83 protein-coding genes, 6 tRNA genes, 9 rRNA genes, 1 pseudogene and 1 riboswitch (2 of these 100 only partly in view) are annotated in these 115,343 nt (G+C 43.8%); of the genes and pseudogenes, 72 read left to right on the top strand and 27 right to left on the bottom strand.

The features are described 5' to 3' along the window. Positions 1–573, top strand: partial view of an adenylosuccinate synthase gene (locus OCV39_RS13080; RefSeq protein ID WP_017051383.1) — the final stretch only. 744 nt of this gene lie to the left of the window's left edge; the window shows 573 of its 1,317 coding nt (coding positions 745–1,317); its start codon lies off the left edge, out of view; its stop codon occupies positions 571–573. Between the two features lie 228 nt (positions 574–801). After that, positions 802–1,437: a flagellar protein MotX gene (gene motX / locus OCV39_RS13075; protein ID WP_017051384.1), complete on the top strand. Its 636-nt coding sequence runs from the start codon at positions 802–804 to the stop codon at positions 1,435–1,437. 106 nt (positions 1,438–1,543) lie between these two features. Here the strand turns inward: motX and OCV39_RS13070 are convergent, their stop codons facing one another. Then, complete coding sequence (locus OCV39_RS13070) at positions 1,544–2,953, bottom strand: amidohydrolase (protein WP_017051385.1); 1,410 nt, start codon at positions 2,951–2,953, stop codon at positions 1,544–1,546. Between the two features lie 250 nt (positions 2,954–3,203). Here OCV39_RS13070 and rnr point away from each other — a divergent pair, with 250 nt between their 5' ends. The 6 genes from rnr (at position 3,204) to rplI (ending at position 8,197) form a co-directional block, all read left to right on the top strand. Beyond that, positions 3,204–5,714, top strand: coding sequence for a ribonuclease R (gene rnr, locus OCV39_RS13065; protein ID WP_261888598.1), 2,511 nt, complete (start codon positions 3,204–3,206; stop codon positions 5,712–5,714). A 17-nt stretch (positions 5,715–5,731) separates the two neighbouring features. After that, complete coding sequence (gene rlmB, locus OCV39_RS13060) at positions 5,732–6,472, top strand: 23S rRNA (guanosine(2251)-2'-O)-methyltransferase RlmB (RefSeq protein ID WP_017051387.1); 741 nt, start codon at positions 5,732–5,734, stop codon at positions 6,470–6,472. 277 nt (positions 6,473–6,749) lie between these two features. Further along, positions 6,750–7,151: a 30S ribosomal protein S6 gene (gene rpsF / locus OCV39_RS13055; protein ID WP_017051388.1), complete on the top strand. Its 402-nt coding sequence runs from the start codon at positions 6,750–6,752 to the stop codon at positions 7,149–7,151. Positions 7,152–7,159: 8 nt separating this feature from the next. Further along, the gene (priB, locus tag OCV39_RS13050; RefSeq protein WP_029203233.1) at positions 7,160–7,462 is read left to right on the top strand and encodes a primosomal replication protein N; all 303 of its coding nucleotides are present in this window, start codon (positions 7,160–7,162) and stop codon (positions 7,460–7,462) included. Between the two features lie 16 nt (positions 7,463–7,478). Further along, on the top strand, positions 7,479–7,706 hold the full coding sequence (rpsR, locus tag OCV39_RS13045) for a 30S ribosomal protein S18 (RefSeq protein WP_017051390.1): 228 nt from the start codon (positions 7,479–7,481) through the stop codon (positions 7,704–7,706). Positions 7,707–7,744: 38 nt separating this feature from the next. Next, on the top strand, positions 7,745–8,197 hold the full coding sequence (rplI, locus tag OCV39_RS13040; protein ID WP_017051391.1) for a 50S ribosomal protein L9: 453 nt from the start codon (positions 7,745–7,747) through the stop codon (positions 8,195–8,197). An 88-nt stretch (positions 8,198–8,285) separates the two neighbouring features. Here rplI and OCV39_RS13035 read toward each other — a convergent pair whose 3' ends face one another. Then, positions 8,286–9,044, bottom strand: a complete 759-nt coding sequence (locus OCV39_RS13035; protein WP_171757422.1) for a DUF481 domain-containing protein — start codon at positions 9,042–9,044, stop codon at positions 8,286–8,288. Between the two features lie 172 nt (positions 9,045–9,216). On the opposite strand from OCV39_RS13035, the gene OCV39_RS13030 reads away from it, so the two are divergent. Both OCV39_RS13030 and alr read left to right on the top strand, forming a co-directional pair. Continuing rightward, positions 9,217–10,617, top strand: coding sequence for a replicative DNA helicase (locus OCV39_RS13030; RefSeq protein WP_029203234.1), 1,401 nt, complete (start codon positions 9,217–9,219; stop codon positions 10,615–10,617). A gap of 9 nt (positions 10,618–10,626) precedes the next feature. Then, positions 10,627–11,745, top strand: a complete 1,119-nt coding sequence (gene alr / locus OCV39_RS13025; protein ID WP_261888597.1) for an alanine racemase — start codon at positions 10,627–10,629, stop codon at positions 11,743–11,745. A gap of 41 nt (positions 11,746–11,786) precedes the next feature. Here the strand turns inward: alr and OCV39_RS13020 are convergent, their stop codons facing one another. Beyond that, positions 11,787–12,206, bottom strand: coding sequence for a secondary thiamine-phosphate synthase enzyme YjbQ (locus tag OCV39_RS13020; RefSeq protein ID WP_017051395.1), 420 nt, complete (start codon positions 12,204–12,206; stop codon positions 11,787–11,789). A 369-nt stretch (positions 12,207–12,575) separates the two neighbouring features. Between OCV39_RS13020 and pgi the strand changes: the two genes are divergently transcribed. Further along, complete coding sequence (gene pgi, locus OCV39_RS13015; RefSeq protein WP_261888596.1) at positions 12,576–14,228, top strand: glucose-6-phosphate isomerase; 1,653 nt, start codon at positions 12,576–12,578, stop codon at positions 14,226–14,228. Positions 14,229–14,357: 129 nt separating this feature from the next. Here the strand turns inward: pgi and OCV39_RS13010 are convergent, their stop codons facing one another. Together OCV39_RS13010 and zur are read right to left on the bottom strand one after the other, a co-directional pair. Next, a complete protein-coding gene (locus OCV39_RS13010; RefSeq protein ID WP_017051398.1) occupies positions 14,358–14,819 on the bottom strand; it encodes a chemotaxis protein CheX in 462 nt (153 codons plus the stop codon). A gap of 17 nt (positions 14,820–14,836) precedes the next feature. Beyond that, positions 14,837–15,295, bottom strand: a complete 459-nt coding sequence (zur, locus tag OCV39_RS13005; protein ID WP_029203235.1) for a zinc uptake transcriptional repressor Zur — start codon at positions 15,293–15,295, stop codon at positions 14,837–14,839. A gap of 258 nt (positions 15,296–15,553) precedes the next feature. Here zur and dusA point away from each other — a divergent pair, with 258 nt between their 5' ends. The 22 genes from dusA to OCV39_RS12895 all read left to right on the top strand — a co-directional run bounded on the left by dusA (position 15,554) and on the right by OCV39_RS12895 (position 39,858). Further along, complete coding sequence (dusA, locus tag OCV39_RS13000; RefSeq protein ID WP_261888595.1) at positions 15,554–16,534, top strand: tRNA dihydrouridine(20/20a) synthase DusA; 981 nt, start codon at positions 15,554–15,556, stop codon at positions 16,532–16,534. Positions 16,535–16,721: 187 nt separating this feature from the next. Continuing rightward, positions 16,722–16,931: an envelope stress response protein PspG gene (gene pspG / locus OCV39_RS12995; protein ID WP_113796853.1), complete on the top strand. Its 210-nt coding sequence runs from the start codon at positions 16,722–16,724 to the stop codon at positions 16,929–16,931. 108 nt (positions 16,932–17,039) lie between these two features. Then, complete coding sequence (locus tag OCV39_RS12990) at positions 17,040–17,705, top strand: TIGR04219 family outer membrane beta-barrel protein (protein WP_017051402.1); 666 nt, start codon at positions 17,040–17,042, stop codon at positions 17,703–17,705. A 160-nt stretch (positions 17,706–17,865) separates the two neighbouring features. Beyond that, positions 17,866–18,096 (top strand): hypothetical protein, encoded by a 231-nt coding sequence (locus OCV39_RS12985; protein WP_113796855.1) that lies wholly within the window; start codon positions 17,866–17,868, stop codon positions 18,094–18,096. Between the two features lie 117 nt (positions 18,097–18,213). Next, entirely contained in the window at positions 18,214–20,040 is a 1,827-nt protein-coding gene (locus tag OCV39_RS12980; RefSeq protein ID WP_261888594.1) for an assimilatory sulfite reductase (NADPH) flavoprotein subunit, read from the top strand. Continuing rightward, complete coding sequence (cysI, locus tag OCV39_RS12975) at positions 20,040–21,773, top strand: assimilatory sulfite reductase (NADPH) hemoprotein subunit (protein ID WP_261888593.1); 1,734 nt, start codon at positions 20,040–20,042, stop codon at positions 21,771–21,773. The genes OCV39_RS12980 and cysI overlap by 1 nt, the downstream gene beginning before the upstream one ends. Continuing rightward, positions 21,766–22,542, top strand: a complete 777-nt coding sequence (locus OCV39_RS12970) for a phosphoadenylyl-sulfate reductase (protein WP_261888592.1) — start codon at positions 21,766–21,768, stop codon at positions 22,540–22,542. The genes cysI and OCV39_RS12970 overlap by 8 nt, the downstream gene beginning before the upstream one ends. A gap of 649 nt (positions 22,543–23,191) precedes the next feature. After that, positions 23,192–24,736 (top strand): 16S ribosomal RNA (locus OCV39_RS12965). Between the two features lie 69 nt (positions 24,737–24,805). Further along, positions 24,806–24,882 (top strand) — tRNA-Ile (locus OCV39_RS12960). A gap of 39 nt (positions 24,883–24,921) precedes the next feature. After that, positions 24,922–24,997, top strand: a tRNA-Ala gene (locus OCV39_RS12955). 298 nt (positions 24,998–25,295) lie between these two features. After that, a 23S ribosomal RNA gene (locus tag OCV39_RS12950) occupies positions 25,296–28,186 on the top strand. Positions 28,187–28,368: 182 nt separating this feature from the next. Next, positions 28,369–28,484, top strand: a 5S ribosomal RNA gene (rrf, locus tag OCV39_RS12945). A 394-nt stretch (positions 28,485–28,878) separates the two neighbouring features. Next, positions 28,879–30,423 (top strand): 16S ribosomal RNA (locus OCV39_RS12940). A gap of 356 nt (positions 30,424–30,779) precedes the next feature. After that, a 23S ribosomal RNA gene (locus OCV39_RS12935) occupies positions 30,780–33,670 on the top strand. A 130-nt stretch (positions 33,671–33,800) separates the two neighbouring features. Continuing rightward, positions 33,801–33,916 (top strand): 5S ribosomal RNA (rrf, locus tag OCV39_RS12930). 414 nt (positions 33,917–34,330) lie between these two features. Further along, positions 34,331–35,875, top strand: a 16S ribosomal RNA gene (locus OCV39_RS12925). 93 nt (positions 35,876–35,968) lie between these two features. Further along, positions 35,969–36,044: transfer RNA gene (locus tag OCV39_RS12920), tRNA-Glu, on the top strand. A 2-nt stretch (positions 36,045–36,046) separates the two neighbouring features. Further along, positions 36,047–36,122 (top strand) — tRNA-Lys (locus OCV39_RS12915). A gap of 32 nt (positions 36,123–36,154) precedes the next feature. After that, positions 36,155–36,230, top strand: a tRNA-Val gene (locus OCV39_RS12910). A 347-nt stretch (positions 36,231–36,577) separates the two neighbouring features. Beyond that, positions 36,578–39,468 (top strand): 23S ribosomal RNA (locus OCV39_RS12905). 130 nt (positions 39,469–39,598) lie between these two features. Continuing rightward, positions 39,599–39,714 (top strand): 5S ribosomal RNA (rrf, locus tag OCV39_RS12900). Together the 16S, 23S and 5S rRNA genes with 6 tRNA genes alongside form the textbook arrangement of a ribosomal RNA operon. A gap of 67 nt (positions 39,715–39,781) precedes the next feature. After that, positions 39,782–39,858: transfer RNA gene (locus OCV39_RS12895), tRNA-Asp, on the top strand. A 78-nt stretch (positions 39,859–39,936) separates the two neighbouring features. Here OCV39_RS12895 and OCV39_RS12890 read toward each other — a convergent pair. Beyond that, positions 39,937–40,944, bottom strand: a pseudogene (locus tag OCV39_RS12890) (IS630 family transposase). A gap of 219 nt (positions 40,945–41,163) precedes the next feature. Then, the gene (locus OCV39_RS12885) at positions 41,164–42,444 is read right to left on the bottom strand and encodes a cation:proton antiporter (protein WP_261888591.1); all 1,281 of its coding nucleotides are present in this window, start codon (positions 42,442–42,444) and stop codon (positions 41,164–41,166) included. A gap of 190 nt (positions 42,445–42,634) precedes the next feature. Here OCV39_RS12885 and metH point away from each other — a divergent pair, with 190 nt between their 5' ends. Further along, positions 42,635–46,312, top strand: a complete 3,678-nt coding sequence (metH, locus tag OCV39_RS12880; protein WP_113799628.1) for a methionine synthase — start codon at positions 42,635–42,637, stop codon at positions 46,310–46,312. A gap of 63 nt (positions 46,313–46,375) precedes the next feature. On the opposite strand, the gene lysC is transcribed toward metH, so the two are convergent. Continuing rightward, positions 46,376–47,749, bottom strand: a complete 1,374-nt coding sequence (lysC, locus tag OCV39_RS12875; RefSeq protein WP_261889520.1) for a lysine-sensitive aspartokinase 3 — start codon at positions 47,747–47,749, stop codon at positions 46,376–46,378. A 99-nt stretch (positions 47,750–47,848) separates the two neighbouring features. Further along, a riboswitch (Lysine riboswitch) is annotated at positions 47,849–48,025 on the bottom strand. Positions 48,026–48,190: 165 nt separating this feature from the next. On the opposite strand from lysC, the gene OCV39_RS12870 reads away from it, so the two are divergent. Further along, a complete protein-coding gene (locus OCV39_RS12870; protein ID WP_261888590.1) occupies positions 48,191–49,309 on the top strand; it encodes a pyridoxal-phosphate-dependent aminotransferase family protein in 1,119 nt (372 codons plus the stop codon). Between the two features lie 57 nt (positions 49,310–49,366). Here the strand turns inward: OCV39_RS12870 and OCV39_RS12865 are convergent, their stop codons facing one another. The 4 genes from OCV39_RS12865 to OCV39_RS12850 form a co-directional block, all read right to left on the bottom strand. After that, positions 49,367–51,133, bottom strand: a complete 1,767-nt coding sequence (locus OCV39_RS12865; protein ID WP_261888589.1) for a PglL family O-oligosaccharyltransferase — start codon at positions 51,131–51,133, stop codon at positions 49,367–49,369. 91 nt (positions 51,134–51,224) lie between these two features. Continuing rightward, positions 51,225–54,050, bottom strand: a complete 2,826-nt coding sequence (uvrA, locus tag OCV39_RS12860) for an excinuclease ABC subunit UvrA (RefSeq protein ID WP_017052830.1) — start codon at positions 54,048–54,050, stop codon at positions 51,225–51,227. Between the two features lie 140 nt (positions 54,051–54,190). Next, on the bottom strand, positions 54,191–55,063 hold the full coding sequence (gene galU / locus OCV39_RS12855) for a UTP--glucose-1-phosphate uridylyltransferase GalU (RefSeq protein WP_113799620.1): 873 nt from the start codon (positions 55,061–55,063) through the stop codon (positions 54,191–54,193). A gap of 107 nt (positions 55,064–55,170) precedes the next feature. Further along, complete coding sequence (locus OCV39_RS12850; RefSeq protein WP_136994211.1) at positions 55,171–55,821, bottom strand: LuxR C-terminal-related transcriptional regulator; 651 nt, start codon at positions 55,819–55,821, stop codon at positions 55,171–55,173. A gap of 273 nt (positions 55,822–56,094) precedes the next feature. Between OCV39_RS12850 and OCV39_RS12845 the strand changes: the two genes are divergently transcribed. From OCV39_RS12845 to OCV39_RS12710, 28 genes are all read left to right on the top strand, one after another. Next, on the top strand, positions 56,095–56,643 hold the full coding sequence (locus OCV39_RS12845; protein ID WP_017051191.1) for a single-stranded DNA-binding protein: 549 nt from the start codon (positions 56,095–56,097) through the stop codon (positions 56,641–56,643). Positions 56,644–56,838: 195 nt separating this feature from the next. Beyond that, positions 56,839–58,833, top strand: a complete 1,995-nt coding sequence (gene csrD, locus OCV39_RS12840; RefSeq protein ID WP_113799615.1) for an RNase E specificity factor CsrD — start codon at positions 56,839–56,841, stop codon at positions 58,831–58,833. Between the two features lie 11 nt (positions 58,834–58,844). After that, complete coding sequence (locus tag OCV39_RS12835; protein WP_261888588.1) at positions 58,845–60,287, top strand: MSHA biogenesis protein MshI; 1,443 nt, start codon at positions 58,845–58,847, stop codon at positions 60,285–60,287. Positions 60,288–60,322: 35 nt separating this feature from the next. Beyond that, a complete protein-coding gene (gene pilO / locus OCV39_RS12830) occupies positions 60,323–60,943 on the top strand; it encodes a type 4a pilus biogenesis protein PilO (protein ID WP_136994218.1) in 621 nt (206 codons plus the stop codon). Continuing rightward, on the top strand, positions 60,936–61,262 hold the full coding sequence (locus OCV39_RS12825; protein WP_261888587.1) for an MSHA biogenesis protein MshK: 327 nt from the start codon (positions 60,936–60,938) through the stop codon (positions 61,260–61,262). Before pilO ends, OCV39_RS12825 begins: the two co-directional genes overlap by 8 nt. A 35-nt stretch (positions 61,263–61,297) precedes the next feature. Beyond that, a complete protein-coding gene (gene mshL, locus OCV39_RS12820) occupies positions 61,298–62,947 on the top strand; it encodes a pilus (MSHA type) biogenesis protein MshL (RefSeq protein ID WP_113799646.1) in 1,650 nt (549 codons plus the stop codon). An 18-nt stretch (positions 62,948–62,965) separates the two neighbouring features. Continuing rightward, positions 62,966–63,811 (top strand): ExeA family protein, encoded by an 846-nt coding sequence (locus OCV39_RS12815; protein WP_017051185.1) that lies wholly within the window; start codon positions 62,966–62,968, stop codon positions 63,809–63,811. Next, positions 63,808–64,986 (top strand): tetratricopeptide repeat protein, encoded by a 1,179-nt coding sequence (locus OCV39_RS12810; protein ID WP_171756252.1) that lies wholly within the window; start codon positions 63,808–63,810, stop codon positions 64,984–64,986. The genes OCV39_RS12815 and OCV39_RS12810 overlap by 4 nt, the downstream gene beginning before the upstream one ends. Next, entirely contained in the window at positions 64,976–66,700 is a 1,725-nt protein-coding gene (locus tag OCV39_RS12805) for a GspE/PulE family protein (RefSeq protein WP_113799602.1), read from the top strand. The genes OCV39_RS12810 and OCV39_RS12805 overlap by 11 nt, the downstream gene beginning before the upstream one ends. Before the next feature lie 8 nt (positions 66,701–66,708). Next, on the top strand, positions 66,709–67,932 hold the full coding sequence (locus OCV39_RS12800; RefSeq protein ID WP_017051182.1) for a type II secretion system F family protein: 1,224 nt from the start codon (positions 66,709–66,711) through the stop codon (positions 67,930–67,932). 1 nt (position 67,933) lies between these two features. After that, complete coding sequence (locus OCV39_RS12795; RefSeq protein ID WP_113799599.1) at positions 67,934–68,392, top strand: MSHA biogenesis protein MshF; 459 nt, start codon at positions 67,934–67,936, stop codon at positions 68,390–68,392. Between the two features lie 79 nt (positions 68,393–68,471). Continuing rightward, the gene (locus OCV39_RS12790) at positions 68,472–69,047 is read left to right on the top strand and encodes a prepilin-type N-terminal cleavage/methylation domain-containing protein (protein ID WP_261888586.1); all 576 of its coding nucleotides are present in this window, start codon (positions 68,472–68,474) and stop codon (positions 69,045–69,047) included. Positions 69,048–69,082: 35 nt separating this feature from the next. Beyond that, the gene (locus OCV39_RS12785; protein ID WP_261888585.1) at positions 69,083–69,565 is read left to right on the top strand and encodes a type II secretion system protein; all 483 of its coding nucleotides are present in this window, start codon (positions 69,083–69,085) and stop codon (positions 69,563–69,565) included. A 139-nt stretch (positions 69,566–69,704) separates the two neighbouring features. After that, entirely contained in the window at positions 69,705–70,178 is a 474-nt protein-coding gene (locus tag OCV39_RS12780) for a prepilin-type N-terminal cleavage/methylation domain-containing protein (protein WP_261888584.1), read from the top strand. Beyond that, the gene (locus OCV39_RS12775; protein WP_261888583.1) at positions 70,175–70,762 is read left to right on the top strand and encodes a type IV pilus modification PilV family protein; all 588 of its coding nucleotides are present in this window, start codon (positions 70,175–70,177) and stop codon (positions 70,760–70,762) included. Before OCV39_RS12780 ends, OCV39_RS12775 begins: the two co-directional genes overlap by 4 nt. Continuing rightward, positions 70,762–71,487 carry a PilW family protein gene (locus OCV39_RS12770; RefSeq protein WP_261888582.1) on the top strand — a complete coding sequence of 242 codons (726 nt, stop codon included), beginning with the start codon at positions 70,762–70,764 and terminating at the stop codon, positions 71,485–71,487. The genes OCV39_RS12775 and OCV39_RS12770 overlap by 1 nt, the downstream gene beginning before the upstream one ends. After that, positions 71,477–71,905: an MSHA biogenesis protein MshP gene (locus OCV39_RS12765; RefSeq protein ID WP_261888581.1), complete on the top strand. Its 429-nt coding sequence runs from the start codon at positions 71,477–71,479 to the stop codon at positions 71,903–71,905. The genes OCV39_RS12770 and OCV39_RS12765 overlap by 11 nt, the downstream gene beginning before the upstream one ends. Before the next feature lie 3 nt (positions 71,906–71,908). Continuing rightward, positions 71,909–76,342 carry a DUF6701 domain-containing protein gene (locus OCV39_RS12760; protein ID WP_261888580.1) on the top strand — a complete coding sequence of 1,478 codons (4,434 nt, stop codon included), beginning with the start codon at positions 71,909–71,911 and terminating at the stop codon, positions 76,340–76,342. Positions 76,343–76,515: 173 nt separating this feature from the next. Beyond that, positions 76,516–77,559 (top strand): rod shape-determining protein, encoded by a 1,044-nt coding sequence (locus OCV39_RS12755; protein WP_017051173.1) that lies wholly within the window; start codon positions 76,516–76,518, stop codon positions 77,557–77,559. 65 nt (positions 77,560–77,624) lie between these two features. Further along, positions 77,625–78,581: a rod shape-determining protein MreC gene (mreC, locus tag OCV39_RS12750; RefSeq protein WP_017051172.1), complete on the top strand. Its 957-nt coding sequence runs from the start codon at positions 77,625–77,627 to the stop codon at positions 78,579–78,581. Beyond that, complete coding sequence (mreD, locus tag OCV39_RS12745; RefSeq protein ID WP_017051171.1) at positions 78,571–79,059, top strand: rod shape-determining protein MreD; 489 nt, start codon at positions 78,571–78,573, stop codon at positions 79,057–79,059. Before mreC ends, mreD begins: the two co-directional genes overlap by 11 nt. A gap of 4 nt (positions 79,060–79,063) precedes the next feature. Further along, positions 79,064–79,633 (top strand): Maf family protein, encoded by a 570-nt coding sequence (locus OCV39_RS12740; RefSeq protein ID WP_261888579.1) that lies wholly within the window; start codon positions 79,064–79,066, stop codon positions 79,631–79,633. A 20-nt stretch (positions 79,634–79,653) separates the two neighbouring features. Continuing rightward, entirely contained in the window at positions 79,654–81,123 is a 1,470-nt protein-coding gene (gene rng, locus OCV39_RS12735; RefSeq protein ID WP_261888578.1) for a ribonuclease G, read from the top strand. Positions 81,124–81,133: 10 nt separating this feature from the next. After that, positions 81,134–85,009: a YhdP family protein gene (locus tag OCV39_RS12730; protein WP_261888577.1), complete on the top strand. Its 3,876-nt coding sequence runs from the start codon at positions 81,134–81,136 to the stop codon at positions 85,007–85,009. 38 nt (positions 85,010–85,047) lie between these two features. Further along, positions 85,048–85,863 carry a carbon-nitrogen hydrolase family protein gene (locus tag OCV39_RS12725; protein WP_261888576.1) on the top strand — a complete coding sequence of 272 codons (816 nt, stop codon included), beginning with the start codon at positions 85,048–85,050 and terminating at the stop codon, positions 85,861–85,863. Between the two features lie 17 nt (positions 85,864–85,880). Beyond that, on the top strand, positions 85,881–87,326 hold the full coding sequence (gene tldD / locus OCV39_RS12720) for a metalloprotease TldD (protein ID WP_261888575.1): 1,446 nt from the start codon (positions 85,881–85,883) through the stop codon (positions 87,324–87,326). A gap of 284 nt (positions 87,327–87,610) precedes the next feature. Beyond that, the gene (rapA, locus tag OCV39_RS12715; RefSeq protein ID WP_261888574.1) at positions 87,611–90,520 is read left to right on the top strand and encodes an RNA polymerase-associated protein RapA; all 2,910 of its coding nucleotides are present in this window, start codon (positions 87,611–87,613) and stop codon (positions 90,518–90,520) included. 124 nt (positions 90,521–90,644) lie between these two features. Continuing rightward, positions 90,645–91,382 (top strand): pseudouridine synthase, encoded by a 738-nt coding sequence (locus tag OCV39_RS12710; protein WP_171756241.1) that lies wholly within the window; start codon positions 90,645–90,647, stop codon positions 91,380–91,382. Positions 91,383–91,453: 71 nt separating this feature from the next. On the opposite strand, the gene OCV39_RS12705 is transcribed toward OCV39_RS12710, so the two are convergent. The 4 genes from OCV39_RS12705 to argR form a co-directional block, all read right to left on the bottom strand. After that, entirely contained in the window at positions 91,454–91,894 is a 441-nt protein-coding gene (locus OCV39_RS12705; RefSeq protein ID WP_136994197.1) for a universal stress protein, read from the bottom strand. 93 nt (positions 91,895–91,987) lie between these two features. Beyond that, positions 91,988–94,567, bottom strand: coding sequence for a TRAP transporter permease (locus OCV39_RS12700; RefSeq protein ID WP_017051162.1), 2,580 nt, complete (start codon positions 94,565–94,567; stop codon positions 91,988–91,990). A 284-nt stretch (positions 94,568–94,851) separates the two neighbouring features. Further along, positions 94,852–95,820 carry a TAXI family TRAP transporter solute-binding subunit gene (locus OCV39_RS12695; RefSeq protein WP_261888573.1) on the bottom strand — a complete coding sequence of 323 codons (969 nt, stop codon included), beginning with the start codon at positions 95,818–95,820 and terminating at the stop codon, positions 94,852–94,854. Positions 95,821–96,144: 324 nt separating this feature from the next. Then, positions 96,145–96,615 carry a transcriptional regulator ArgR gene (argR, locus tag OCV39_RS12690; RefSeq protein ID WP_017051160.1) on the bottom strand — a complete coding sequence of 157 codons (471 nt, stop codon included), beginning with the start codon at positions 96,613–96,615 and terminating at the stop codon, positions 96,145–96,147. A gap of 356 nt (positions 96,616–96,971) precedes the next feature. On the opposite strand from argR, the gene mdh reads away from it, so the two are divergent. Beyond that, a complete protein-coding gene (gene mdh, locus OCV39_RS12685; protein WP_171756238.1) occupies positions 96,972–97,907 on the top strand; it encodes a malate dehydrogenase in 936 nt (311 codons plus the stop codon). 184 nt (positions 97,908–98,091) lie between these two features. On the opposite strand, the gene ispB is transcribed toward mdh, so the two are convergent. After that, complete coding sequence (gene ispB, locus OCV39_RS12680; RefSeq protein WP_017051158.1) at positions 98,092–99,063, bottom strand: octaprenyl diphosphate synthase; 972 nt, start codon at positions 99,061–99,063, stop codon at positions 98,092–98,094. Positions 99,064–99,331: 268 nt separating this feature from the next. On the opposite strand from ispB, the gene rplU reads away from it, so the two are divergent. From rplU to folA, 6 genes are all read left to right on the top strand, one after another. Continuing rightward, complete coding sequence (rplU, locus tag OCV39_RS12675) at positions 99,332–99,643, top strand: 50S ribosomal protein L21 (RefSeq protein WP_017051157.1); 312 nt, start codon at positions 99,332–99,334, stop codon at positions 99,641–99,643. 19 nt (positions 99,644–99,662) lie between these two features. Then, a complete protein-coding gene (gene rpmA / locus OCV39_RS12670) occupies positions 99,663–99,920 on the top strand; it encodes a 50S ribosomal protein L27 (protein ID WP_017051156.1) in 258 nt (85 codons plus the stop codon). Positions 99,921–100,151: 231 nt separating this feature from the next. Continuing rightward, a complete protein-coding gene (cgtA, locus tag OCV39_RS12665) occupies positions 100,152–101,324 on the top strand; it encodes an Obg family GTPase CgtA (RefSeq protein WP_017051155.1) in 1,173 nt (390 codons plus the stop codon). Between the two features lie 124 nt (positions 101,325–101,448). Beyond that, complete coding sequence (locus tag OCV39_RS12660) at positions 101,449–102,216, top strand: threonine/serine exporter family protein (protein ID WP_171756237.1); 768 nt, start codon at positions 101,449–101,451, stop codon at positions 102,214–102,216. Continuing rightward, positions 102,198–102,695, top strand: a complete 498-nt coding sequence (locus tag OCV39_RS12655; protein ID WP_029203212.1) for a threonine/serine exporter family protein — start codon at positions 102,198–102,200, stop codon at positions 102,693–102,695. Before OCV39_RS12660 ends, OCV39_RS12655 begins: the two co-directional genes overlap by 19 nt. 38 nt (positions 102,696–102,733) lie before the next feature. Continuing rightward, a complete protein-coding gene (folA, locus tag OCV39_RS12650) occupies positions 102,734–103,219 on the top strand; it encodes a type 3 dihydrofolate reductase (protein ID WP_171756262.1) in 486 nt (161 codons plus the stop codon). 69 nt (positions 103,220–103,288) lie between these two features. On the opposite strand, the gene apaH is transcribed toward folA, so the two are convergent. The 6 genes from apaH to lptD form a co-directional block, all read right to left on the bottom strand. Next, positions 103,289–104,092, bottom strand: a complete 804-nt coding sequence (gene apaH / locus OCV39_RS12645) for a bis(5'-nucleosyl)-tetraphosphatase (symmetrical) ApaH (RefSeq protein ID WP_017051151.1) — start codon at positions 104,090–104,092, stop codon at positions 103,289–103,291. Positions 104,093–104,112: 20 nt separating this feature from the next. Next, complete coding sequence (gene apaG, locus OCV39_RS12640) at positions 104,113–104,493, bottom strand: Co2+/Mg2+ efflux protein ApaG (RefSeq protein ID WP_017051150.1); 381 nt, start codon at positions 104,491–104,493, stop codon at positions 104,113–104,115. Positions 104,494–104,564: 71 nt separating this feature from the next. Next, the gene (gene rsmA, locus OCV39_RS12635; protein ID WP_017051149.1) at positions 104,565–105,380 is read right to left on the bottom strand and encodes a 16S rRNA (adenine(1518)-N(6)/adenine(1519)-N(6))-dimethyltransferase RsmA; all 816 of its coding nucleotides are present in this window, start codon (positions 105,378–105,380) and stop codon (positions 104,565–104,567) included. Next, a complete protein-coding gene (gene pdxA, locus OCV39_RS12630) occupies positions 105,377–106,369 on the bottom strand; it encodes a 4-hydroxythreonine-4-phosphate dehydrogenase PdxA (protein ID WP_017051148.1) in 993 nt (330 codons plus the stop codon). Before pdxA ends, rsmA begins: the two co-directional genes overlap by 4 nt. After that, complete coding sequence (surA, locus tag OCV39_RS12625; protein WP_113799565.1) at positions 106,369–107,658, bottom strand: peptidylprolyl isomerase SurA; 1,290 nt, start codon at positions 107,656–107,658, stop codon at positions 106,369–106,371. Before surA ends, pdxA begins: the two co-directional genes overlap by 1 nt. Positions 107,659–107,732: 74 nt before the next feature. Further along, positions 107,733–110,075: an LPS assembly protein LptD gene (gene lptD / locus OCV39_RS12620; protein ID WP_261888572.1), complete on the bottom strand. Its 2,343-nt coding sequence runs from the start codon at positions 110,073–110,075 to the stop codon at positions 107,733–107,735. Positions 110,076–110,227: 152 nt separating this feature from the next. Between lptD and djlA the strand changes: the two genes are divergently transcribed. Both djlA and OCV39_RS12610 read left to right on the top strand, forming a co-directional pair. Next, the gene (gene djlA / locus OCV39_RS12615; RefSeq protein WP_017051145.1) at positions 110,228–111,073 is read left to right on the top strand and encodes a co-chaperone DjlA; all 846 of its coding nucleotides are present in this window, start codon (positions 110,228–110,230) and stop codon (positions 111,071–111,073) included. 13 nt (positions 111,074–111,086) lie between these two features. After that, the gene (locus OCV39_RS12610) at positions 111,087–111,623 is read left to right on the top strand and encodes a DUF924 family protein (RefSeq protein ID WP_261888571.1); all 537 of its coding nucleotides are present in this window, start codon (positions 111,087–111,089) and stop codon (positions 111,621–111,623) included. Between the two features lie 31 nt (positions 111,624–111,654). Here OCV39_RS12610 and OCV39_RS12605 read toward each other — a convergent pair whose 3' ends face one another. The 4 genes from OCV39_RS12605 to leuB all read right to left on the bottom strand — a co-directional run. Continuing rightward, complete coding sequence (locus OCV39_RS12605) at positions 111,655–112,434, bottom strand: DUF547 domain-containing protein (RefSeq protein ID WP_261888570.1); 780 nt, start codon at positions 112,432–112,434, stop codon at positions 111,655–111,657. Between the two features lie 151 nt (positions 112,435–112,585). Beyond that, a complete protein-coding gene (leuD, locus tag OCV39_RS12600; protein WP_171756232.1) occupies positions 112,586–113,188 on the bottom strand; it encodes a 3-isopropylmalate dehydratase small subunit in 603 nt (200 codons plus the stop codon). Positions 113,189–113,200: 12 nt separating this feature from the next. Beyond that, complete coding sequence (gene leuC / locus OCV39_RS12595) at positions 113,201–114,616, bottom strand: 3-isopropylmalate dehydratase large subunit (RefSeq protein ID WP_017051141.1); 1,416 nt, start codon at positions 114,614–114,616, stop codon at positions 113,201–113,203. A gap of 15 nt (positions 114,617–114,631) precedes the next feature. Continuing rightward, a protein-coding gene (gene leuB / locus OCV39_RS12590) for a 3-isopropylmalate dehydrogenase (protein ID WP_113799557.1) crosses the window boundary here: on the bottom strand, positions 114,632–115,343 show its 3' portion. The gene runs 380 nt beyond the window's last position; 712 of the gene's 1,092 nt are visible here — the last part of the coding sequence; the start codon falls outside the window, past its right edge; its stop codon occupies positions 114,632–114,634.

Raw genomic sequence — 115,343 nt, 5'->3', positions numbered from 1 at the left:
GTTGCTGCAGGTTCTGGTTTCGGCCCTCGCCACATTGGTTACATTCTTGGTATCGCTAAAGCTTACTGTACTCGTGTTGGTTCTGGTCCATTCCCGACAGAGCTATACGATGGTCTAGAAAAACAAGATCCAGTAGGTAAGCACTTAGGTGATGTTGGCCATGAGTTTGGTGCAACAACTGGTCGTTTACGCCGTACTGGTTGGTTCGATGCAGTGGCAATGCGCCGTGCAATCCAAATCAACTCAATTTCTGGTTTCTGCCTAACTAAGTTAGACGTGCTAGACGGTCTTAAAGAACTTAAGATCTGTACTGGCTACCAGATGAAAGATGGTTCAATCCTAGAAGTTTCTCCAATGGCTGCTGAAGCATTTGAAGAAGCAACACCTGTTTACGAAACTATGCCTGGTTGGTCTGAAAATACTTTTGGTGCAACATCTCTTGAATCGCTTCCACAAGCGGCTCTAGATTACATCAAGCGTATCGAAGAGCTAACTGGCGTTCCTGTTGATATCGTATCAACTGGCCCAGACCGTAACGAAACAATTGTTAAAGTTCACCCATTTGGTGCTTAATAGTTGATATCTATGATGAATAATAAAAGCCGGCTTAAATAGCCGGCTTTTTTGTACCTGTTGTGATGATCTTTTGTTCACTGTCTGGCAAGATATTGCCTATAAACGGCAATAATTCCCTAAAGAGATCCGCTAAATTGCCGATAATCTTATCAAGCCTATATAAACGCAGAGCATTGCTTGTGCGTGGATATGGAGTTTTACTGATACGAATAAAAGAGTGCAGGTATGAAGCTACGAATAGTAGCGGCTTCATTAATGTTGGCGCTGAGCTCTCCCTTGAGTCATGCAAATTTGGCTGAGGTTGGGGAGCCTGTCCCAATTTATACTGAAGCCGAACTGATCAAATTAATTGAAGACAATCGACATTTAGAGCGAGTAAAAGCTGATAACTGCCAGATCGTGGAAGATATCGTAGCTCGTGCAACTCGAATCAATCTACCATCATACGAGTTTTTGTATGGTGATATGCTGGCTTGGGGGGTGTGCGTTGAGCAAGATGTTGAACTTGGTCTGTATTATATGGAAAACGCTGCGCATCAAGGCTTACCCGCCGCGCTAGAGCAACTCGGCCGTTATTACTCTCGTGGTACATTAGTACAGCAAGATAAAGAACGTGCTATCCCATATTTACGTGAAGCGGCTTCTATGGGGAACTTGAATGCCCGCATTCATCTCGCAGAACTGTTGTTACGTGACTATGGCAGTCCACTCGATTATGAAGATGCTTATCGCTGGCTGTATAACTCAGCAACGGCAGATAAGCGACAGCACAGCCGTATCTCGGTGTTGCGACAAGGTTTAGAGCTGAGAATGCCGCAAAATATTATCGCCAGAGCCAAGCGCCGTGACGTGTTCTGGTAGATAGATATAAATTAAAAAATTATTGATAACTGCACTCAAATGAAAACAGCCCTTATAGTGAATATAAGGGCTGTTTTGTTTTACTTATTTAAAAAGTATCAGAGTCTTATTGAACCGTCTCGCCCGACTCAATCACCGTCTTACGTACAATTTCAGTAAAGGCCAAAGCTTCTTCACGGATCTTCGTCTCATCAACCGTTAGCATCTCTCTGTCTTTCATAATGACTTTACCAGCAACGATAGAGTGGCGAACATTTGCAGAGTTTGCTGAGTAAACCAGAGCTGAGTATGGGTTATAGACTGGAACCATATTCGGCGCTTTGGTGTCGATAACAATAATATCGGCCAGTTTGCCAACTTCTAATGAGCCTATTTTGTCTTCCATGTGCAGTGCTTTAGCTGCGCCCATTGTTGCCATATCAATGACTTTAATTGGTGGCATTGCAGCTCGGTCTTTGTTTACGAGCTTATGTACTTTGGCGACTTGGTTAAACTCATCAATGGTACTTAATGTGTTGCCAGACATAGGGCCATCAGTACCTAAACCGATACGAACATCTTGGTCATACATTTTCAGCGCCGGTGATACCCCTTTTGCTGATTTGATGTTGGCACTCATGTTGTGCGCGACACCCATATCCGATTTTTTAACCAGTTCAATATCCGCATCATCGACTAAAATCATGTGAGCGCCGACTAAGTTCTTATTGAGTGCACCGATGCTGTCCATGTAAGCGACAGGTGATAGACCGTCTGAACGCTTGGCAATTTTCTCTTCTTCACGATGTGACTCTGCAAGGTGGATCATTACCGGTACGTCGTGCTCAAGAGAGAGTTTTGCCACTTTTTGTAGAATCTCAGTGGTATTGGTATAGGGTGCGTGTGGGGCAAATGCTGGGGTAATACGCGGATGATCTTTGTACTCTTCAATAAAGTTCAGCGCGTATTGGATGCCTTCTTCCGCATTAGCTGCATCGGCTACCGGAAATTTAATCACGGTTTCACCCAGTACGGCACGCATACCGATAGTATCAACGGTTTTTGCTACTTCATCTTCAAAGTAGTACATGTCAGCGTAAGTCGTTACACCACCTTTGACCATTTCAACATTGCCAAGATTTGCACCAATACGCACCATGTCACGAGAAACAAGCTTTGCTTCTAGAGGGAAAATGTAGCGGTGAAGGCGATCTGGCACGTCATCAGCAAGTGAGCGAAATACCGTCATAGAAACATGCGTATGGGTATTAATTAGACCTGGCATGACAATATCACCATCGACATCAAGTGTTTGCTTTGCTTGATATTCCTTCGCTAAAGTAGCATCACCAACAGCGATAATTTTGTTATCTTTTACAACAATTGTGCCATTGTCATAGACCGCTTTATCTTGATTCATGGTTAATACCATCGCGTCAGTGATCATAAGATCAGCTTTTTCGGTGGCAAAAGAAGAAGTTGAAAACAAGCCAAAGCTCGCGATAGCCGTTGCAAGAAGTGTACGTTTAATTGTCATATCAATACCTTTGGAACAGGTGGGGAGAGTCGCGTTTGATGATAGGCTAATCTGGTATTTCTGCAATCGATTGCCTTGTCAATTTCATCAAGATGAGATCTTAAGCAAAGGATATGAAAGTATATTTAACAAAGTGAAATGTTATGTTTTTTCAAGGCTAATTCCTTCTATTATTAAAGCAAATCTGTAGCTTATCTCCTTAGTCAGATATACTAAGCCGTATACCTTCCTTGCTTAAGCAGGCCCGCCTATGTCAAAACAAACACCAGAAAAAAAGAATGCCGATCCCTTTGCAGATCGTGAATCTCAAAAATATGAAAACCCAGTTCCAAGTCGTGAATTTATTACTGACTTTTTAACCACAGCTAATGTACCAATGAATCGTAATGATCTATTTGAAGCATTAGGTCTGACAGGTGAAGAGCAGTACGAAGGGTTACGCCGCCGGTTACGGGCGATGGAGCGTGATGGTCAATTGATTTTCACTCGTCGCCAGTGTTATGCACTGCCTGAAAAGCTCGAATTGACGAAAGGTTATGTTATTGGGCACAAAGATGGTTTTGGCTGGGTTCGACCTGAAGGTAGCGTAGGAAAAGATAATGATATCTTGCTTCCACACCACCAAATGCGCCACATCATTCATGGCGATTTAGTGCTTATTCAGCCATCAGGAACGGATAAGCGAGGGCGCAAAGAAGGGCGCTTAGTTCGAGTGCTAGAAGAGAGAAAAACGCCACTTGTCGGACGTTTCTTTTTTGAATACGGGCACTCGTTTGTGGTTACCGATGATTCACGAATCAGCCAAGATATTCTGATCCCAAATGAGCATAAAGGCGGTGCTCGAATGGGGAACGTGGTGGTGATTGAGTTGACTGATCGTGGCACTCGTTCGCGAGGCATGATGGGTAAAGTCATTGAAGTTCTCGGTGAAAATATGGCTCCGGGTATGGAAACGCAAATTGCAATCCGTACTCATCAAATTCCAAACGTTTGGCCTGTGGAAGTTGAAAAGCAGGTTGAGAACTTAGGTGAAGAAGTTCCTGAAGAAGCGAAGAAAGGACGTGTTGACCTGCGTGAATTGCCATTAGTCACCATTGATGGTGAAGACGCGCGAGACTTTGATGATGCTGTCTATTGTGAAGCTAAAAAAGGCGGTGGTTGGCGCTTATGGGTGGCGATCGCGGATGTAAGTTATTATGTTCGTACTGATACCGCACTCGACAAAGAAGCGATCAACCGTGGTAACTCAGTCTATTTCCCATCTCAAGTCGTGCCGATGCTACCTGAGGTATTATCAAACGGATTGTGTTCACTCAATCCACAAGTAGACCGTTTATGTATGGTTTGCGAAATGACGATTTCTTCAACCGGTAAGCTTTCCGGCTACAAACATTACGAAGCGGTTATGAACTCTCACGCTCGCCTGACTTACAACAAAGTGGGTGCCATTCTCGATGGGGATGAAGAGCTGCGTGAACGTTATAAGCCTGAAGTGCCACATCTTGAAGAACTGCATAAGATGTACAAGATACTGAAGCAAACTCGTGATGAGCGTGGGGCTATTGAGTTTGAAACGGTTGAAACCAAATTTATCTTCAACGCAGAGCGTAAAATTGATCGTATTGAACCTGTGATTCGAAACGATGCGCATAAGCTTATTGAAGAGTGCATGATTTTAGCGAATATCGCTTCTGCGTCATTGGTTGAGAAAGCGAAAGAAGCGGCACTGTTTCGTGTTCATGAATCTCCGGGTGAAGAGCGCCTGGTTGGCTTTAGAGACTTCCTTGGGGAGCTAGGCTTAAACTTGGGTGGTGGATTACAACCTTCTCCAACAGATTATGCACACCTAATGAAACAAATTGGTGAGCGTCAAGATAAAGAGTTGATTCAAACTATGCTGCTGCGCTCAATGAAGCAGGCGGTGTATAACGCTGATAACGCAGGGCACTTTGGTTTAGCTCTCAAACGTTACGCGCACTTTACTTCTCCAATTCGTCGCTACCCAGACTTGTTGTTACACCGTGCAATTAAGTACCTCATTGCCAAGCAAGAAGGAAGAAATACCGATCGCTGGACACCGACGGGTGGTTATCACTATTCATTTGACGATATGGATTTTTACGGTGAACAGTGCTCGATGACAGAGCGCCGAGCCGATGATGCAACACGTGAAGTGAACGATTGGCTAAAATGTGAATACATGCAAGATCATGTCGGTGATGTGCTTGATGGTGTTATTGCTAATGTAACCGGTTTTGGCTTCTTCGTTCGTTTGAGTGAACTGCATATTGATGGCTTGGTTCATATCTCTTCTCTTGCGAATGACTACTACCAATTTGATGCGGTAGGGCAGCGATTAATTGGTGAGAGCTTCGGTAATATCTATCGTCTTGGTGATGCCGTTAAAGTTAAAGTCAAAGCGGTAAATCTGGATGATCGTCAAATTGACTTTGAATTAGTAGAAACTAGTCGTAAGCTACGCGGTGAAGGCAAAACGGCGAAAAAACGCGCGGCAGAAGCTCAAAGAAAAGCGAAGAGTAAAAAACAAGGTGTTAAGAACCGTAAGCCAGGAGCTAAAGCCACTCCGCTTGTTGAACCAACTAAGCGACCTGATGGCCGCAATGAAGGTGAAAGTGCTGAAGGTGGACGTAAAAAAGGTTCTGCGCCTAAAGGGGAACAAAATGATAAACCCCGCAAGAAGAAATCTCGTACAGGCGCGAGTAAAGCTCGTGCCAAGAAAAAACATGAACAAAAGAAATAACGCTGACAAGGTAGACGATGAGTAACGAATTTATTTACGGCATTCACGCCGTGAAAGCGGTATTAGAGAAAGATCCTGCACGCTTCATTGAGGCCTATGTTTTAAAAGGCCGCCAAGATGAGCGTTTGATGCCTTTGCTAAACCAATTGCAGCAATATGGCATTTCAATTCAGCAAATGGGTCGCAAGCCTCTTGACGAGAAATCAAATGGCGCGAACCACCAAGGTATTATTGCGCGTGTTAAAGCCGCAAAACAGCTGAATGAAAATGACTTGGATGCGATTTTGGCAAGCAATGAACAGCCTTTATTGCTTGTGCTTGACGGTGTGACGGATCCTCATAATTTAGGTGCTTGTTTACGTAATGCTGATGCGGCGGGTGTCGCTGCTGTAATCGTACCAAAAGATCGATCTTCACCATTAACGGCGACCGTAAGTAAAGTTGCCTGTGGTGCTGCTGAAACGGTACCTCTTGTTCGTGTGACTAATTTGGCGCGTACGATGAGAGCGCTGCAAGAGCAGGGTGTATGGTTTGTAGGCACGGCTGGAGAAGCGACACATGACGTTTATCAAGCTAAATTAACAGGGCCACTTGCGATTGTTATGGGGGCAGAAGGTGATGGTATGCGCCGTCTAACTCGTGAAACATGTGATGATCTGATTAAGATCCCAATGGCAGGTAGTGTTTCTAGTTTGAATGTCTCTGTAGCGTCTGGTATTTGTTTGTTTGAAGCGGTAAGACAACGCTTGGCCCAGTAATGAGTTAGTGCGTATTTAACTATTTGAATTTATTAACGTTCATCATTATTGGTGGACGTTTTTTTTTCAGGCTAAAAAGAGAGAATATGTGGCTTTATCGGATGGCTAGATGGCAAAAGAAAAACTGTTTCATTATTAGCCAAATACCGCTTGCCAATATCCGGTTCTTTCTATAATATTTGCCGTCCTTAAAACTTGGTCATTTTTCTTTAGTTCCTTGCTTCCCCTGGACGACCGAGCCTTTCGTGGAAGCTAATAATCCGTAAGGAGCAACCAAATGCGTCATTATGAAATCGTATTCATGGTTCACCCTGATCAAAGCGAGCAAGTTGCTGGCATGATCGAACGTTACACTGGTTCAATCACTGAAGCTGGTGGTACTGTCCACCGTCTAGAAGACTGGGGCCGCCGTCAAATGGCTTACCCAATCAACAAACTTCACAAAGCTCACTACGTTCTTATGAACGTTGAAGCTGGTCAAGAAGTGATGGACGAGCTAGAAACTGCTTTCCGTTTTAACGATGCAGTTCTACGTAACATGATCATGCGCACTAAAGGCGCTGTGACTGAGCAATCTATTATGCTTAAGCAAAAAGAAGAGCGTGCAGAGCGTGCTCCTCGTCGTGAAGAGCGTACAGAAGCTAAGCCAGAAGCAAAGCCAGAAGCAGCAGCTGAGTAATTGATTGTATGACCAATCGAATGGAACTCAGCGGCTCTGTCGTTAAAGATCCTATTCGAAGCCTTAGCCCTGCGGGTGTTGCTCATTGCCGATTTTGGCTAGAACATCGCTCAACAGTGTTAGAAGCTAACCTACCGAGACAAGTTTTTTGTCGTATGCCGGTAGTCATTAGTGGGCAAAGGTCGCAAGCATTAACTCAAGAATTAGTTTTAGGTAGTAACATTAAGGTAAGTGGCTTCGTTGCTTATCAAACCGGCCGAAATGGCGTTGGTAAATTAGTGTTGCATGCCGATAACATTACTCAAATTTAAGATCAGGAGATAGCCCATGGCTCGTTTCTTCCGTCGTCGTAAATTCTGCCGTTTTACTGCAGAAGGCGTACAAGAGATTGACTACAAAGACGTAGCAACTCTAAAAAACTACATCACTGAAGCTGGTAAAATTGTACCTAGCCGTATCACTGGTACTAGCGCTAAATATCAGCGTCAACTAGCTCGCGCTATCAAGCGTTCTCGTTACGTTGCTCTTCTACCATACACTGACAAACATCAGTAAATTGGTATTAGTTTAAATTAGTTAAGAGGACTAAGATAATGCAAGTTATTCTACTTGATAAAATCGGTAACCTAGGCAACCTTGGCGACCAAGTAAACGTTAAATCTGGTTACGCTCGTAACTTCCTTATCCCACAGGGTAAAGTAGTTATGGCAACTAAAGCTAACGTTGAAATGTTTGAAACTCGCCGCGCTGAACTAGAAGCTAAAGTTGCTGAGCAACTAGCTGCTTGTCAAGCTCGTGCAGAAAGCGTTAACGCTCTAGAAGCAGTTGTTATTGAATCTAAAGCTGGTGACGAAGGTAAACTATTTGGCTCTATCGGTACTCGTGACATCGCAGACGCTGTAACAGCGGCTGGTGTTGCAATTGCTAAGAGCGAAGTACGTCTTCCTGAAGGCGCTCTACGTAACGTAGGTGAGTTCGAAGTAAGCATCCAACTTCATTCTGAAGTTTTTGCTACTGTGAAACTACAAGTAGTTGCTGCTGCTTAATTTCAGCATCAATCTATAATAAAAACACCAGCTTCGGCTGGTGTTTTTTTATGTCTAAAGAAAATAATTTGCTAGCGGTTGGGAGTGCTTAAAAGACAAATAGTAGGTTGACAGAAAAAATGCTGTCTGACTTATGCAATCCATTCGGCACCTTATCGTGGTATTGTCTAGAGTACGCCAGCTTTAACGCAATATCGTCAGTGATATTGTTAGTTGCACTGATCTCTGTATCCGTTCGAGTATTACTCCTCCCCGTAACCACGGTGATATCACCAGCAAGGTTGAGCGTTTTTAATGGCTGCCAAGCGGCATTGAGATTCCCGCGAAAGATGCCTTCTTGGACGATGTCAGGAAATATAATGTCATCATCATCGATCTCATCTAAATTTGGCTCTTGGTAGCGGAAACCAGGACCAACTTCTAACTCTAATTTAAATAAATCGGTATTAGAAAACTGGAAACCAAATCCACTTGAGAGTGTGTAATCTTTAAAGTATGCCGTGTATTTTGAATCAACCCCTTTGAGGCTACCGTACAAGTATGTCTTTGGACTTAACTTATAGTCGCTTTGTAAGCTATAGGTGGATTGGCGCTTATCTTCCTCCCCATCTTTGTAGAGCATGTAATACTTCCATTCGCCATGGGTTCTATGCCTACCTTCGGTATATTCGCCACTTAAACGAGCATTAAGAGATTGTGAATCAGAATTACCTGTATGTGATTGATAGCCAAACTCGACTTCGCTACTAAGAGGGGATGGGATTTCAATGTCGGTAGCCGTGATCTCTTCAGCATAAACCATAGGGGATACGATCAGCCCCGCGCTGAGAAGGATAATTTTTGACACTGAATATCTCTATATTGATGGTCTGAATATGCGTATGGTAAAAGTATCCCATATGTACTAGGTCAGCAAAACGTAAATTTTCCATGAGATAAAAACAAAGTTAATCGAACTAGATTACAAATCATGGTTCTTCGCTATAATGGCGGTCATTATCAAGTTACTGAGCGTAGTCATGGTTGATACCAGAAATCGAAAACCCGTAGATACCCAAGTTGAGGCGATCAAAGTGCCTCCGCATTCATTGGAAGCTGAGCAATCTGTTATTGGTGGATTGTTACTGGACAATGAGCGTTGGGATACCGTGGCAGAAAAAGTCTTAAATAAAGATTTTTATAGTCGACCACACCGCCTGATTTTTGAAGCTGTAAAAGCCATTCTGGATGATAGTAAGCCACTCGATCTGATCACGCTTTCCGAATTCTTGGAGTTAAGAGAGCAACTCGATGATGTGGGTGGTTTTGCTTACCTTGCTGACTTGGTAAAGAACACCCCAAGTGCTGCCAATATCAATGCTTATGCCGATATAGTTGCAGAGCGGGCGTTAGTTCGTAACTTGATCGGTGTTGCGAATGAGATTGCGGATGCTGGTTATGATCCTCAAGGTCGCTCATCTGAAGATCTACTTGATTTGGCTGAGAGTAAAGTTTTTGCGATCGCTGAAGATCGAACCAGTGAAAATGAAGGCCCGCAGAATGTTGATAACATTCTAGAGAAAACGCTAGAAAGAATTGAGATTCTATACAAGACACCACAAGATGGTGTGACTGGTGTTAATACTGGTTTCAATGATTTGAATAAGAAAACCGCAGGATTGCAAGGCTCTGATCTTATTATTGTCGCGGCTCGTCCATCGATGGGTAAAACGACCTTTGCGATGAATTTATGTGAAAATGCAGCAATGGACCAAGATAAACCTGTGCTCATTTTCTCTTTAGAGATGCCTGCTGAACAGCTAATGATGCGTATGCTTGCATCTCTTTCTCGTGTCGATCAAACCAAAATTCGTACCGGTCAACTTGATGATGAAGACTGGGCGAGGATCTCATCTACGATGGGTATTCTTATGCAGAAGAAGAATATGTACATCGATGATAGTTCAGGGTTAACACCTACGGAATTGCGTTCACGAGCACGTCGTATTGCGCGTGAATCTGGCGGTTTAAGCATGATCATGGTCGATTACTTGCAGTTGATGCGAGTCCCAGGCATGCAAGATAACCGTACATTGGAAATTTCAGAGATATCACGCTCTCTTAAAGCATTGGCAAAAGAGTTGAATGTACCTGTGGTTGCGCTTTCTCAGCTTAACCGTTCCCTAGAGCAACGAGCGGATAAACGACCAATTAACTCCGATTTACGTGAATCTGGTGCCATCGAGCAAGATGCCGATTTGATTATGTTTATTTATCGTGATGAGGTTTACCATCCTGATAGTAATTATAAAGGCACTGCCGAGATTATATTAGGTAAACAGCGTAATGGCCCGATTGGTTCAGTGCGATTAACTTTCCAAGGACAATTCTCTCGCTTTGATAATTATGCGGGACCTGCCTTTGATTTCGATGACGAGTAAAAATACGTTATGAGCTATATGAAGGCCGCCACGGCCACCGTCGACTTAGATGCACTGAAGCACAATTTAGAGTTAGTTAAGGCTCAAGCTCCTGATAGTAAGATCATGGCGGTAGTGAAAGCGAATGGATATGGGCATGGGTTACTGCGAGTGGCAAAACACGCTCAAGGGGCGGATGCTTTCGGTGTTGCTCGAATAGAAGAAGCCCTTCAATTAAGAGCGGGTGGCATTGTTAAGCCTATCTTATTGCTTGAAGGTTTTTACTCTTCTGGTGATCTTCCTATTTTAGTCACTAACAATATTCAGACGGTTGTGCATTGTGAAGAGCAGTTGGTGGCATTAGAAAATGCGGAGCTTGAAACACCAGTTGTCGTCTGGGTTAAAATTGATACTGGCATGCACCGATTAGGTGTTCGTCCTGAAGAGTATCAAGAGTTCATTGAACGTCTGCATGCGTGTAAAAATGTCGCTCAGCCTCTGCGTTATATGAGTCATTTTGGTTGTGCAGATGAATTGGATAAATCGGATACCGCAGAGCAAATTGAACTCTTTCTCTCGTTAACCAATGGCTGCGCTGGTGAGCGTTCCTTAGCGGCATCGGCAGGTTTGTTAGCGTGGGAGCAAAGCCAGTTAGAGTGGGTTCGTCCCGGCATTATTATGTATGGCGTTTCTCCTTTCTCTGATAAGACCGCTGAAGAGCTCAACTATCGACCTGTTATGACCTTGAAATCGCACCTTATTGCGGTTCGTGATGTTAAAGCGGGTGAAACCGTGGGTTATGGCGGGACTTGGCGTAGCAAACGCGATACCAAAGTTGGTGTAATTGCAATTGGCTACGGCGACGGTTATCCACGCACAGCGCCAAACGGAACACCTGTAATGGTCAATGGAAGACGAGTCCCTATTGCTGGTCGAGTGTCAATGGACATGTTAACCGTCGATCTAGGACCTGATGCGAAAGACCATGTTGGTGATGAAGCTATTTTGTGGGGAAGCCAACTTCCTTCCGAAGAGGTGGCAAGCCACATAGGAACTATTGCCTATGAATTGGTGACAAAACTCACCTCTCGGGTGGAGATGACTTACCTTAGCGATGATGCAGCCTGTAAATGGAAATCAAACAGTTAAGTTCGATTTTTTTGATGATTAATGCGCCCTTTTAATTCATCTTATTCTCCTTGAATGGTGGCAATGATACGTCTCGTGCCACCATGATCTCTATGCTCGCCTAATACAATCCCTTGCCATGTACCTAGAGCAAGTTTGCCATTACTTATTGGAATTGTAACACTACTACCAAGTAGTGAAGCTTTGATATGTGCAGGCATATCATCGTCTCCCTCATAAGTATGCTGATAGTAAGCCGCTCGTTCAGGAACAAACTTGTTGAAGTGAGATTCCATATCTATTCTTACTGTCGGATCGGCATTTTCATTGAGTGTTAAGCTCGCAGAAGTATGTTGTATAAATAGGTGTAACAAACCAACGGAAAATTCGTTTATTTCTAGTAATTGTTGTTCAATTTCACCAGTAATCAGGTGGAAACCGCGCCTTTTAGGTGTGATTGAAATGTTTTTTTGTTGCCACATATTTCCCTCTTTAATCATTGGTTATGAATATCTACTTGGTAAATTTGTCCAATAACGCTAAGGTTAGCCTGCTTTGTCTGATTATAAACTTTCGATTCAACCTATAGAATCATACGGCATAATAGTTGTTAGGTTGGGTGAAAATAAAAACTAAGACGTTAACGTGACTTATCTCAAAGAGCGCGTAACGACACTAAGACATAATGCACTTTGAAAATAAATTACAAAATCTGACCGCGTTGCTCATTGTTTGTGAACGCGAGCAGGATTAATGCTTTGCTAAAATCGGGGATTCCAAAAGTGCGGTAATTGAACTTCAATTGCTGTGTTAGAGGAATAAAAAACCACTGTAACATCGGGATAGACACCATGTTGAAAAATATCAATCCAACGCAAACTCAAGCTTGGAAAGCTCTAACTGCGCACTTTGAATCAGCGCAAGATATGGACCTTAAGTCTTTATTTGCACAAGATAGCCAACGTTTCGAACAATTTTCTACAAACTTTGGTTCTGATATTCTAGTTGATTACTCGAAAAACTTAATTAACCAAGAAACTTTGAAGCACCTATTTGCCTTGGCAAATGAAACTGAACTTAAAGCGGCAATTGACGCGATGTTCAGTGGTGAAGCGATCAATAAAACTGAAGGTCGCTCTGTTCTGCACACCGCATTACGTAACCGCAGCGATAAGCCAGTAATGGTTAATGGCGAAGATGTTATGCCTGCTATTCATGCAGTGCTAGCTAAGATGGAGCTATTTACGCACCGTATCGTTTCGGGTGAATGGAAAGGTTATACGGGTAAAGCAATTACAGATGTTGTGAACATCGGTATTGGCGGTTCAGATCTTGGCCCTTACATGGTTTCTGAGGCTCTAGCGCCTTATAAAACACACTTGAACATGCACTTTGTTTCTAACGTTGACGGTACTCATATTGTTGAAACGTTGAAGAAAGTCGATCCAGAAACAACGTTATTCCTGATTGCATCAAAAACCTTTACGACTCAAGAAACAATGACGAATGCACACAGTGCTCGTGATTGGTTCTTGGCATCTGCGTGTGATCAAGCGCATGTAGCAAAACACTTTGCAGCCTTATCAACGAATGCAACATCAGTCGCTGAGTTTGGTATTGATACAGATAACATGTTTGAATTCTGGGATTGGGTAGGTGGCCGTTACTCTTTATGGTCAGCTATCGGATTGTCAATTTCACTGTCTGTTGGTTTCGATAACTTCATTGAGCTATTAGAAGGTGCTCATGAAATGGATAATCACTTTGTTGAAACACCATTCGAAGATAACGTCCCTGTGCTATTGGCATTGATTGGTTTATGGTACAACAACTTCCATGGCGCTGAATCTGAATCAATTCTTCCATACGATCAATACTTACATCGTTTTGCTGCATATTTCCAACAAGGTAATATGGAATCTAATGGTAAGTCGGTTGATCGTAACGGTGATGTTGTTGAATACCAAACAGGTCCAATTATTTGGGGCGAACCTGGAACAAATGGTCAACACGCTTTCTATCAGCTTATCCACCAAGGAACTAAGTTGATTCCATGTGACTTTATTGCACCAGCATTAAGCCACAACCCAGCAGGTGATCATCATCAAAAACTAATGTCTAACTTCTTTGCTCAAACTGAAGCGCTTGCATTCGGTAAGACAAAAGAGACGGTTGAAGCTGAATTTGCCGCTGCAGGTAAAACAGCAGAAGAGATGAAAGACTTAGTACCATTTAAAGTTTTTGAAGGTAACCGTCCAACTAACTCTATCTTGGTTAAGCAAATCACACCAAAAACACTAGGTAATCTAATTGCGATGTACGAACATAAAATCTTCGTACAAGGTGTTATTTGGAATATCTTTAGCTTCGACCAATGGGGTGTTGAACTTGGTAAGCAGCTAGCAAACCAAATTCTGCCTGAGCTAGAAAGTGAAGCTGCCGTAGATTCTCATGACAGTTCTACTAATGGTTTGATTAATGCGTTTAAAGCATTTAAAGCTTAATTAGATTGTTACTGAAAGGAGGCCAGTAGAGATACTGGCCTTTTTATTGACTGTTTTTTGTTTAAAACAGGCAACAAAAAAGGCTGATACAAAAGCATCAACCTTTTCTATACTTATCATTGGTTTCCGTTATTCGAAGCAGATTTCAATGAAAGCATTTCCCCATTGTGAGGTAAATGGCATGATGATGATTGCGCCTTCGCACTTATGACGAATAGTGTGGCCTTTTCCTGATACAACAACAGGTGTTGCCATATCAAAATCAAATCCACTTTCAGCAAGAATACGTTTTGCACCACCAGTAACCATATTGGTGATCTCACCAACCATATCAGTCACTTCTTCATTTAGGCCGTTGGGTCTTTCACCAAGCATATTCTGCATTATCTCTAATGCTAAACCTTCATCAAAAGTAATCGACATAGAACCGCGAGTTGTCGTACCGATCATACCAATAAGACCAGAAACATCACCTCTGGCTATTTCGTCCTTTTTTACTCTTGGTTTTTGCGGCTTCAATTCTAATGAAGCCATAGTTTTTAGGACATTCATCAATGAAGCTAAAAACGGATTTACAAATTCAGCGCGCATAACGTTCTTCTATTATCTTATTCTGTCATTCTGGAGGAACAAGGTTGGCAAACACCATGAGATTCAATGACATGATTAGTGAGTTGGAAACCGTGTTTCTCTGCATTTTTTGCCAATAAGGCGGTCATAGTATCATCTTGTAGTTCTTTTACCGTGCCACATTTATCACAAATTAATAATTGGGAGAAATGTTTGTGTGCATTGCATGAACAGCAAGAAATAAAACTATTGGTTGATTCAACTCTATGAATGAATCCTTGTTCCAATAAAAAATCTAAAGCTCGATAAACAGTTGGAGGTTTTGCTTGAGGTTCGCTTTGTTTTAGCTGTTCTAATAAATCATAAGCACTTGATGCTTTTTTATTAGAACAGATAAGTTCAAACACTCTTTTCCTCTGCGGAGTCAGTCGTACACCCCTAACTGTGCATATATCTTGTATTTGTTCTATTAATGTCAGGTCCAAAATTTTCACCATAACAATTGGACTTGCTTAATAATAAACTATTTTTCAACGAATATCGTTGAGAAACCAATAATTTTATTACCAGAGCCCGCAGTTTGTCTAATAAATAGCATGAAGATAATGCTATACACGGTATCTTATCTACGAGGAAAACGATAGTGAAGAAGATATTCTAGAACTAGAAAGGCGTAACGATTACAATAGCCGACTTTGCTTTTTGCCGTGCTTAGCGACAAAGAATACTTTACTGTAAATTAGGATGTTTGACTCATGACTCATGCATGTAGGCTATCAGTCGCTCCAATGCTCGATTGGACTGACCGCCATTGCCGTTACTTTCACCGTTTATTATCACAACAAACATTACTCTACACAGAAATGGTAACGACTGGCGCGATTATCTATGGTAAAGGTGATTTTCTAGCATACAGCGAACAAGAGCATCCAATCGCGTTACAGCTAGGTGGTTCAAATGCGGCTGATTTGGCTACTTGTGCGAAATTAGCTCAAGAACGCGGCTATGACGAAGTGAACTTAAATGTTGGCTGTCCGTCAGACCGAGTACAGAATGGACGTTTTGGCGCATGTTTGATGGCAGAACCTCAGTTAGTGGCTGACTGCGTCGCGGCAATGAAGGATGTGGTTGATATTCCAGTAACGGTGAAGACTCGAATTGGTATTGATGACCATGACTCTTATGAGTTTTTAACGGATTTTATTTCGACTGTCTCAGAGAAGGGTGGCTGTGAACAATTTACGATTCATGCGAGAAAAGCGTGGCTGAGTGGATTGAGCCCAAAAGAGAACCGTGAGATCCCACCTCTTGACTACGAACGTGCCTATCAACTCAAAAGAGATTTCCCGCATTTGGTACTTGCCCTTAATGGTGGAATTAAGACGTTAGCAGAATCGAAAGAGCACTTGCAGCATTTAGATGGTGTCATGATTGGGCGAGAAGCGTATCAAAGCCCTTATATTTTGGCGGAAGTAGATCAGCAGATCTTTGGTTTAGATCAACCTGTGAAAAAGCGAACTCAGGTTGTAGAAGAAATGCTCCCATATATTGAAAAAGAGTTGGCCGCAGGTGCTAGCCTTGGCCATATTACTCGTCATATGTTGGGGCTATTCCAAAGTATGCCGGGAGCAAGACAGTGGCGCCGCTATATCAGTGAAAACGCACATAAAAAAGGTTCTGGAATTGAGGTTGTAGAAGCCGCTCTTGCCAAAATACCTAAAGAACTCAATGTGTAGATGCAGAGTGAACTGTAATTGTGTAATTTTTACCAACTAACATGGTGAATTTGACCACTTTTTATTTTAAAAGCCAGAGTGGTTGTTACTCTGGCTTTTATCTATCTGATATGTAAGCCTTTTATTAAAATATCAATCTTGGTATGAATACTGCTCTAGTTAACTCATAAACCATGAGGAACTGACTATGTTTGAACTAATTTTTATTTTGGTATTTATATCGACACTTCTAGTGACTGGGCTCACCATGATGACAGTCTTTGCTGCAACTGCGGTCGCTTTTGTTGTGATGACATTATTGGGGATGATAGGGGTTGTCTTTAAATTACTTCCTTGGCTTATTGTTATTGTCCTTGGAGTGTGGTTTTTCAAAAATTATGTCTATAGTTCACGTTAAATTTGGGTGAGGTTTCCGGTTAAGGCATTTTCTGTCTAAAGGTTATGTTATTATTCATCGATTAAGACTGATATAACCACATAGCGAAAAGATTGGGAGCTATACCGGATGAATAAATCAACCTTTACTATATTAACTGGCTTAACCTTGGCTTTGGGAAGTGCATCGGCTCTTGCTGATGATGCTTTTTACTCAGCTAAAGTCGGTGCTGACATGTGGTGGGGAAATACAGAAGCGAATGAAGTGACAAGAGATGATTCAACGTCGGCTTCTCTTTACTTTGCTTTTGAACATAAATTGCCAATGATTCCCAATGCAAGTATTCGCTATACAACGATAGATGCAGATTATGTGGCATTTGATAAATATGACTACACCTTGTATTACAGTTTGATGGAGCATGACTTATTACACTTTGATGCGGGTATGACATTTACACAGTATTCGAACAGTCATTATGTCAATGGCGCACCTGCTGCCAATACCGAAAAATTCGATGAATTTACGTGGAGTTGGTATGCCCAAGGTGAAATCAACGTTCCTAAGACAGAGTTGAGCATTATTGGTCAAATGGAGTTTGGTGATAGCAGTGGCATCAAAAGTGCTGACATTATGGCCGGAGTCCAATATCGAATTCCTCTAGAAGCCGCGGATATCGCGCTCAGAGGTGGCTATCGAGTTATTGACTTAGAATCTGATGTTTTTGCCTCTGATCTGGGTAAGTCGTTTATCTTGGTTGATGGGTGGTTCTTAGGTGGCGCTGTCGAATTTTAATCCTATGGATGACTGATAACACTTACATTTCAAAGAACGTCGCTTTTATGCGGCGTTTTTTATATCTGCCATTTAGATAAATCTTAATTTTTTTAGCACTATTCTCAGTTTGAGCCATTCTTAATAGATGTGTATTGCTCTATTTTGAGAGGAGAGTGCCATGACGGTAACGGAGCTTAGATATCTGTATCGGGATAATAAGTTGGTGGAAGCGATAATCGAACCTTCAGCGGAAGAAGGGACTTGGGTTGTTGAATTTCGTCATGCAAAAGGTGGTTTTGTTTTACTCACGGATTCTCATGGTGAGGAGTGCCATTATGAAAATCTGGATTTAGCGTCGAAATCAGCTATGGCTGTGGGTTTTCAGCAAGTCCGTATTGAGCCTAAATAATAGCTTAACTATCGGCTTCTTAATTCTAAAAGTTATAAAACATGCCTATCTATTCTTTCTTGTTATTAAAAGGAGTGGTTAATCTATCGTCACGCAATGAATAGGGATGTCGTGACTATGTCGTCTAACGAGAACGTATTGTTAAAGGGACTTTCCACTTTAGCAGCACCATTAAATGATCAACAAATAGGTCAGCTTCAACAAGCTACTTCCAATCTTTCACCACAACAACTTGCATGGGTAAGTGGGTATTTTTGGGGAGTCAGCCAAGACCAATCATCAGAATCTACTTCTAATACTCAACCTCTTGGTGTTGCATCAAAGCCTGAGGGAAAGCTCACTATTATTTATGCGTCTCAAACTGGGAATGCAAAAGGTGTAGCAGAAGCGTTAGCTCAAGAGGCTAAAACGTTTGGTATTACTGCCACTCTTTTTGATGCCAGTGACTATAAAGCTAAGAGTTTAGCGAAAGAGACGCATGTCATCATCGTTGCTTCCACCAACGGTGAAGGTGAGGCTCCGGATAATGCCATTGAGTTGCACGAATATTTACAATCGAAGAAAGCGCCTAAGTTACCGAATTTAAAGTACGGTGTGATTGGTCTAGGAGATTCGAGTTATGAATTTTTCTGCCAAACAGGCAAAGACTTTGATGCTTTTCTTTCAAAACAAGGTGCTACCCCTTTTATTGAACGGATTGACTGCGATGTCGACTATGAAAACGCTGTGCAGCAATGGCGAAAAGAAGCGCTGGATTACGTTAAAGATGCTTTATCCGTTAATGATGCCGACGTCGTACAGTTACCGGTTACGTCTGCTGTTTCTCATAGTCAGTACACTAAGCAAAACCCGTATACCGCGACACTATTGACGAGCCAAAAAATTACAGGCCGTGATTCTGGTAAAGATGTTCGCCACATTGAAATCGATCTTGAAGATTCTGGCCTGACTTATCAAGCGGGTGATGCTCTTGGTGTTTGGTTTGAAAATAGTGCAGAACTTGTCGATGAAATCCTAAGCCGAGTAGGTTTGTCAGGGGTTGAAAGTATCGAGGTGGATGGAGATAGCTTATCAATCCGCAGTGCTTTAATTGCTAAATACGAAATTACGTCAGCTAATCTACAATTTGTGACCAAGTATGCTGAGCTTTCTGGAAGCAAAAAATTGCAGAAGCTGGTGGAAGATAAAGACAAGTTACGTGAGTACGCAGCAAGCACTCAAATTATCGATGTGTTGAGTGAAAAGAAAACAAAATTATCGGCTGCTCAACTCAGTGATATTTTGCGCCGTTTGACTCCACGTCTCTATTCCATAGCATCAAGCCAGTCTGAAGTAGAAGAAGAGGTTCATCTTACGGTAGGTGTTGTTGAATATCTCAAAGGTGATGATTCTCGTTTTGGTGGTGCTTCTAGCTTTCTTTCTCACCGATTAGAGGAAGGTGATGAAGTTAAAGTCTTCATCGAAAATAATAATAACTTCAAACTACCTCAAGATGACTCCGCTCCTATCATCATGATTGGACCTGGTACTGGCATTGCTCCTTTCCGTAGCTTTATTCAAGAAAGAGATAACAGAGAAGCGGAAGGTAAGAATTGGCTTTTCTTTGGAGATCGAACTTTTACGCAAGATTTCTTATATCAGGTGGAATGGCAGAAGTATTTGAAGTCTGGAATATTGACGCAACTCGACGTGGCGTTCAGTCGTGATCAGCATGAAAAAGTGTACGTTCAACATCGTATTCTTGAGCAAGCAGAGCAAGTTTGGCAATGGCTAAGCGATGGGGCTTATCTATATGTATGCGGCGATGCTAACCGAATGGCTAAAGATGTTCATGACGCTTTAATTGTTGTCGCGCAGCTGCAAGGAAATCTTAGCCGGGAACAAGCAGAAGAGTATGTAAGTGATTTACGCAAGGCAAAACGTTATCAAAGGGATGTGTATTAATGAGTGCGAAGAATGAAACAAGTAACCAGTCAGTCTTAGGCCAAGTTCTTGGGCCACTCGCTGATAACGAGCGCTTGAAGCGAGAGAGTCAGTTCTTACGAGGAACCATTGAGCATGATTTGAAGGATAGAATTACGGGTGGTTTTACGTCCGATAATTTTCAGTTGATCCGCTTTCATGGCATGTACCAGCAAGATGATCGAGATATCCGAGCGGAACGAGCAAAGCAAAAGTTAGAGCCTTTGCATAATGTGATGCTGAGAGCTCGTATGCCAGGAGGGATTATTACTCCGAAGCAGTGGCTTGCTATTGATAAATTTGCAGATGAGCATACATCATATGGAAGCTTACGATTAACAACGCGTCAAACTTTCCAATTTCATGGGGTTTTAAAACCAAACATTAAACTGATGCACCAAACTCTCAATAGCATCGGTATTGATTCAATTGCGACGGCGGGCGATGTAAACCGAAACGTATTGTGCACGACAAATCCGATAGAGTCGGAATTACATCAAGAGGCTTATGAGTGGGCGAAAAAAATCAGTGAGCACTTACTCCCGAAAACACGTGCTTATGCTGAAATTTGGTTAGACGGCGAGAAGCTTGAAACAACAGACGAAGAACCTATTTTAGGTAGCAACTATTTGCCGCGTAAATTTAAGACCACAGTTGTGATCCCGCCACAGAATGATGTAGATGTTCACGCTAATGATCTTAACTTTGTTGCGATTGCAGATGAAGGTAAGCTCGTTGGGTTTAATGTGTTAGTTGGTGGTGGGTTAGCGATGACGCATGGTGATACGTCTACCTATCCACGTAAAGCGGATGATTTCGGCTTTATACCTCTAGAGAAAACGTTAGATGTTGCAGCCGCGGTAGTCACCACGCAACGAGATTGGGGAAACCGCTCAAATCGTAAAAATGCAAAGACGAAGTACACATTAGATAGAGTCGGCATTGATGTATTTAAAGCTGAAGTGGAAAAGAGAGCCGATATTCAGTTTGAGCAAAGTCGCGCGTATGAATTTACAGAGCGTGGTGATCGCATCGGTTGGGTAAAAGGTATTGATGAGAAATATCATTTAGCTCTGTTTATTGAAAATGGTCGATTACTGGATTTTCCGGGAAAACCTTTAAAAAGCGGAGTGGCCGAAATAGCGAAGATTCACCAAGGTGATTTCCGCATGACCGCAAATCAAAATCTTATTGTTGCAGGGGTTCCTGTGGAACAAAAAGAGGAGATAGACGCTATCGCTCGTAAGTATGGCCTGATTGATGATGGTACTTCTGAGCAACGTAAAAACTCAATGGCATGCGTAGCATTTCCAACCTGCCCGTTAGCAATGGCTGAAGCTGAACGTTTTCTTCCTCAATTTGTTACTGATGTTGAAGGCATCCTTAAAAAGCATGGATTACCAGAGGATGAAAATATCATTCTTCGCGTCACGGGGTGTCCGAATGGTTGTGGTCGCGCAATGTTGGCCGAAATCGGTCTAGTAGGTAAGGCTCCTAATCGTTATAACTTACACCTTGGTGGTAATAAAGCGGGGACGCGAGTTCCGAAAATGTACAAAGAAAATATCACAGATGCTCAGATTCTAGAGGAAATCGATCTGCTGGTGGGCCGCTGGGAAAAAGAGAGACATGAGAACGAAGCTTTCGGTGATTTCACCATTCGCAGCGGGATCATAGCCGAAGTGAAAGTGTCTAAGAGGGATTTTTATGATTGATTCTATTGCGCATCCATTAACGTTGGCTGAATTCATTCCTCTGACTAAAGTGGAACAAACACTTCGTCTTGGTGAAATTAATGGTGAGTTAGAAAAATTAACTGCTCAAGAAAGGATTGTATGGGCGCTTGAAAATTTAGAAGGCGTTCATATTGTCAGCTCAAGTTTTGGTATCCAAGCTGCTGTGATGCTTCACCTTGCAACACAGGCTAAGCCAGATATTCCTGTGGTCTTAACTGATACGGGTTATTTGTTCCCTGAAACATACCGCTTTATTGATGAGTTAAGTGAAAAGTTAACTCTTAATTTAAATATCTATCGAGCACATGAGAGTCCTAACTGGCAAGAAGCAAAATATGGTCAACTGTGGGATCAAGGTATAGACGGCTTAGAGAAGTATAATAAGTTGAATAAAGTTGAACCTATGCGCCGTGCTTTAGATGAACTGGAAGTTAGCACTTGGTTTTCAGGCTTGAGAAGAGAGCAGTCTAGCTCAAGAGCAAATCTTCCCATCTTGTCTGTTCAAAATGGCGTGTTTAAATTTCTGCCAGTGATTGATTGGACTAATAAAGATGTGCACCACTATTTGCAAGAGAATCAGCTTAGCTACCATCCTTTGCGAGATGAGGGGTATTTATCCGTTGGAGATACGCATACATCTAAAAGGTGGGAACCAGGAATGAGTGAGGAAGAGACTCGATTTTTCGGATTAAAAAGAGAATGTGGCCTTCATGACGATAATTCAGAGCAAAATGGCTCTGGCATTTAACTAGCTGTCATATTCACGAGTAAATAAAGTCGGATTTCCGGCTTTATTTATATATGTAGCGCTGCAAGAAAGAACAACTCTGTGGATAACTTGTGTTTTAGTGGGTACAAATAAGTATAAATAACACGTTGAGTGAAAATGAAACGCTTAAGCTCTTTTTTTACATTTTTTATGAAAAAGAGCTTGCCAATGCGATCGTTATCTCTATAATGCGACCTCACTGACACGGCAGAGCCCACAAGGGTTCAAGCGCAATGTCAGTTAGGCTTCTAGCTTAAAAAGATAATTTGAAAAAGTGTTTGACACTCTCGTTTATCTCGCTAGAATAGCCCACCTCTTCAAAGGAAGCTTAGCAACTTAGAAGAGAAGCTCTTTAACAATTTAGACCTATCAATCTGTGTGGGCACTCGTTGATGATAATCACTAGTTTCGTACTGTTTGTTTTCGCTTTTTAAAGCGAAAGTAAATTAAGTCGAAACAAAAGATATCAATGAACTGAGTGACCAATACAAGTTCTTAGAACTTGGCACAGTCAATTCATTATCATTCTGTTGGAATGATAATAGCTTTAGAATTACATGTTTACTTCGGTAAATATTAGTTTTGAAGTCAGTATTCATTGAGCCGCATCTTAGGATGCAAAAAACTTTAATTGAAGAGTTTGATCATGGCTCAGATTGAACGCTGGCGGCAGGCCTAACACATGCAAGTCGAGCGGAAACGAGAAGTAGCTTGCTACTTCGGCGTCGAGCGGCGGACGGGTGAGTAATGCCTAGGAAATTGCCCTGATGTGGGGGATAACCATTGGAAACGATGGCTAATACCGCATAATGCCTTCGGGCCAAAGAGGGGGACCTTCGGGCCTCTCGCGTCAGGATATGCCTAGGTGGGATTAGCTAGTTGGTGAGGTAATGGCTCACCAAGGCGACGATCCCTAGCTGGTCTGAGAGGATGATCAGCCACACTGGAACTGAGACACGGTCCAGACTCCTACGGGAGGCAGCAGTGGGGAATATTGCACAATGGGCGCAAGCCTGATGCAGCCATGCCGCGTGTATGAAGAAGGCCTTCGGGTTGTAAAGTACTTTCAGTCGTGAGGAAGGTGGTGTTGTTAATAGCAGCATCATTTGACGTTAGCGACAGAAGAAGCACCGGCTAACTCCGTGCCAGCAGCCGCGGTAATACGGAGGGTGCGAGCGTTAATCGGAATTACTGGGCGTAAAGCGCATGCAGGTGGTTCGTTAAGTCAGATGTGAAAGCCCGGGGCTCAACCTCGGAACTGCATTTGAAACTGGCGGACTAGAGTACTGTAGAGGGGGGTAGAATTTCAGGTGTAGCGGTGAAATGCGTAGAGATCTGAAGGAATACCAGTGGCGAAGGCGGCCCCCTGGACAGATACTGACACTCAGATGCGAAAGCGTGGGGAGCAAACAGGATTAGATACCCTGGTAGTCCACGCCGTAAACGATGTCTACTTGGAGGTTGTGGCCTTGAGCCGTGGCTTTCGGAGCTAACGCGTTAAGTAGACCGCCTGGGGAGTACGGTCGCAAGATTAAAACTCAAATGAATTGACGGGGGCCCGCACAAGCGGTGGAGCATGTGGTTTAATTCGATGCAACGCGAAGAACCTTACCTACTCTTGACATCCAGAGAAGCCAGCGGAGACGCAGGTGTGCCTTCGGGAACTCTGAGACAGGTGCTGCATGGCTGTCGTCAGCTCGTGTTGTGAAATGTTGGGTTAAGTCCCGCAACGAGCGCAACCCTTATCCTTGTTTGCCAGCGAGTAATGTCGGGAACTCCAGGGAGACTGCCGGTGATAAACCGGAGGAAGGTGGGGACGACGTCAAGTCATCATGGCCCTTACGAGTAGGGCTACACACGTGCTACAATGGCGCATACAGAGGGCAGCAAGCTAGCGATAGTGAGCGAATCCCAAAAAGTGCGTCGTAGTCCGGATTGGAGTCTGCAACTCGACTCCATGAAGTCGGAATCGCTAGTAATCGTAGATCAGAATGCTACGGTGAATACGTTCCCGGGCCTTGTACACACCGCCCGTCACACCATGGGAGTGGGCTGCAAAAGAAGTGGGTAGTTTAACCTTTCGGGGAGGACGCTCACCACTTTGTGGTTCATGACTGGGGTGAAGTCGTAACAAGGTAGCCCTAGGGGAACCTGGGGCTGGATCACCTCCTTATATACGAAGATTTTCACGATGAGTACCCACACAGATTGATTAGGTTTAAAAAGTAAAAGAGACGATATTGGGTCTGTAGCTCAGCTGGTTAGAGCGCTCGCCTGATAAGCGGGAGGTCGGTGGTTCAAGTCCACTCAGACCCACCAATCCTTTTTAGGTTTGGAACAATATCGACAAATACAGATGGGGCTATAGCTCAGCTGGGAGAGCGCCTGCCTTGCACGCAGGAGGTCTGCGGTTCGATCCCGCATAGCTCCACCATCTTTAAGGGTTTTTCCTTAAGAATCTTTAAAAATGGTTTCGAAAGAAATCAAGCTCTTTAACAATTTGGAAAGCTGACTGATTTGATTACTTACGAGTAACTCAAATCAAATTTAAAAGTTCTCAATGTTTATCTTCATTGATAAACACACAAACACATTCAAGTGTCTTGTATTCGGAACAATGTTTACATTGTTCCATTATTGAGTCCGGCAAACAGTCATTGAGAATTAACCCTTCTTAATGACAACCAAAAACCTTGGTTAGTTGCCATACACAAGACCCTTTCGGGTTGTATGGTTAAGTGACTAAGCGTACACGGTGGATGCCTTGGCAGTCAGAGGCGATGAAGGACGTATTAACTTGCGATAAGCCCAGATTAGACAGTAAAAGTCTTTTGAGTCTGGGATTTCCGAATGGGGAAACCCACTAGCATAAGCTAGTATCGTTACGTGAATACATAGCGTAACGAGGCGAACTCGGGGAACTGAAACATCTAAGTACCCGAAGGAAGAGAAATCAACCGAGATTCCGAAAGTAGCGGCGAGCGAAATTGGATTAGCCCTTAAGCTTTTAATGATGCAGGTGAAGACTCTGGAAAGTGTCGCAGCAAAGGGTGATAGCCCCGTAACCGACGCATCATAATCAGTGAAATCGAGTAGGGCGGGACACGTGATATCCTGTCTGAATATGGGGGGACCATCCTCCAAGGCTAAATACTACTGACTGACCGATAGTGAACCAGTACCGTGAGGGAAAGGCGAAAAGAACCCCTGTGAGGGGAGTGAAATAGAACCTGAAACCGTGTACGTACAAGCAGTAGGAGCACCTTCGTGGTGTGACTGCGTACCTTTTGTATAATGGGTCAGCGACTTATATTCAGTGGCAAGGTTAACCGTTTAGGGGAGCCGTAGGGAAACCGAGTCTTAACTGGGCGACACAGTCTCTGGATATAGACCCGAAACCGAGTGATCTAGCCATGGGCAGGTTGAAGGTTGAGTAACATCAACTGGAGGACCGAACCGACTAATGTTGAAAAATTAGCGGATGACTTGTGGCTAGGGGTGAAAGGCCAATCAAACTCGGAGATAGCTGGTTCTCCCCGAAATCTATTTAGGTAGAGCCTCGGACGAATACTACTGGGGGTAGAGCACTGTTAAGGCTAGGGGGTCATCCCGACTTACCAACCCTTTGCAAACTCCGAATACCAGTAAGTACTATCCGGGAGACACACGGCGGGTGCTAACGTCCGTCGTGAAGAGGGAAACAACCCAGACCGCCAGCTAAGGTCCCAAATTATTACTAAGTGGGAAACGATGTGGGAAGGCTCAGACAGCCAGGATGTTGGCTTAGAAGCAGCCATCATTTAAAGAAAGCGTAATAGCTCACTGGTCGAGTCGGCCTGCGCGGAAGATGTAACGGGGCTAAGTAATAAACCGAAGCTGCGGCTGCACACTTAGGTGTGTGGGGTAGGGGAGCGTTCTGTAAGCGGTTGAAGGTGGTTCGTAAGGGCTGCTGGACGTATCAGAAGTGCGAATGCTGACATGAGTAACGATAATGGGAGTGAAAAACTCCCACGCCGGAAGACCAAGGGTTCCTGTCCAACGTTAATCGGGGCAGGGTAAGTCGACCCCTAAGGCGAGGCTGAAAAGCGTAGTCGATGGGAAACGGGTTAATATTCCCGTACTTCTTATAATTGCGATGGGGGGACGGAGAAGGCTAGGTGGGCCTGGCGACGGTTGTCCAGGTTCAAGTGCGTAGGCTAAGAGTTTAGGTAAATCCGGACTCTTGTTAGGCTGAGACACGATGTCGAGCACCTACGGGTGTGAAGTCATTGATGCCATACTTCCAGGAAAAGCCTCTAAGCTTCAGATTATAAGAAATCGTACCCCAAACCGACACAGGTGGTCGGGTAGAGAATACCAAGGCGCTTGAGAGAACTCGGGTGAAGGAACTAGGCAAAATGGTACCGTAACTTCGGGAGAAGGTACGCTCTTGGCGGTGAAGTCCCTTGCGGATGGAGCTACTAGGAGTCGCAGATACCAGGTGGCTGCAACTGTTTATTAAAAACACAGCACTGTGCAAAATCGTAAGATGACGTATACGGTGTGACGCCTGCCCGGTGCCGGAAGGTTAATTGATGGGGTTAGACTTCGGTCGAAGCTCTTGATCGAAGCCCCGGTAAACGGCGGCCGTAACTATAACGGTCCTAAGGTAGCGAAATTCCTTGTCGGGTAAGTTCCGACCTGCACGAATGGCGTAATGATGGCCACGCTGTCTCCACCCGAGACTCAGTGAAATTGAAATCGCTGTGAAGATGCAGTGTACCCGCGGCTAGACGGAAAGACCCCGTGAACCTTTACTACAGCTTGGCACTGAACATTGACCCTACATGTGTAGGATAGGTGGGAGACTTTGAAACCGCGTCGCCAGATGCGGTGGAGTCAACCTTGAAATACCACCCTTGTATGCTTGATGTTCTAACGTAGGTCCCTTATCGGGATTGCGGACAGTGCCTGGTGGGTAGTTTGACTGGGGCGGTCTCCTCCCAAAGAGTAACGGAGGAGCACGAAGGTGGGCTAAACACGGTTGGACATCGTGTGGTTAGTGCAATGGCATAAGCCCGCTTGACTGCGAGAATGACAATTCGAGCAGGTACGAAAGTAGGTCATAGTGATCCGGTGGTTCTGAATGGAAGGGCCATCGCTCAACGGATAAAAGGTACTCCGGGGATAACAGGCTGATACCGCCCAAGAGTTCATATCGACGGCGGTGTTTGGCACCTCGATGTCGGCTCATCACATCCTGGGGCTGAAGTCGGTCCCAAGGGTATGGCTGTTCGCCATTTAAAGTGGTACGCGAGCTGGGTTTAGAACGTCGTGAGACAGTTCGGTCCCTATCTGCCGTGGGCGTTGGAAGATTGAAGGGGGCTGCTCCTAGTACGAGAGGACCGGAGTGGACGAACCTCTGGTGTTCGGGTTGTCACGCCAGTGGCATTGCCCGGTAGCTAAGTTCGGAATCGATAAGCGCTGAAAGCATCTAAGCGCGAAGCGAGCCCTGAGATGAGTCTTCCCTGGCACTTTAAGTGCCCTAAAGGGTTGTTCAAGACTAGAACGTTGATAGGCAGGGTGTGTAAGTGCTGCGAGGCATTGAGCTAACCTGTACTAATTGCCCGTGAGGCTTAACCATACAACACCCAAGGGGTTTTGATGGACTCAATACCAATTTGTTTCCGCTTTTAAAAAGCAGAAGCAAAACAAGAAACACTTGAATGAGTTTAGAGACTTTTAATTGCTCTATTAAATAGAGAAACAGCTTTCCGAATTATTTACCTTTAGCTTTTTAAAAGCTGAAAGTAGAAAAAGAATTTGCTTGGCGACCATAGCGTTGCGGACCCACCTGATTCCATGCCGAACTCAGAAGTGAAACGCAGTAGCGCCGATGGTAGTGTGGGGCTTCCCCATGTGAGAGTAGGACATCGCCAGGCTTTAATTTCGACTTATCTTGTAAGAGATGAGTCAACATAGTTTTTTAAGTGATTACTTAGAATATTATGTTGACTTTCAAAGTAGAAAGCGTATTATACGCCTCCTGCTTAGGTGCTAAGGCACTGAAAGCAAAGCTCTTTAACAATTTAGACCTATCAATCTGTGTGGGCACTCGTTGATGATAATCACTAGTTTCGCTTTGTCGAAACAAAAGATATCAATGAACTGAGTGACCAATACAAGTTCTTAGAACTTGGCACAGTCAATTCATTACCATTCTGTTGGAATGGTAATAGCTTTAGAATTACATGTTTCTGTTCTTTTTCGAAAGAGCGGTAAATATTAGTTTTGAAGTCAGTATTCATTGAGCCGCATCTTAGGATGCAAAAACTTTAATTGAAGAGTTTGATCATGGCTCAGATTGAACGCTGGCGGCAGGCCTAACACATGCAAGTCGAGCGGAAACGAGAAGTAGCTTGCTATTTCGGCGTCGAGCGGCGGACGGGTGAGTAATGCCTAGGAAATTGCCCTGATGTGGGGGATAACCATTGGAAACGATGGCTAATACCGCATAATGCCTTCGGGCCAAAGAGGGGGACCTTCGGGCCTCTCGCGTCAGGATATGCCTAGGTGGGATTAGCTAGTTGGTGAGGTAATGGCTCACCAAGGCGACGATCCCTAGCTGGTCTGAGAGGATGATCAGCCACACTGGAACTGAGACACGGTCCAGACTCCTACGGGAGGCAGCAGTGGGGAATATTGCACAATGGGCGCAAGCCTGATGCAGCCATGCCGCGTGTATGAAGAAGGCCTTCGGGTTGTAAAGTACTTTCAGTCGTGAGGAAGGTGGTGTTGTTAATAGCAGCATCATTTGACGTTAGCGACAGAAGAAGCACCGGCTAACTCCGTGCCAGCAGCCGCGGTAATACGGAGGGTGCGAGCGTTAATCGGAATTACTGGGCGTAAAGCGCATGCAGGTGGTTCGTTAAGTCAGATGTGAAAGCCCGGGGCTCAACCTCGGAACTGCATTTGAAACTGGCGGACTAGAGTACTGTAGAGGGGGGTAGAATTTCAGGTGTAGCGGTGAAATGCGTAGAGATCTGAAGGAATACCAGTGGCGAAGGCGGCCCCCTGGACAGATACTGACACTCAGATGCGAAAGCGTGGGGAGCAAACAGGATTAGATACCCTGGTAGTCCACGCCGTAAACGATGTCTACTTGGAGGTTGTGGCCTTGAGCCGTGGCTTTCGGAGCTAACGCGTTAAGTAGACCGCCTGGGGAGTACGGTCGCAAGATTAAAACTCAAATGAATTGACGGGGGCCCGCACAAGCGGTGGAGCATGTGGTTTAATTCGATGCAACGCGAAGAACCTTACCTACTCTTGACATCCAGAGAAGCCAGCGGAGACGCAGGTGTGCCTTCGGGAACTCTGAGACAGGTGCTGCATGGCTGTCGTCAGCTCGTGTTGTGAAATGTTGGGTTAAGTCCCGCAACGAGCGCAACCCTTATCCTTGTTTGCCAGCGAGTAATGTCGGGAACTCCAGGGAGACTGCCGGTGATAAACCGGAGGAAGGTGGGGACGACGTCAAGTCATCATGGCCCTTACGAGTAGGGCTACACACGTGCTACAATGGCGCATACAGAGGGCAGCAAGCTAGCGATAGTGAGCGAATCCCAAAAAGTGCGTCGTAGTCCGGATTGGAGTCTGCAACTCGACTCCATGAAGTCGGAATCGCTAGTAATCGTAGATCAGAATGCTACGGTGAATACGTTCCCGGGCCTTGTACACACCGCCCGTCACACCATGGGAGTGGGCTGCAAAAGAAGTGGGTAGTTTAACCTTTCGGGGAGGACGCTCACCACTTTGTGGTTCATGACTGGGGTGAAGTCGTAACAAGGTAGCCCTAGGGGAACCTGGGGCTGGATCACCTCCTTATATACGAAGATTTTCACGATGAGTACCCACACAGATTGATTAGGTTTAGATAAGTTAAAGCAGAGCTTTAATGAATGACTTCGGTTATTGATTAAAGCTTTTGTGCTTTATGCTCTTTAACAATTTGGAAAGCTGACTGATTTGATTACTTACGAGTAACTCAAATCAAATTTAAAAGTTCTCAATGTTTATCTTCATTGATAAACACACAAACACATTCAAGTGTCTTGTATTCGGAACAATGTTTACATTGTTCCATTATTGAGTCCGGCAAACAGTCATTGAGAATTAACCCTTCTTAATGACAACCAAAAACCTTGGTTAGTTGCCATACACAAGACCCTTTCGGGTTGTATGGTTAAGTGACTAAGCGTACACGGTGGATGCCTTGGCAGTCAGAGGCGATGAAGGACGTATTAACTTGCGATAAGCCCAGATTAGACAGTAAAAGTCTTTTGAGTCTGGGATTTCCGAATGGGGAAACCCACTAGCATAAGCTAGTATCGTTACGTGAATACATAGCGTAACGAGGCGAACTCGGGGAACTGAAACATCTAAGTACCCGAAGGAAGAGAAATCAACCGAGATTCCGAAAGTAGCGGCGAGCGAAATTGGATTAGCCCTTAAGCTTTTAATGATGCAGGTGAAGACTCTGGAAAGTGTCGCAGCAAAGGGTGATAGCCCCGTAACCGACGCATCATAATCAGTGAAATCGAGTAGGGCGGGACACGTGATATCCTGTCTGAATATGGGGGGACCATCCTCCAAGGCTAAATACTACTGACTGACCGATAGTGAACCAGTACCGTGAGGGAAAGGCGAAAAGAACCCCTGTGAGGGGAGTGAAATAGAACCTGAAACCGTGTACGTACAAGCAGTAGGAGCACCTTCGTGGTGTGACTGCGTACCTTTTGTATAATGGGTCAGCGACTTATATTCAGTGGCAAGGTTAACCGTTTAGGGGAGCCGTAGGGAAACCGAGTCTTAACTGGGCGACACAGTCTCTGGATATAGACCCGAAACCGAGTGATCTAGCCATGGGCAGGTTGAAGGTTGAGTAACATCAACTGGAGGACCGAACCGACTAATGTTGAAAAATTAGCGGATGACTTGTGGCTAGGGGTGAAAGGCCAATCAAACTCGGAGATAGCTGGTTCTCCCCGAAATCTATTTAGGTAGAGCCTCGGACGAATACTACTGGGGGTAGAGCACTGTTAAGGCTAGGGGGTCATCCCGACTTACCAACCCTTTGCAAACTCCGAATACCAGTAAGTACTATCCGGGAGACACACGGCGGGTGCTAACGTCCGTCGTGAAGAGGGAAACAACCCAGACCGCCAGCTAAGGTCCCAAATTATTACTAAGTGGGAAACGATGTGGGAAGGCTCAGACAGCCAGGATGTTGGCTTAGAAGCAGCCATCATTTAAAGAAAGCGTAATAGCTCACTGGTCGAGTCGGCCTGCGCGGAAGATGTAACGGGGCTAAGTAATAAACCGAAGCTGCGGCTGCACACTTAGGTGTGTGGGGTAGGGGAGCGTTCTGTAAGCGGTTGAAGGTGGTTCGTAAGGGCTGCTGGACGTATCAGAAGTGCGAATGCTGACATGAGTAACGATAATGGGAGTGAAAAACTCCCACGCCGGAAGACCAAGGGTTCCTGTCCAACGTTAATCGGGGCAGGGTAAGTCGACCCCTAAGGCGAGGCTGAAAAGCGTAGTCGATGGGAAACGGGTTAATATTCCCGTACTTCTTATAATTGCGATGGGGGGACGGAGAAGGCTAGGTGGGCCTGGCGACGGTTGTCCAGGTTCAAGTGCGTAGGCTAAGAGTTTAGGTAAATCCGGACTCTTGTTAGGCTGAGACACGATGTCGAGCACCTACGGGTGTGAAGTCATTGATGCCATACTTCCAGGAAAAGCCTCTAAGCTTCAGATTATAAGAAATCGTACCCCAAACCGACACAGGTGGTCGGGTAGAGAATACCAAGGCGCTTGAGAGAACTCGGGTGAAGGAACTAGGCAAAATGGTACCGTAACTTCGGGAGAAGGTACGCTCTTGGCGGTGAAGTCCCTTGCGGATGGAGCTACTAGGAGTCGCAGATACCAGGTGGCTGCAACTGTTTATTAAAAACACAGCACTGTGCAAAATCGTAAGATGACGTATACGGTGTGACGCCTGCCCGGTGCCGGAAGGTTAATTGATGGGGTTAGACTTCGGTCGAAGCTCTTGATCGAAGCCCCGGTAAACGGCGGCCGTAACTATAACGGTCCTAAGGTAGCGAAATTCCTTGTCGGGTAAGTTCCGACCTGCACGAATGGCGTAATGATGGCCACGCTGTCTCCACCCGAGACTCAGTGAAATTGAAATCGCTGTGAAGATGCAGTGTACCCGCGGCTAGACGGAAAGACCCCGTGAACCTTTACTACAGCTTGGCACTGAACATTGACCCTACATGTGTAGGATAGGTGGGAGACTTTGAAACCGCGTCGCCAGATGCGGTGGAGTCAACCTTGAAATACCACCCTTGTATGCTTGATGTTCTAACGTAGGTCCCTTATCGGGATTGCGGACAGTGCCTGGTGGGTAGTTTGACTGGGGCGGTCTCCTCCCAAAGAGTAACGGAGGAGCACGAAGGTGGGCTAAACACGGTTGGACATCGTGTGGTTAGTGCAATGGCATAAGCCCGCTTGACTGCGAGAATGACAATTCGAGCAGGTACGAAAGTAGGTCATAGTGATCCGGTGGTTCTGAATGGAAGGGCCATCGCTCAACGGATAAAAGGTACTCCGGGGATAACAGGCTGATACCGCCCAAGAGTTCATATCGACGGCGGTGTTTGGCACCTCGATGTCGGCTCATCACATCCTGGGGCTGAAGTCGGTCCCAAGGGTATGGCTGTTCGCCATTTAAAGTGGTACGCGAGCTGGGTTTAGAACGTCGTGAGACAGTTCGGTCCCTATCTGCCGTGGGCGTTGGAAGATTGAAGGGGGCTGCTCCTAGTACGAGAGGACCGGAGTGGACGAACCTCTGGTGTTCGGGTTGTCACGCCAGTGGCATTGCCCGGTAGCTAAGTTCGGAATCGATAAGCGCTGAAAGCATCTAAGCGCGAAGCGAGCCCTGAGATGAGTCTTCCCTGGCACTTTAAGTGCCCTAAAGGGTTGTTCAAGACTAGAACGTTGATAGGCAGGGTGTGTAAGTGCTGCGAGGCATTGAGCTAACCTGTACTAATTGCCCGTGAGGCTTAACCATACAACACCCAAGGGGTTTTGATGGACTCGATATATACAGACAAACTTGAATGAGTTTAGAGAACTAAAACAGCTTTCCGAATTATTTTACCTTTAGCTTTTTTAAAAGCTGAAAGTAGAAAAAGAATTTGCTTGGCGACCATAGCGTTGCGGACCCACCTGACTCCATGCCGAACTCAGAAGTGAAACGCAGTAGCGCCGATGGTAGTGTGGGGCTTCCCCATGTGAGAGTAGGACATCGCCAGGCTCCTATTTATTTTCACTTTTTTAAAAAGTGAAGACAAAAAGTTCGACTTATCTCGCTGAGATGAGTCAACATAGTTTTTTAAGTGATTACTTAGAATATTATGTTGACTTTCAAAGTAGAAAGCGTATTATACGCCTCCTGCTTAGGTGCTAAGGCACTGAAAGCAAAGCTCTTTAACAATTTAGACCTATCAATCTGTGTGGGCACTCGTTGATGATAATCATTAGTTTCGCTTTGTCGAAACAAAAGATATCAATGAACTGAGTGACCAATACAAGTTCTTAGAACTTGGCACAGTCAATTCATTATCATTCTGTTGGAATGATAATAGCTTTAGAATTACATGTTTACTTCGGTAAATATTAGTTTTGAAGTCAGTATTCATTGAGCCGCATCTTAGGATGCAAAAAACTTTAATTGAAGAGTTTGATCATGGCTCAGATTGAACGCTGGCGGCAGGCCTAACACATGCAAGTCGAGCGGTAACAGGAAGTAGCTTGCTACTTCGCTGACGAGCGGCGGACGGGTGAGTAATGCCTAGGAAATTGCCCTGATGTGGGGGATAACCATTGGAAACGATGGCTAATACCGCATAATGCCTTCGGGCCAAAGAGGGGGACCTTCGGGCCTCTCGCGTCAGGATATGCCTAGGTGGGATTAGCTAGTTGGTGAGGTAATGGCTCACCAAGGCGACGATCCCTAGCTGGTCTGAGAGGATGATCAGCCACACTGGAACTGAGACACGGTCCAGACTCCTACGGGAGGCAGCAGTGGGGAATATTGCACAATGGGCGCAAGCCTGATGCAGCCATGCCGCGTGTATGAAGAAGGCCTTCGGGTTGTAAAGTACTTTCAGTCGTGAGGAAGGTGGTGTTGTTAATAGCAGCATCATTTGACGTTAGCGACAGAAGAAGCACCGGCTAACTCCGTGCCAGCAGCCGCGGTAATACGGAGGGTGCGAGCGTTAATCGGAATTACTGGGCGTAAAGCGCATGCAGGTGGTTCGTTAAGTCAGATGTGAAAGCCCGGGGCTCAACCTCGGAACTGCATTTGAAACTGGCGGACTAGAGTACTGTAGAGGGGGGTAGAATTTCAGGTGTAGCGGTGAAATGCGTAGAGATCTGAAGGAATACCAGTGGCGAAGGCGGCCCCCTGGACAGATACTGACACTCAGATGCGAAAGCGTGGGGAGCAAACAGGATTAGATACCCTGGTAGTCCACGCCGTAAACGATGTCTACTTGGAGGTTGTGGCCTTGAGCCGTGGCTTTCGGAGCTAACGCGTTAAGTAGACCGCCTGGGGAGTACGGTCGCAAGATTAAAACTCAAATGAATTGACGGGGGCCCGCACAAGCGGTGGAGCATGTGGTTTAATTCGATGCAACGCGAAGAACCTTACCTACTCTTGACATCCAGAGAAGCCAGCGGAGACGCAGGTGTGCCTTCGGGAACTCTGAGACAGGTGCTGCATGGCTGTCGTCAGCTCGTGTTGTGAAATGTTGGGTTAAGTCCCGCAACGAGCGCAACCCTTATCCTTGTTTGCCAGCGAGTAATGTCGGGAACTCCAGGGAGACTGCCGGTGATAAACCGGAGGAAGGTGGGGACGACGTCAAGTCATCATGGCCCTTACGAGTAGGGCTACACACGTGCTACAATGGCGCATACAGAGGGCAGCAAGCTAGCGATAGTGAGCGAATCCCAAAAAGTGCGTCGTAGTCCGGATTGGAGTCTGCAACTCGACTCCATGAAGTCGGAATCGCTAGTAATCGTAGATCAGAATGCTACGGTGAATACGTTCCCGGGCCTTGTACACACCGCCCGTCACACCATGGGAGTGGGCTGCAAAAGAAGTGGGTAGTTTAACCTTTCGGGGAGGACGCTCACCACTTTGTGGTTCATGACTGGGGTGAAGTCGTAACAAGGTAGCCCTAGGGGAACCTGGGGCTGGATCACCTCCTTATATACGAAGATTTTCACGATGAGTACCCACACAGATTGATTAGGTTTAAAAAGTAAAAGAGACGAAGAACTCCCAAGTTCTTCAATATCCAGTGTCCCGTTCGTCTAGAGGCCTAGGACACCGCCCTTTCACGGCGGTAACAGGGGTTCGACTCCCCTACGGGATACCATTGGGTCGTTAGCTCAGTTGGTAGAGCAGTTGACTTTTAATCAATTGGTCGCAGGTTCGAATCCTGCACGACCCACCATTCTTCTCCACTGAAGAATTAAAACTTAATGTGGGCGATTAGCTCAGTTGGGAGAGCACCTGCCTTACAAGCAGGGGGTCACTGGTTCGAGCCCGGTATCGCCCACCATTCTCTAAGTATTTTGTTTATGTTATCCAAACCAGTTCGCGAGAAGTTGGTTGGATTTTCTGACGATAAAGTCTTTAGAAAATGTCTATTAAGTTAGATGTTGCTCTTTAACAATTTGGAAAGCTGACTGATTTGATTACTTACGAGTAACTCAAATCAAATTTAAAAGTTCTCAATGTTTATCTTCATTGATAAACACACAAACACATTCAAGTGTCTTGTATTCGGAACAATGTTTACATTGTTCCATTATTGAGTCCGGCAAACAGTCATTGAGAATTAACCCTTCTTAATGACAACCAAAAACCTTGGTTAGTTGCCATACACAAGACCCTTTCGGGTTGTATGGTTAAGTGACTAAGCGTACACGGTGGATGCCTTGGCAGTCAGAGGCGATGAAGGACGTATTAACTTGCGATAAGCCCAGATTAGACAGTAAAAGTCTTTTGAGTCTGGGATTTCCGAATGGGGAAACCCACTAGCATAAGCTAGTATCGTTACGTGAATACATAGCGTAACGAGGCGAACTCGGGGAACTGAAACATCTAAGTACCCGAAGGAAGAGAAATCAACCGAGATTCCGAAAGTAGCGGCGAGCGAAATTGGATTAGCCCTTAAGCTTTTAATGATGCAGGTGAAGACTCTGGAAAGTGTCGCAGCAAAGGGTGATAGCCCCGTAACCGACGCATCATAATCAGTGAAATCGAGTAGGGCGGGACACGTGATATCCTGTCTGAATATGGGGGGACCATCCTCCAAGGCTAAATACTACTGACTGACCGATAGTGAACCAGTACCGTGAGGGAAAGGCGAAAAGAACCCCTGTGAGGGGAGTGAAATAGAACCTGAAACCGTGTACGTACAAGCAGTAGGAGCACCTTCGTGGTGTGACTGCGTACCTTTTGTATAATGGGTCAGCGACTTATATTCAGTGGCAAGGTTAACCGTTTAGGGGAGCCGTAGGGAAACCGAGTCTTAACTGGGCGACACAGTCTCTGGATATAGACCCGAAACCGAGTGATCTAGCCATGGGCAGGTTGAAGGTTGAGTAACATCAACTGGAGGACCGAACCGACTAATGTTGAAAAATTAGCGGATGACTTGTGGCTAGGGGTGAAAGGCCAATCAAACTCGGAGATAGCTGGTTCTCCCCGAAATCTATTTAGGTAGAGCCTCGGACGAATACTACTGGGGGTAGAGCACTGTTAAGGCTAGGGGGTCATCCCGACTTACCAACCCTTTGCAAACTCCGAATACCAGTAAGTACTATCCGGGAGACACACGGCGGGTGCTAACGTCCGTCGTGAAGAGGGAAACAACCCAGACCGCCAGCTAAGGTCCCAAATTATTACTAAGTGGGAAACGATGTGGGAAGGCTCAGACAGCCAGGATGTTGGCTTAGAAGCAGCCATCATTTAAAGAAAGCGTAATAGCTCACTGGTCGAGTCGGCCTGCGCGGAAGATGTAACGGGGCTAAGTAATAAACCGAAGCTGCGGCTGCACACTTAGGTGTGTGGGGTAGGGGAGCGTTCTGTAAGCGGTTGAAGGTGGTTCGTAAGGGCTGCTGGACGTATCAGAAGTGCGAATGCTGACATGAGTAACGATAATGGGAGTGAAAAACTCCCACGCCGGAAGACCAAGGGTTCCTGTCCAACGTTAATCGGGGCAGGGTAAGTCGACCCCTAAGGCGAGGCTGAAAAGCGTAGTCGATGGGAAACGGGTTAATATTCCCGTACTTCTTATAATTGCGATGGGGGGACGGAGAAGGCTAGGTGGGCCTGGCGACGGTTGTCCAGGTTCAAGTGCGTAGGCTAAGAGTTTAGGTAAATCCGGACTCTTGTTAGGCTGAGACACGATGTCGAGCACCTACGGGTGTGAAGTCATTGATGCCATACTTCCAGGAAAAGCCTCTAAGCTTCAGATTATAAGAAATCGTACCCCAAACCGACACAGGTGGTCGGGTAGAGAATACCAAGGCGCTTGAGAGAACTCGGGTGAAGGAACTAGGCAAAATGGTACCGTAACTTCGGGAGAAGGTACGCTCTTGGCGGTGAAGTCCCTTGCGGATGGAGCTACTAGGAGTCGCAGATACCAGGTGGCTGCAACTGTTTATTAAAAACACAGCACTGTGCAAAATCGTAAGATGACGTATACGGTGTGACGCCTGCCCGGTGCCGGAAGGTTAATTGATGGGGTTAGACTTCGGTCGAAGCTCTTGATCGAAGCCCCGGTAAACGGCGGCCGTAACTATAACGGTCCTAAGGTAGCGAAATTCCTTGTCGGGTAAGTTCCGACCTGCACGAATGGCGTAATGATGGCCACGCTGTCTCCACCCGAGACTCAGTGAAATTGAAATCGCTGTGAAGATGCAGTGTACCCGCGGCTAGACGGAAAGACCCCGTGAACCTTTACTACAGCTTGGCACTGAACATTGACCCTACATGTGTAGGATAGGTGGGAGACTTTGAAACCGCGTCGCCAGATGCGGTGGAGTCAACCTTGAAATACCACCCTTGTATGCTTGATGTTCTAACGTAGGTCCCTTATCGGGATTGCGGACAGTGCCTGGTGGGTAGTTTGACTGGGGCGGTCTCCTCCCAAAGAGTAACGGAGGAGCACGAAGGTGGGCTAAACACGGTTGGACATCGTGTGGTTAGTGCAATGGCATAAGCCCGCTTGACTGCGAGAATGACAATTCGAGCAGGTACGAAAGTAGGTCATAGTGATCCGGTGGTTCTGAATGGAAGGGCCATCGCTCAACGGATAAAAGGTACTCCGGGGATAACAGGCTGATACCGCCCAAGAGTTCATATCGACGGCGGTGTTTGGCACCTCGATGTCGGCTCATCACATCCTGGGGCTGAAGTCGGTCCCAAGGGTATGGCTGTTCGCCATTTAAAGTGGTACGCGAGCTGGGTTTAGAACGTCGTGAGACAGTTCGGTCCCTATCTGCCGTGGGCGTTGGAAGATTGAAGGGGGCTGCTCCTAGTACGAGAGGACCGGAGTGGACGAACCTCTGGTGTTCGGGTTGTCACGCCAGTGGCATTGCCCGGTAGCTAAGTTCGGAATCGATAAGCGCTGAAAGCATCTAAGCGCGAAGCGAGCCCTGAGATGAGTCTTCCCTGGCACTTTAAGTGCCCTAAAGGGTTGTTCAAGACTAGAACGTTGATAGGCAGGGTGTGTAAGTGCTGCGAGGCATTGAGCTAACCTGTACTAATTGCCCGTGAGGCTTAACCATACAACACCCAAGGGGTTTTGATGGACTCGATATATACAGACAAACTTGAATGAGTTTAGAGAACTAAAACAGCTTTCCGAATTATTTTACCTTTAGCTTTTTTAAAAGCTGAAAGTAGAAAAAGAATTTGCTTGGCGACCATAGCGTTGCGGACCCACCTGACTCCATACCGAACTCAGAAGTGAAACGCAGTAGCGCCGATGGTAGTGTGGGGCTTCCCCATGTGAGAGTAGGACATCGCCAGGCTTTAAATTAAATCTGTAGGTTGACCGACCTGGAGATATGGACGCTCACATAGTGAGTTGACCACTGCGGAGTGGTAGTTCAGTTGGTTAGAATACCGGCCTGTCACGCCGGGGGTCGCGGGTTCGAGTCCCGTCCACTCCGCCACTTATTTTAAAAGCCCTAATCGAAAGATTAGGGCTTTTTTACGTTTGCCATTTGAGAAAATAATACCAATTCGGTTAATTAAGTGGTCAGATTTAACCAATCTCTAAAGCAGAGTGAGATGACTCTGCTTTTATCTTCACAAAACGATGCCACGCTCCACATAATGTCTCTACGATATCGTCATAGTTTTCGAAGCACCTATTTGCTACTTCATTTTGACGGAGCCAACTCCATACCTGTTCTATAGGGTTAAGCTCGGGAGAATAAGGTGGGATATGGATGACGGTGAGGCTCTCAAATTCATCTGCAAGATAGCTCTGATGCTAACTCGCTTGGTTCATGATAACAACGGCATGCTTGCCAACCTGTGTGGCTTGAGAAATCAATCTGAGTTGCTCTTTCATTGTTCAGAGGAACCACTATCGTGTCGTAACACATATTGCACCGAATAGGTATGCATACTCGAATTACTGTTGTTGTACTACTCTGGGGCGCGTACCTTTCTCTGCCCATATTCGCGTTGTTATATTACGTTGACCAAATCTAGCCTCGTCTTGAAACCATATTTGAACATCTTTTAAGGGGACATGACCAAGGATCTTAAGGATTTTAAGGAACATTTCGATTGGGAATTTTTTCAAAAGCTGCTTGGGCTTCAATTGACTGCTTAGGATGTTTAGAACGAGTAGTGATCCTACTCAGACCAATGTCATGTAATAACTGATAGAGCGCCGACTTTTTATATGATGTATCGAAATGGCTTTCTATATAAAGCCCAATGTCTCTCGCTTGAAGGCGGCCGCCACTTTCATTAGCTGCGTGCTCGATAATATATTCTTTGACTTGTGATTTCTGCTCATCAGTTAGGCGACGGGGTCTACCAGAATGTGGTTTCTCTTGAAGTCCTTCAAGACCATTATCAAGATATGCTTTGACCTATTTATTGACGCTTACTCTGCTAACTTTAAGGTACTTAGCTATTTTAGTGCGACTTTTACCGTCAACAAAATGAGAAACGGCTAAATAACGCATTCTAAGTCGAGCATTGGTTGTGGAATTAATCAAACTCGGAAAGTCATGCTTCATAAGGACTCCTTTTACGAGTCTTTATTAGGTCATAAAATTAACGGAATTGATATTACAAGTTTTGAAATCAGTATTATCAAGGCTATCCATTAATCGTTATTACAATAGTCTGGTAGCCTTAATTAGAGAATAAATTACAATTAGTGAATGTAGTGGAGTGTTTAAATTTATTCACGAACATGGTTTTTTACAAAAGATCCAATCTCCATTGCATAATCATTACACGTTATTTTTCTCTTCTTTTTTCGCTTTCTCTATTAGTGGTGTAATCGTTGATCCCTGAATTAGAATTGAGAAAACGACAACGGCATATGTCATGACAAGTAGAATCTCTTTAACATCTATCATTTTATCTGGAATGACCATTACGCCCGATGGAATGGATAGTGCCATTGCAAGCGCAAGCCCTCCTCTGAGTCCACCCCAAGTCAGTATTTTTATCGACCATCGATTGTAAGTTCGAAAGCGACGAAAGCCTAAGTATGATATCCACACACTCAAATAACGACTGACAAGAACAAGAGGGATAGCGAATATCATTAAGAGCCAATCCTCTTGGTGAAACTCAAAAAGTAGCATCGACATACCAATTAATAGAAATAACACGCCGTTTAAAAACTCATCGACGAGTTCCCAAAAGTGATCGAGATGTTCTTCACTCTCTTTCGAAAAACCAATGTAGCGAGTCCAGTTGCCGATCATAATTCCGGAGACAACCATAGCAAGCGGCCCTGAAACGTGAATAACATCGGCAAATACATAGCCAGCCGTTGGGATGCCTATAGTCAGTAGCAGCTCCATAGAATGATCATTAGTAGAACTGATGAGGTAGTGAAAAAGAAGACCTAAGGCGAAACCGTAGATTATGCCACCCAGCCCTTCTTGGATAAACAGCATGGTGACACTTCTAGCTGTTGGTTGTTCTGTGCCAAAAGCAATAGTGAATAAAGTGACAAAAATAACCAAGCCAAAGCCATCATTGAACAGCGATTCGCCCTCGATCTGAGTTGATATCCGCTTTGGCGCATCAAGCTTTTTCACTATAGCTAACACAGCGATAGGGTCGGTTGGAGAGATTAGTGATCCAAACAAGAGGCAGTAGACTAAGTCAAAATCAATTCCAATGAGTTGACAGAATGTATATAGAATGAAGCCAATGAAAAATGTGGAGAATAATGTAGCACCTAACGCTAATGTCGTGATTTCCCACTTTTGATCTTTTAGATTCGGAAGTTTTATCCCCAAACCTCCTGCAAATAATAGAAAGCCTAAAATGCCCTTAAGTAGGAAATCTTCAAAGTTGATGGTTGCCATCGTATCTGTGGCGACTTCTGTTAATTGAAACCAATCATTTTGTCCTGCAATAATGATAAGCAAAGATAACATTAGAGCGCCAGCTGTTATGGCAATGGTGGTTTGCATCTTTCCTATCTTGCTGTTTATAAAAGCAATCATCATCGCAGCAGCGGATAAAAAGCAAAGAGTGTAATAGACAGACATTCACGGACCTATTTGTAACAAAATATGAATAATATTTTCAGCGGATAAAGCCCAAATAGCAAACAGTTTTTGTTAATGCTCTGTGAAGTTATTAGTTTCTTCTGAACAAGAATAAAGGAGTTATAGACGTCTAGATTTCTACTTTTTCTGTGATAGGATGTTAGAACAACTAAAGGAATGAGGTGGTATTGTGGGAAGCAATATAAGAAAACAGATAGAAGCTCAACTTAAGCAGAGGATTTTGCTTATTGATGGTGGCATGGGAACTATGATCCAGGGCTACAAACTCGAAGAACAGGAGTATCGAGGGGAGCGTTTTTCTGAGTGGCATTGCGATCTGAAAGGAAATAATGACCTATTAGTACTTAGCCAACCTCAAATTATTAGTGAGATACATCATCAGTACCTAGAAGCGGGTGCTGATATTTTAGAAACTAATACCTTTAATGCGACGACCATTGCCATGGCTGACTATGACATGGAATCGCTGAGTCGAGATATTAACTTTGCTGCGGCTAAACTCGCTCGAACTGCAGCTGACGAATGGACTAAAAAGACACCTGATAAGCCGCGATACGTGGCAGGTGTATTAGGTCCAACTAACCGAACTTGTTCCATTTCGCCAGATGTGAACGATCCTGGCTACCGAAATGTTTCTTTTGATGAATTAGTAGAAGCTTACTCTGAATCGACGCTTGCCTTGATTGAGGGAGGGAGCGATCTCATCCTGATTGAAACTATATTTGATACTCTGAATGCTAAAGCATGTGCATTCGCGGTTGAAACGGTTTTTGATGAGTTAGGTTATTCGCTTCCTGTCATGATCTCAGGAACTATAACAGATGCATCTGGGCGTACTTTATCAGGACAAACTACAGAAGCTTTTTACAACGCACTAAGGCATGTACGACCTATATCGTTCGGTTTGAACTGTGCTTTGGGGCCAGATGAACTTCGCCCTTATGTTGATGAATTGTCGCGTATTTCTGAATGTAGTGTTTCTGCTCACCCTAACGCAGGCCTCCCTAATGCATTTGGCGAATATGATTTGTCACCAGAAGACATGGCTGAACATGTCAAAGAATGGGCTCAAAGTGGATTTTTGAACCTTATTGGTGGCTGTTGTGGCACAACGCCTGAACATATTCGTCAGATGGCTCAGGCTGTGGAAAATATTACGCCAAGAGCTTTGCCAGAGCTTCCTATTGCTTGTCGACTTTCTGGTTTAGAACCTTTAACTATTTCCAAAGAATCATTGTTTGTTAACGTTGGTGAGCGTACCAATGTGACGGGTTCTGCTCGCTTTAAACGTCTGATTAAAGAAGAACTTTATGATGAAGCTCTAAGTGTTGCGCAGGAACAAGTTGAAAATGGTGCCCAAATTATCGATATCAACATGGATGAAGGAATGCTTGATGCCGAAGCGTGTATGGTTCGCTTCCTTAATTTATGTGCTTCTGAGCCCGAGATATCCAAAGTCCCAGTGATGGTTGATTCCTCTAAATGGGAAGTGATTGAAGCCGGACTTAAATGCATTCAGGGTAAAGGTATTGTTAACTCGATCTCTCTTAAAGAGGGCAAAGAAAAGTTTGTAGAGCAAGCCAAGCTCGTTCGTCGCTATGGTGCTGCTGTGATTGTTATGGCATTTGATGAAGTTGGGCAGGCCGATACACGTGAACGTAAAATAGAAATTTGTACTAACGCCTATAACATTCTTGTCGATGAGGTTGGCTTTCCACCTGAAGACATTATATTCGATCCCAATATCTTTGCCGTTGCGACAGGGATTGATGAGCATAATAACTATGCGGTCGATTTCATTGAAGCGGTCGGTGATATCAAACGAACACTTCCTCATGCCATGATCTCTGGTGGTGTTTCAAACGTCTCATTTTCATTTCGCGGTAATAATTACGTTCGTGAAGCTATCCATGCTGTATTTCTATATCACTGTTTTAAAAATGGTATGGATATGGGAATTGTTAACGCAGGCCAGCTTGAGATTTACGACAATGTCCCTGAAGATTTACGCGAAGCAGTTGAAGATGTAGTCCTAAATAGAAGAGATGATTCGACAGAGCGTCTATTAGATATTGCGACAGAATACTTGGAGCGGGCTGTAGGAAAAGTTGAAGATAAGTCAGCACTTGAATGGCGAACTTGGCCTGTAGAGAAACGTTTAGAACACTCTTTAGTCAAGGGGATCACTGATTTTATTGTCGAAGATACTGAAGAAGCCCGAACAAATGCGAGTCGTCCTATTGAAGTGATAGAAGGCCCATTAATGGATGGGATGAACGTGGTTGGTGACCTCTTTGGTGAAGGGAAAATGTTCTTGCCTCAAGTGGTTAAGTCAGCCCGAGTGATGAAGCAAGCCGTTGCTCACTTAGAGCCTTTTATCAATGCATCAAAAGAAGCGGGAAGCACGAATGGTAAAATTCTTCTCGCAACTGTAAAAGGAGATGTTCACGATATCGGTAAAAACATTGTAGGGGTCGTGCTGCAGTGTAATAACTATGAAATTATCGATTTAGGAGTAATGGTTCCTTGCGAAAAAATACTGAAGGTCGCCAAAGAAGAGAATGTCGATATCATCGGATTATCAGGTTTGATAACGCCTTCGCTTGATGAGATGGTACATGTGGCAAAAGAGATGGAACGACAGGGATTTGATTTGCCACTATTGATTGGCGGTGCGACAACGTCAAAAGCACACACCGCAGTTAAAATTGAACAGAACTACAATCAGCCAGTTGTCTATGTCAACAACGCTTCTCGTGCGGTTGGGGTTTGTACCTCTTTACTCTCTAATGAACTAAAACCAGCCTTCATTGAAAAGCTTGATCTAGATTATGACCGAGTTCGAGACCAGCATAATCGCAAAACACCACGAACGAAACCTATTACACTTGAAGAAGCAAGAGCGAATCGAGTTGAGATTGATTGGCAAGCTTATACACCGCCAGCACCTAAAAAACCGGGAGTCCATATTTTTGATGATGTGGACATTGCCACACTGAAAGATTACATCGACTGGACGCCATTTTTTATGACGTGGTCATTGATGGGGAAATATCCTGCAATTCTTGATCATGAAGAAGTTGGTGAAGAAGCGAAGCGCTTGTATCAAGACGCGAATGAGTTACTTGATCGGGTAGAACGAGAAGGATTGCTCAAAGTTCGTGGTATGTGTGCACTTTTCCCTGCAAATAGTGTTGATGATGACATTGAAGTGTATTCAAATGAATCACGCACTGAAGTCTTAGATATCTTGCATAACTTACGTCAACAGACGGCTAAACCGAAAGGATTTAACTACTGCCTGTCAGATTACATTGCACCAAAATCGAGTGGTAAAGCGGATTGGATTGGTGGCTTTGCGGTGACGGGTGGCATTGGGGAACGTGAACTGGCTGACGATTATAAAGCTAAAGGTGATGATTATAATGCCATTATGATTCAAGCTGTGGCTGACCGTTTAGCTGAAGCTTTCGCTGAATATTTGCATGAGAAAGTACGTAAGGATATTTGGGGTTATGCGGTTGATGAGAATTTATCGAATGATGAATTGATCCGTGAAAAATACCAAGGCATCCGACCTGCTCCTGGTTATCCAGCATGTCCTGAACATACAGAAAAAGGGACATTATGGACGTTGATGAATGTAGAAGAAGCGATTGGTATGTCATTGACGTCTAGCTATGCAATGTGGCCGGGCGCGTCGGTTTCGGGAATGTATTTCTCACACCCTGATTCTCGCTATTTTGCGATTGCGCAGATCCAACAAGATCAAGTGGAAAGCTATGCCGATCGTAAAGGGTGGGATAAGTTGGAAGCCGAAAAATGGCTTGGGCCTAATATCAATTAGAAAAGTGTCTTAATAAAATGCCCGCTGATCATCAGCGGGCATTTTTGTTCGTGGTCGTATTAATTATGACTCTTCAAATAACTCTTGATGGAGTTTTTGAATGGCGCTTTTGGCAACCGACTCGTGGAGTAAGAAGCATAGATTATGCGGGCTGGCACCGTAACAAATCATGCGTAAATTAAAATCTTCCAGCGTGCTGAATACCTGTTTCGCGTATCCTTTACTTTCACTCATGTTATTACCAATAAGAGCAACAAGGCAGAGGTTGTGCTCGACATCGACGGTGCACAGTGCTTCAAGTTCTTGTTTTACAATGCTTGGTAATTGAGGTGCTCCGCCTGCGGTATCTGTTTGATCAAGAGTGAGAGAGACACTTACTTCAGATGTGGTGATTAAATCAACAGAGATTTTATGCTTAGCTAGAATCTGGAAAACATCGGCCAAAAAGCCGTAAGCATGAAACATGTTTGGGCTGCGCAGTGTCACCATGGTTTGATTGCAGCGTAACGCGAGAGCCCTAAAAAGAGGTGCGCTGGCGACCTCTTGACGAATCCATGTCCCTCCTTTCTCTGGTTCTTTTGAGGATCCAACAAAAACGGGGATCTGGTGTCGCAATGCAGGTAATAAAGTTGAAGGGTGGAGGATCTTGGCCCCAAAATTGGCCATTTCAGAGGCTTCACTAAAACTAATTTCTGGAATTGGGGAGGCTTTTTGCGCAATACGAGGATCTGTAGTGTAGATACCTGGGACATCTGTCCAAATTTCTAAACCTGATGCTGAAACTGCTTCAGCAATAAGTGCGGCACTATAATCACTGCCTCCTCTTCCAAGTGTAGTAGTTTGGCCGTTTGAATCAGATCCAATGAAGCCTTGAGTGACAACAACATGTTCTTGGCAAAGAGGAGAGAGCTTCTTACTTGCAAGTGAGGAAATGATGTCTAATTGAGGTTCTGCTTTTCCAAACGCACTATCAGTTTTTAGTATTTCGCGAATATCAAACCTTACCGCATGAATTCCACGCTCTCGCATTAGTTGAGTCAAAATGTGCGTCGACATTAACTCGCCACAAGCAACAAGATTATCGGTGAGTCTCGCGGAGGGCTGAGATGCCGATTCTTCAGCCAAACTTGCAACATCACTCAATATGACATCGATTGATTGTTTAATAGACTGAGCATCAGTCAATTGCTCAAGTATTGCTTGGTGAATCTTATCAATCTTATTAATCAACTCTTGGCGACGTGTTGATTCGGTAACGCCATTCGCTAATTCAACTAATAGATTAGTCACGCCAGAACACGCACTGCTGACGATGAGTTTAGTGTTTGGGTTGTTTTCTACAACTGCAGCACAACGGCTCATTGCTTCAAAGTTAGCGACACTTGTCCCGCCAAATTTTGCAACGTTAAAGGAACCAGCTACATTCAATGTGCTCACGATATATCTCCCACGACTTCCTGATAAATAATTACGGATTGGTAATCCAACATCCAATGTTTGAAGAGAGAATTGAGCAGAGGCAATAATAGAATAGAACACCTCAGAAGCTCCTCATCAGATAGAACTGATGACAGTCGAAGGGATTCAGCCCGTTCAACCGACAACTCAAAGCCACAACTTTGAATTACCTCGGCATTGCTCCCCATGAATGGTTTGTATTGGAGTTGAGGCTCCACAAAACATCTGCCTGGGCAATGCTCCTCTTCTGCTAGATAGCTTAGACATTGAACGTTTTTAGGGAAGAAAAGTCAATTACTATGCATAAAATAAATTTAACATTTTTGTGACACTGGTTTGACCTCATACTTGAGTCGAATTGTTGTTCGCTGAAAATTCGATTAACCTATTCACTCATATAGCCATTCGCAAGGAGCGTTTATGCCAATTCAAAGTTTTTTTCCACCACATCGAACATTGATGGGGCCGGGACCATCGGATATCTCACCGCAGGTCTTACAAGCGCTTAGTCGTCCAACTGTTGGTCATCTTGACCCACTTTTTATTCAAATGATGGATGAACTTAAACAACTACTAAAGTATGCATTTCAGACTGAAAATGAGTTCACTATTGCTGTTTCAGCTCCAGGCAGTGCGGGCATGGAAGCTTGCTTTGTTAACCTCATTGAGCCAGGCGATAAAGTGATTGTTTGCCGCAATGGAGTGTTTGGCGAACGAATGCGTGAAAATGTGATCCGTTGTGGTGGTGAAGTAGTCCTAGTGGACGATGAATGGGGTAAACCCGTCTCCATTGGTAAAGTTGAGCAGGCATTAGTTGAAAACCCGGATACGAAGATCCTCGCTTTTGTCCATGCAGAAACGTCCACAGGAGCATTGAGTAATGCTCAAGCGTTAGGTAAGTTAGCAAAAGATTACGGTGCTTTAACGATTGTCGATGCTGTTACCTCTTTAGGTGGCGTGCCTTTGCTGGTGGATGAATGGCAGTTAGACGCGGTTTATTCAGGAAGCCAAAAGTGTCTGTCTTGTGTTCCTGGTCTATCCCCTCTGACTTTCTCTGCTAAAGCCATTGAAAAAATTGAATCGAGATCAACGCCGATTCAGAGTTGGTTTCTTGATCAAAGTTTAGTGTTGGGCTATTGGAGCGGAGAAGGAAAACGTAGCTATCACCACACGGCACCTGTCAACAGTTTGTATGCACTACATGAAGCGTTAGTGTTACTCCAAAATGAAGGGCTTGAACAGGCTTGGAAGCGTCATAAACAGATGCATGAAAAACTGAAAAGTGGCCTTGAGCGACTGGGTTTCACCTTTGTGGTTGATGAAGCGAGCAGATTACCTCAGCTTAATGCCGTGTTTATCCCTGAAGGTATTGATGAAGCGGCGGTTCGAGGGCATTTATTGAATGAGTATAACCTTGAGATTGGTGCTGGCCTTGGCGCTTTGGCGGGTAAAGCTTGGCGAATTGGTTTGATGGGTTATGCAGCACGCAATGAAAATGTGTCGTTATGCTTACGAGCGTTAGAAGAGTCGCTGACTTAAGCTGTATTGAGTTAGTGCGATTTAAAATGGCGAGCTATTAACTCGCCATTTTTGTGTCTATTGTTTCGCTGCAGGAGATTGAGAGACGGCTGACGATGGCGGAGTGTATTGAACCTTCGAGAAGTCTTTATTTGGAAACAAGAAACGAGCTTCGGCCCTGACTTGCTCAGCTCTACTTGGGTCGCTAAGCCCCTGATAAGCCAAAATAAGATTGCTGTAGAAAGCTGGACGCGGCTTGGTTTTAATAATATCTAAAGACCAAGATACATATGGTTTTATCAAAGCTGAATCTTCTGTGTATAACCCAATATTGAGATAAGTGCTGTAAACATCCCAATCAAAACGGTCCTTCCAAACTACGGGGTTTGTGACTTGCTTTAAAATATCAGGATCTTTGGGAGCTGAACGTTCAAATTGAGTCAGTATGTAGTTAGTGTGCAAAGCACTGAGCATATAAAAACTGGTCAGAATTGGGATAACCAAGCTCAAGACTCTGAATAATGTTTTACTGATTACTGAAAAGGACTGAGTTTTATATTTGGATACGCGTTGATCAACCCAAAAAATGAGAATAATGAAAATCAGCCAATGCGCGGCTGAATGGTAAAACGGATATTCTAGCTGGGAGTGCAATACAATGGGAGTAAATAGTGCGAACAGTGCCAGCCTTGTGCCTCGTTTTGCCGTATAAATTCGTGACAACACAAGCATTGCGGCAAGTAAAATACCAATAACTGGAACAACGCCACCTTCGACACCCCATAATAATAGTTCATTATGAGGGTGATCCATCGCTGGCAGACCAGGAGCATAACCTTTGTTTAATTGATGCTGCCTTGCGGTATACAAAATATATTGAGATTCAAACTTACCATAGCCGTAACCAGTGAATGGCTTCTCTATCACCATATCGAGTGCTTGTGGAAACGTATAAGTTCTTGGTGTTTCTAAATCTGCTTTCGCGGTGACAAAATCGTCCGTGCCTTCCGATTGAATGAGCATTACACCGAGAGCGAGACCAATCAATACGGATATGCACCAACCAACGCAGCGTTTTAATGTGGAGAAGCGGTAAAGGTAGGGCAGAATACATATCGTTCCGAAAATTGCGCCTAACCAACCAGTTCTTGACGCCAGCGCAATGAGTAGAGGAACGGTTAAAGCAGGAACAATATAAAGCAGAGCGACTTCATTCAGTTTTTTGTTGTACTTGTGCGGCTGCGTAGTAATAAGGTAACCAGATAGAATCAGCCCTGTAGCCAGAAAACTGGCCATAACATTAGGTTGTTGGAAAATACCATATGGACGATTCGATAGAGTGTTATAACCAAAGATATTCCCCGGTTCTAACAGAAGGTATTGGTATAACCCAAAAATAGATTGGATCACGATAGCAAGAACGATAAGCCAGAGCAGTCGCTGTTTATGACGATTACTAAACATGAATTGCTGTAAGATCACAAAAAATATGAAGCCAGCCCAAAGGCCAAGTAAGCGATTACTAACACTTTCAATATTCGCATTGAGATAAAAGATAGGCACGGTTAGCAGAATGCAGCAAACAAACAAGCCAATGGTTAGCTTTGAATACCTTAGGACTCGATTGGTCGCAAGTTGATAGAGCCCAATAGCGACGCTGAAACTAAACGCCATCCATGTAGTCGGGTTGAAAGAGAGTGCTAATCCCGAACCGCCAGGATTTGGCATGAAAAAGTGCATTGCCAATAAGAAAACGACACCTAGGGAGAGTGTGAAGACGCGGTTCAAAGGAGCATTGACCATTTTCGTTTCTAATTGTGTTCCGCCTACATGCAATGTGGCCATAATGCTTTTATTCCAATCAATAAGAAGAAACCAACCGTCGCTTACTTATTATTAAGATAAGCGACTATTGCTCTTACTTTACCGTTTTTTTCTATTTCAACATAGGCTTAAGAAAGCGTGCAGTGTGTGAACCTTCGACTAGGGCGACATTTTCAGGCGTGCCTTCTGCAACAATTTCTCCACCGCCTTGGCCGCCTTCAGGTCCAAGATCGACAACCCAGTCAGCAGTTTTTACCACATCTAAGTTATGCTCAATGACAACTACCGTATTACCTCGATCTCTAAGGCGATGTAAAACGGTCAATAGTTGTTGAATATCATGAAAATGAAGGCCTGTTGTTGGCTCATCAAGAATATAGAGTGTTTTGCCTGTATCTCGTTTAGAAAGTTCACGTGCTAGCTTGATACGCTGTGCTTCACCGCCTGACAGTGTCGTTGCTGCTTGGCCTAATCGAATGTAAGACAAGCCAACATCCATCAGCGTTTGCAGTTTACGAGCAATAACGGGTACGGGTTCAAAGAACTCGCGTGAATCTTCAACAGTCATATTGAGCACTTCATCGATGCTCTTTCCTTTATATCTAACTTCCAGAGTTTCTCGGTTATAGCGTTTACCGCTGCATATATCACAAGGAACATAGACATCAGGTAAAAAGTGCATCTCGACTTTGATAACACCATCGCCCTGACATGCTTCGCAGCGACCACCGCGAACATTAAAACTGAATCGTCCGGGCTTATATCCTCGCGAACGTGATTCTTGAGTCCCTGCAAACAGTTCTCGAATTGGGGTAAAGATCCCCGTATAAGTCGCAGGGTTAGATCGAGGCGTTCTTCCTATCGGGCTTTGATCAATATCGATGACTTTGTCGAAGTGTTCCAGCCCTACTATTTTCTTATAAGGCGATGGAACAGCCGTTGTTGCGCCATTTAATTGCGTGTGGGCGATTTTAAAGAAAGTATCATTGATTAGCGTTGATTTACCTGAACCTGAAACACCAGTAATACAAGTGAATAAGCCAACTGGGATGGAGAGATCGACAGATTTTAGATTGTTCCCCGTAGCCCCTAAAAGTTGAACGGTTTTCTTAGGATCCATTGGTGTTCTTTCTACTGGTATAGGGATCTCTTTAACACCACTGAGATATTGGCCTGTGAGAGAATTTGGGTTGGCAATGATCTCATCCATCGTGCCTTCTGCAACCACTTGTCCGCCATGAACACCAGCACCAGGGCCGATATCAATGACATGATCAGCGCATCTAATTGCATCTTCATCATGCTCAACCACAATCACGGTATTACCTAGATCTCGTAAGTGAACCAGAGTTTTTAACAGACGTTCATTGTCTCGTTGATGTAGCCCAATAGAAGGCTCATCGAGAACATACATGACGCCCATTAATCCGGCACCAATTTGACTTGCAAGACGAATCCGCTGTGCTTCACCACCTGATAGAGTTTCAGAGCTACGGGAAAGGTTCAGATAATTTAAACCGACATTGACTAAGAAATGCAGGCGGTCGTTGATCTCTTTCATTACCTTATCTGCAATTTGAGCTCGTTGACCAGTGAGTGAAAGGTTTTGGAAAAAATCCATCGCTTCGCTGATACTCATCTCTACGATTTCTGGCAGGGGAGTATCATTTAAGAATACATTACGCGCTTCAACTCTTAAGCGAGTGCCATGACAGCTTGAGCATGACTTGGTGGAGATATACTTCGCGAGATCTTCACGGACAGAGTTGGATTCAGTATCGCGATATCGGCGCTCAAGTGTATTGAGTATGCCTTCAAAAGGATGGCGTTTTACTCGAATATCGCCTCGATCGTTGATGTACTTAAACTCGACTTCAGTGCGACCGGAACCTGACAAAATAATATCGCGAGTTTTCTTTGGCAGGCTTTTAAATGGAGCAAAGAGATCAAAGCCAAAGTGTTCTGCGAGAGAGTTCAGCATTTGGAAGTAGTAATAGTTTTTCTGATCCCAACCTTTTATCGCACCTTCGGCAATACTTAAGCTGTCATCTAAGATCACCCTGCTAGGATCAAAATATTGTTGTACGCCTAATCCGTCACAAGTCGCACATGCCCCTGCGGGGTTATTAAAAGAGAATAAGCGGGGTTCAAGCTCTTGCATGCTATAACCGCATTGAGAGCAGGCAAAGTTAGCAGAGAAAACAATATCTTCTTGAGTATCGTCATCCATCCAAGACACGGCAACAATACCGCCAGAAAGCTCCAATGCTGTTTCGAAAGATTCCGCTAAACGTTGCTTAAGATCATCACGAACTTTAAAGCGATCAACGACCACTTCAATCGTATGCTTTTTATGGAGTTCCAGCGTTGGAGGATCGGTAAGATCACAAGTTTCACCATCGATACGAGCACGAATAAATCCTTGAGCAGCTAAGTTTTCCAATGTTTTTACATGCTCGCCTTTTCGTTCCTTAATGATAGGAGCAAGCAGCATCATTTTTGATCCTGATGGAAGCTCTAAAACCTTATCAACCATCTGACTGATGGTTTGTGCGGCAAGAGGTGTTTTGTGTTCCGGACAGCGAGGTTCACCAACACGAGCGTATAGAAGACGTAAGTAGTCATATACTTCGGTAATGGTACCGACAGTTGAACGAGGATTATGGCTGGTGGATTTCTGCTCGATAGAGATGGCAGGAGATAAGCCCTCAATATGATCGACATCCGGTTTTTCCATCAAAGAGAGAAATTGGCGAGCGTACGCAGACAAAGATTCAACATAGCGTCGCTGACCTTCCGCATACAAGGTATCAAAAGCGAGTGACGATTTACCCGATCCTGATAACCCAGTAATTACGATTAACTTATCTCGCGGAATAGTAAGATTAATATCTTTAAGGTTATGAGTGCGGGCGCCTCGAATTTCAATTTTGTCCATCTTGAATGCTCATGTAATACCAAGTGAAGCAAGTATTACATAGTGTGAGATTTGTGCAAAGTTTTACTGGATAAAAAAACAGTATCTAAAAACAAATAATGCGGCATAAAAGCCGCATTATTTAGAATCAAATGGAGAGGTTAATCTTCTTTTTTCGTCGAGTGTTTATCCAGCTCTACTTTTTGAATGTCTTTCTTATATTGATGTTCAAAACAGTAGTTGGTTGCTTCAATATAGCCTTCTACACTACCGCAATCAAATCGTTTACCTTTGAATTTGTAGGCAAGTACGCATCCAGCTTTCGCTTGCTTAAGTAGAGCGTCGGTGATTTGAATTTCGCCGCCTTTACCTGGTTCGGTTTGCTCAATCAATTCGAAAATATCTGGAGTTAAGATGTAGCGGCCAATAATTGCTAGGTTGCTTGGTGCGGTGCCTTGTTCTGGTTTTTCAACCATATCATCAACACGGAAAAGATCATCTTTGATCATTTCACCTGAGATCACACCATACTTGTGTGTTTCATCTTCTGGCACTTCTTGGACGGCAACGATAGAGCAACGGAACTGCTTATATAGCGCAACCATTTGAGCTAACACACCTTGATCTTCATTTACACAGAGATCATCAGCAAGCACGACAGCAAAAGGTTCATCGCCGACTAACTCACGGCCAGTCAGAATTGCATGTCCTAAGCCTTTCATTTCACGCTGACGGATGTAAGTGAAGTTTGCAGATTCGATCGTCTCACGAATATTAATTAACAGCTCTTCTTTGTTAGTGCCGCTAATCTGATGCTCTAATTCATAGTTTTTATCAAAATGATCCATGATCGAGTGCTTGCCACGTCCTGTAACAATACACATCCCCGTCATTCCTGCTTGTATTGCTTCTTCAACGCCATACTCAATGAGTGGTTTATTGACCACTGGCATCATCTCTTTAGGCATTGATTTTGTTGCAGGTAAAAAACGAGTGCCGTAACCCGCTGCCGGAAATAGGCATTTCTTGATCATGGTAAAACCCTTTATCTGTAAGATTATATATTTTGGCCAACTGTAGCATGAATTGATATCTGAAATATGACGCTATCTAGAATTTGCTAACTCATAAGTGAGAATCTTTAGCATGATAAAAGATTTTGGTTGGCCCAGGCTATAGCTTGGACTCTATTTCTAACCGAGAGCTTTTTAAATATTTGATAAACGTGTGACTTTACGGTGTATTCACTAATAAAAAGGTCATCTGCAATTTGAGTATTTGATGAACCAGACTGTAAGCAACGTAGAATTTGAAGCTCTCTTAACGTTAGATCGACAGAGACTGGAGTGGTGTGAGAATGAACCATATGGCGATAGTAGTGTAGAAGTTGACTGCTCACTTTTCTTGGTAACCAATTTTGACCATTGATAATTTCGCCAAGGCCTTGGGCTATTATTTTAGGATCATCATTTTTATAGAACACGCCCTTAAGGCTGCCAAAAGTGAGCAGCTCATCGGTCGTTAAGCGTTTCTCAACATTAATCAAAATAGTTTCGAAATTCTTGTTGGTTAATGGTAAACCCTGAACTTGTTGGGTAATTTGACGATGGGTTTGATAATCCAATAATAGAATCTTATGTTTATGGCTTTGAAAAGCTTCCATAAGCTCAATGGGGGAGATTCGTGGGATCGTCAACCTCAACTTCTGTGCTATGAGGTCAACATCTGGATGAATAAGTGTTGGCTCAAGGCATAGGAAGTAGATCGTTCTGGTGTAGCTGGTATTTTTCATAGGGAGCCTCCTGTTGACTTGTTTAAACAGTGGCACCTTTGATTTATGTGTTCTATTGCTTATATTCTGGTTTGCGTTAGGCTTCAAATTGATAAGTAACTAAGCGATTTGTTAGCAGGCAAAAAAGTAAGATTGCTCCGAAACTCAGCGACTTGATGGCGGCAAAATCAAATCAAACCGGGAAGTTTAAGCTTTGAGATTTGTCCTAGGGGTAAAGCGTGTTATTCTTGTGGGCTGAATTTTTAATACGTATGAATCTAGACGGAGCAAAACATGGCCAGCCGTGGAGTAAACAAAGTAATCTTAGTGGGCAACCTAGGTAATGACCCTGAAATTCGTTATATGCCAAATGGTAGTGCAGTAGCGAATATCACCATTGCAACGTCTGAATCATGGCGTGATAAAGCAACAGGCGAGCCGCGTGAAAAAACAGAATGGCACCGTGTTGCATTATTTGGAAAGCTTGCGGAAGTAGCAGGTGAGTACTTACGTAAAGGCTCACAGGTTTACATTGAAGGTCAATTACAGACTCGTAAATGGCAAGATCAAAGTGGACAAGACCGCTACACAACAGAAGTAGTTGTACAGGGCTTTAACGGCGTAATGCAAATGCTTGGTGGCCGTGGTCAAGGTGGCGCTCCTGCACAAGGTGGTCAGCAACAACAAGGTGGATGGGGACAGCCTCAGCAACCTCAACAACAGGCACCGCAGCAGCAAGCTCCACAAGCACAACAGCAACGTGCACCGCAGCAAGCGCCACAACAAGCTCAGCCTCAGTACAATGAGCCACCAATGGATTTCGATGACGACATTCCGTTCTAAACAGAACGGACGCTAAATCGTATTAGATAAAGTGGGTTCACCTGCATTTATGAAATAAAAAACCGCGCATGTCGCGGTTTTTTTCATTTTCTAGAGAGTTAGCGAATTCTGTTTCTAATTCATCGTTTACAATATTATTAAGATAATTATTTGTGTGGATTGATAATAAGTGAATAAAACAGGGATTCTGTATTCATGAGGTATACCCCTACTCTCAAGTTAAGTACTCGCTTAGTTGCTTTTGTGACGGTCATTGTGATCAGCGCAATGTTCATCCTGTTTATTGGTGGCACATTATCATTTAAACGTATTGGTCAGGATTATCTTAATCACTACCTTGAAGGTATTGTTGAGGTTGTAGATAAAGAGATGGAATCACCCGATGCTGCATATTCAATGCAGGGGTGGATGCCCAAAATGTTACAAGCATCTAATATTGTCGAGATGCAACTCTCCTCTTCTGCTGGTGTTGTTTACCGCTTTCGGGATACCTCCCCACAAGTTGCCGCCGATCGCCTCCATGAGCGTACATTTCAGTTGAAACGAAGCCCCGGTTATAGCATTACCTTTAAAGCGCTTCCTCCGTATCTTGGTCATAGTTATTCATTTGAAGCGATGTGGTCGATTACCTTAGCGGTGGGATTAGTTATATTTTGTCTGATCCGTGGCGTTCATTGGCTGAAAGCGCAGTTAGTAGGATCAGAGTTATTAGAAGAGAGAGGGCGAATGATCCTTGCGGGTCGTGTGGAAGAGCACGCAAAAGGTGACCATAAAGAGTGGCCTTATACTGCAAGCGAAGCTCTGGATGTTTTAATTGAAGAGTTGCAAGATGCTCGGCAAGAGCGCAGTCGTTTTGATACCTTTATTCGAACTCAAACCTTCTTAGACAAACTGACTGGAACGGCAAATAGAGTACTTTTTGACAGTAAGTTAGAATCAGCACTGCACGAGAGTGGCGCTCGTGGCGGGGTGCTGCTCATTCGCATCGAGGAGTGGGAGCAGGTACTTGAAGAGAACGAAAAAGAGGTATGTGATAATTTTATTATTGACGTCGGTAACGTACTTTCAAATATTGTCCAGCGTTTCCCTGATGTTATATTTTCTCGTTATTACGATGCTGATTTTGCCATATTAATTCCGCAAAAAGGTCTGAAAGAGATCTCCGTTGTTGCATCGCAGTGTATTCGTCAGCTAGAAAAAATTACACCACCAGAGCCATTAGAAACTGAAAACTGGTGTCATATTGGCGTGTCTATGTACGTCGACGGTGAGCGACATAGCCAGATTATGGATGAAGCGGAAACCGCATTAAAAGGGGCTCAACTGCAACGAATTAATAACTGGAGTCGATTTAAAAAGCAAACTCAAGTTGAAGAAGAGAGAGGAAGTGTTCGTTGGAGAACCTTGTTTGACAAAGCTTTGTTACCTGAAAATCTTCATTTATTTAAGCAAGCTTGCTTCTTAAAATCAGATTCAGGTAAACAGGAGTTGCTGCATCATGAAATTTATTCCCGTATCACCGATCCTGAAAAAGGGATAATTAAGACATCTCGTTTTATTGCCGCAATCGAATTAGTGGGCTATGAACAGCAAATGGATCAAGCAGTTATTACCTCAATAGTCAATTTTTTGAAAGCGTCAAAGGACCCAGTATGCTACTCTATTAACCTGAATGTAGTTCCATTTTCAAATAAACAGTATTTCAAGTGGTTTAGATATGAGCTATTACAACTCCCGACAGAGTTACGAAGTTCATTGAGTTTTGAGTTTGCAGAAGGTCGGCTCGTAAAGCATTTAGATTATATGAGACCAGTTGTTAAAATGTTATCTGGTTTAGGGTGTAAAATCATCGTCGGCCAAGCGGGTCGAACGATTGTAAGCACTCACTATATTAAAGATCTCAATGTCGATTACCTTAAACTACATCGAAGCCTTATCAAGAAAATAGATCAAAGACATGAAAACCAACTCTTCGTTAGAAGTATGATTGGCGCTTGTGCTGACACCAATGCTCAAGTTATTGCCGTTGGCGTCGAAAATAAACAAGAGTGGCAAACATTAGGTGAGCTAGGTGTGCATGGATTACAAGGACGCTATGTTGGTGTTGAAGAGTCTTTAATGCCCGCTAAAAGCGTTAAAAATGACACGACAGTTAAACCTGGTAGACGAAATCGTTGGCGACAGAAGTAACAGTATTCGATATGAAATTAAAGTCCCTATTAGAAAAATTTAGACCTGCTGCAGTTAATGAAAATCAGCTCTTTGCTGTCATTCAACCTGATGCAATTTATTTCTCAGCAGGCTCAAGCTCTGCCGCATCAGCGATCATCCCAATTGAAGGTTCAAATTGGGAAGGGGCATTTGAAAAAGCGCTTAAGCAAGTTGAGTTATCTGATGCCCCATTGAATGTGGTACTTAATGCGAATCACTATCAAACCTATCAAATAGAAAAACCAGAACTTCCTAAAGAAGAATGGCCTGTTGCACTGCCATTTTTATTGAAAGAGCTTATCACTGAGCGAGTTACCGATATTGTAACGGATGCCATTGCTCTACCGACTGGCAACAAAGTGCAAGCTTATGTGTTGTCTAAAAAGTTACTGGACCGCTTGCTTGCATTGATTAACGCAGCAGGAGGAACACTCAATGCAGTACTCCCTGAAGATGAATTATGGGGACACTCTGCGGGTGAGCTAGAAAACTTCATGCTTTTGCAGCGAAGTAAAAAAGGCAACTTTAAGATAGGTGCTTTTGTTAATCAGACGGTCTGTTTCCAGCGAACGATTCGAAGTGTGGCTCCGCCATTAACGGGAGCGGTTTCTAGTTCTCTTCAGCTTGACGGTTTAGCTTTAGAGTTACAGCGTTCGATTGACTACTTGTCATCACAGCTGAAAGGTACTCAGCTCCATCAGTTAAAAGTATGTTGTGATGATGAAGATGAGGAGGAGCTTGCTCGAGAACTTAATGATCGCTTAAGTGCTAAGGTTTCTCGCCTTATTGAGGGAGAACAAGAGCTATCTGGCCAAATCATTGAGCGCATTGCAACTCAGCTAAAAGGGTTCTCTGTAAACCTTTATCCAACTCACCTCAAGCCGAAAAAAGAGTATTTCAGCCTTGCTAACGTTGTCGGAACTTGGTGTGTTATCTCCGCTATTATGCTTGGAACATATGGCTACTATCGCTATGAAATCTCAACGTTGGAAGTTGAACTCGCTCAGCAGCAGCAGCAAGCCGCGCAACTCAATCAACAAACCACTGAGCTTAAGAAGAAGCTTGAGCGTCATGTGCCGACACCCGAAAAAATCGCGGCTATTAATCGTTTAAAAGCTGAAATTTCTGCGAAACAAAGTTCTCTATCTGCGGTTGGAGAGTATGACCAATCGCAACAAGTAGGATACTCAGGAGTGATGAGCGCACTGGCAACATTAGGTCGCCGAGATATATCACTAAGTCATATTACCATTAATGCTAACACCCTAGATTTAAAAGGTGTCGCGAGAAATGCCAGCGTGGTTCCAAACTGGATCAGTCAGTTCAAACATGAATTGAATTTGGTTGGACGTACTTTTGATAAACTTAAAATTGGTAGAAACGAACAAGATATTGTGACATTTGAATTGCATACTCGTGGAGGCACTAAATAGTGAAGCAACAATGGCTACTCCTAAACGATAAATTCATGGCGTTAAGCTCGCGTGAAAAGTGGTTGATTTTACTGTGTGGCGCGGTGGGTTTCTTCTTTGTGTTTCTGACTTTCCTAGTGGAACCTAGCCTCCAAGATTATAATAATTCAAAAAATCAGCTACGCCAGATAAAGCAAAACAATCAACTTGCTGAGAGTGAGTTAATGGTTTTAACCGCGAAATTAAGTAAAGATCCGGATCAAGAGATTGATAAAGAATATCAAAGCTTAATTGTTCAAAGTCAGGAGCTCTCTCTTCAATTATCTGAAATTATAGAAAGCTTAGTTGCGCCAACCCAAATGTCTCATTTATTGGAAAGTGTTTTAGTGAGTGGTAAAGATCTTAAGCTAATCTCGCTGGAATCACTAAATGCTGAACCAATTGTCAAAAATAACGATCAAAGTGAAGGCCATTACTCTGGCTACTTTGTACATCCTGTTCGGATAGAACTGACAGGAAACTATTTTGCGATAGAAAAGTATCTAAATGCTCTAGAAAACTTACCCGTAAAATATTACTGGAGACACTTTAACTACTCTGTAGAGAAGTACCCAGAAGCTCGTTTGATCTTAGAAGTTTACACATTGGGGACTAGGCAGGAGTTTATCGGTGGTTAAATCTATCATTGTATGTCTTATGGGCATTTCATTATCTGCTTTTGCTGCTCAAGATCCAACGGCTCCACTTGGTTGGATGGCACCAGCAGATAAGGTTGTTAAGAAAAAGAGGGTGCGCACATATCGTTTACCGACACTTCAAAGTATTGTGTGTAAAGATGAGGCTCCATGCTATGCCATCCTTAATGATCAAGTGGTCACTCAAGGAAATACAATTCGTGGTTACCGAGTGAAGCAGGTAAATGCAGAAGATGTCACTCTTCAACGTGGTAGCAAAACTTGGAAGTTAGAACTTTTCTCTCTAAATATTAAGCACTAAATATGAATCAGAACAAAAAAGGTTTGAGTGAGAATATGCGAAAAATCGTATTAGGAATTGTAGTGGCATCATTGGCTGGCTGTTCAATGGGGCATAGAGATCCTGTTGAAGTGAAACAAGCGCTGAATGAAGCGATTAATGAATCTAATAGTCGCAATTTGGAAGAGTTGCCTGATTCTGTTCAAGATGACCTCATGCCTGATCTGAATAACTCAGCGTTAGCGATTGGCGGACCAGTAAAACGTTTCCGAATTCAAGCTGATAATGTTGATGCCAAGGCCTTTTTTACTAGTTTAGTTAAGGGTACAGAGTTTAGTGCTGCTATTCACCCTAGCGTTAATGGCCGAATTACGGTAAACCTGACCGATGTCACACTGGATGAAGTGTTAAACGTTGTTCGCGATATGTATGGCTATGATGTTGAAAAGCAAGGCAAGGTACTTCAAGTATTTCCTGCTGGCCTGCGTTCAGTGACGATCCCTGTGGATTACTTGCAAATGAAACGTGCGGGTAGTTCATTAACTTCAATAAAAACAGGTTCAATTACTGAGAATGGCTCTAGTTCTTCGGGCAGTTCTTCTGATTCATCAAGCTCAGATTCATCAAGTTCAAGCTCAACAACAAGTGGTGGAACTGAAATTGAAACCACAAGTGAAAGCGATTTTTGGCCTCAGCTGGAAAAAGCCGTAGCTCAATTAATCGGTTCAGGTGACGGGCAAAGCGTGGTTGTTACACCGCAAGCCAGTGTGATCACCGTTCGCGCTTACCCTGATGAAATTCGTGAAGTAAGACAGTTCCTAAATATTTCACAACAGCGTTTGCACCGTCAGGTTATTCTGGAAACTAAAGTTCTAGAAGTCACATTAAGTGATGGATATCAGCAAGGTATCAATTGGAATAAGATGTTCTCTTCAAACGGGACAAATTACAGTATTGGTACCGGAACGATTACTAAGAATGCGGCCGGTTCAATTGTTCCTGGTGCTTTACCTGGTTTAGATTCTATTGGTTCTTTGTTAGGTGGGCAGTCAAACATTGTCGTTTCTAGCGGTAGCTTCGAAGCTGTATTGAGCTTTATGGACACTCAGGGTGATTTGAATGTGCTTTCTAGCCCGCGAGTCACGGCGGCTAATAATCAAAAAGCGGTGATTAAAGTCGGTACCGATCAATACTATGTGACCGAACTTTCGAGTAATGCGGGCAGTGGTGAGAACTCTCAGGCAGTACCTGAAGTCACGTTGACGCCATTCTTTTCTGGCATATCTTTAGATGTAACGCCGCAGATTGATGATAAAGGCAATGTGCTACTGCATGTACACCCCGCGGTTATAGATGTGGAAGAGGAAAATAAAGTGCTTAACCTCGGTGGCGACTTTAACGATATTCTTCTGCCGCTAGCAAAAAGTTCAATTCGTGAGTCAGATTCAGTGATCCGTGCTCGTGATGGTGATGTTGTGGTTATCGGCGGTTTAATGAAATCAGCCACTGTCGATCAAGTCTCGCAAGTTCCATTCTTAGGTGATATTCCAGCTCTTGGTCACCTATTTCGCAACACATCAAAAATTTCTAGAAAAACAGAGTTAGTGATCTTATTGAAACCGACAGTCGTCGGTGTTAATTCTTGGCAGAAAGAGCTAGAGCGTTCACGCGATTTACTTCAAGAATGGTTCCCTGACGAAGAATAACCCCTGTGTGGAGATATTATGTATCAGGCGCACTTTGGTTTTAGTTGTCAGCCATTTAGCCTAACCCCAAATACTGACCTGTTTTATGGTTTAGCGCCTCACTATGAGGCGATTCAAACTGTAATATCGGCAGTCCAGATGGGGGAAGGTGTCATTAAGGTGACAGGTGAAGTCGGAACGGGAAAAACCATGGTTTGCCGCATGCTAGTCAATCATTTGCAAGAGCATGTGGCATTAATTTATTTACCTAATCCTATTCTGACTGGTAGTGAATTGCGTCAAGCGGTCGCAAAAGAGTTAGGGCTAGAGAAAGTGCCTGATGCCACTATCGTTGATGAAATCCAAACTAAATTGATAGATATTCACTCCAGCGGTCGTCGCGCGGTTGCGATTATAGATGAAGCTCAAGCACTGACTGATGAAACTCTTGAAACATTACGTTTGTTTGGCAATTTAGAAACCGAACAGAAAAAGCTACTGCAGTTGATCTTACTTGGACAACCTGAATTCGATGACCGATTATCTCAACACCACCTGAGGCAGTTTAGGCAACGAATTTCATTCAGTGCAAAACTTCGACCTCTTTCGCTTGATGAAACGGTCGCTTATATCGATCATCGTTTAGAAAAGTCGTCAGGCAGTACATCGCTATTTAGCTTAAATCAAAAAAAAGCGGTTTGGCACTCTACTGGTGGTATTCCAAGATTGATTAATCAAATCTGCCATAAAGCGCTCATCTTGGCTTGTTGTGATCAAAGTAGTTCAACACAGAACCACCACCTATTTTCGGCGATGCATGACACCTTCGATGTGCTTAAGCCTAAGTTTAAAAACCCATTGATTTGGGGCTGGAGTAAATCATGAGTGCAATGAACAATGCGCTGTCAGAGTTAGCGAATAAAGACCAATCACTATCGGCTCCAATTGAGAAGGCTCAAGTCAATAAAGTGAAGTCGAGATCGCCTATTGTTTGGGTTGCGTTAGGCTTCTCTCTAAGCTTAGCTGTCGGTGGATGGGCGGTATCTCAGCAATCCGATATGATTGTGACTTCCGAAAATACGGTTAATCTGCGTGACGACTCTAAATCAGGGAAAGAGAGTGATATTCGCACATTAGCTGAAAAAAAAGTGGCTGATAAAAAAGAGTCTGATTTCACGCCTGTGACGCCAGAAAAAACGATTCAAGCTGTGACCATTTTCGAACCCGTCAATGACGAGAAAAAGAAATCGGTGAGCGTTTCATCTCAAAAGCCTATTCATGTCGCAAAAATTAATCAGCCTCAATCAGTAGAGAGTCAGTCGGCAAAGGTTCAGCTGGTAAATAGCCAAATAGCTGAGCGTAAGTCATCTCAACCGACTCGTGCTGTTAAAGCTAATGAGTCAACGAAAGAAACCAATGTGAAAACCGCCCCAACATCGGCAATGGTAGTGGAGCAAGTTGAGCTTACTCCTGAAGCTTTGGCTCAAAATGCGCTGAGTCGTGCTAAAAAATCGCTAGACAGTAACGATATGAATGGGGCTTTGAGTAACTATTCCGAAGTATTGCGCTATACGCCAAAAAATGAAGTTGCTCGTCAAAAATTAGCGGCCCTATATTACGGTAAAGGTGATGCGCGTAAAGCGTATGATATACTTCAGTATGGAATAAAATTGTCACCGGATAGTGAAGATCTACGTCTAGGGCTGAGTAAGTTGCTGATTAAAGAGAAACAGCCTGACGTGGCATTAAGCCCGCTGATTCATTTACCACCAAACCCTAGTATTCGCTATCTTGCAATGCGCGCAGCGTTAGGGCAAAAGTCTAAGCAAAGTGAAGTTACTTTAGAAAGCTATCAACAGCTTGTCGGCCTTGACCCTGAAAATGGTCGCTGGTGGTTAGGCTTGGCGATTCAACAAGAGCGCAATATGGATTTTGACTCAGCGTTTAATTCATATCAACAAGCATTATCCCTTATTGGAATTTCAAAACAGTCTCAAAATTTTGTTCGTGATCGCATGAAAGTTCTGCGCACAATACAGGAGTCAACAAGTGCAAATTAAGTTAAGAAAAAGACTCGGTGACTTACTCGTTGAAGAGGGGATCATTACCGAGCAACAAGTTGAGCAAGCTCTGTCAGCGCAGCGAAGCACAGGTCAAAAGCTGGGTGATACATTAATCGAACTTGGTTTCTTATCTGAACAGCAGATGTTGATGTTCCTATCGCAGCAGCTTGATTTACCGCTCATTGATTTGAGTCGAGCCGCGGTTGATATTGATGCAGTTCAATTACTACCAGAAGTGCATGCTCGACGATTACGTGCACTTGTTATTGGCCGAAACCAAGATACTTTACGGATTGCGATGAGTGATCCTGCGGATTTGTTTGCCCAAGAATCACTATTAGACCAACTTGGTCAGTATGGGCTGGAATTTGTCATAGCACCTGAAAGGCAGTTAGTTGAAGGCTTTGATCGCTACTATCGCCGAACAAAAGATATCGCATCCTTTGCCGAACAACTTCAAGCTGAGCACCAAGTTAATGAAGCCTTTGATTTTGATATCGGAGATGAAGACAGTGATGAAGTTACGGTTGTTAAACTAATTAACTCGCTGTTTGAAGATGCGATTCAAGTTGGGGCGTCAGATATACACATTGAGCCAGACTCTAACGTACTGCGCCTGCGTCAACGTATTGATGGTGTGCTCCATGAAACTTTATTAAATGAAGTGAATATCGCATCAGCGTTGGTGCTTCGTTTAAAACTGATGGCGAACTTAGATATTTCGGAGAAACGATTACCACAAGATGGCCGTTTTAATATCCGAGTGAAAGGCCAATCGGTAGATATCCGTATGTCGACGATGCCCGTTCAGTATGGTGAATCAGTGGTAATGCGTTTGCTTAACCAAACCTCTGGTTTACGTAAGTTAGAGGAGTCTGGTTTACCGGCCGATCTTCTGGCTCGTTTGCGGGATCAACTGCGTCGGCCACATGGCATGATTTTAGTAACAGGCCCGACGGGTTCAGGTAAAACGACAACGTTATATGGCGCACTGTCTGAGCTGAATGTTCCAGGCAAGAAAATCATTACAGCCGAAGATCCGGTTGAATATCGTCTTCCGAGGATCAACCAAGTTCAAGTGAACAGTAAGATCAATTTGAACTTCTCTACCGTACTTCGAACTTTTTTACGTCAAGATCCCGATATCATTCTAATTGGTGAGATGCGTGACCACGAGACGGTTGAAATTGGTCTGCGAGCAGCCTTAACCGGTCACTTAGTGCTGAGTACGCTCCATACCAATGATGCGATTGATAGCGCCTTACGTATGATGGATATGGGAGCTCCGGGTTACCTTGTTGCCAGTGCAGTTCGTGCTGTTGTTGCACAACGTTTGATCAGAAAAGTGTGCCCAGACTGCAAAGTAGACGACCAAATTGATGAGGCAAGAAAACAGTGGCTCAGCGTCCGTTTTCCTAACCAAGTTCATCAGACGTTTACTAAAGGTCGTGGCTGTCAAAACTGTAACCTGACAGGCTACCGTGGTCGTATTGGTGTTTTTGAAATGCTTGAGTTAGAGCAACATATGATGGATAGCTTACGCTCAAGCGATGCGGTTGCTTTCTCTAAAGCGGCACGAGCTTCTAAAAACTATAAACCTTTACTCGCCTCTGCAATGGAGTTGGCGATAGAAGGTACAGTCAGCCTTGATGAAGTCATGAACCTTGGTGAAGGTGACGCATCAGGTATGGCTGATGCTATCTTGATTTAGGAAAAAATATGGCTACATATCGTTATCAAGGTCGAAACTTAGATGGGAGTAAAGCCTCAGGTAAAGTTGACGCATCAACAGAAGAGCTTGCGGCGGATGTTTTGATGAATAAAGGGGTCATCCCTACATCGATCCAACCAGCTAAAGAGGGGGGCGGTTCCCTTAATGTTGATCTCTCTGTGCTTATGGGAAAACCGGTTCCATTAGAAGTTTTAGTTATCTTTTGTCGTCAGCTGTATAGCTTAACCAAAGCAGGGGTTCCACTCCTACGTTCCATGAAGGGACTAAGCCAAAACTGTTCTAATAAACAGTTACAAGATGCGCTTGAAGAGGTGACCGCAGAACTGACCAATGGGCGTGGTTTATCGGCTTCAATGCAGATGCACCCGAAAGTGTTTAGTTCACTGTTTGTCTCTATGGTTAACGTTGGTGAGAATACCGGTCGTTTAGACCAAGCTTTGCTTCAACTTGCGGGCTATTACGAGCAAGAAGTAGAGACTCGGAAAAGAATTAAAACAGCGATGCGTTATCCAACGTTTGTGATCAGCTTCATTATGGTAGCGCTGTTTATATTGAACGTGAAAGTGATCCCACAATTTACCAGCATGTTCAGTAAATTCGGTGTTGAACTGCCTTTGCCGACGCGAATTCTTATCGGCATGTCCGACTTTTTTGTGAACTATTGGGGGGCGATGATTGGTTTGTTGCTTGGAATGATCTTTGCTTTTAAAACTTGGGTGAATACTGATAGTGGCCGAGAGCGATGGGACCGAATGCGCTTAAAAACCCCTGTCGTTGGTGGTGTGATTAATCGGGCACAACTCTCTCGTTTTTCACGTACCTTCGCCTTGATGTTGCAAGCAGGTGTGCCTCTAAACCAATCTTTAGCCTTAGCGGCAGAAGCCTTGGGTAATCGATATTTAGAGCTAAGAATTCTAGAAATGAAAGCAGCAATTGAAGCGGGTAGTACCATCTCTTCGACAGCCATTAATTCAGGGATTTTTACACCACTGGTTATTCAAATGGTGAGCGTAGGCGAAGAAACAGGTCGTATTGATGAGCTATTGTTAGAAGTAGCAGATTTTTATGATCGCGAAGTTGATTATGATTTAAAAACATTAACCGCCAGAATCGAACCCATTCTCTTAGTGGTTGTTGCTGGCATGGTGTTAGTGCTTGCTCTTGGTATCTTCCTGCCAATGTGGGGAATGCTTGACGTGGTGAAAGGTTAGCATGACCAATAATGAACAACGGTCTCGATTTGTGATTTGGCTACTGGCCATTATCATTATCGTGATGAGTTTTTTGATTGCTTGGAAGCCTGTAGAAGAAGAAGCAGAAAATACCGCTCTATTTTTGGCAAGTAAACGAATACTCGAAAGGGCGAATTATTATAAACAAGAGTGGCTACTAAAAGGGCAACTCGAAAAGTTAACCATTAATCGTCATGAGCTTACGTTTAGCGAGTCTGGTTGGGCATTGCCTATTCAGAATGGAAAACTTGATTGTGCTTATTGGTTAGACTTGCTTTATCCGGAACAACAATTGCTTGGGATAGATGACGCAGAAAGTAATATTTATAAAGAACAGAATGGTTACCGCTGCCAATATCGCTATGTGAGTAACATGAGTATTATCCTACAGCTAAAAAATGAACGCTTTAGTGTGAATGTCGAATTTTTGTCATTATGATTTTTTGACTCCAAGCCGATGTTCATCCTTAATTGAACGATGTATAATATGCAATACCGATAACAGAAGTGAGTTAAAAATGTACAAGAAACAGATGGGTTTCTCTTTAGTTGAATTAGTGGTTGTTATTGTTGTTGTCGGTCTGCTAGCAGCCGCAGCTTTACCTCGTTTTCTCGATGTGACAGATGAAGCAAAAAAAGCCAGCATTGAGGGCATTGCGGGCGGCTTTGCCACTGGTGTCCTTTCTGCTCGTGCGCAATGGGAAGCGGAAGCTCGCCCATCTGCAACCATTGGCAATGAACGCTATAATACTGTCGATTATGACGGCGTTGATTTTTGGCTAACACGTTCAAAAAGCAACAGCGGAGTGAGCACCGATTTTCGTGATGGATACCCTTATGGTATTAACACGGATTCTAGTTCTTACCCAACAAGCGTGGATGATCAAGCTTGTGTCGATTTAATGGAAAATCTTTTGCAGAATCCACCAAAGGTAGCGAAATCAAGCACCGCGGCAGATGATTCAAACAATAAATACTCAGCAAAGGCTGATAATACGAATTCGACGTGCACTTACACCCAATTAGAGGGCAGTACAGCGCACAATTTTATGTACGAAATTAAAACTGGTCGTGTGACCGTAACTTTGCAGTAGCCCTGCAACTTTAACCAACATAGAGAGAAGTAACTATGAAAAAACAAGGCGGTTTCACCCTAATTGAATTAGTGGTTGTAATTGTAATTCTAGGCATTTTAGCGGTAACCGCTGCGCCACGTTTCTTGAACCTACAAGATGATGCGCGTGATGCTACACTTGAAGGGTTCCGTGGCGCTGTTGCTGGTGCTATGGGGATTTCTTACGGTAAAGCTGCAATCAATGGTATTGAAACTCAACAGTATGTAGCTGCTAGTGCTGGTAATACTACGATTAATGGGATTGTTCATTCTTTTGGTTACCCAATTGCGACATCGGCAGGCGTTGGGGCTACGATTGAGCAATCTGGTGAATTTGTAGAGCTAAGTACTACTGGAACTGTTGGGACAAATGCAACAATTGTTTACGGTATAGCTAACTATACCGGAAGTTGTGTTCGTTACTCTGAAGCAACAAGTGCAACAGTTGCAGCAACGGTTGCAACTGTTGACGGTGCTGCAAATTGTACAGCTGACTAATTATATCGTGTTACTAAAGACCAGCCTCGGCTGGTCTTTTTTTTGCCTTCTCAAAATTCGACACAAAGTGCTGTATAGCGCTCACATCTTTATCGCTTTCCTATATACTAGTCAGTAAGTTACTTCAAAAGGCTGAGTTATGCGTGGGAATCGATTGGGGTTTACATTGATTGAACTTATCGTGGTGATTATTCTGATCGGGATAGTTTCCTCTTATGCCGCCAGTCGTTATGTTGGGGTTGGTAGCTTTTCTACTTACGCCGCGCAAGAGCAAGCCATTTCAATTATTCGTCAATTGCAGGTATATCGCATGCAATCGAATGTCAGCTCCGCAAATACGAGTTTTCAACTTACCGCCAATGATGGCTGTATTGGCTCGACTGAAGGCTGCGTTGCTGCAAGCTCACCAGCAGAAGCCAATGAACGTGGTGACGTTATGCGTATTGATGGAGTTACCGTCACTTCAACGACTTCTCCTATTGATTTTGATCTGCTCGGTAATCCGTTAAATGCTGCAAGTGCAGGGGTGTCGATTAATCTTACTAACAGCAGTGAAACCACCTCCGTGTGTATTAATAGCCAAGGTTACGTGAGCAGAGGTACGTGTTCATGAGTTTGTTATTGAAGAACCAGCAGCGCGGTATGACGCTCATTGAAAGTATTATTGCCATTGTGATCCTTGGCATTGCAATGGTGAGTTTAACCAGCCTGTTATTTCCTAACATTCGTGATTCAGCCGCTCCTCACTATCAAACTCGTGCGATTGCGTTAGGGCAAAGCTTTATGAGTCAAATCCTCGCCCGTAATTTTGATCATAATAGTGATTATGACGGGGGCGTTCGCCGTTGTGATGGTTCTGGTAGTGAAGGATTAACATGTACAACAACATTGGGGAGTGATAGTGGCGAAACAAATGCTGGAAACTTCAATGATGTTGATGACTACATTGGATGCTGGTATACCGATAACACTCAAGCCGACTGTATCTCGTCTACAACACATCCATTAGCTGATGTTTTTGGTAGTTCAGTGAATAGTGATTACCCCAACTTCCGTGTTGAAGTTGATGCTTTCTATGACGCCAATATGGATGGTAACAACGATGGCGGCATTGGTGTTTTAAAACGAATAGAGATATCCGTGACTGCTGGGCAGTATGGCAGTTATCCACTCGTTGCTTATAAGGGGAACTACTGATGAAAAATCGTGGTTTTACTCTTATCGAAATGGTATTGACGATGGTAGTCGGTGGGATCATTGTACTTGGCATTGCTGGCTTTGTTGAGTTAGGTACCAAAGGTTATGCCGACTCGATTGATCGCCAAAGAATGCAAACTCAAGCTCAGTTTGTGATTGAAAAGCTTTCTCGAGAATTTCGTCATGCAGTGCCTAACTCGTTTGAAGTACCTACAACGATTGCTGATCTAAAATGCCTCTCTTTTTACCCGATTAAGTATTCCGGTTTTTATGCCAAAATTGGCGATGATATTCAGTTTCTAATTGGTAATTCTGACCTTGCAGAAAACCATACCTTAACTGAAAATTTGCGTCTAGCAATCAACCCTACTCGTCGAGCGGACCTGTTTGGCGAAAATACGTCTATTGATGTCTCAGGCCAAACCGCGACAGATAACATCTATACTCTAGCGGGTGCGACAGCTACATTGCACAGCTCTTCAATTAGTAATCGCTTCTATATTGTTGATACCAATGAGCGTGTAAATTACTGCATGTCACTCACCGGACGTTCTATTGTTCGTAATGGTGTTCAAGTGGCTGATAATGTCAATTTTTCTAGCGGATTTAAATATAAAGAGCCGACATTACAACGTGGCGGGTTAGTTTATATCGATTTATTGTTCGAACAAGATGGTGAGCAGAGTGCTTACAAACAAGATGTGCAGGTGCTCAATGTCCCATAAAAAATCAAGACAGTCAGGTAGCGTATTAGTGGTCGTTATTTTTGTGATCGTTGTGATGGGTTTTCTCGCCTCGTCACTGACGCGCGTGAATTGGTCCAACAGTGATAATCAAACCCGTGAGCATCTCGGCACGCAAGCATGGTTATTGGCGCATTCCGCTAACGAATGGGCGCTAACTCAGTTATACCCGATTCCAGAGATAGCTACCTCTTCTGCTTTTCAAGCAATGTGCACTACAACGGTCAGTGGCAGTTCACCTAGTTTGTCAGTAGATATGCCATGTTCTTCTCCTAAATTAACTTGCAACAACGAAGGTGAGCTGGATGGTCAGGTTTTTTACAGAGTGGAAGCCACTGCTATATGTGGTAGTGGGAAATTACAAGTTCAGCGTTCGCAAGAAGTTTGGGTTAAGGAGTAGGGTATGTCGTTTCTGTATTCGTATTTAAAGAAGAAAACTCTAGAGTTGGCTGGAAAGATTAAGTGGCTCGGGATCGCTCTGTCTTGCTTTTTTAGTTTCTTTGCTAGTGCTTCCGGTGACTTCTCCCTAGAGAACTGTTCAGATTTGAAGCGTCAGGATGGTTTTTCTATTACGTTCACGGTTCCGAACCCTAATCCGGTCACTGTAACACTAAGCTCAAATAAACCGCCAGTCATTCTTTGGTCAAGTGTAGTTGCTGCAGCAATACAAGATAATGACGTAACACCGGGCCAACGTGTACTTTTGACATACACTCCCACATCAAGTAATGGTAAAAGCGGAAATTTGTCCTACAAACTTGACTCTGGCTCTGGATTTAAGTACCAGAGCTTTGCTGCAATAACCGTCGAGGGTGGGAACGGAGAGTTGAATGTCAGTGGCGATAATTCGGAGGTGAGTTGTGCTGACGGTGACGTTACCCCTCCTTCCCCCCCTCTTCCTCCAATCAACACTAGCCCGAAATTTGAATTTGGCACAATTGACTCATCAGCCTGTACGCTTAACTCTTTGGCTGGAACCGAGCACGATCACAATGGCGATGGCAGCAATGACCACGATAATGCGACAGTTACCTGCGTACTGACATTTGATAAAACCTATACAGGTGAAACGCCATTGGTTTTTGTGATGCCGACGATTGATGCATCATTATCAAACAAAGATACAAAAACCACGGAGTATCCATCTACTCTTCGAGTGCATGATGTCACAAATTCTCAAGCTGTTATCTCTCAAAAAATAGCACCCCATAGGAAAGCAAGTTCATCGGTCAATTTTGTTCCTGCACCCATGCAGAATATAGATTACTTTGTAATTGAACCCGGGGTTCTCGATTTAAGTAATGGTTCGCGAATCGTTGCGGGTAGTGTGAATACAAATACTGCTTGTGGCAAAAAGAACGGCTGTAACAAAAAACTAATTAACTATACTGACTTTGGAGCACCGAACCCTTTCCAGGGGAGCGTGTCAGAGAAACCCGGAGTTTTAGTTGAGGTCCAAACTCTAAATAACAAATTAGCGGATGGCGAGCCTCGTTGGATCACTGGTGCGGCTGAGAGTGTCACAAAAAATTCGTTTAATTTATTTCTTGAGCGTTCAGAGGTGGGCTCAAATAGTGATATCTCCATTGACGAAAAAGTAGCGTTTGTTGCAGGTCTTGGCCAGGGCTATGTTTCGGGATTAAAATTTTGGTTAGGGAGTGCGACGACGTTAAATACCACTGGGTTTACTGAAAAAGTGGTGCAACCCATCGTTGATGGCTGTGCAATTTATACCAACTTTCCGGATACTACCTCTTTTGATTCGGTACCTACATTGGTGGGAACCAAAAACTCACGAGATGGTGAAGATGGAGGGTGGTTACGCCGATGTGACGTAAAAAAAGATAAAGTAGCCTTTATTGTTGAAGAGGATATGGATGATAGTAATACTAAATCTGGCGTAGAACGAAGACACAAGCAAGAAGTCGCTTCATTCTTCATGTTTGAGAAGCCACCAGCTCAAGCTGTATGTAATCTATTTCCTTCTCCAGCCCAAACATGGAATGGCAACTCATCAGCGTCTCTATTGTTAGATAATAACGCGAAAATAATTGGCGCTCCGGTGACGAGTGGTAATCGTAATGTTGGATTTTATCAGGCGGATATTACCGGAACCAACCAGGGCATAGCTTGTGATGGAAAGGCCTGCGTTGGCTCATCAGGGCTTATGGTTGAAAAGCCTGAATTAGAGAGTTTTCAAATTCCAACCAATCCAGCTCTCGAAAATATCTCACTGTGGGATGAACCCTCACCTCGCGTCTTTAAAAATAATGAAGTCATTGGCTCACTCGCTGTTGGTCGCGGCTCAAAAGCCATTTTTAAATCCGGTGTCTATTGGGTTAAAAAAATCGATATCAATAATGGTGGGGTGATAGAAATACCGGATGGGGAAGAGGTACTTATTCATGTACAGCAACTCAATTTAAGTAGCCGAATTGAAAGGGATGCAAGTCCGAGTAAATTTGAAGAGACAGGTTCAGGCTCACTACAGGTATTTGTGCACTCATATACAGGTAGTCAGGTCGACTTTAACTCCCGCACTGAATTTACAGGGCTGCTATATAGTGAAGTTGCAGTGTCATTAAGTAACGAAGCGACGGTTAATGGTGCGGTTACTGCACGGTCTATCGACATGCATAATGACGCTCAAATTATTGCCACGGACAATAAGTGCTTCAAACCGTTTGATGACTACAAAGTCACAATGACGCCAGAGACAGATATTGCGCTAATGTGTGATGATGTGCCCGTGTTTACCATTAACACGACCAACAATGATGAAACCGAAAGCCTCCCTGTCACCGTTGAGGTTGATCCAAATGCTAATCGATTTAATGTGACGGCAGAGCCTGGTTTTGGTTCTGGCAGATACCCAAACTTCACATCAAACAGTTCTGGCGTTCTTAAATTAAAAGTGACACCGAAAAATACGAGTAATATTAGCTTGTCGACGAATTATAACTTAAGCGTGACGATGGACGACGATACGAGTCAGAGCGTTAAAAGTCAGTTTAAGTTCGTACCATTTAAGTTTGAAGTACTAGACCAAACGGTTATCGCGGGTAAAGATAATGACGTGACTACGACAGTTCTTGCTTGCAGTGATACTGGTAAAACTAAAGTTGAAACGTATAGCGGGACACCAAGCATTAGCTATGAAGTCAAAAAACCGGATCCAACGTTAGCGAAGAAAGGTGTGTTGACTTATGCGCCAGTCTTTACTTCAGGAGATAAAGGGGCTCGGGAAGATACGCTTAAAATATCGGAATCTGGAGAGTTCTTGGTCACGCTGACAGATGATAAATTTGACTGTACCGGATTATCAGGTTGCCCAATCGATGGTGGTGGCAAATTGACGGGTAGCTTTACTATTAAATCGCGCCCTTGGAAGATTGCGATTTGTGATGTTAAAGCACCTCTGGCTGGTGGAACCACAAAAGATAATCCAGGCGCGACAACGGCGCTTGATGGCGCTTTTATCTCAGCTGGTGAGTTATTCAAAGGCTCTCTCAAGCCTGTCGTGTATTCCGATAGCAGCGGTGTCGATGAATGTACACTAGCGGCAACATTTAACTATTTTACGGATACAAAAGGGCATTCCGCCCCTTATGTCGCCTCTCTTGAGGTCGCTTATCCGAGTGGTGGGAAATTAGCTAACTTAGCGGCGCCTTTAATTGGCGAGTTTGCATCTACAGATAAAAATAGCACGAATGACCGAATGAAGACTCTGGAACTGCGTTGGAACGAAGTTGGCACATTGAAGATGAAGTCTAATGCACATTATCAGTCTACATCTTTAGTGGAAGACGAAGAGAGTATTGGCCGCTTCTATCCCGATTACTTCAATATCACTCAATCGACGTGGACTGCTCCTGATCAGCAAGGTGGGTCTACTTATATGGGGCAACCTTTCCAGTCAGTCGCTTTTGAGGTTAAAGCCTATAACAGTACTGGCGATGAAACGAAGAACTACGGTAGTTTCGATGAAGTATTGAAAGCCAGTTTTTACCTTCGAGGAGATAAATCTGATCGGGTGAGTATTTTAGACTCAGAGCTAGACGCCAGTCATTGGGGTAATAAAACAGGTATATGGAGTCGCTCATGGACTGATGCTAAGTGGAATCGAATTGGAGCGGGAGCCAACATTACCACACCAGATGGTCCATACAATTCAACATGGGTAGGAGATGTGAAGACCACCACTGAACTTAGTCTGTCATTAGACAGCTCAGGAGATGGAAGCAGTAATCATACAGATCCAACGTTATTTAAGGTTACAGGTACAGATGGGACGATATCTAAAGTGGCCAGTCAGTTGTTAGCAGCACAACCCGATGTGCGTTATGGCCGGATGAGATTGCAAGATGTAGGTGGAAATCAGGGTTACTCGGTAAGGGTTCCACTCAGCATTGAATATTGGCGAGCAGGGAGCTTTGTTCTCAATGCTAAAGATAGCAATAGTCGTTTCGATACGAGTAATAATATGCAGTGTAACCATATTGAATGGTCTGAGATTACCCCTGCTGTCAGTGATGCTAAGTTAGCGAATACACTAAACCCTGTTTCTGATGATGGTAGTGTAGATAAGGGGGAGTCATTAAGTATCTACGCGAGGCAAGCGACCAGTCGCCGAGAGCAAGTCCGTTTGTTCTTGCGTCAAGGTAATATAGCGAATCCTGATGGTGTAACTTGCAGTTGGTCTACGGGTATTCAACCTTGGTTAATTTACAATTGGCGAAATAAAGGTGATGAAGATCCATCTGCCGTTGTTACTTTCGGCATCAATCGTGGTAATGACAGGATTATTTTCCGCAATGAACCTGGGTTGACTAACTAATAAAGGGGGTTTAGGTAGGATAAAAGTTTAGATTTACCTATCTAAGTTAGGAATCTGTAAGAAAATGCGGGTTTCTGTCCATGTTTATACTTCAATGCCTTGCTGTGATGGCAAGGCATTGGTACATTTAGTGCAATTTTTGTCTTCTAATTCTTGCAGGATGAGCGAAGAATATGTTTAAAAAACTTCGTGGCATGTTTTCAAACGACCTATCTATCGATTTAGGTACTGCCAACACACTTATATACGTTAAAGGCCAAGGCATCGTTCTCGATGAACCTTCAGTAGTTGCAATTCGTCAAGACCGTTCAGGATCAGCAAAGAGTGTTGCAGCTGTCGGCCATGAAGCAAAGCAAATGCTAGGTCGTACACCCGGTAATATTTCAGCAATTCGTCCGATGAAAGATGGTGTGATCGCCGACTTCTACGTAACTGAAAAAATGCTACAACACTTCATTAAACAAGTTCACGATAATAGCGTGCTTAAACCAAGCCCGCGCGTTTTGGTTTGTGTACCTTGTGGTTCAACTCAGGTTGAGCGTCGTGCTATTCGTGAGTCAGCACTTGGTGCGGGCGCTCGTGAAGTTTACCTGATTGATGAGCCAATGGCCGCAGCGATTGGTGCTGGTCTTCGAGTATCTGAAGCAACAGGTTCGATGGTTATCGATATCGGTGGCGGTACAACAGAAGTCGCGGTAATTTCACTGAATGGTGTGGTGTACTCGTCATCTGTTCGTATTGGTGGTGACCGTTTCGATGAAGCGATCATTAACTATGTTCGTCGTAACTACGGCAGCTTAATTGGTGAAGCAACGGCAGAACGCATCAAGCATGAAATTGGTTCAGCGTATCCTGGTGATGATGTTGAAGAGATTGAAGTGCGTGGTCGTAACCTTGCTGAAGGTGTTCCTCGTAGCTTTACACTTAACTCAAATGAAATTCTTGAAGCACTGCAAGAGCCACTATCCGGCATTGTTTCAGCTGTGATGGTTGCGTTAGAGCAATGCCCACCTGAGCTGGCTTCTGATATCTCTGAAAATGGCATGGTTCTAACAGGTGGCGGTGCGCTACTGAAAGACCTTGATCGCTTATTAACAGAAGAGACTGGGATCCCAGTTGTCGTTGCAGAAGAGCCATTAACATGTGTTGCTCTTGGTGGCGGTAAAGCTCTAGAAATGATCGACATGCATGGTGGCGATCTGTTCAGCGAAGAATAACGGTTTAGTGCTAGGTTCTAGAAATGTTCTAGTGCCTAGGACCTAGATTCTAGGACCAAATATAAATGAAGCCAATTTTTGGTAGAGGCCCATCTCTACAACTGCGCTTGTTTTTTGCTGTAATTCTATCAGCCAGCCTTATGCTGGCTGATAGTCGTTTAGACACATTCTCAAGTGTCCGCTATTTCCTCAATAGCCTTGTTGCCCCTATTCAATATACAGCTAACTTACCGCGAGTCATGTTTGATGGTTTCTATGAGCGTTTGAATACTCGTCAAGGTTTGATAGAGAATAGTTACGCAATGAAGCGAGAGGTTTTGCGCCTCAAAAGTGACTTGATCTTATTGGATCAATATAAAGAAGAAAATCAGCGATTACGGAAATTATTGGGTTCTCCTTTCGTTCGAGATGAGCGCAAGGTTGTAACCGAAGTGATGGCTGTTGATACGTCTCCTTACCGACATCAAGTCGTTATCGATAAAGGTCGGATTGATGGTGTATATGAAGGGCAACCTGTTCTGAATGAAAAAGGTGTTGTCGGTCAAGTGACGTTTGTTGCCGCTCATAATAGCCGTGTATTGCTACTGACTGATGCAAATAATGCCATCCCTGTTCAAGTGGTACGTAATGACATCCGAGTGATCGCTTCTGGAAACGGGAAAGTAGACCAAATTCAGCTTGAATATATACCCACCAGTACTGACATTCAGAATGGTGATTTTCTGGTGACTTCAGGTTTAGGCGGTGTTTATCCTGAAGGGTATCCTGTTGCCTATGTGACATCTGTTGAACACGATATGCGTCGTGAGTTTGCGGCCATTACCGCCGAGCCTGTAGTTGAATTTGATCGCTTAAGGTATTTACTCTTGATTTGGCCGAATGAAGAGCGCCGTCTTCAAGTTCAGCAATCTGCCCCAGAAAGTATGGCGAAGGAGCAGGTTAAGCATGAAGATGAAGCCGCAATAGCGAAAGATAAAGCAAAGAAAGATGATGTAAAAGTAGAGGCTAAAAATGGCGAATAGTGTATTAAGAAGCAAAATCGTGATTGGTACCTCTTTCATCTTTGCGTTAGTGCTACAAACTATTCCATGGCCTGGGCTCCTAGATTTATTACGCCCATCTTGGTTATTACTTGTGACGTGTTATTGGGTGCTCGCATTGCCACATAGAGTCAATGTTGGTACCGCGTTAGTTTTAGGGCTACTTTGGGATTTATTGATTGGATCGACATTAGGTATCCGAGGGATGATGATGTCGCTCATCATCTACATCATTGCATTGAACTTTCTTGTCATTAGGAATATGGCATTGTGGCAACAGGCCATAATCATCGGTTTATTAACGATTCTAATGCAAGTATTGATCTTCTTTGGTGAATATTTGATCCAAGATGTCGTGTTTAACCCATTATCTCTGTGGGCAGGTATGATTAACTGTATACTTTGGCCATGGATGTTTTTACTAATGAGACGAATTCGTCGTCAGTGGCACGTGAGATAGCTTAATGCACAATGAAATAAACCTAGTACTAGCATCAGGCTCTCCAAGACGTAAAGAGCTACTTGAGCAACTTGGCTATCAGTTCAGCATTGTGAATGCGGACATAAAAGAAGAGAAGCAAGCTCATGAAAGCCCATACGAATATGTTCTTCGTTTGTCTCAAGATAAAGCTCGGGCAGGGTTAAGTTTATCTGCTCCGGACTCAATCGTGATTGGTTCTGATACTGTGGTTGTTTGTAATAATCAAGTATTAGAAAAGCCAGTTGATTATTCTGATTCTAGATCCATGTTGCTAAAACTATCGGCTAAACGCCATCAAGTGATGACAGCGGTTAGCGTGGTAACAGACACTAAACAATCGTCAGTAGTGGTGACTACTGATGTATGGTTCAAGCCCCTAACTGAATACGAAATAGAACAATATTGGTTGTCAGGGGAACCATGCGATAAAGCTGGAAGTTACGGAATACAAGGTTTAGGGGGGCGATTTGTCACCCGTATAGAAGGAAGTTATTACGCCGTTGTCGGTTTACCTTTATTTGAAACAGACCAGCTCTTGCACGAATTCTTATAAATTACATTGAGGTGCGCTTCATGAGTGCTGAGTTGCTATTAAATGTGACCCCGAGTGAAACTCGAGTGGCCATGATAGAAGGTGGAGTTCTTCAAGAAGTCCATGTTGAACGCGATGCTCGTCGCGGGATTGTTGGAAACATATATAAAGGCAAAGTAAGCCGTGTTCTACCAGGAATGCAGGCTGCTTTTGTTGATATCGGCCTTGAAAAGGCGGCGTTTTTGCACGCTTCAGATATTGTTCCGCATACTGAATGCGTCGCTGAAAATGAGAAAAAACAGTTCCAAGTTCGTGATATTTCTGAATTAGTTCGCCAAGGCCAAGATATCGTTGTTCAGGTGGTGAAAGACCCACTTGGCACTAAAGGCGCTCGTCTTACTACCGATATTACCTTACCTTCTCGTTACCTTGTCTTTATGCCGGGGGCGAGCCATGTTGGCGTCTCTCAGCGTATTGAAAGTGAATCAGAGCGTGGTCGATTGAAAAAAGTCGTATCACGTTACTGTGATGAGCACGGTGGTTTCATTATCCGCACCGCTGCGGAAGGGGCAGATGCGAAAGAACTGTCTCAAGACGCTGCGTTTTTGAAACGTTTGTGGCAGAAGATCATTGAACGTAAATCAAAATATAAAACTCGTACTACACTTTATGGAGAGCTTGGTTTAGCACAACGAATCTTACGTGATTTTGTTGGCACTGAACTGGACAAAATTCAAATCGATTCTCGTCAAGAGTTTGAATACTTAAAAGAATTTACTTCTGAGTATGTACCTGAGCTAACGTCGAAATTAGAGCTGTATGAAGGTGACAAGCCTATTTTTGATATGCATGACACTGAGAATGAAATTCAGCGTTCACTGGACCGAAAAGTGGAACTTAAATCCGGCGGTTATTTGATTATCGATCAAACTGAAGCGATGACTACCGTCGATATTAATACGGGGGCATTTGTTGGTCGTCGAAACTTAGAAGAAACGATTTTCAATACTAACGTTGAAGCGACTCAAGCGATTGCTCGTCAATTGCGTCTGCGTAACCTTGGTGGGATCATTATTATTGATTTTATCGATATGATGTCAGAAGAGCACCGTAAGCGAGTATTGAATTCATTAGAGTTGGCATTAAGTAAAGATCGCGTTAAAACCAATATAAACGGCTTTACTCAACTTGGTTTGGTTGAAATGACCCGCAAACGAACTCGAGAAAGCATTGAGCATATTCTTTGTTCGAGTTGTCCTACTTGTGAAGGGCGCGGTTCGGTGAAAACTGTCGAGACTGTCTGCTTTGAAATTTTACGTGAAATAACGCGAGTAAATCGTGCTTATGATGCAGATAAATTTGTGGTTTATGCTTCACCTGCCGTCGCTGAAACGTTGGAAGGTGACGAATCACACGCTTTAGCTGAGTTGGAAGTCTTCATTGGTAAGCAAGTCCGCATTCAAGCTGAGTCACTGTATATTCAAGAACAATTCGATGTTGTTATGATGTAATGAGAGTTTTGTGAGTTCAACTTTTACACGCTTATGGCGGATTTTATTGTGGTTATTAGTAACAGTGTTAGTGATTCTTGCTATCACTGTTACGGCCTTGCGCATTACGTTACCTCAGCTAAATCAGCATAAATCTGAGATAGAAGCTTGGGTGAGTAAAGGATCTGGTTTTGAATTCACCCTTTCTGGTGTTAGCGGCTTTTGGCGTAACACGCATCCCTCCATTTCCTTAAAAAATATCGATGCCAATTTAGCTGGGCAAGAGAATCATCTCTCTGTTGAGGAAGTCGAAATAGAATTCGATCTTATTCAATCGATGATTCACCTTAAGCCAGTTATCGCTGATCTCACTCTGAATGGGTTGAACTTAGATATTCGCTCGATCGGCTTGGTTCAGAAAGAGGGTAACAATCTTCCTAGTGATTCGGCCAAAGCGCCGCAGTCCAATGTGATACAAAAACTGGATTCGTTGCTGCTACGCCAATTAGAAGATTTCACCGTGGCGAACTCTTTGGTGCAGTACCAAGCGGTTTCAGGTGAAGAGCGTCAGCTTGATATTAGTCACCTGAAATGGCGTAACCAAGGTAAAAACCACAAAGTGGAAGGCGAAGTGAGCCTCGCGGACTCAAGTCTTAACTCATTGTTGGTAAGTGCTAACTTTATTGATCATGGATCGCTGCAAGTTGTCTCAGGGGAGTTCTATGTCAGTGCTGAAAACGTATTAGTGACTCCATGGTTAACCCGTTATCTACAAACAGAAACGGGCATTGATCAAGGTAAAGTGAGCTTAAATAGTTGGATAACATTACATCGCAGTAAACCCGTCGATGCTTATGTTGAAGTACTTCCGTCAGAACTGTCATGGACGGAAGGTTCAAAGCACGATCTAATTATTGAATCTGGCATATTTAAATTGTCTCCGTTGAAAAAAGGTTGGCAAGTTAATGGGCACTCACTTCAACTTAGAACTGACGACACGCCATGGCCTGAACTGGATATTGCATTTGAGTGGCAACCCGAACAGTGGCGACTAAATGTTTCACAGCTTGATATTGCTACGCTAAGTCCTATGGCTAAATTGCTCCCTGATTCTACAGAAATGACGCAATTGCTAGATAAGCTTTCACCACGCGGTCGAATTGAAGATATACGTATTGCACAAGGGCAAGACGCCGATTCTTTAACCTATTCAGCCTCATTAGTTGATGGCGCGATTAAGCAGTGGGAACTTCTTCCTGGTGTTAACTATGCGAATGCCACCATTGCAGGTTCGAAAACTCAAGCGACAGCCAAACTACAAATTATCGATGATGAACTCCCTTATGGGGAAGTATTTCAAGCGCCATTAGTGATTAAGCAAGGTGCGGTTGATGTGGTGTGGCAACGCCAAGATGACGGCTGGAGTTTATGGGCAGATAAAGTCACCGCAGCGACTCCGGATTTACAAGTACTAGGTGCTTTCCGTCTGGATTTTCCGAATAACGCTAGTCCATTTCTCTCTTTTTATGCGGAAGCGGATGTGTATAACGCAGGACAAACATGGCGTTATTTACCGACTCTTGCTCTTGGACAAGACCTTACAGATTATCTCTCTGCTGCGGTTCAGGCAGGGAAAGCCCATACTGCGAAATTGTTGTGGTATGGAGAGTTGGGCGATTACCCATATCAAAAAAACGATGGCATCTTTCAAGCTTGGGTTGGTCTCGAAGATGCGAAGTTTAGTTTTGATACCGCTTGGCCACTAGTGACTAATTTGCAGTTGGACCTTCTGTTTGAAAATGCGGCAATGCACTTAGATTCACGTTCTGCAAAATTGATGGGAGTCAACGCGCAACGTATTACAGGGCGTATCCCCAATTTAGGAGAAGGCGGGCATATCGAAATTGAAGCGAAAGTCAGTGCTTCAGGAAATGCAGTACGGGATTACATGACAGCCTCGCCATTGGTTGACTCTGTTGGTGCTGCTCTTACCGCGATTCAAGTGAGTGGTAAGGTATCGTCCGAATTTAAGCTAAATATTCCATTTGATGAAGGCAAAGATACACGAGCATGGGGCTTTGCTGATTTAAAAAATAATCACGTAGAAATGGCTGCGCCACCAATGACTCTGGAAAAAGTCACGGGGCGAATTAAATTTGATGATGATGTAATTATGGCTTCTGGACTGGGCGGTGAGATCTTAGATCAACCGGTATCCATTGATTTTACCGGTGAGAATGCAGGCCAAGGCTATGCCGTAAAATTGGATGCGGTAGGGGATTGGGATGTGAAGCCACTGACGCCATACCTTGGACAACGATGGTTAAAGCGATTGAGTGGCCACGCACCTTGGGAGCTTGGGGTAGACCTTCAACTTAATGATGTTGGATTTACTTATCAGCTAGATTTGCAATCAAACCTAACTTCTTTAGAGAGCCAGTACCCATATCCGTTAGCAAAATCTGCCGGAGATAAGGGTAAAGCTAGTTTACAAGCGTCAGGTAACCAAGAGTCCATAACCGCTCGTTTGCAATTGCCTAATACTAAGTACCAAGCAGAAATCGATATCACTCAAGATACACCAGTACTCACCGCCACTAACTTAGTGCTCGGGAATGGCGGCTTTAAAATTAGCCCTGTCGTTGGGCACCACGTTCTTGTTCGTACTGATACGTTTGATTTGGATGAGTGGATTTCTGTGGCTGATGAGCCTGTCGTCGGTGCAAAATCGGTGGTTGATACCATGAATACCCCGATTATTCCGTTGCCTAAACGTTTGAAAGTACAAAGCCAAGCTTTAACATTTGCAGGCCTTGAATGGCATGATGTGGACTTTAGTGCTCGTAAAAAAAACCTCGGTTGGCAGATGGATGTTGAGAGCCAAGAAATTGAAGGTCGAGTGAATTATCTTGAACCTTACGATCTGAGTGTATCCCTCGATAGACTGCACATCTATGTTCCTGCTATTGATAAAGTATTAGAAGAAAAAACGCCGGAAGAAGAAAAAGCAAAACAACTGAGGCCTTTAATCTCAGAGTTTGAACGGAAATTCCATAAAGCGATGCCGAACTTAACCTTAGTGATCAATGATTTTTGGCTCCAAGGCTATAACGTAGGTAAAGTAAACGTTGATCTCCAACGCCAAAATGATCGGCTTGAATGGAAAAAGGTTCAAGTGATCAGTGGAACGAATGAACTTAACATTGATGGCTGGTGGACACTCAAAGATGAGGAGAGCCACTCCAGTACAAATATCCATATTAAAGGCGAAAATAATAGCGATCTGATGGAACGATTCGGTGTTGATACCGGGATTCAAAAAGCTCCATTTGATATCACCACTCAAGCGGAATGGGATGGTTCACCTTGGTCAATGCAAGTGAATACCTTGTCAGGCAATCTTGATCTGACCTTTGGCGAAGGGGTGATTTCTGATGTGGGTGGTGCTGCTCGTCTACTCGGTCTATTTAGCCTTGATTCAATCATCCGTAAGATGAAACTCGATTTTAGTGACGTATTTGATAAAGGAATGGCATTTACGAGCATCACTGGTAGCGGGAAAATTCAAGATGGTGTGTTTGTTACCAATGACATTAATATGGATGCGGTCGCGGGTGAGATGAATATTAAAGGCCTTGCGAATTTGAACACTCAGTTGGTTGATGCTGAAGTAGAATTCACGCCCGATATTACCTCAGGTATTCCGGTACTGACCGCTTTCGCTGTGACGCCACAAACCGCGCTTTATGTACTTGCGATCACCACGGTAATCTCACCCGTTGTTGAGGTAATCACTCAAGTAAATTATGAAGTGAAGGGACCGCTTGATTCACCTGTGGTAAAAGAGCTTTCACGGAGCAAAGGCGAATTTAAGCTACCAGAGAAGCTGTTGGAAAAATTAAAATAGAGACTGAAATATAGGTTTGAATAGCAAAAGGAATCGCTATGAGTAACGTTGGAATCATTCAAATGACATCAGGGGCGGATCCTTGGGTTAACTTGCAGCATATAGAAGATCAGCTAAACAAGTTCGCTCAAGAGAATGTTACTTGGGTCCTGACACCAGAAAATTCGATTATTTTTGGTAGCAAAGAGGATTACCATCGTTATGCTGAGCCACTGAATCAAGGACCGATTCAGGAGAAACTGCAATCACTAGCTCGACGATTTAAGCTATGGCTAGTGATTGGAAGCATGCCGATTCGAACGGAAAAAGGTGTCACCACCACGACTTTAGTGTTCGATGATTTTGGTACGCTGGTGACACATTACGATAAACTGCATATGTTTGACGTGGATGTTGCCGATAAGCACCAATGTTATCGAGAATCTGAGACCTTTACTCCTGGTGATAGAGTGGTCACGCATGAGGCACCATTTGGGTGTTTAGGTTTGAGTATTTGTTATGATGTGCGTTTTTCACATCTATACTCAGAATTGAGGCGTAAAGGTGCTCAAATAATTGTCGTTCCTGCTGCATTCACAGCCGTGACGGGTAATGCCCACTGGGAGGTGTTACTTAGAAGCAGAGCGATTGAAAATCAGTGTTGGATAGTGGCTGCCGGGCAAGGTGGAGTTCATCCTTGCGGTCGAGAAACGTGGGGACACTCTATGGTGATAGATCCGTGGGGTCGAGTCACTCGTCAACTCGACCAACATGCGCAGAACTTAGTGGTTGAGATCGATCTATCTCAAATAGAATCGATTAGGCAACGAATGCCAATCCTCCAACACTCGCGTTTTAGTAATCAATTTTATTAGGATAATAAGAACCAAATATGACCATTAATCGTCTTGAAGAAGCACTACTTAACCCTACTGGTTTAATTGAGCAAGATATTGCAGACACCCTTGCGAGTATTGCGACTCGTCAAATTGATTACGCAGATATTTACTTTCAATCAAGCTGGCATGAATCTCTAGTACTAGAAGACAGCATCATCAAAGATGGTTCTTTTAACATTGATTGTGGTGTAGGTGTTCGCGCAGTCTCTGGAGAAAAAACGGGTTTCGCATACTCGGACCAAATTCAGCTTGATGGCTTAAAGCAGAGTGCCATTGCGGCACGTGGTATTGCTCAACAAGGTCAAAATGGTCAGGTTCAAGCATTTAAGCGTAGCTCAAACCAAGCGTATTACGGCGCAACGAACCCATTAGAGTGTTGGCAGAAGCAGCAAAAAACAGAGCTATTACAAGCGTTAGATGCGTATATCCGTACTAAAGAACCGATGGTTCAAGAGGTTTCAATTAGTTTGAGTGGTGTGCACGAGCAGATGCTAGTTGCCGCAACGGATGGGACTTATGCGGGTGATATTCGCCCACTAGTTCGTTTGTCTATCAGCGTGTTGGCGCAAAAAGGTGATCGTCGCGAGCGTGGTAGCTCAGGCGGTGGTGGCCGCTTTGGTTATGATTTCTTCTTAGGTGATGAAAACGGAACTCAGATCGCTTATCAATATGCTGATGAAGCGATTCGTCAAGCGCTAGTGAACCTTGAAGCGATTGCCGCACCAGCAGGCGCAATGCCAGTGGTATTAGGTTCTGGTTGGCCAGGTGTCTTGTTACATGAAGCGGTGGGTCACGGACTAGAAGGTGACTTTAACCGTAAAGAATCATCGGTATTCTCTGGTAAAGTTGGCGAACAGGTCACGTCAAAGCTTTGCACGATTGTGGATGATGGCACGCTGAAAGATCTTCGTGGATCACTAAATGTGGATGATGAAGGTGTCAATGGCCAATACAATACACTGATTGAAAACGGCGTACTCAAAGGCTACATGCAAGATAAATTGAACGCTCGCTTAATGGGTGTTGCACCAACAGGTAACGGACGTCGTGAGTCTTATGCTCATCTACCAATGCCGCGCATGACAAACACATACATGTTGCCGGGTGAGCACAGCCCAGAAGAGATCATCTCGACAGTGAAGCGAGGCATTTACGCTCCGAACTTTGGTGGCGGTCAAGTGGATATCACTTCAGGTAAATTTGTTTTCTCTGCATCAGAAGCTTACATGATTGAAGACGGTAAAATTACTCACCCAGTCAAAGGTGCGACGCTTATTGGTTCTGGTATTGAAGCAATGCAGCAAGTCTCTATGGTCGGTAATGATCTGAGCTTAGATCGCGGTGTAGGTGTTTGTGGTAAAGCAGGTCAAAGTGTACCTGTCGGTGTCGGTCAGCCAACATTGAAACTGGATTCATTGACCGTTGGTGGTACCGAGTAAGATTTAGCTAAACAGTAAACACCATAAATGATGATAATGAGCGCCTAGGTAACTAGGCGCTCATTTTTGTAAATGCGTAAGAAAATAGACAGAAAAAGAGTCAAGATAATGAGTGTTTGGGCGTGACCTAAATCACAGCATCAAGTAAGATTAGCGACCTTTTTCTGTTCCTATAATATTCGTACTGAATTATTGAATGTTGCCTTTAAAATGGGCAACAGAAAGAAGATTTATAGCTAAAATTAATAGACCAAATTCCATTTAATAGATGAGGTAGTCAATTCATGACATTTGCTTTGGGGCAACGCTGGATTAGCGATACGGAAAGCGATTTAGGTTTAGGTACCGTCGTAGCATTGGATGCTCGTACAGTGACATTAATGTTTGCCGCTTCAGAAGAGAACCGTTTGTACGCACGAACTGAAGCTCCCGTAACCCGAGTAACATTTAACGTTGGAGATGTTGTCGAAAGCCAAGAAGGTTGGTCTCTCAATGTTGAACAAGTCATCGAAGACAAAGGATTGTTTACCTATATCGGTAAGCGCGAAGATAATGGCGAAGAAGAGATCGCACTGCGCGAAATTTTCTTAAGTAACCAAATTCGCTTTAACAAGCCTCAAGATAAACTGTTTGCTGGTCAGATTGATCGTATGGATAACTTTGTTCTGCGCTACCGAGCGTTGAGCAATCAGTTTGAACAGCACAAGAGCCCAATGCGTGGTCTGTGTGGTATGCGTGCAGGTCTGATCCCTCATCAACTTTACATCGCACACGAAGTGGGTCGTCGTCATGCTCCTCGTGTATTGCTGGCTGATGAAGTGGGCTTAGGTAAAACCATCGAAGCGGGTATGATCATTCACCAACAAGTGTTGTCTGGTCGTGCTGAACGTATTCTTATTGTTGTTCCAGAAACATTGCAGCATCAGTGGCTCGTTGAAATGATGCGTCGTTTTAACCTGCACTTCTCTATCTTTGATGAAGAGCGTTGCATTGAAGCCTTTGCTGAATCAGACAACCCATTTGATACCCAGCAATATGTTCTTTGCTCATTAGACTTCCTACGTAAGAGTCGTAAGCGTTATGAGCAAGCATTAGAAGGTGAGTGGGATCTATTAGTCGTGGATGAAGCGCATCACTTAGAGTGGAGCGAAGACAAGCCGAGTCGCCAATATCAAGTGGTTGAAGGGCTTGCTGATCGCACTCCAGGCGTACTGCTATTAACCGCGACGCCGGAACAACTCGGTCGAGAAAGCCATTTTGCTCGTCTACGCTTGCTTGATCCTGATCGTTTTTATGATTATCAAACCTTTGTCACCGAAGAAGATCAATACGCACCAGTTGCCGATTCAGTAACGGCACTGTTTTCGGGTATCAAATTAGAAAATAGCGCGAAGAATCAGATTACAGAACTGCTATCAGAGCAAGATGTAGAACCTCTGTTCCGTATTATCGAAAGTGACAGTGGCGAAGAAGAGAAAGCCGCAGCACGCCAAGAGTTGATTGACAACTTAATGGATCGCCACGGTACGGGGCGAGTACTGTTCCGTAACACTCGTGCGGCAATTAAAGGCTTCCCAGAGCGTAATGTTCACTTGCTACCAATGGATATTCCATCTCAGTACACCACATCAATGCGCGTATCTGGCATGATCGGTGGCAAAATGCCTCCTGAAGCTCGTGCAATGAAAATGCTCTACCCTGAAGAGATCTTCCAAGAATTTGAAGGGGAAGATGCATCTTGGTGGCAGTTCGATTCGCGTGTTAACTGGTTATTAGAGAAGGTTAAAGAGAAGCGCAGTGAGAAGGTGTTAGTCATTGCCTCTCGTGCAAGTACGGCATTACAACTTGAGCAAGCACTACGAGAACGTGAAGGCATTAGAGCGACCGTTTTCCATGAAGGCATGTCAATCATCGAACGTGACAAAGCGGCTGCATATTTCGCTCAAGAAGAGGGTGGCGCCCAAGTTCTGATCTGTAGTGAAATCGGTTCTGAAGGTCGTAACTTCCAGTTTGCTAACCAATTGGTGATGTTTGATCTTCCATTTAATCCCGATCTGTTAGAGCAGCGCATTGGCCGTTTAGATCGTATTGGTCAAGAGCGCGATATCGATATTTATGTGCCTTACCTAAAAGGGACTTCTCAAGCGATTCTTGCGCGTTGGTTTGATGAAGGCCTTGGTGCATTTTCTGAAACGTGCCCGACAGGACGCGCGGTATACGACAAATACGCAGCGACATTGATCGACATGCTAGCGACAGGTAACACTGAGCAGTTAGATGAAATCATTGATGAGTCGGCGAAGATGAACAAAGAGTTGAAATCTCAGCTAGAGCAAGGCCGTGACCGTCTACTTGAGATGCACTCGAATGGTGGTGAGAAAGCGCAAGAGATCGTCAATAAGATCGCGTCAACCGATGGCGATACTGGCTTGATCACTTTTGCTTTGAGCCTATTCGACACCATCGGCCTAAATCAAGACGATAAAGGTGAAAACGCACTGGTTGTGACGCCATCTGAACATATGATGGTGCCGAGCTACCCTGGGCTGCCTTATGAAGGCGCGACGATCACGTTTGATCGTGAAACCGCATTGTCTCGTGAAGATATGAACTTTATCAGCTGGGAACACCCAATGATTCAAGGTGGTATCGATCTATTGATGAGTGAAGGTGTCGGTACGTCAGCGGTCTCTTTACTGAAGAATAAAGCGTTGCCTGTTGGTACGATCTTGCTAGAGCTTATCTATCTTGTTGATGCTCAAGCACCAAAACGCAGTGGCATCAGTCGCTTCTTACCGCCAACGCCAATCCGTTTAATGATGGATGCACGTGGTAATGACCTGTCTGCACAAGTAGAATTTGAAAGCTTTAACCGTCAACTTAGTCCAGTAAACCGTCATTTAGGCAGTAAGCTGGTGGCATCGGTTCAAAATGATGTTTATAAGCTTATTTCATTAGGGGAAGCTCAAGTTGTAGAGCGTGTAGAAGCGATCCGTGAGCAGGCTCAGCAAGATATGCAGTCTAACCTTAATGGTGAGTTAGAGCGTTTACAGGCACTTAAAGCGGTAAACCCAAATATCCGAGATGAAGAGCTTGAAGCGATTGAAACGCAAATTCAAGAGTTAACGGGATACATTGGTAAAGCCCAAGTGCAGCTCGATTCATTACGCATGATAGTGGTAAGCCACAACTAATATTGTTTATTCTTGAGGGTGATATTGAGCGACCAATGAGCCTGATAAAGAGATAGCATGATAGAGCTCGATTTAGTTTTTAGACTAAATCGAGTTTTTCTTTTTTACTAAATGAGATGTCACAATGGCGATGATTGAATACATTCCCCCGACCGAACCTTGGATTGATATTGTGTATCAAGATAATGATATTCTGGTCGCCAATAAGCCATCGGGATTGCTTTCCGTACCCGGTAGGGCGCCTGAGCATTATGATAGTATGTGGAGCCGTTTAGTCGCTGAATACCCAGAGATACAGGTGGTGCATCGACTCGATATGTCGACATCGGGTTTAATGCTTTTCGCCATGCATAAAGAAGCTGAGCGTTCATTGAAGAAACAGTTTCAATACCGCTTAACTCACAAAATATATTACGCACGTGTATGGGGATTAGTCGAAGAGGAACAAGGCGAGATTGATCTTCCGCTCATCTGTGACTGGCCGAATAGACCAAGACAGAAGGTTTGTCATGAAGATGGAAAGCCATCACAAACGCGCTACCAAGTGGCGAAGCGTGAAGAGAAAACGACCTTATTGAGGTTACTTCCTATCACTGGTCGTTCACATCAATTACGTGTTCATGCGATGGAAATAGGGCACTCTATTGTCGGTGATGAGTTTTACTCGTCAGGTGAGGCGCTAACTTTCTCTGATAGATTAGCGCTGCATGCTTGTGAGCTGAGTTTTTATCATCCCGCCACCGAAAAATTGTTTACGGCGTTTGTGCCATGCGATTTCTATCCAGAGGTTGAGCCTCAAGTTCTGCAACACTTTGAAGCGAGTGAATGCTTACCAGACTACAAAACCTTGCCTAAAAATTAAAAAAACGGCCATTCATTGAATGGCCGTTTTCTATAGAAATCTGAATCGATCTTATATCGATAGAGATCATGTTACGAGTTCTGCGGTTTTACCACTAACACATTGATAGGTGAGTTTTGCACGACTTTACTCGCCACCGATCCTAGTACGACTTTGTCCATTCTTGACCGTTTATGGCTTGGCATAATGATTAAGTCGGCACCAAGTTTTGCTGCATACTCAAGGATGGTTGAGTATGGTTTTCCTTCAGCAACATGAACTTTGTAGATAACTTCATCATCGATATGTTGATCAGCAAAAGCTTTCAGCTGGCTTTTAACATCTAGCTTCATCTTGTGAGCCGCATCTTTAGGGAAGTAAGTCGCGACCATAGACATATGAATGCCAGGTAAAACATTCAATAGGTGAACTTCAGCGTTAGAGTGTTTCGCATGCCAAACCGCTAACTCAACGGCTTTATCTGAAAAGCCTTTATCATTTAAATCGACAGGAACAAGGATTTGTTTATACATTATTTATTCTCTTTAAATTGTGCAGCTAACGCTAATCGCTAGCTGCCGCCAATATCCTTTCCAGTAAGAAAGCCGATAGTACCACTTTCTCTATTAAGCGCTTAGTTCATCCTTACGAGCGCGTCTACGTTGGTTTAAGCCTAGTCCAATAAGAAGAAGTAGGGCTGGAACAAAAACCCACTCTTTCATCGGTCTATCTGCATCTTGAATAATGGATTTAATCTCCCAATCGAAATCAATACCAGAAGACTCCGCAGGGCTACCAAACTCAACCATATCAACAATCATTTTGCCATCAACCTGATTTAGCATTAGGCCCATGGACGAAATTCGCTCTTCTGCGCTTACCGCGTAATCATCAAATGGTAGGCGAACCGTTTTCTCAGAGTAGTCGCCTTCAAGGTTTTCACCAGCAACTCTCAGCTCAAGTGATTGTCCTACATTTAGTTTTTCAGTAATTTGAGCTATCTCAACTCCTGGCGAAAGAACTTTTGCAGGGTAAACCATGTCCCACCAAAAACCTGGGCGGAAGAAGGTGAACGTTAGTGCTAATAATAGGACGGTTTCCCACCATTTATTACGTGTAAACCACCAACCTTGCGTTGCCGCAGAGAAGATGAGCATTGCAACGACAGATGAGAAGATGGTTAACGCTAAATGCCACCATGTATCAATGCCCATTAAGAGGAGTTGTGTATTAAACACGAACATAAATGGAAGAATGGCCGTTCTAATATCGTAGGTAAAACCTTGAATACCGGTTCGAATTGGGTCTGATTTTGCAATCGCAGCAGCCGCGAACGCAGCTAAACCTACAGGTGGCGTATCATCGGCTAATATCCCGAAATAGAACACAAATAGGTGGACCGCAATGAGTGGAATGATCAGCCCGTGAGCGGCACCTAAAGTCACAATTACTGGCGCCATCAAAGTAGACACAACGATGTAGTTTGCCGTGGTAGGCAACCCCATGCCCAGCACTAAGCTAATAACCGCAGTAAATAGCAGCATTAAAATGATGCTTCCGCCAGAGATGAACTCAACAAAGTCGGTCATGACTAAGCCGATACCAGTCAGCGTTACAACACCGACAACCGTACCCGCAGCGGCAGTTGCGACACCAATACCGATCATATTACGAGCACCAGAGACTAAGCTTTCGAGTAGATCGATGAATCCGGCTTTTACTTGCTCATTGATATCACCCGTTTTAGACATCAGAGCAATTAATGGACGTTGAGTGATCAAGATGAAAATCATGAACACGGTTGCCCAGAATGCAGATAACCCAGGAGAAAAACGCTCAACGGTTAAACACCAGACTAGAACAACAATAGGTAACAGAAAGTGCAAACCAGATTTCACAGTTGGGCCGGGATCGGGTACTTCAGTTAGCTCAGCATTAATATCCATGCCACCTTCCGCTGCATACTTTGCGGATACGCGGATCAGAGCCACATACGAGAGTAATAAAGCAACGGTCACAATCGGGGTTGCTGCCGCGCCAAATACATCTTTCGTCCAACCGACGCCGTAGTAAACCGCAGCACTTATTACACATAAACCAAGGATGGTTCCGGTGAAAGAGAGCAAGCTTTGGATAATTGTTGGTGTGTGGCGACGAGGTAACCCGGTCATGCCGGCTTTACAGGCTTCTAAGTGAACAATGTAGATAAGCGCAATGTAAGAAATTAGTGCTGGAAGTAGAGCTGCTTTGATCACTTCTACGTAAGAAATACCCACGTATTCCACCATTAAGAATGCTGCTGCACCCATGATTGGTGGTGTTAATTGCCCGTTTGTGGATGCGGCAACTTCAACTGCTCCCGCTTTTTCGCCAGAAAACCCGACACGTTTCATTAATGGGATCGTAAACGTACCAGTGGTGACTACGTTTGCAATTGAAGATCCAGAAACAAGACCGGATAAACCAGAAGCGACAACGGCCGCTTTTGCTGGTCCGCCACGCATATGACCAAGCAGTGAGAAGGCCACTTTAATGAAGTATGCACCTGCACCCGCTCGCTCTAGCATCGCGCCAAAAAGAACGAATAGGAATACAAAAGAGGTTGAAACACCTAGCGCTACGCCAAATACACCTTCAGTGGTTAGCCATAGGTGAGACATTGCTTTATTCAAGCTTGCCCCTTTATGAGCGATAACATCTGGCATGTGAGGGCCGCCAAATGTGTACAGTAGGAATACAGCTGCTACCACCATTAACGGCGGACCTAAAGCTCGACGAGTTGCTTCTAAAAGTAGAACCATTCCTGTAACGGCAGCAACGATATCAAAAGTCGTCGGTGCGCCTGAACGGTCGGCTAATTCGCTATAAAAAAGATAGATATAAGCCGCTGAAAAACTACCTGCTAGGGCTAGTAACCAATCGACCGCGGGAATGCTATCTCGCGGTGAATTTTTCATTGCAGGGTAGGCGGTGAACGCCAAGAAAATAGCAAAAGTGAGATGGATCGAGCGTGCTTGAGTGTCATTAAGCACGGCAAAATCAAAAATAAATGGCAGTGGCGATGCGTACCAAAGTTGGAATAGCGACCAACAGAGTGGTACAAACCATAAAATTCTCCCAGAAAGACCGCTCGGATTACGCGCTCCGGTGTCGGATTGGGCCACCATTTCTTGCACATCTGGAGACGGTGTGTTTGTCTGCGTCATGTACTTTATCCTTATTTCTTGATGGTCTAGACTCATCGTTCTTCGACTTAGAGTTCTATTGAGCACCTATCAGTGTAGTAAATAGATGAAAACTTGCTCTGAGTATCGACTTGTCTTGGGTTATTACGAAGGTTGGTTTTTCAAATTTAGAAAACCAAAAGTGGTTATGTTTTGCCGTTATAGTAATTGGGATTGAATTGGCAAAAACATCTCAGCATTCATCATGCGGAGTAAACAAATAAGGAGGCTGGAGCCTCCTTATATTAGACAATAGTTTGAAACAATTATTTCAAAAGACCGACTTCTTTGTAGTATTTAACGGCACCTGGGTGAAGAGGGATAGATAGACCCGCTTTAACCATATCTTCTTTCTTCAGGTTTGCAAACGCAGGGTGAAGGCGTTTGAAAGTGCTAAAGTTTTCAAATACTGCTTTTGCAACATTGTAAGCAACTTCATCAGGAACGTCCGTCGTTGTTACCATCGTAGCGGCAACACCAAAACTGTTTACGTCACCTTCTGTACCGCGATACATACCTGCAGGTACATTGCTGTAGGCGTAGTAAGGGTTGTCAGCAACAATCTTGTCAATTTGAGGACCCGTAGCTGGAACTAGCTTCGCATCACAAGATGTTGTTGCTTCTTTGATTGATCCGTTCGGGTGGCCAACCATGTAGATGAATGCGTCAATTTTATTATCACATAAAGCTTGTGAACGCTCAGAACCTTTAAGTTCAGACGCTAGTTTGAAGCTGTCGTTTGTCCAGCCCATCGCATCCATGACAACGCCCATTGTTGCGCGATCACCAGAACCTGGGTTACCGATGTTTACACGCTTGCCTTTTAGATCAGCAACGCCTTCGATACCAGCATCTGAACGAGCAATGATGTTGAATGGTTCTGTGTGAAGAGAGAACATTGCACGCAGTTTTTTGTACGGACCTTGTTCTGCAAATTTACTTGTACCGTTGTAGCCGTGGAACTGCCAGTCAGACTGAACAACACCAAAATCAAGCTCACCCGCACGCATAGTGTTAACGTTGTAAATTGAGCCACCAGTAGATTCTACTGAACAACGAATGTTGTGCTCTTTACGACCTTTGTTCACTAATTTACAAATAGCACCGCCAGTAGGGTAGTAAACACCAGTTACTGAACCTGTACCAATTGTGATGAACTCTTGTGCGTTAACTGCACCAGCACCAATTACTGCAGCTGCAATAGCGCTGACTTTAACAAGTTTGTTAAATGCCATGAATTTTCCTTCCTTATTCATTGTTAGTCCTGAAACAAGTGTAGCTGCTTCTGGAGTTTCCTATCTAAAAACGGCACCTTTTTCAATCCATCGGTTGAAAAAGAGGCTGAATAATAGCAAAAAATTGGTAGATAATTACAAGAATGTTAAAAGTTATAGCTAAATAGTCTAAGTGTATAACAAGAAAATAGCAGAAATGCGATGTTGAAATTCGATGAAAATCAATAACTTGAATTTAGCATGAGACTAGGAGATGAATAACGTAAGATGTGAGCTAGGTCACAGCGAAAGAGTCTCACAGTGACCTATATAAGAATCAAATAGTTAGCCTGCGTAATCAAACAGATCGCATACTGAGTCGAATAATTGCTCAGTGGTAACGTTGAGAGTTGGAGTAATGAAAATAGTATCATCTCCAGCTACTACACCTAAAATGCCTTCTGACTTACCTAAAGAATCAAGTAAGCGTGCGATAAGTTGAGCTGCACCAGGCCCAGTATGAATAACAACAATCGCATTGTTATGATCAATATCGAGAACAAGTTCACGTAAGGAGCTTGATACCGTAGGGACACCCAACTCAGCAGGTAAGCAGTACACCATTTCCATTTTGGCATTGCGTGTACGAACTGCTCCAAACTTGGTAAGCATCCGAGATACTTTCGATTGGTTGATACTCTCAAAACCTTCATGTTTTAGAGCGTCTACGATCTCACCTTGTGAGCCAAATTTCTCTTCTTTTAGTAAGGCTTTGAAAGCTCGAACTAAGTTATCTTGTTTTTCTGTATTGCGCATAGTTCTGTCTTATATCCCGCTGAGAAAACACATATATCCACAGCCGCGCATTCTGACATAGATATGAGGGATTAACCAAACTATCCCTGAAATCTGTTATTAATATCACTGTAAAACCTTTATAAAATGCTTCTTTCCGTTCGGTGGTATTCCGTTGTGAGATTATTAATTTAAGTTCATAATCCCGTTCTTCTGTGTAGCACGTTTTTATTGCCTATATATTGGTTTGAGCGAGGTCGCAAAGCTGAAGTTAATTGATTGTAATCAGTATGTGATTACTATAATTTTCTATTCATCCAATATACAAAAAACCTACAAATATATTTATAAGAGATCCATTCTCAAGGAGAACTATAATGAAAGTTGCTGTTATTGGTGCCGCTGGTGGCATCGGTCAAGCTCTAGCCCTACTACTTAAGAACCGTCTTCCTGCTGGTTCAGATCTAGCCCTTTACGATATCGCTCCGGTTACACCTGGTGTTGCTGCTGATCTTAGTCATATTCCAACTCCTGTATCGATCAAAGGTTATGCTGGCGAAGATCCAACTCCTGCTCTTGAAGGGGCTGATGTTGTATTGATCTCTGCTGGTATCGCTCGTAAACCTGGGATGGATCGTGCGGATCTTTTTAATGTCAATGCCGGTATCGTTAAGTCTCTGACTGAAAAAATTGCACAAGTTTGTCCAAAAGCTTGTGTTGGTATCATCACAAACCCTGTAAACACTACGGTGCCTATTGCCGCTGAAGTGCTTAAAAAAGCGGGTGTTTATGATAAGCGCCGTTTATTTGGTATCACGACTCTTGATGTGATCCGTTCAGAAACTTTTGTTGCAGCACTGAAAGATAAAGATCCAGGCGATGTTCGTGTTCCTGTTATCGGTGGCCACTCTGGCGTAACGATCCTTCCTCTTCTTTCTCAAGTAGAAGGTGTGGAATTTAGCGATGAAGAAGTGGCTGCACTGACAAAACGTATCCAGAATGCGGGTACTGAAGTTGTGGAAGCTAAAGCGGGCGGTGGTAGTGCGACACTTTCAATGGGACAAGCGGCTTGTCGTTTTGGTCTTGCTCTTGTCAAAGGCTTGCAAGGTGAAGAGAATGTCATCGAGTGCGCTTATGTTGAAGGTGAAGGCGAACATGCTCCATTCTTCGCACAGCCCGTTAAGCTAGGTAAAGAGGGTGCAGAAGCAATCTTAAGCTACGGTGAGCTGAGTGAGTTTGAAAAAGCAGCACTAGACGGCATGCTAGAAACGTTAAATGGTGACATTACGACGGGTGTTGAATTCGCTAAATAGCACTAAAAGATAGCTTTCTATATTGGAAGGCAGTTATTGAATTGAAGTCGGCCTATGGTCGGCTTTTTTATTTTGTGTACGCTAAAAATAAAAAAGCCTATATGACCTCACTGGTGAGAGGTCATATAGGCTTTTTTGTATTTCGAATGACAAAGGAGCGTTTGGTTACGCCTCTTAACTGAACTTACTTGGTTCGATTCACGGCTAAATGAGCAAGGGTAATTAACGCCTGCTTATATTCAGACTCAGGTAGAATCGAGAGTTCAAGAATCGCTTTGTCTGCTTCTTCATGTGCTTTATCAGTGGTGTATTCCAAAGCGCCGGTTTGCTTCATTGTTTCTAGAATTGCATCTAGCTTATCTATGCCATTGGATTGCTCGATAGCTTCTTTAATCATTTCAGCTTGCTCTGGGTTTCCGTGGCGCATTGCGTAAAGCAAAGGAAGAGTAGGTTTGCCTTCTGCAAGGTCATCCCCCACATTTTTTCCCATATCTTCGCCATCAGAGGTGTAATCCATCACATCGTCAATCAGTTGGAATGCAGTGCCTAGGTATTTACCGTAGTTTTGCAAGGCGACTTCAATTTCAGTAGAAGAATCAGTCAAAATGGCCCCAATCTGAGTCGCGGCTTCAAAGAGGCGCGCGGTTTTAGAGTAGATAACCTGCATGTAACTCTCTTCAGTGGTATTGGGATCGTTACAGTTCATTAATTGCAGAACTTCCCCTTCCGCAATGACATTCACCGCTTCACTCATGAGTCCAAGGATCTTTAGTGATCCTAGCCCTGTCATCATCTGGAATGAACGGGTATAGATGAAGTCACCGACTAAAACACTAGCAGCATTACCAAAGGCGGCATTAGCGGTTGCTTTGCCACGTCGCATGTCTGACTCATCAACAACATCGTCATGCAGCAAGGTTGCTGTATGGATGAATTCAATAAATGCGGCCGCTGTCGTGTGCGCTTCTCCCTGATATCCCAAGGCTTTTGCCGATAGTATCGCAAGCAGTGGGCGTAGGCGTTTGCCACCGCCACTCACAATATAAAAGCCTAATTGGTTGATTAAACTTACATCAGAATTGAGTTGAGCTTGAATTGTTTCATTCACTTTTGCCATATCATCGGCAGTAAGCGTTTGGATAGCTTTAAAATCCATTATATACCCGGCTGAGGTTAGACCCTGTAAGGTTTATTTGTTCTATTTAATTTACGAATAGTACACTAAAAAACGTTGATTAATACATCACTAAAGGGCATGATTGCCGCACTTTTCTTTGGCGATTAGCTTTTCGCCAATTATTTTAAAATATGGCTTGTCATAGACGTATGGTTCACGTAGAATCTGCGCCCTATTGATTAGTTTAGCGCACACCCGAGTTGTTCAAATAACAACCATAGGCTGTGCGGAAAAAGCGGAGTAAAATATGTACGCTGTTTTCCAATCTGGTGGTAAACAACACCGAGTAAGCGAAGGTCAAACCCTTCGTTTAGAGAAATTAGACGTTGAAACTGGCGCAACAGTTGAATTTGATAAAGTTCTACTAATTGCAAACGGTGAAGAAATCTCAGTTGGCGCACCTCTAGTAGAGGGCGGTAAAATTACTGCTGAAGTAGTACAACACGGTCGTGGCGATAAAGTTAAAATCGTTAAGTTCCGTCGTCGTAAGCACTCTCGTAAGCAGCAAGGCCACCGTCAGTGGTTCACTGAAGTGAAAATCACTGGCATCAACGCTTAAGTATTAGGAGAGTTCTACAATGGCACACAAAAAAGCTGGCGGTTCTACTAATAACGGCCGCGATTCAGAAAGCAAACGTCTTGGTGTTAAGCGTTTTGGTGGTGAATCTGTTCTTGCAGGTAACATCATCGTTCGTCAACGTGGTACTAAGTTCCACGCTGGCACAAACGTTGGCATCGGTAAAGACCATACTCTTTTCGCTCTTACTGAAGGTAAAGTGAAATTTGAAGTTAAAGGTCCTAAAAACCGTAAATTCGTAAGCATCGATTCTGAGTAATTCTTAGTTTCAAGCTGAATTCAAAAGCCCTGCCTTTAGGCGGGGTTTTTTATTTATAGAGAGAACAAAAAGTAAGATCACTGTTCATAATAATGAGCTTATCTTCCTTTTTGTTCCTTTCGCAGGTGAACAATAGTTTTGAGGTGATCGATCTATTGATTCTCGGATCTGCTAGAATTTATATCATGCTTAGTTGGGTGATATTGCAACGCACAAAATGCGGAGTAAAAGATGAAATTTGTTGATGAATCGACAGTAAAAGTAGAAGCGGGCGACGGCGGTAGCGGCGTTGTTAGTTTTTGGCGTGAAAAATTTGTTGCTAAAGGCGGCCCTGATGGCGGCGATGGCGGTGATGGCGGCGATGTTTATATCCAAGCTGACGAGAACCTAAATACTCTTGTTGACTACCGTTTCGAACGTTTCCATAAGGCTGAGCGTGGCACTAATGGTAGCGGCGGTAACTGTACTGGTAAGCGTGGTAAAGACAAAGTATTACGCGTACCTGTTGGTACTCGTGCTGTTGATATCCACACCAATGAAGTGGTGGGTGAAGTTGCTGAACACGGCAAAAAAATCATGGTTGCTAAAGGCGGCTGGCACGGCTTAGGTAACACTCGCTTTAAGTCGTCAGTGAACCGAGCTCCTCGTCAGAAGACTTTAGGTACTAAAGGTGAAGTTCGCGAACTGCGGTTAGAGCTATTGCTACTGGCTGATGTTGGTATGCTAGGTTTGCCTAACGCAGGTAAATCAACCTTTATTCGTTCTGTATCAGCAGCGAAACCAAAAGTTGCCGATTACCCATTTACTACGTTAATTCCAAGCTTGGGTGTGGTGAGTGTCGTTCCTGAGCGTAGCTTTGTTGTTGCCGATATCCCGGGTCTAATTGAAGGCGCTGCTGACGGTGCCGGTTTGGGTATTCGTTTCTTGAAGCACCTTGAACGTTGCCGCGTTCTTCTGCACATGATCGACATCATGCCAATTGATCAATCAGATCCTATTCAGAATGCACTGACGATCATTGATGAGTTAGAGCAATACAGTGAAAAAGTGGCAGAAAAACCTCGCTGGTTAGTGTTCAACAAAGTTGACTTAATGCCTGAAGAAGAAGCTGACAAGATCATTCAAAGTGTTCTTGATGCTCTTGGTTGGGAAGATGAGTACTTCAAGATTTCAGCAGTAAACAAGCAAGGCACTAAAGAGTTGTGCTTCAAGTTGTCTACCTTCATGGAAAATCTACCTAAAGAAGCATTAGTGCTAAGTGAAGACGAAAAAGTTGACTTCATGTGGGATGATTACCATAAAGATGCGATGAGCGGTAAAGACGTCGTAACGGAAGATGACTGGGATGATGAAGATTGGGATGACGAAGAAGATGACGGCCATGTTGTCTACGTTCGTGACTAACTTCAGCTAGTTGACTAAAACCGCAATGTGAATTGCGGTTTTTTTGTATCTATATCATATCCCGTAAGCTATTTTTCATGCAGACTACTGCTCTTATTGAATAATTGGCCAAATGGAAGGATTCATGGCATCAAAACAGAGAGCAACGTCGCGATTGATTGCTCAAGCAGGGCAAATGTTGTTGGCTCACGGAGCTGAAAGCGCATTAGTTGGTGACATTATGCGTCGAATTGGACTCGCAAGTGGAATGGATGAAGTGGAAGTCGCGCTTTCCGCTAACTCACTTGTGGTAACAACTATGATGGATGATCACTGCATCACAACAACCCGAAGTTGTCCTGATCGTGGGATCAACATGCGAGCGGTCACTCAGATCCAAAGGATCTGCATTATGCTTGAAAAAGGCATTGTAGATTACTCCCTTGCTCAGCAAAAACTAAATGAGATAAGTCCCGAGCGTTATAACCGCTGGCTTGTCGTATTCATGATTGGTTTATCTTGCGCTTCATTTAGTCATTTGGCCGGTGGTGACTGGTCTGTTTTTGCGATGACATTTCTTGCTTCTTCCTCTGGAATGATTGTTCGTCAAGAGATCGGGCATCGACACTTTAACCCTCTAATGAACTTTGCCGCGACGGCTTTTGTGACCAGTGCTATTTCAGCCCAAGCGGTGTTGTATAACATTGGTAATTTGCCTGAGATTGTCATGGCTTCTTCTGTATTAATGCTTGTTCCCGGTTTTCCGCTGATTAATGCCGTTGCCGATATGCTTAAAGGGCATATTAATATGGGCATTGCACGATTTGTTATGGCGAGCTTATTAACCTTAGCCACAAGTTTAGGCATTGTTGCAGCAATGAGTTTAACCGGAGTATGGGGGTGGGTTGGATAATGGATTATCAATTGATGGATTTACTTCTCGGACTGCTGAACGATATGTTTTTTGCCGCTATTCCTGCCGTTGGCTTTGCACTGGTGTTTAATGTGCCGCAGAAAGCATTAATTTACTGTGCGCTTGGTGGCTCTATTGGTCACGGAAGTCGCTATTTAATGATGCAGTTCGGTATTCCTATTGAGTGGGCCACCTTTTTCGCAGCCACCATTGTCGGCATGGTAGGTGTCCATTGGTCGCACAAATTTTTAGCTCATCCTAAGGTGTTTACCGTTGCGGCTTTGATTCCTATGGTTCCAGGAGTCTTCGCATTTAAAGCGATGATTGCTATGGTTGAAATTAATCATATGGGGTACACCCCAGAACTCGTCGCCACTTTAATGGAAAACTTTTTGAAGGCGATGTTCATTATCGCAGGTCTTGCGATTGGATTAGCGGTACCAGGGTTGCTATTCTATCGTCGCAGACCCATTGTGTAGCCTATCGCTAACCATGAACTCACTAAAATAGGATTATGATGATCATCAGTATGATTGCCGCTATGGCTAATGAACGTGTTATTGGAAAAGATAATCAGATGCCATGGCACTTGCCTGCTGATTTTGCTTGGTTCAAACGCAGTACTTTAGGTAAGCCTATTGTGATGGGGCGAAAAACCTATGATTCTATTGGTCGCCCTTTGCCAGGCCGTAAAAATATTGTGATCAGCCGAGATCCTGACTTAAAGATTGATGGTGTTGTGACCGTGACATCTATGGAAGCGGCGAAAGAAGCGGCCGGTGATTGTGCAGAGCTAATGGTTATTGGTGGTGGCTCCATCTATGAAACTTACCTCAATCAGGCAGATAAATTATATCTAACATTTATCGATACCGATATTGAAGGTGGTGATACTCAATTTCCTGAATGGGGACGGGGTTGGATTGAGTCATACTCAGAAAGCTATGCAGCTGACGATAAAAATGCTTATGACATGAGATTTGTTACGCTAGAGCGTGGTTAATCGCTTTTTATGCCCTGTGAGTCTACAGGGCATCATTATCATCTTTAGGACGCTATATTCACGGCGAAGTTATAGTGCTGGCTGAGTAAAAAATTGTTTATCTTCCCATCTGATCATAGTTAAGTGACCACCCCAAACACAGCCTGTATCTAACCCGATGACATCCTCCCCAGAGTATCCCTCAAGTGCAGCCCAGTGACCAAACAGAATAGGCTTTTCAAAGGCGACTCGTTGTGGAAGTTTGAACCAAGGCATAAGCTTGTCGTCATTGAGTTCATTAGGGGGGAGTTTACACTCCATATCTAAACGCATGTCATTAAAGCAGAAACGCATTCTGGTATAAGCGTTAATAATGTAACGGTAACGCTCTATTCCTGCCAGGTTGTCATCCCACAAATCGGGTTTGTTATCGTACATATTCGTGAGTAACCAACGCCACTGGGCACTAGACAATACCTCTTCAATCTCTTTGGCTGCTGCTCTTGCCTGTTCCAAATTCCATTGTGGTGAGACGCCAGCATGGCACATAACAAATTCATCATGTTCAGCTAAAAGAGGCTGTTTACGTAGCCAATGGAAGAGCTCATCTTTATCAGGGGCATCAAAAATATCGGCTGTTCTATCTTTTTCCTTGATCGGATGTATACCAATTGAGATTGCGAGAAGGTGGAGATCATGATTACCAAGCACCACTTTGGCTGCGCTACCTAGTGATTTTACGAATCGCAATGTTTCAAGTGATTTTGGACCACGAGCCACAAGGTCACCCGCAAGCCAAAGCGTATCTTGATTCGTGTCAAAAGAGACCGTATCTAAAAGCTGACGTAATTCATCGTAGCAACCCTGTATATCTCCAACGACATATGTGGACATAAATGGCTCTCTATCTGGCGTTAATTTAGGATGTTGGGAATCGCTAAGCGGAATGGATCAATTTCAGCAGCAAACTCTTGCCCGTGCTCATCACGCATGATGTATTTTCCTTGCATGACTCCAACAGGGGTTTCAATTGCCGTTCCGCTGCTATAGCTATACTCGTCGTTTGCATCAATAAATGGTTGTTGGCCAACCACACCATCCCCTTCAATCACAAGCTGCTTTCCATTGGCATCGGTGATCAGCCACTGACGGCTAATAAGTTGAACTGTTTGAGTGCTGAGGTTTCGGATAGTCATTAAATAAGCAAATACGTAGCGTTTCTGTTCTGGCTGAGATTGCTCTTCAATGTATCTGGTTTGAACTTGGCACTTTATACAAGGGATGGATACGTCCATGTCATTCTCCTATAAAGGGGATTGCTAGCCGATAGAAAAAGGGTTCTAAATCTAATTTAGAACCCTTTATTTTAATTTGAAACGGCGTGATTATCTTCAAGCCAGTTTGCCATATCAACAAACTGTTTTAGCGTTAAATTCTCTGGACGCATGCTAGGGTTAACGCCCAACTCTTCCAAAATTTCTGTACTAAGAAGTGTTTTGTAGCAATTACGAACCGTTTTACGACGCTGGTTGAAACCTTCGCGACATACGCGATCTAACCATTTTAGGTTCTTCGCAGGGTAAGGTAACACTTCGTATGGCATTAAGCGCACGACAGCTGAATCCACTTTTGGTGGTGGGATGAATGCCGTTGGCGGCACTTCCAGAACCGGAACCACTTTACAAAAGTATTGTGCCATTACGGTTAAACGACCATAAGCTTTACTGCCAGGGCCTGCCGCTAAACGGTTCACCACTTCTTTTTGTAGCATGAAGTGCATATCTTGAATATCTTTATGAAACTCAAAGAGATGGAACATTAGAGGCGTTGAAATGTTGTATGGCAAGTTACCAAAAATACGCAGTTTGTTATTTGGTTTCACTAACTGTTCAAAATCGAAACGCATAGCATCACCTTCATGAATGGTCAGTTTATCTGCCAATTCAGGGTGGTTGCGAAGGCGTTCTGCGAGGTCTCGGTCAAGCTCGATAACTGTAAATTTATCAACTTCACGACCAACAGGCTCAGTGATGGCACCAAGTCCAGGACCAATTTCCACTAGGTTTTGACCTGGAAGTGGGTTGATAGCTGATACGATACCGTCAATGATATAAGGATCATGAAGGAAGTTTTGACCAAAACGTTTACGCGCTTTGTGTCCTAAGTGGACATCATTTCTCATTGTTTATTCTCTACTAATTCAATCGCGTGCGTGAGCGCTGTTCTAAAGCTCCCTGTATCCGCTTGGCCTGTCCCAGCCAAATCTAAAGCAGTACCGTGGTCTACCGATGTTCTGATAAAAGGCAGTCCAAGAGTAATGTTTACTGAGCGACCAAAGCCTTTGTATTTCAATACAGGCAGTACTTGATCGTGATACATTCCTAAAACAGCATCTGCATCTTGCAAATACTTGTCATTAAAGATGGTGTCTGCTGGCAATGGACCAATCAAATTTATACCATCTTGTTGTCGAATTTTATCTAGCGTTGGAGTGATCGTTTCGATCTCTTCACGTCCTAAACAGCCATCTTCTCCTGCATGCGGGTTTAAGCCACAGACGTAGATTGATGGGTTCTCTATAGCAAACTTCTCGACTAAATCTTGATGCAAAATCTTGATGATTTTCTCAAGACGTTCTTCCGTGACCGCTTTCGAGACGTAAGCGAGTGGGATATGAGTTGTAACCAGAGCAACTCGTAACCCTTCGGTTGCCAACATCATCACTACTAGTGGTGTATTGGACTTTTCAGCAAAAAACTCAGTATGGCCGCTAAAAGCAACGCCAGCTCGGTTAATTACTCCCTTGTGAACAGGGCCGGTGACAATAGCATCAAATTCATCATTCATACAGCCTGTCGCGGCTCTTTCTAATGTATTTAATACGTAATGTCCATTCGCTTCATCTAAAGCTCCGGCGACGACAGGTGCCGCCAAGGGTAGATGATCAACAATCAAAGAGCCTGCTTTTTGTGGCTGAGCGGCTAACGTTGAGTCATAATCGATGAGTTCAACATCAATATTTAGCTCACGAGCTCTTTGATTTAATAAGTTTTTATCAGCACATACGACAATTTGATGAGTCCAAGATTCTCGTGACAATGCAAGTACGAGATCTGGTCCTATACCTGCTGGTTCACCAGCGGTTACGACTATGCGTCGAGTAATTGCCATTATTGCTCCTTAGCTTCAGCCATTTCAACAAATGCACTCGCACGAATTTCTTGCATCCATGCCCCTGCTTCTTCGTTAAATTTGCGATTGAAAAGGATGCGGTATGCTTTGTTTTTCAATGCTGAATCGGTTTTGTCTACTTCTCTGCGATCAAGAACTTCCACAATATGCCATCCATGAACCGTTTTAAATGGTTCGCTGATTTTGTTGACTGGCAATGTTTCTATTTGATGTTTGAATTCTGGAACATAAAGATCTGGCGTTTGGTATCCCAGCTCACCATTTTGAGCAGCAGAACCAGGGTCTTGGCTATATTGTTGAGCAAGATCCGCAAATGTAGCTTCTCCAGAATTGATACGTTGCGTGATGTTTAATAGCTCTTTCTTAACACCTTCATCGCTAAGGATTAAGGTCGGCTTAATCAATATATGACGAGCATTCACTTCCGTAACGGCAACAGTCTCTAGCCCTTTAATGTCTTCAATTTTTAGGATATGGAAGCCGACACCACTTCTAAATGGACCGATGATGCTGCCTTTATTTTGCAGTTTAATTTGATCGGCAAAGATCGTTGGCATCTCTTCTTTACGCATCCAACCCCAATCACCGCCTTGTAGCGCTTTTGGGCCTTTAGAGTAGGTGTAAGCCATTGTGCTGAAATCTGCGCCATTCGCGAGTTTTTCTGCAAGTTGATTCGCTTGTTCTTCGATCTCTGACTTCTCTTGCTGGTCATTAAATCGTAGCTGAATATGGCCAATTTTGTATTGTACGGTTGCATTCGTTTCTTGAGCTAGGATATTCGCAAGGTTATCCACTTCCGCTGGAAGAATGTTAATGCGGCGGCGAACCAGTGCATTACGCGCTTCACTGGCTGCGATTTCTTTACGAACTTGCTCGCGAAACGCAGGGTAGCTCAACCCTTCAGCCGCAATAGAAGCGCTGAGTTGTTCAATGGTTTGGTTATTCTCTTTTGCAATTTCAGCAATCGCTTCGTTCAGACGGTTATCATCAATACGAACCCCAATACGATCGGCTTCTTGGGTTTGAATCGTATCGAGAATGAGTTTCTCAATAACCTGTTCACGTAATACAGCTTCGCTTGGTAACGTTTGGTTGTTTTTCTTCGCATTGGCACGCAGTGTCTTCAGTGATGCATCAATATCGCTCTGCAATACGACACTTTCATTGACAATAACCGCCACTTTATCAAGCTCGACAGGGGCAGCATTCGCTTGTGCCATATTAAGAGTTGCCAATAGACTCAATAGAGTACATTTCCACGATTTCATTCAAAGTCTCATTTTGTTGGGGCTTACCTCATTAGAAGTAAGCCAAAATAGTAATTTAGTTAATACTTAGAGCATTAATTGTTTAGATAAAAAGGTCTACCGTAAGTGATCGCATTATCTGAAGTATCAATATCTCTTAATTCAGTTCGGGCTGAGCTGTTGGTTGCAAAACCTTCAATACCAAAGTTGATGCCAATGTTGTTTTCATAATCAGGTTTTGAGCCTTCAGAGCCAATGACTGCTTTATTCCAGCCTCGAATCTGATTTGAGTAAGTGAAGGCGATATACCAACAATCAGAGCGGTAACGCAAATTGGCTAGCCACTCAAGTTCGACATCTTCAGTCAGATCATGGTAATACTGGCCGCTAATCGTCCATTTAGAATCAATATTGTAAGCGCCTAAGATCCCAGCTTGAGATATACCATCTTTTGTCACTTTGTTTAGGTCAGTAAACTCAATGGTATCTTCAATGTACTCTTTGGTGACGTAGCGATAGTTTGTCTGGATAAAGCCCTTTTTAAATTGGTATTCAAAGGTGCTGTTAGCCAGTTGCATTGAACCTAAGTCAATGTCGTACTGCATGCCACCATGATAAAATAGGAAGTCATCATAGTTAAAATCGGTTTCAATTGCCCATGATGAATAGTTGGATGATGACTCTTCATTCGACGCGATTTTAGTGGTCTTATCGATGTAGTAAATCTGACCAAATGAGATGTTCAGACGCTCTTTGTAGCTCTCATCAAAAAAGCGAGTACTTGCGCCATAGCTGATTTGGTTTGCTGGTGCGACTTTATCAATACTGCTGTATTTACGACTGCGGAACAGTCCGTAATAGTCGGTTTGTAGCAGAGTTGTATCGTAGTTATAAATATTGGTTTGATCTTCATCTGGTACATATAAGTATTGAACTTGTGGCTCTAAACTTTGTACATAGCCATCAAATATTTGAGTTTCACGCTCTAGATAAATTCCGGCATGAGTTCGAAACTCTGGAATAACGCGAGAAACTCTCTCATCTAAGCTATTTTTTAGATTGTTGGTATCTTGTGTGATGCTATCTAGATCTTGCTGATAGTAGGTTGCTAAGACTCGAGCTTCGGTTGTCCAACTCGCCCATGTATTTGATAGGGGAATGGTAATTCCGGGCTCTATATGAGCACGAGTAGCTGATGGCTTGGCTTTGTCATTAGTATCAAAGCGGCTAACTTGACTCTTTAGATCAAAGTTAACGTAGTTCCCCCAAAGAGGTGTGTAATAATTGAAGCCAACCTGCGGAAGTAGTCGGTAGGGTGAACTATCGTCAACTAAGACTTGGAAGTCACGAACTTGCAGTGACATATCCCAAAATTGTGAGCGATAAAATACCGCGCCTTCTTGCATTAGTTGACCATCTTCACGCTTACCAATATCAGAGTCTAAATCACGGAAATAATCGTTATCACTGACTTGAGAGTAATCTGCCATGACCCTCCAGTTGCTATTGATGATACCGTCGTGTTTATATTGAAAAGCCCAACGCTCACCTGGGTCGGTATATTTTCTATCTGAACCTAAATATTCGGTTTTAATCTCACCTTCACCAAATCCATCGGTTAGGTAGCGGAAGTCAGCATCAAACTTTGTTCCACGCTCTTGCATATAAAGCGTGGTAATGGTGGCATCATAATCCGGAGCAATATTCCAGTAAAATGGCATCTCAAATTCAAAACCATCACTAGAACCATAAGCGATGCTTGGGAATAAGAAGCCCGTCTTTCTTGTATTACCGATTGGTACCGTTATATAAGGGGCATAGAAAATAGGGACATCGAGCACTTCAAATCTTGGGTGATAGAATGTGGCGCTCTCTTCGTTTTGATCGACTTTGATTTCAGATGCGACCATGCGCCACGAATTGTCACCATCGGGACATGAGGTGATAGAACCATCTTGCAATTGGTAAACCGCTTTACCTGTTTTTGAGATATATACGGCATCCCCACGACCTTGTTGGCAAACAAAGTTATATTGAGTATTTTCTAATTCAAACTCATTGCTGGCTAAATCGCTAGTTACGCGGGTCGAATTAGCTTCAAATTGCCCATCAGTAAAATGCACGTTACCTTCAGCTATTGCAATGTTATCTTGTTGATGCAGCGTGATTTTATCGGCAGAAATAACCTTCTGGCCTTGAGTGATTTTGACGTCACCAGAGTATGAAGCTTTATCGCCATTAATCGCTTCTAAGCTATCGGCAGTGACAACAATAGGCTCTTGATTCGCATTAGAATTGACAGAAGAGTCGATCAAACATTGATCTGTAGAGGGCATTTCCTGCACACTATCAGTTGCGGTAGTTTCTGCCTGAGCGGTTGGCACTAACAAAGCGGCGCTAATAGAAGCGGCTAAAAAGGTGCGGGAAAAACATTGCATTGAATTGAACTATCCTTTGTCACTAACTTAGCGGTTGTTTAACATACAACCGAAATGAGAAAAAATTATCTCCCTTATGATAAAGGAAATAAATGCATCCAGCACTATAAGACCACATTACTCCTAAAAAATTCATAGATAGAGAACACATAATGCAGATTTTTGGCAAAATTCTTGGCGCCTTTTTTGGTTTTTTATTTGGTGGCCCGTTGGGCGCCATGTTCGGACTTTTTCTAGGTCATCAATTTGACAAAGCTCGTCGCTTAAATCAGGCCGGCTTTAGAACTGCTGGTTTTGGTTCAGGGCCAAGCCAAGTGGAACGTCAGAACGAGTTCTTTAAAGCCGCATTTTCGGTGATGGGACATGTAGCAAAAGCAAAAGGCCAAGTTACACGTGAAGAGATCCAATTGGCTTCAACCATGATGGAGCGCATGAATCTTCATGGCGAACAACGGAAAGCGGCGCAAGATGCATTTCGTGATGGTAAAGAGTCAGATTTTCCTTTAGATGAAGTGCTACAACGCGTCCGTGTTTCGACAGGAGGGCGTTTTGATTTAATGCAGTTCTTCTTAGAATTACAAATCTCCGCCGCATTTGCAGATGGTCAACTTGATCCGAGTGAGCGCAGTGTTTTACATAAAATAGCGCAAGGTCTTGGGTTTTCTGCGGAGCAACTAGAACGTCGTTTGCACATGCAAGAGGCCGCGTTTCGTTTTCAGCAGGGCGGTGGTCAACAAGGAGGGCATGGCCAGCAAGGTAATTGGCAACAAGCCTCACAAGCAAGTCAATTGGCCGATGCCTATAATGTACTAGGTGTGAGTGAAGATACTGAGCCAAAAGAGCTTAAACGTGCTCACCGTAAATTGATGAACGAACATCATCCGGACAAGTTGATGGCGAAAGGCTTACCACCAGAAATGATGAATGTTGCAAAAGAGAAAGCACAAGAGATCCAAAATGCTTATGACTTAATTAAAAAAGTGAAAGGTATTAAATAGCAAGGAGCTATCTATGTATAAGGATGTACTGACGTTTTGGTTTGAAGAGTTGACTCCCGCAGATTGGTTCAGTCGTAGTGATGAGCTGGATTCTTGTATTCAGCAGCGCTTTGGGGGTTTGTTGATTCAAGCTGCTCAAAGTGAGTTGTTTGACTGGAGGGATAGTGCGGAAGGGCGTTTAGCAGAGATCATTGTTCTTGATCAGTTCTCGCGCAATGTATATCGAGATACTGCACAAGCGTTCTCTGCTGACCCACTTGCATTAGGATTAGCTCAAGAGGCGATTGCGCAAGGCTGTGATCAACAACTGACGGCGATTCAGCGTAGTTTTTTATACATGCCTTTCATGCATAGTGAATCATTAAAAATTCATCAACAAGCGGTGACGCTGTTTGAATCGAATGGTCTTGAAGGGAACGTTGAATTTGAACATAAACACAAAGTGATTATTGAGCGTTTTGGGCGTTACCCTCATCGTAATGATGTTTTAGGTCGCCCTTCAACGGCTGAAGAGGTTGAGTTTTTAACCCAACCGAACTCTCGCTTTTAATGGTTGCAGTCGTACGCTCATTCTTTCGTACTTACTTTTTATTTAGGTTCCAATCGTAGTCGTAAGTGATCTTTCCTTTAAAATCGGCAAGATCATTTCGATAGGAACCTAAGTGCTGAAATAACATCTCTTCTGAACCAAAATCCTCAATGAACCAGTCATATATCGAAGAGAGCTGTAAGTTCTTACCTTGTCGCAAGACACCTTTGTCACTATTAATGTATTGAGTCGCTGCGAGCTCAAGCAGTTGTTCGGCATTGTCTGCGCGGAATGCTGTAGCTTGTAAATTTGGACAACCTAAACTGGCGCAATTAACGGCATAATGGGTACGTGGATCTTGCCATATTGGACGCAAGATTCGGTGTTCAATATCATTTAAGGTCAACGTTTTTCCTGCAACCGTCGTGATGTCCTCTCCCCAAGGTCCAAAACTGAAGAATCCACCAAGCTTGGTTATTGACTCTATCGGGTAATTTTCGATGATGATGTTGACGGTTAGGGCGTTATAGAAGTTGACCCAATAGGCATATTGTTCGTTTTTTGAATAGTGGCGAGGATCCAGCGACGCGAGTTGCTTTAGATAATTCGTGAGTTTGTTTTGATCGGTTCTGGTCACTTTGTCATACGCAAAAAGGGTGTTTTCACCTTCAACGCTCAAATATTGATTTAAAATCTCCTGCCAAGATTGATGAGATATTTTGGCTGTGTTTGTTTCGTCACTTTGATTCCAATAAGACCACAAGTCAGATTTTGGCGCCGCAAGGCTAGAGGTGGAGAAGAGAATGATGAGGAAGGATAAAATGTATTTCATTGAAGGCTCCACTAGAAATTTGAATGATACAGCTTAACTTATCAGACCTTGTCGCTTCGTATTATATTTCAAGTTAAACAAGAAAAAGGTGAGCCACATACATGACTCACCTTTATCGCTATTCTTACCTTTAAAGCGATGACTGAATTATCTATTTTAAAAAGTTGGGAATAGTGGTTTCGTATTGAGCAATCTTATCCGCGTGTTGCAGCGTTAAACCAATATTATCTAACCCATTTAATAAGCAGTGGCGACGGAATTCATCAATCTCAAAAGAGTATTGCTTACCATTCGCTGTGACTAACATGGCTTCCAAATCTATTGTAACTTTAGCCCCTTCGTTTGCTTCGATAAACTGGAAGATCTCATCGACTTCAGATTCCGTTAAGCGAACGGGTACCATTTGGTTATTGATGGAGTTGCCGTAAAAAATATCAGCAAAGCTTGGGGCGATCATCACTTGGATGCCGTAATCCGCGAGTGCCCAAGGTGCGTGTTCACGCGAGGAGCCGCAACCAAAGTTTTCACGAGCAAGCAGAACCGTAGCGCCTTGATAGCGAGGGGCATTCATCACAAACTCTGGATTAGGTTGTTCACCTGCATCATCAAGAAAACGCCAATCGTGAAATAGGTGTTTACCAAAACCAATGCGATTTACTTTTTGTAAAAATTGCTTTGGTATGATGGCATCCGTATCAATGTTTGCCGTATCTAAAGGAACGACTAGACCTGTATGTTGCTTAAAACCTGACATAGTAAATTCCTTTTATGCGTGTTCAGTAATGGTGCGAATATCAACAAAGTGACCCGCAATTGCGGCAGCCGCAGCCATCGCTGGACTGACTAGGTGAGTTCGACCATCACGGCCTTGGCGACCTTCAAAGTTACGATTAGATGTTGATGCACAACGCTCTTGTGGGCCTAGTCGGTCGTTGTTCATAGCAAGACACATAGAACAACCCGGAAGACGCCATTCAAAGCCCGCTTCTTTAAATATCACATCTAAACCTTCTTTTTCTGCTTGTGCTTTTACTTGTTCAGAACCTGGAACAATCAGAGCTTGAACATGAGCCGCCACTTTATTGCCCTTGGCTACAGCCGCCGCCGCGCGCATGTCTTCAATACGTGAGTTAGTACATGAGCCAACAAATACTTTATCGACATTGTAATCAGACAGAGATTTACCCGCTTCAAGTCCCATGTAAGCTAATGCTTTTTCAGCTGAGGCTTTTTCTACTGGGTCAGCAAAACTCTCAGGTGCAGGGATTGGTTGATCAACGGCAATCACTTGACCCGGGTTTGTGCCCCAAGTCACTTGCGGTTTAATCTCTGAAGCATCAAGGGTGACTACTGCATCAAATTCTGCGTCATCATCCGTTTTTAGTGAAGACCAGTACTCGATAGCTGCCGTTAAATCTTCCCCTTGAGGTGAAAATTTACGGCCAGTGATGTAATCAAATGTGGTTTGGTCAGGTGCAATTAAACCGGCTTTAGCGCCTAGCTCAATTGCCATGTTACATACCGTCATACGACCTTCCATCGTTAGATCGGTAATGGCTTCACCGCAAAATTCAACCACGTAGCCTGTACCACCCGCAGCGGTTGTTTTGCCGATGATGGCAAGAACGATATCTTTTGCCGTAATGCCTTCGGCTACTTTGCCTTTAACTTCGATTTTCATGGTTTTAGCACGCGCTTGTTTTAGCGTTTGTGTCGCTAATACGTGCTCAACTTCAGAGGTACCAATACCAAAAGCCAAAGAACCAAATGCGCCGTGGGTTGCTGTGTGTGAATCACCACAAACAATCGTCATACCCGGTAAAGTGATACCAAGCTCTGGCCCCATAACATGAACAATACCTTGGTATTTATGGTTGAGATCGTAAAGGGTTACGCCAAACTCTTCACAGTTTTTAGACAGTGTTTCCATTTGGATACGAGCCATTTCACCAGAGGCATTAATGTCTTTGGTTTGGGTCGATACGTTATGATCCATGGTTGCGAAAGTTTTCCCGACTTGGCGAACTTTACGGCCTTTTTCACGCAAGCCATCAAACGCTTGCGGTGAGGTCACTTCATGAACTAAGTGGCGATCGATGTATAAAATTGGGTTTTCACCTTCCGCTGCAACGGCAACATGGGCATCGTAAATTTTTTCGTATAATGTTTTTGCGTTAGACATTGCTTCTTCCTTGAATTACGAATTCAAAATGTATTCAGCGATTTTATCGCCCATTGCTGAGGTCGTTAGTGCTGGCTTATCACCGGCTAGATCCGCCGTAAGTTCACCGGCTGACAGCGCTTTAGATACGGCAGCTTCAATGCTTTGTGCTGCTTCTTCTTCACCTAGGCTGTAACGTAACATCAGTGCTGCAGATAAGATCTGAGCTACTGGGTTTGCGATGTTTTTACCTGCGATATCAGGCGCTGAACCGCCAGCAGGTTCATACAGACCAAAGTTGCTTTCATTCAAACTTGCAGAAGGAAGCATGCCCATTGAACCTGTGATCATCGCGCACTCATCAGAGATGATGTCACCAAAGATGTTTGAACACAGCATCACATCAAATTGAGAAGGGTCTTTAATTAGCTGCATGGTCGCGTTATCAATATACATGTGGTTTAGTTTTACATCTGGGTAATCTTGAGCGATCTCTTCGACCACTTCACGCCATAAAATTGAGCTTTGTAGAACGTTGGCTTTATCGATTGAGTAGACGTTCTTATTACGTAGACGAGCCGACTCAAAAGCAATTTTGGCGATACGTTCAATTTCATAGCGGTGATAAATCTCAGTATCAAATGCTTTCTCGTTTGGTCCTTCGCCTTCACGACCTTTTGGCTGACCAAAGTAGATACCACCAGTCAGTTCACGAACCACCACGATATCAAAACCACGCTCTGAAATG

The organism is Vibrio cortegadensis, assembly GCF_024347395.1.
GTDB classification, from domain to species: domain Bacteria; phylum Pseudomonadota; class Gammaproteobacteria; order Enterobacterales; family Vibrionaceae; genus Vibrio; species Vibrio cortegadensis.
This window is presented reverse-complemented; position numbering and strand designations above follow the sequence as displayed.

Excerpts from the sequence above, each read along its gene's own strand:
- pgi (WP_261888596.1), top strand. The coding sequence starts at position 12,576 with ATGTTGAAAAATATCAATCCAACGCAAACTCAAGCTTGGAAAGCTCTA.
- rpsR (WP_017051390.1), top strand. The coding sequence starts at position 7,479 with ATGGCTCGTTTCTTCCGTCGTCGTAAATTCTGCCGTTTTACTGCAGAA.
- OCV39_RS12760 (WP_261888580.1), top strand. The coding sequence starts at position 71,909 with ATGTCGTTTCTGTATTCGTATTTAAAGAAGAAAACTCTAGAGTTGGCT.
- OCV39_RS12765 (WP_261888581.1), top strand. The coding sequence starts at position 71,477 with ATGTCCCATAAAAAATCAAGACAGTCAGGTAGCGTATTAGTGGTCGTT.
- mdh (WP_171756238.1), top strand. The coding sequence starts at position 96,972 with ATGAAAGTTGCTGTTATTGGTGCCGCTGGTGGCATCGGTCAAGCTCTA.
- OCV39_RS12790 (WP_261888586.1), top strand. The coding sequence starts at position 68,472 with ATGTACAAGAAACAGATGGGTTTCTCTTTAGTTGAATTAGTGGTTGTT.
- OCV39_RS12740 (WP_261888579.1), top strand. The coding sequence starts at position 79,064 with ATGCACAATGAAATAAACCTAGTACTAGCATCAGGCTCTCCAAGACGT.
- pspG (WP_113796853.1), top strand. The coding sequence starts at position 16,722 with ATGTTTGAACTAATTTTTATTTTGGTATTTATATCGACACTTCTAGTG.
- OCV39_RS12770 (WP_261888582.1), top strand. The coding sequence starts at position 70,762 with ATGAAAAATCGTGGTTTTACTCTTATCGAAATGGTATTGACGATGGTA.
- rnr (WP_261888598.1), top strand. The coding sequence starts at position 3,204 with ATGTCAAAACAAACACCAGAAAAAAAGAATGCCGATCCCTTTGCAGAT.
- OCV39_RS12755 (WP_017051173.1), top strand. The coding sequence starts at position 76,516 with ATGTTTAAAAAACTTCGTGGCATGTTTTCAAACGACCTATCTATCGAT.
- OCV39_RS12980 (WP_261888594.1), top strand. The coding sequence starts at position 18,214 with ATGTCGTCTAACGAGAACGTATTGTTAAAGGGACTTTCCACTTTAGCA.
- OCV39_RS12795 (WP_113799599.1), top strand. The coding sequence starts at position 67,934 with ATGACCAATAATGAACAACGGTCTCGATTTGTGATTTGGCTACTGGCC.
- pilO (WP_136994218.1), top strand. The coding sequence starts at position 60,323 with ATGGCGTTAAGCTCGCGTGAAAAGTGGTTGATTTTACTGTGTGGCGCG.
- rlmB (WP_017051387.1), top strand. The coding sequence starts at position 5,732 with ATGAGTAACGAATTTATTTACGGCATTCACGCCGTGAAAGCGGTATTA.
- mreD (WP_017051171.1), top strand. The coding sequence starts at position 78,571 with ATGGCGAATAGTGTATTAAGAAGCAAAATCGTGATTGGTACCTCTTTC.
- rsmA (WP_017051149.1), bottom strand. The coding sequence starts at position 105,380 with ATGAGAAATGATGTCCACTTAGGACACAAAGCGCGTAAACGTTTTGGT.
- rpmA (WP_017051156.1), top strand. The coding sequence starts at position 99,663 with ATGGCACACAAAAAAGCTGGCGGTTCTACTAATAACGGCCGCGATTCA.
- OCV39_RS12865 (WP_261888589.1), bottom strand. The coding sequence starts at position 51,133 with ATGGCCACATTGCATGTAGGCGGAACACAATTAGAAACGAAAATGGTC.
- OCV39_RS12815 (WP_017051185.1), top strand. The coding sequence starts at position 62,966 with ATGTATCAGGCGCACTTTGGTTTTAGTTGTCAGCCATTTAGCCTAACC.
- leuD (WP_171756232.1), bottom strand. The coding sequence starts at position 113,188 with ATGTCAGGTTTTAAGCAACATACAGGTCTAGTCGTTCCTTTAGATACG.
- OCV39_RS12990 (WP_017051402.1), top strand. The coding sequence starts at position 17,040 with ATGAATAAATCAACCTTTACTATATTAACTGGCTTAACCTTGGCTTTG.
- dusA (WP_261888595.1), top strand. The coding sequence starts at position 15,554 with ATGACTCATGCATGTAGGCTATCAGTCGCTCCAATGCTCGATTGGACT.
- rpsF (WP_017051388.1), top strand. The coding sequence starts at position 6,750 with ATGCGTCATTATGAAATCGTATTCATGGTTCACCCTGATCAAAGCGAG.
- cgtA (WP_017051155.1), top strand. The coding sequence starts at position 100,152 with ATGAAATTTGTTGATGAATCGACAGTAAAAGTAGAAGCGGGCGACGGC.
- galU (WP_113799620.1), bottom strand. The coding sequence starts at position 55,063 with ATGATCAAGAAATGCCTATTTCCGGCAGCGGGTTACGGCACTCGTTTT.
- rplU (WP_017051157.1), top strand. The coding sequence starts at position 99,332 with ATGTACGCTGTTTTCCAATCTGGTGGTAAACAACACCGAGTAAGCGAA.
- OCV39_RS12810 (WP_171756252.1), top strand. The coding sequence starts at position 63,808 with ATGAGTGCAATGAACAATGCGCTGTCAGAGTTAGCGAATAAAGACCAA.
- lptD (WP_261888572.1), bottom strand. The coding sequence starts at position 110,075 with ATGCAATGTTTTTCCCGCACCTTTTTAGCCGCTTCTATTAGCGCCGCT.
- leuC (WP_017051141.1), bottom strand. The coding sequence starts at position 114,616 with ATGTCTAACGCAAAAACATTATACGAAAAAATTTACGATGCCCATGTT.
- OCV39_RS12785 (WP_261888585.1), top strand. The coding sequence starts at position 69,083 with ATGAAAAAACAAGGCGGTTTCACCCTAATTGAATTAGTGGTTGTAATT.
- OCV39_RS12705 (WP_136994197.1), bottom strand. The coding sequence starts at position 91,894 with ATGTATAAACAAATCCTTGTTCCTGTCGATTTAAATGATAAAGGCTTT.
- OCV39_RS12655 (WP_029203212.1), top strand. The coding sequence starts at position 102,198 with ATGGGGGTGGGTTGGATAATGGATTATCAATTGATGGATTTACTTCTC.
- OCV39_RS12775 (WP_261888583.1), top strand. The coding sequence starts at position 70,175 with ATGAGTTTGTTATTGAAGAACCAGCAGCGCGGTATGACGCTCATTGAA.
- ispB (WP_017051158.1), bottom strand. The coding sequence starts at position 99,063 with ATGGATTTTAAAGCTATCCAAACGCTTACTGCCGATGATATGGCAAAA.
- tldD (WP_261888575.1), top strand. The coding sequence starts at position 85,881 with ATGACCATTAATCGTCTTGAAGAAGCACTACTTAACCCTACTGGTTTA.
- argR (WP_017051160.1), bottom strand. The coding sequence starts at position 96,615 with ATGCGCAATACAGAAAAACAAGATAACTTAGTTCGAGCTTTCAAAGCC.
- folA (WP_171756262.1), top strand. The coding sequence starts at position 102,734 with ATGATCATCAGTATGATTGCCGCTATGGCTAATGAACGTGTTATTGGA.
- cysI (WP_261888593.1), top strand. The coding sequence starts at position 20,040 with ATGAGTGCGAAGAATGAAACAAGTAACCAGTCAGTCTTAGGCCAAGTT.
- OCV39_RS12835 (WP_261888588.1), top strand. The coding sequence starts at position 58,845 with ATGAAATTAAAGTCCCTATTAGAAAAATTTAGACCTGCTGCAGTTAAT.
- OCV39_RS12605 (WP_261888570.1), bottom strand. The coding sequence starts at position 112,434 with ATGAAATACATTTTATCCTTCCTCATCATTCTCTTCTCCACCTCTAGC.
- OCV39_RS12700 (WP_017051162.1), bottom strand. The coding sequence starts at position 94,567 with ATGACGCAGACAAACACACCGTCTCCAGATGTGCAAGAAATGGTGGCC.
- djlA (WP_017051145.1), top strand. The coding sequence starts at position 110,228 with ATGCAGATTTTTGGCAAAATTCTTGGCGCCTTTTTTGGTTTTTTATTT.
- mshL (WP_113799646.1), top strand. The coding sequence starts at position 61,298 with ATGCGAAAAATCGTATTAGGAATTGTAGTGGCATCATTGGCTGGCTGT.
- OCV39_RS12610 (WP_261888571.1), top strand. The coding sequence starts at position 111,087 with ATGTATAAGGATGTACTGACGTTTTGGTTTGAAGAGTTGACTCCCGCA.
- OCV39_RS12710 (WP_171756241.1), top strand. The coding sequence starts at position 90,645 with ATGGCGATGATTGAATACATTCCCCCGACCGAACCTTGGATTGATATT.
- rng (WP_261888578.1), top strand. The coding sequence starts at position 79,654 with ATGAGTGCTGAGTTGCTATTAAATGTGACCCCGAGTGAAACTCGAGTG.
- rplI (WP_017051391.1), top strand. The coding sequence starts at position 7,745 with ATGCAAGTTATTCTACTTGATAAAATCGGTAACCTAGGCAACCTTGGC.
- OCV39_RS12695 (WP_261888573.1), bottom strand. The coding sequence starts at position 95,820 with ATGGCATTTAACAAACTTGTTAAAGTCAGCGCTATTGCAGCTGCAGTA.
- OCV39_RS12725 (WP_261888576.1), top strand. The coding sequence starts at position 85,048 with ATGAGTAACGTTGGAATCATTCAAATGACATCAGGGGCGGATCCTTGG.
- OCV39_RS12845 (WP_017051191.1), top strand. The coding sequence starts at position 56,095 with ATGGCCAGCCGTGGAGTAAACAAAGTAATCTTAGTGGGCAACCTAGGT.
- zur (WP_029203235.1), bottom strand. The coding sequence starts at position 15,295 with ATGGTGAAAATTTTGGACCTGACATTAATAGAACAAATACAAGATATA.
- OCV39_RS12870 (WP_261888590.1), top strand. The coding sequence starts at position 48,191 with ATGCCAATTCAAAGTTTTTTTCCACCACATCGAACATTGATGGGGCCG.
- surA (WP_113799565.1), bottom strand. The coding sequence starts at position 107,658 with ATGAAATCGTGGAAATGTACTCTATTGAGTCTATTGGCAACTCTTAAT.
- OCV39_RS13030 (WP_029203234.1), top strand. The coding sequence starts at position 9,217 with ATGGTTGATACCAGAAATCGAAAACCCGTAGATACCCAAGTTGAGGCG.
- OCV39_RS12850 (WP_136994211.1), bottom strand. The coding sequence starts at position 55,821 with ATGAAAAATACCAGCTACACCAGAACGATCTACTTCCTATGCCTTGAG.
- uvrA (WP_017052830.1), bottom strand. The coding sequence starts at position 54,050 with ATGGACAAAATTGAAATTCGAGGCGCCCGCACTCATAACCTTAAAGAT.
- OCV39_RS13010 (WP_017051398.1), bottom strand. The coding sequence starts at position 14,819 with ATGCGCGCTGAATTTGTAAATCCGTTTTTAGCTTCATTGATGAATGTC.
- apaG (WP_017051150.1), bottom strand. The coding sequence starts at position 104,493 with ATGGACGTATCCATCCCTTGTATAAAGTGCCAAGTTCAAACCAGATAC.
- rapA (WP_261888574.1), top strand. The coding sequence starts at position 87,611 with ATGACATTTGCTTTGGGGCAACGCTGGATTAGCGATACGGAAAGCGAT.
- apaH (WP_017051151.1), bottom strand. The coding sequence starts at position 104,092 with ATGTCCACATATGTCGTTGGAGATATACAGGGTTGCTACGATGAATTA.
- OCV39_RS13070 (WP_017051385.1), bottom strand. The coding sequence starts at position 2,953 with ATGACAATTAAACGTACACTTCTTGCAACGGCTATCGCGAGCTTTGGC.
- mreC (WP_017051172.1), top strand. The coding sequence starts at position 77,625 with ATGAAGCCAATTTTTGGTAGAGGCCCATCTCTACAACTGCGCTTGTTT.
- pdxA (WP_017051148.1), bottom strand. The coding sequence starts at position 106,369 with ATGGCAATTACTCGACGCATAGTCGTAACCGCTGGTGAACCAGCAGGT.
- csrD (WP_113799615.1), top strand. The coding sequence starts at position 56,839 with ATGAGGTATACCCCTACTCTCAAGTTAAGTACTCGCTTAGTTGCTTTT.
- motX (WP_017051384.1), top strand. The coding sequence starts at position 802 with ATGAAGCTACGAATAGTAGCGGCTTCATTAATGTTGGCGCTGAGCTCT.
- OCV39_RS12800 (WP_017051182.1), top strand. The coding sequence starts at position 66,709 with ATGGCTACATATCGTTATCAAGGTCGAAACTTAGATGGGAGTAAAGCC.
- OCV39_RS12985 (WP_113796855.1), top strand. The coding sequence starts at position 17,866 with ATGACGGTAACGGAGCTTAGATATCTGTATCGGGATAATAAGTTGGTG.
- OCV39_RS12780 (WP_261888584.1), top strand. The coding sequence starts at position 69,705 with ATGCGTGGGAATCGATTGGGGTTTACATTGATTGAACTTATCGTGGTG.
- priB (WP_029203233.1), top strand. The coding sequence starts at position 7,160 with ATGACCAATCGAATGGAACTCAGCGGCTCTGTCGTTAAAGATCCTATT.
- OCV39_RS12970 (WP_261888592.1), top strand. The coding sequence starts at position 21,766 with ATGATTGATTCTATTGCGCATCCATTAACGTTGGCTGAATTCATTCCT.
- OCV39_RS13020 (WP_017051395.1), bottom strand. The coding sequence starts at position 12,206 with ATGTGGCAACAAAAAAACATTTCAATCACACCTAAAAGGCGCGGTTTC.
- OCV39_RS12885 (WP_261888591.1), bottom strand. The coding sequence starts at position 42,444 with ATGTCTGTCTATTACACTCTTTGCTTTTTATCCGCTGCTGCGATGATG.
- alr (WP_261888597.1), top strand. The coding sequence starts at position 10,627 with ATGAGCTATATGAAGGCCGCCACGGCCACCGTCGACTTAGATGCACTG.
- OCV39_RS12660 (WP_171756237.1), top strand. The coding sequence starts at position 101,449 with ATGGCATCAAAACAGAGAGCAACGTCGCGATTGATTGCTCAAGCAGGG.